Raw genomic sequence first — 115343 nt, 5'->3', positions numbered from 1 at the left:
CGATCCCAGGGATCATACTAAGAGGGCCATAATGAGCATGGCATCCTAATTTTCGACCTTTACCGTAATAGTATCCCATACTACAGGAAACAGTTTCTTGGGTATCTATAATCCCTTCTTGCAATCCAATTAAACCATTAATGGTTTTAAAAGGCGACCCAGGAGGATATTCTCCTTGTAGGCCTCTGTCAAATAATGGTTTGGCAATGGTGTCGTAATACAATTTGGTAAAATTAGGAGATCGTTTTCGTCCTACTAATAGTTCAGGTTTGTAGGTCGGAGCAGTAACCAGAGCCAAAATCTCTCCCGTAGAGGGCTCTAAAGCAACAATCCCTCCTCTTTTATTTTGCATTAATTTTTGACCATATGCCTGTAACTTTGAATCCAGGGTAATGGTAAGGTCTTTTCCGTTTACAGGTAAGGTATCAAATCTTCTGTTTTTGTAGGGGCCTAAATCTCTATTGAAACGGTCTTTTTGAATTCGTTTTACCCCTTTAATACCTCTTAGTTCTTTTTCGTATTGTTTTTCAACACCGTCAATACCAATTAGATCTCCAGAAATATAATAAGGGTTTTTAGCAATTAATCGTTCATTTACCTCGCCAATATAACCTAATACATTAGCGGCAAGTGTAGTCTGATAATCTCTAAGTGATCGTTTTTGAATATAAAATCCTTCAAACTTCCTCATTTTTTCCTGAAGATAGGCATATTCGTCTTTGGTTAATTGCGGTATGACTATCGAAGGAACCCTAGGAGAGTATCTTCTGGCTTTATCTAATCTTTTAATGAGTTTTTCTTTGGTGATTTTAAGAATCGAACAAAATTCTAAAGTATCAAAAGGTTTTAATTCTCTTGGGATCACCATTACATCATAAGAAGGTTGATTAGTTACCAAAAGCTTTCCGTTTCTATCATAAATTGCACCACGCTGTGGGTAATCATAAATTACTTTGATCGCATTATCTTCTGATAAAGAGGCAAACGACGTATTGTAAATTTGCAGGTAAAATAGCCTCGAAACAAAGACAATACCCGTGGTAACTATTATTAAGTATAGTAAGAGTTTTCTCATGAATCACTTCTTCTAAATAACACCAAAACCAACATGGTTATCACTATTGTAAATATACTGGTGAACAACGCTTTTTTGATAATTAATAGTATGTGAGAGAAGTTAAAAATTTCTAACGAAAAAAGGACAATATGATGTGTTAAAACAAGGAGTACCACATAGGCCAGTCGTTCACCAAAACGAACGTTGCTTAATTTTACGGTCTGAAACTCATAGCTAAGACCAAAAGCCGATCGTAAAGCAACGGGACGAAAAAAAGCAATGATAGTACAGGCGGCGGCATGTATTCCTCCAGAATCCCCAAACATATCTATGCATAATCCTAATAAGAAACTTAAGGCTAAAAAAAGTCCTTTGTTAATATTAATAGGAGCTAGTAGAATAAAAATAATGTAGATATACGGGTTTAAAAAACCTAGGAAATTAACATGGTTAAGGATAAGTACCTGTACCAAAACTAAAATAACGAACCTAATGATATGCAATATAATATCCTTATTCATAATTTAATTTTCTAAACTCTTAATTTCATTAGCGTTTTTGTTTTCTATGGAGTAAACAAAACCAATGTTTGTCATATCATTAAATAATTTAACATCAATAAGATAATAACTTTTGTTTTGATTCAATTTATAATTTAGAATGGTGCCAATTCCTATCCCTTTAGGAAAAATGGTTGATCTTCCGTGAGTGATAATGGTGTCTCCTTCTTTTAAAATAGCTTGTCTGGGTATGGTTTCTAACTGAACAATATTTGGATTCTTACCATCCCAGGTTAAAGAACCATATTGGTCTGATTTTTTTAAACCGGCATTAATTCTGGAATTGCTGTTGAGAATAGAAATTACCCGGCTATAATTTTTTGATGTGTTTTCTATAATACCAATAATCCCTTTATCTGTTATCACACCCATATCGGCAAATAAGCTGTCATTTTCACCTTTGTCAATTAAAATGTAATTATCAGTTTTACTATAATCATTTTTAATAACTCTTGATTTGGTAAATGCATAAGGTGCATCAAAGGATACTGTATCAATAATTTTTTTGGAGATCGTATCTATTTCTAAAGCACTTAATTGATTTCTTAACCTTTCGTTCTCTTCTAATAGCCTTTTGTTTTCTGTTTTAAGATTAAAATAATTACTAACAGAATATCGCCAATTATAAATCCCACCGGTTAAAAAATTAGTAGAGCTTATAAATTTACTTTTGTGATATGAATGTGACTGAATTGTAAAAATCAAAGACAAAAATAAAAGCAAAAGAAATAGCAGAAAATGTTTATTCTTTATTAAAAAATTAATAATCTGCCGCATGTGATTTAGACTATAAAGATTGTTAAGTTAAGCATACAAATACAGTTGTTAATTCTTTAAGAACCGTATTTTAATGCAGGATAACGTAAAATCAGAAAATTAGGTATATTATAAAGATAGTTTTTTCAATTATTTTATAAGTACACTTTTATATCTATTTAAATTTTTAAGCGTAATTCCTGTTCCTCTAACAACTGCTCTTAATGGGTCTTCTGCTATGTATACTGGTAAATCTGTCTTTTGCGATAAGCGTTTGTCTAAGCCACGAAGCATAGAACCACCACCTGCAAGATAGATACCGGTGTTATAGATATCTGCAGCTAATTCTGGAGGAGTCTGTGACAACGTCTCCATAACAGCATCTTCGATACGTAGTATCGATTTGTCTAATGCCTTGGCCATTTCTCGATATGAAATCTGAACTTGTTTTGGTTTTCCGGTAAGCAAATCACGCCCCTGTACATTCATTTCTTCTGGAGGTAATTCCAAATCCTCTGTAGCGGCACCTATTTGTATTTTAATTTTTTCTGCAGTGCGTTCACCTACATATAAATTATGTTGTGTTCGCATATAATATATAATATCGTTTGTGAAAACGTCTCCTGCAATTTTTACAGATTTATCACAAACAATTCCTCCCAAAGCAATGACTGCAATTTCTGTAGTACCCCCTCCTATATCAACAATCATATTACCTTTGGGTTGCATAATATCAATACCGATACCTATAGCTGCAGCCATAGGTTCGTGTATAAGATATACTTCTTTACCGTTTACACGTTCGGCACTTTCTTTTACCGCACGCATCTCTACTTCAGTGATTCCAGAAGGAATACATATCACCATACGTAAAGCCGGAGCAAATAACTTTTTCTTTAAGGCAGGAATGTCTTTGATAAACATACTTATCATTTTCTCACTAGCATCAAAATCAGCAATTACACCATCTTTAAGAGGACGTATCGTTTTGATATTTTCGTGAGTTTTTCCTTGCATCATGGCTGCTTCTTTTCCTGCAGCTATGATTTTACCAGTCATAATATCTCTGGCAACTATAGAAGGACTATCTACTACTACTTTGTCATTGTGAATTACTAAGGTATTCGCGGTTCCTAAATCTATCGCGATCTCTTCGGTAAAGAAGTCAAAAAATCCCATAAAAAGTTTAAAAAAGGGGGTTAAATTTCGTAAATGTACTAAAATTAATGTTTAAAATGACGTGTTCCTGTCATAACCATCGCAATTCCGTTTTCATCACAGTAATCTATACTCAATTGATCCTTGATAGAACCTCCTGGCTGTATAACAGCTTTGATCCCTGCTTTGTCTGCTAATTCTACACAATCTGGAAATGGGAAGAAAGCATCACTCGCCATTACTGCACCATTTAGATCAAAATTAAAAGAAGCTGCTTTTTCTACAGATTGTCGTAATGCATCTACCCTCGAAGTTTGACCTGTACCACTTGCCAACAATTGTTTTCCTTTTGTAAAAACGATAGTGTTTGACTTAGTGTGTTTACAGATTTTTGAAGCAAATAAAAGATCTTCAATTTGTTCTGATGTAGGTGCAACTTTGGTAACAGTTTTAAGGTCTTCTGCTGCATCTGTTTTAAGGTCTTTACCCTGGACTAATGTTCCGTTCAAACAAGAACGTACTTGTGTAGTCGGCAATTCAATGTCTTTTTGAACTAAAAGAATTCTATTTTTTTTGCCTTTTAATATTTCTAAAGCGTCAGCGCTATAAGCAGGAGCAATTACAACTTCGCAAAAAAGCTTATGAATTTCTTCTGCAGTTGCTTTGTCTATTTCAGAATTACTAATTAAAACACCTCCAAAAGCTGAAGTGGGATCTCCGGCTAGTGCATCTACATAAGACTGTAAGACTGTAGCACGTTGTGCAAGTCCACAGGCATTGTTGTGTTTTAAAATAGCAAAGGTTGGATCTTCACCTTTAAACTCATTCATTAAATTTACCGCTGCATCTACATCTAATAAATTATTATACGATAACTCTTTACCATGAAGCTTATCGAACATAGCATCAAACTCACCAAAGAACAAACCTTTTTGGTGCGGGTTTTCTCCATATCTTAAAACCTGACCTTTAGTTTCGCTAATTTTAAGCGAAGGGATCTCATGATCGGTATTAAAATAGTTGAAAATTGCAGCATCATAATGTGAGGATACATTAAATGCTTTGGCAGCAAAACGTTTACGATCTTCGATAGAAATGGCTCCATTACCTTCAGAAATAACGTCTAAGAATTCTGAATAATCGTTTACAGATGCTACACAGGTAACATCGGCAAAGTTTTTGGCAGCTGCTCTAATTAATGAGATTCCACCTATATCAATTTTCTCTATAATATCTTGTTGAGAAGCTCCAGAAGCAACCGTTTTTTCAAAAGGATACAAATCAACGATAACAATATCGATTTGTGGTATTTCGTATTGTTCTAGTTCTGCTACATCGCTGTCATTATTTTGACGATTTAAGATACCTCCAAATACTTTTGGATGTAATGTTTTAACTCTTCCGCCAAGTATAGAAGGATAAGAAGTGACATCTTCTACAGGAACTACATTAATGCCTAAATCTTTAATAAATTTTTCGGTACCTCCAGTAGAATAGATGGTGATACCAAGGTCATTTAATTTTTCTACGATTGGGGCTAATCCATCTTTACTGAATACAGAAATTAGTGCAGATTTAGCAGTTTTTGTGTTGCTCATGGGTAAATTTAATTTGTAAAATGCAAAAGTAGTAATTTAGTATGCAATTAGACAATGAATTAGAGGTAATTGTTTTGTGAGAAATGTCTATGTCTTTGATATAGAAATTCATCTCTGTGTAAAGAAATGTCTTCTCGGTCTGCGGAAATACGATCTCTTCTCACAGAAATATGTGCTCTTCCTACGGAAATATCATCTCTGTGTAAAGAAATGTCTTCTCGGTTTACTGAAATACGATCTCTTCTCATAGAAATATGTGCTCTTCCTACGGAAATATCATCTCTATGTAAAGAAACGTCTTCTCGGTTCACGGAAATATGATTTTTTCTTATAGAAATGTTTGCTTTTGCTAAAAGTGTTCATCCAAACTTAAGATTATTTCTTTTACCAGACATTTTACATAAGAAGGTGCCAGAAATTATCCTTTTGAGTAGAGAAACAAAAACACTTCAAAATAAGAAGATGATGAAGTGTTTTTGTAACATAACTATGGCTTTAAGCGCGACTTCTACAAATCATTTGAGTTTAAACTTTAAGATAACTTCATGTGTACCATTGTTGTAGGTGGTGATGTCTGTTGTGGCATATTCATATGCATATCCAAAATTTAAAATGTTGTCAAGGAAACCAGCGGTAAAGAAAAATGTAAAACTTTCATCTAATCGGTAATTCGTTCCTAATTCAATTCTTTCTTTGTATAAAGCAGAAGCCGTAATATCTATGGTGATGGGGGCTCCTGTTACTACTTTGGTAAGAGTAGAGGGTCGTAGTTTGAAATCATCACTAAGATTAAAATCATAACCTCCTCCTAAAAAAAATGGAATATCATCATTTGCAGAAACGGGACTCACTCCTTCTTTTTCGAACCTATCATTTGCAAGTAATCCCGGGGCAGAAAGTGTAACAAAGTATTTGGGAGCCTTGAGATAAAAACCAACTCCGATATTTGGATTAAAAGTACTTACGTTTTGAGCAAACAATGGATCGTTGGATATTCCTACCTCATTAAGGTTGATATTTAAAAAACTTCCCCCAGCTTTTACACCTGCAAATAAATCTAATTCATACCCTACTTTTATTTTGTATGAAAAGTCTGCGTACAAATGCGTTTCATCTAATACGAAAACGTTATCACTAATAGCGGTTAGGCCTATACCTACTTTTTCTCCCACGGGAGAGTTTATGTTAAAATTTAGGGTTTCTGGCCCTCCCTGGACTCCAGCCCACTGACTTCGAACGCCTAATACCGCTTCTAAGTTACCATTTGTACCAGCATAAGCAGGTGTGATAACATTCATGTTGTACCGGTAAAGACTAAAATGAGGGTCTTGTTGTGAATAACCCGCAAATGAAACTGCAAGCATGAAAATTATATGTTTTATGTAATTCATCTTAATTGTAGTTTTTTGTTTTTTTATCGAATATTACAATATTCTTTCTCGAATAGGGTTTTATGTTTTTTAATAATTTATATAGATCCAACCCGTTTTTGGAGGTACTTCATTCATACCAGATTCTATGATGAAATAGTAAGGCCCAGGAGGTAATTTGTCACTGCCAAATACTAGATTTCCGTTCGAGGTACCATCCCAATCATTTTGATAATCCTTGGCTTCGAATATTTTATTACCTGATCGGTTAAAAACTTGAATGGTATGATTGGCAAAGTTTTCGAGACCTTCTATCACCCAAGTATCATTAACTCCATCTCCGTTAGGAGAAAACCCTTTGTCGAAACTAATGGTAGGTATTACAACTTCTTCAGTATTGATACTGAAATTTTCAGATTCTGTATTTCCAATTCCTGCATTACCGGCAAGATCTGCGATCTTTGTGTTGTCAAGAATGATGATATTGTTGGCATTGTTAATTTCATCTACAGGAGTAAAGGCAGCTGTAAAGGTAATGCCTCCGTCAGAAGAACTTACAGGGCTTAGCGTTCCATTGGGAATAGTTAGGTCACTATTATCAAAACCAGTAATAGCTTCAGAAAAGGTTATGGTTACAGTTGCTGTTTCACCAATTGTTAAATCGTTGTCATCTAAAGTGATAGTGGCGGTTGGAGCAATGTTGTCATTGATGGTCACATCGATAGTAGTACTATTAGGACAATTTCCAGAAGTTGTATAGGTAATGGTATATGTATCAGGTATTGATTCTAAAAGGTTAATGGCCCCTGATCCAGTATCAATGTTTAACCCAGCAGGGGTAACCGAGAAAGTTCCTCCTGCTAATCCGGTGATAATTGGCGTTGGGTCAGGATCTGATTGCGAGTATGTAGCCGCGTCATAGTTAAATGAGGCATCATCAAGCGCATTGATTGTTATGGTTGTATTGCTGTTTTGTGCGCATGTTCCTGTGGTTGTGTAGGTGATAGTATACGTATTTGGTGTTGAATCAGAAACATCAATTGCTCCCGAGCTGCTGCTTATACTTAATCCAGAAGGAGTAGAAGAGAATAATCCTCCTGTTAACCCTGTGATGGTAGGAGTTGGATCTGTGCCATCAATACAATATGCTGTTGCACTATAATTGAAAGATGCATCGTCTAAAGTAGTAACAGTAACACTAGAGCTTGACGAATTTGAGCAATTGTTACCATCGGTAAACGAGTAGGTAATTGTATGTGTTCCTGTACCCGCGGTCATTGGGTTGAGTGAATAGGTCATTCCGTTACCATCATCGGTAACTCCTGGACCAGAATATGTGCCTCCTGTTGGTGTTCCTCCGCTCAATCCTGTTTGTATTCCAGCATCTATACAAAGATCAGAAGGAGGTGTAAAGGTAACTGTTGGAATAGCAAATACTTCTATATTGTCATTTGCACTGCCGATTCCTACGGTATAAATTATCGTATGCACTCCGGCTCCGGCTGATGAAGGATCAAAACTATAGGTCATTCCGTTACTATCATCTGTAACTCCAGGCCCCGAGTATACTCCTCCAGTAGGTAATCCGCTTCCTAAACCGGTTTGTGTTCCAGAATTTATACAAACATCTGTCGGTGCTGTAATCGTGATATCGTCGTTGAGGATGGTTATAGTTGCGCCATCTGTAATATCGATATCACTTGATGATACTGTGGTAGCTACTAACGAATTTATCGATATGGTAAGAGTTTCATTACTTTCTACGACGATATCAGCGGTTGGGGTAACTGTAAAAGTTTCAGTTTCGTTTGCTGTTCCTGCAAAAGTTAATGTTTGTGCATTTACGGCAGTATAGTCATTATTTGCTGTGGTTGCTGTTCCATCAGCAGTGTTTACATCTACATCAAAACCACCATCCACAGCATTGTCTAAAGTAACGACAACCGTAATGGCACCATCATCTTCGTTTCCACTAACATTGGCAATGGTGACTGTTGCGTTATCATCGTTAGTAATGGTTCCGGTCGCACCATCAGTAATAGAGATGTTTCCGGCAGTTACTGTTGTGGCGACCAACGCACTCATTGATACTGTAAAAGTCTCGTCAGCTTCCACTTTGGTATCAGCACCAAGTGTTACTACAATTGTTTGGGTTTCACCTGCGTTTCCTGTAAAAGTTTCTGTAGAAGCACTTATTGCAGTATAATCACTATCAGCAGTGGTTGCTGTGCCATCAGCGGTGCTCACATCTACATCAAAGCCACCATCGACCTCGTTGTCCAACGTCAAAGTAAATGTTACCGATCCAGTATTTTCATTTGCCATGACATCATCTATAGTTACCGCTGCAGTATCATCATTGGTGATGGTATATGTATGCTGTGTATTTGTTCCTAAATTTGCATTAGAGGGATTTGATAAAGTAACGATTATTGTTTCATCACTTTCTACAATTGCATCATTGATGATGCTTGCAATAGTGATATTTTCACTGGTGCTTCCTGGACTAAATGTTAAGGTTCCGTTTGCAAGTGTATAATCAGTACCTGCTGTTGCTGTACCCGTTACAGCATAATTTACAGTTATGGTAGACGCACTGGAAGGGAATAAGTTAACGGCTAGATTTGTAGAAGATACACTTTCTGCATTGCTGCTACTAGTGCTTGCAAATGCTACAGATGGTAATGTAAATATAGGGTCACTAGCCTGACTGATTGGTGTGGTATATGTAGTACCGGTATTACCTGCTGAATCGGTCATTGATAAACTCACAGGAATGTCATCTCCAGCCGCGACACTGGTTCCGCTACTTAGGATGGTAAAAGTTGCGGTATAAATTGTATTATTTGTTTTACTTAGACTTCCTAGAGCAAACCCTCCTATGGTTCCCGAGATTCCTCCGGATCCTGTTGTATAATCATCAGTGTCGCTATTCACAGTAATAGTTGCCGTCACGACATCATTGACATTCATGGTTACATTTGGAATAGATACGTTTGTTATTACTGGTGAATTGGCGTCGATAGCATCGGCGTTTTGACTAATAGCAGTGGTAAAGGAGGCTGAGTTGTTACCAGCGGGATCTGCTAGGACAAAACTTACAGGAATATTATCTCCGGCAGCTCTATCGGTATTTCCTTCTGCTACTGTATAGACAGCGCTATAGTTGCCACCACCATCATCACTAAATCCCGTTACCGAAACTCCGTTAACGGTTCCTGAAGTAAGACTTAAACCTGCTTCACTGGCAGTAATAGTTACGGAAATATTATCTCCTACTTTTGTAGCGCTATTGGGGATGGATACACTGGTCACACTGGGTGAATTTGCATCTATAGCATCAGCATTTTGGCTGATTGCAGTAGTAAAAGCAGCCGAATTATTACCTGCCGCATCAGCCAGTACAAAACTTACAGGAATATCATCTCCTACAGCTCTATCGGTATTTCCTTCTGCAACGGTATAAGTAGCACTGTAATTTCCACCACTATCATCACTAAATCCTGTAACAGTAACTCCATTTACACTTCCTGAAGTAAGGCTTAAACCGGCTTCACTTGCGGTAATACTTACGTTAATATTGTCTCCTACTTTTGTAGCACTGTTGGGTATGGTTACATTGGTTACGCTTGGGGAGTTGGCATCAATCGCATCAGCATTTTGGCTAATAGCTGTGTTAAAAGTAGCTGAGTTATTACCAGCAGGATCTGCTAGCACAAAGCTTACCGGGATATTATCTACTGCAGCTCTGTCTGTATTTCCTTCGACTATGGTATAGGTAGCACTATAACTACCGCCACTATCATCACTAAATCCTGTTACAGCAACTCCATTTACACTTCCTGAGGCAAGGCTTAGCCCTGACTCGCTTGCAGTAATGGTTACCGTAATATTATCTCCTACTTTTGCAGCACTATTGGGTATGGTTACATTGGTCACACTGGGTGAATTTGCATCAATGGCATCTGCATTTTGACTAATAGCTGTATTAAAAGTAGCCGAGTTATTACCTGCTGCATCTGCTAGGACAAAACTTACCGGGATATCATCTCCAGTTGCTCTATCCGTGTTTCCTTCAGCTACGGTATAGGTAGCACTATAATTTCCACTGCCATCATCGCTAAATCCTGTAACAGCAACCCCATTTACACTTCCTGAGGTAAGGCTTAAACCGGCTTCACTACCAATAATCGTTACAGTAATATTGTCTCCTACTTTAGCGGGACTATTAGGGATGGATACACTCGTCACACTGGGTGAATTTGCATCTACAGCATCAGCATTTTGACTGATTGCAGTAGTAAAAGCAGCCGAGTTATTCCCTGTCGCATCAGCCAGTATAAAGCTTACTGGGATATTATCTCCTGCAGCTCTATCGGTATTTCCTTCTGCCACAGTATAAGTAGCACTGTAACTACCTCCACTATCATCGCTAAATCCTGTTACATTAACACCGTTTACACTTCCCGAGGTAAGGCTTAAACCAGCTTCACTTGCGGTAATAGTTACCGTAATATTATCTCCTACTTTTGCAGCACTGTTAGGTATGGTTACATCGGTTACACTTGGGGAGTTTGCATCTATGGTATCTGCGTTTTGACTAATAGCCGTGTTAAAGGTACTTGAGTTATTACCAGCTGCATCTGTCATTACAAAACTTACCGGTATGTTATCTCCAGCTGCTCTATCGGTATTTCCTTCGACTATGGTATAGGTAGCACTATAACTACCGCCACTATCATCGCTAAATCCTGTTACAGCAACTCCATTTACACTTCCTGAGGTAAGGCTTAGCCCTGCCTCGCTTGCGGTAATGGTTACCGTAATATTATCTCCTACTTTTGCAGCGCTATTGGGTATGGTTACATTGGTCACACTGGGTGAATTTGCATCAATGGCATCTGCATTTTGACTAATAGCTGTATTAAAAGTAGCCGAGTTATTACCTGCTGCATCTGTTAGCACAAAACTTACAGGAATATTATCTCCGGCAGCTCTATCAGTATTTCCTTCTGCTACAGTATAAGTAGTACTATAGCTACCACCGCCATCATCGCTAAATCCTGTTACCACAACTCCATTTACACTTCCAGACGTAAGACTTAAACCAGCTTCACTGGCAATAACTGTTACAGTGATATTGTCTCCTACTTTTGTAGCACTGTTGGGTATGGCTACACTAGTCACACTAGGCGAATTTGCATCTATGGCATCAGCGTTTTGAGTAATGGGAGTGCTAAAAGTATTTCCTGCTTTGCCTCCAGAATCTGTTAGTGTTACGCTTACAGGAATTGTACTTCCTGCTGCTATATCTGTGCCTCCTTCTGATACGGTAAAAACTGCCGTATATGTTGTACTGTTTGTTCTGGACAAACTTCCTAAGGTGAAACCACCAATCGTTCCAGAGATACCACCAGAACCTGTGGTGTAATCATCAGTGTCACTATCTACAGTAATCGTAGCTGTTACCATATCATTCACTTTCATAGCCGCATTAGGGATGCTAATTGCAGTAATATTTGGACCAACCGCGCTAGAAATTACAGTAGTAGTATTGTCAGAGTCATTATCGGCGCCATCATTAATTAGAACGGTAAATGTGGTTGTTTCTGTGGTTGATGTTCTATTGTCGGTTGGATTAAAACTTAATGCTCTAATTGCGGTTTGCATGGCGGCAGTTGTTCGACTGTTCATCGTATAAGGTCCGGTTCCAGAATCAGCCCCGGTAATTACACCTTTTGCATTAGTATCAAGAGTGATCGTAGCGGTAAGATTGTCTCCGTCTGCATCTATTGTTGTAATGGTAGAAAATGGAGTGATTGTACTATTGTCATTTACTGCTTGTCCAGCCAGGGTGCCTCCGATAACTGGTGCGGTATTTCCTCCTGATACAGTAAAAATAGGTTGAGTACCAGGGAAATTCGCTCCTCCGGGACTAATATCTTGCATTGCTGTTTCACTACCGCTCCAGTTTCCATGAGTACTGATAGCAGCCAAAATTGTTGCTTTATCTCCGGTCAAGGTGCCTCCGTAAACTAAATTATCGGCATGTCCTCCAGCTGCAGTCGTGATTGCTACGGCGTCTGTTCCTAGTGTCAAATCTGTGGGTAAATAAGAAGTGGTTGTACTTACGCTTCCAGATGTTCTCCATTCATTGGGATTTGTTCCTGAAGAGGTAGACCAATTAGCAAATCCATACACCCAGTTTGATGGAGTTCCTGTTGGTGAAGCTCCCTGGTAAATTAACCAGCTGTCCCCTCCACTTGCTACAGCAACTGCTGTTACAGAACCGGTCCATCCGGTAGACGAAACACTTCCATAGGTGGTTAGGTCTCCCGCTATGATACCCGGAGTAGTGATAGTGATGTTTAATAAAGTCCCTGCAGGAACACTAGAGGTGGTTGTCCACGTAAGTGCTCCATTGGATGTAGATGAAGTATTGAATGCAGCGCCATCCCATGGGTAATCAGAAATGTGAATAGTCTGTCCAGAGGGAATATTGGCTAAAGCCACTAAAGCCATTTGATCAGGAGATACATCAGAATTAAATCCTACAATGGCTAGGTCTCCTTTAGCTAATTGTGTGTAACCATAAAAGTTAAGTAATGAGGTAATTATAAAAAGAATTAGAGAATGTTTGCTATTTTTCATAATGTAGATTGATTGTTGTCTATGTAAAATCATCAATTAGAACTCTTAAGACAGGTTTATCATGTGAGGTATAAGAAGTTTGTGGATTGCTTAGGAATTGTGTTTTAGTACTTCAGTAGCTTATGGATTAAAGGTGTTTTCTTAATAGAAATTCCTGCCAATTGAAACCTGAAATATCACCGATAAGCCATCTGTTTAATTAGTAATAGACTAGAAGATTAGAGCCCTCTAGTCTATTATTTCATGATAATAATGTTAACTTCTTTGAGGAAAAACACCTTGCAAGCAAATAATGTAATGCAAGGTTAAGTACGGTTGCATGATGGTTGTGGGTTGCTGACCTCCGGTGGGAAGTACAGAAATGTTTTGTTGATCTATAACGGTGCTTGGGCTAACGCTAGGATCAAGGTTGCTATCGGGGTTTGATGAGTATATATTAATAGGGTCACCATTAATATCTTTGGCTCCAGCCAGTACCGAATTGGGGGTGGGCACCGAATGATCTCCATCTTGCGATGATGTCCTAATTACGGTGTTAACTTCAAGCGCCCCGGTTTTTGATACCTGGTGAAAATGGTTAGCCATATGAGCTGTGGTTAATGTTACCGTTTCTGTTCCACCTCTTGCACCCAGTCTATGAGTGCTCAAGCCTGGCCCTGTTCCTTCGCTAATAGGTACACGACCTCGCAGATCGGGTAGTCCCATTGTGGTTCTTCCATCTCCTCCATAGGTAGTTCCTATGATCGAGAATAATGCTGTGTTTTGTGAAATAGCTAGTAATTGTCCGTTGCAATATGCCCATGCTCTTGGGGCGAAATTACCTGCGAATAAACGAATTTCTCCAATGTTTCCATCCATAATGTTTTAGATTTAAGAGTTGATAAATAATGTTATGATTTTTATACTTGCATACTGAGTGTTTTGAGCTGAGAGGTGAATAATTGTCCTTGTCGCAGTCCTAAGTGTACATACTTGTTACCTGTTAATATGCCTGCATCAGAACTTATAATATTTATTTTTAAAAGTTTTCCGTACTTACAACATATGAACAGTCCCTCTTGCGGATGCGCGTGCACTATTTCTCCTGGGGTTTTGCCTAATAATGGTACTTGTCCATTGACAGGTGAAACCTCAAGAATTTTGATAGGTGAACCCTGGTAATACGTGGTTGCTCCGCCATATTTAGGGTTGCATGCATTTACTAAATTTTCAATATCATCTGCGGTTTGTTCTTCCCAAATAATTGTTGTTTCAGATAAATTAGGAGCAAAACGATAGTTGTGAGGTTTGTCTAAGGATTGAGGCTTGTAATTTTCATTAGATACCCCTAATCTAATAGCTTTTTCTATGATTTCAGAGAGTGCATAACTCATTTTAGAATTAAGCATTCCCATAGTTTCTCCGGGTATGATGGGTGTCGAATGCTCTAAAAGTATTTTGCCTGTATCCCAGTTTTCATCCATTTGATGTATAGTGATAGCAGTATTTTTTTCTTGGTTTTTGATTGACCAAAACAAAGGGTCAGGACCTCGGTTTACGGGTAATTTTCCGAAATGAATGTTTAGAAACCCATAGGTAGGAATCAGTAATGCATCTTTAGGAATTTTTAAAGAAAAACCACAGACTAACACGATATCGGGCGCTTGCTCTCTCAGCCAACTAATAAATTCTTTGTTGAGGTTTTGTTTGTTTGTGCTAAACGTTTTATAGCCATCTTTTTGAATTGAGTTTTTCCAAGATATTTGATCAGATAGTAGGTTGTTGGATTCTTGAAAGCAAACTCCTGTCAAAAGTTCATTTGTAGATAAATAATTGTATAATGAAATAGAAGTGGGAAAATTTCCTATGAGAATAACTTTCATATTTTGTAATTCAGGTATTAGGTTTTAAGATGTTTTTTTTAGTTGCTTCTTTTTTTCAAAGAAAAAGGATAGTAAAGGGATAAGTCAACACGTATAATTACCTGAATTGAATATTTTTTTCTCCAGCACATGAGTTTTGTGTACTATTAGATACCAAAAAGTTTTTGGTTTGATAATTTTGAAAGAATGTGTTGAGAGTTTTTTGTTGCGTGACATATCAATTTGTTTTGAAAAGGTTTTAAAACTTTTGACATGTGCTTGTTACTTCTACAATAACTTAATTTCTGTCTTAGGGGTAATTTTGAAGATATTAATAGATATATGTAGTAACGATCTATGCATAAATTTAGTAAAAAAAAACAAATGAACTTGTTCTGGTACTTTGTTTTTAATCAAATTCCGATAATTTTTTAGCTATTATGTGATTTTTAGTTAGAGAAAAAGTGTGTTTTTCCTTAATCAAATAGTTGTAATGGGAAGAAAATGCGAGGTTAATAAAAAGGTGTGAGTTATATCTATTTAACCTAAATTATTACTTTAAATACAGGCATTTTTTTTCGTAATCGATGACAGCTTTCCCTTTCTTTAAAATATCTGCGCCAATGATCCCATCTACAGGTGTTGCCTGATGTGCGATCAATGCCGTGTTGACATGATTAAGATCAAATAAAACCAAAGGAATTCTTTTTTTATGCCATTTTCCTATTTGAATTGTATTTTTCTTAGAAAGTTTAGTAACCATATCTGTTGCTCCTGCTCCTGCTGCAAGAACATCACTGTCCTGCGTAAATAGGGCGAATTTTTCTACAGCTTCAAAACCGACACAAGAATTAGATGCACCAGTATCCACAATAAAATCTCCTTCAACACCATTTAGTATTGCTTTAATCTCAAAATGATTTGTTTTGGTAAGCGTTAGTTTAATTGGAAAATATCCTTTTTGGGTTAAAAATTTTCGAAGAGTACTCATTAGAAATTATAAAAAAACTTGGGTAAATGTAGTGTAAATAAGATAAATAAAAGAATATACCCTAATGAGTAAGAAATGCCATTGTTTCTAAAATAGTTATGTGTGTGAGCAATAGTTATTTAATATTGAAAAACACTTTTATACTAAAAGAAGTTGATTTCTATTTTAAAAGAAGGATAAGGACTCACAAAATTTAATATTTTTGCGGCATGATACTAACCGATACCCATACCCATATTTACAGCGAAGCTTTTGAAGAAGATCAAGACCAAATGATGCAAAGAGCAATTGCTAATGGAGTAACACGTTTTTTTGTTCCCGCAATTGATTCAACCTATACAACGTCAATGTACGAGATAGAATCCAAATATCCAGCACATGTTTTTTTAATGATGGGATTACATCCTACACATGTTAAGGAAAATTATAAGGATGAGTTGAAGCATGTAGAAGAAGAGCTTAGAAATCGATTAGAGGGAAATGGTAAAAAGAAGTTTTATGCCATAGGTGAAATAGGGGTGGATCTATATTGGGATAAAACATTTTTGAATGCACAAAAAGAAGCATTTCGATTTCAAATACAATTGGCAAAAAAATATGAACTCCCTATAGTGATACATTGTCGAGATGCTTTTTCTGAAGTTTTTGAAGTTTTAGAGTTAGAAAAAGGAGAAGACTTGTTTGGTATTTTTCATTGCTTTACAGGGACACTAGAAGATGCACATCGTGCAATAGGATATAATATGAAATTGGGAATAGGAGGGGTGGTAACCTTTAAAAACGGAAAAATAGATACTTTTCTAAATCAAATAGCATTAGAACATGTTGTTTTAGAAACAGATGCACCTTATTTGGCACCTACACCATACCGTGGGAAACGTAATGAAAGTTCTTACTTGATTAATGTGATAGAGAAGCTTGCAGTGGTGTATCAAAAATCTGTCGAAGAAATTGCAGCAATTACTACTCAAAATTCGAAAGATATATTTGGGATCTAATTAATTAAATATCATATAAAATTAGTTCTTTTGCCTTTATGAATACATCACCAGACATATTACTAATATATACCGGAGGGACCATAGGGATGATCAAGGACTTTGAAACAGGAGCTTTGGTTGCTTTTGATTTTGATGAGTTGTTGTTAAATATACCAGAACTTAAACAATTAGATTGTAATATTACCACGGTAGGGTATGAAAAACCTATCGATTCTTCTGATATGAATGTAATATATTGGAAAAAACTAGGAGATATTATTTATGATAATTATGATACGTATGATGGCTTTGTTGTGTTACATGGTAGTGATACGATGTCATATACAGCATCTGCTATTAGTTTTATGTTTGAAAACCTTTCTAAGCCAATAGTTTTTACTGGATCACAATTGCCGATAGGAGACCTGCGAACCGATGCAAAAGAAAATTTAATTACCGCTGTTCAAATAGCAGCTTTGCAAGAAAAAGGAAAGCCTGTAATTACAGAGGTTGGTCTTTATTTTGAATATAAATTACTGAGAGCTAACAGAACAACAAAAATTAATGCAGAACATTTCGAAGCATTTAAATCTCTTAATTATCCATCTTTGGTAGAGTCCGGAGTTCATCTTAAGGTAAACTCTTCTTTTTTGTTTAAAGCAAATAAGCGAAAAAAGATAGTGTATCATACTCATTTTGATAATGCTGTTATTATCGTTAAAATGTTTCCGGGGATAAGTGAAGAGATTTTAAAGAGTCTTTTTGCTATTTCTTCTATAAAAGGGATTGTTTTAGAAACCTATGGAGCAGGTAATACTACAACAAAAAAGTGGTTTATTACCTTGGTTTCTGATATGATAAAAAGAGGGGTTCCTATTGTAAATGTTACACAATGTATAGGAGGAAGTGTCGAAATGGGTAAATATGATACGAGTGTTGCCCTAAAAAATGCAGGTGTAATATCAGGAAAAGATATTACTACAGAGGCTGCAGTAGCAAAATTAATGTATTTGTTAGGAGAAAATTTACCGCTTAAGGTTCTCAAAACCATCTATGAAACCTCTTTGAGAGGTGAAATGTCTGAAAATTAACGCCTCAAATTTTACCATATAACATTTTTTTTGTTATTTGCCCATCCCTTTTTTCGGGAGAAATTACAGAGAGGTGGCCGAGTGGTCGAAGGCGCACGCCTGGAAAGTGTGTATACGTCAAAAGCGTATCGAGGGTTCGAATCCCTTCCTCTCTGCATTATTATTAATTTTTTAATAATTTTTATATAATTTTTATATCTTTAACCCTTTAACTAATTAAAATTAAGAATCAGCGCAATGAAAAGATTATTTTCTATTCTGGCAATCGCAGCAGTTATGACTTTTGGAAATTTACAAGCTTCTACTGCTCCTGCCCAGTTATTATCGGCAAATATGCAATTATTAATTGCTCCTATAACTACGACAACGACTCAAGAAGAAGCAGTAACTGAAGCTAGCAGCGAACTGTCATTTCACCAAAATCTTAAAAAACGTTTTATAGAAGGAGGCCCAGAATTTATGGGTATCGTACTTTTATGTTTGATATTAGGTCTTGCGATAGCTATTGAAAGAATTATCTTTTTAAATCTTTCTACAACAAATACTAAGAAATTACAACAAGATGTAGAAGATGCGCTAAATAGTGGCGGTGTTGAAGCAGCAAAAGAAGTTTGTAGAAATACAAAAGGACCTGTTGCCTCAATTTACTATCAAGGTTTAGATAGAGCAGATGAAAGCATCGATGCGGCAGAAAAAGCTGTTGTTGCTTATGGAGGTGTTCAAATGGGACAATTAGAAAAGAATGTTTCTTGGGTATCTTTATTTATCGCTCTTGCTCCTATGTTAGGTTTCATGGGTACGGTAATTGGTATGATTCAAGCATTTGATAAAATTGAAGCAGCTGGTGATATGCAGCCATCTCTTGTAGCTGGAGGTATTAAAGTAGCACTTCTTACTACTGTATTTGGACTGATTGTGGCAATTATTCTTCAAATATTTTATAACTATATCGTTGCAAAAATTGATAGAATTGTAAACGATATGGAAGATGCTTCGATTACTTTAATCGATATGTTGGTAGCTTACAAGAATAAAAAATAAGAATTTATTCTTTTGGGATAAGCCCATAAGTATTGTTCCTTATTTAGGAATGTAAGAGTAATTAATTCTTATTATTTAATCGGAATGCCGAAGTAAGTATTCCAAAATTAAAAAATAGACACATGAAAATTTCTAAAATATTATCATATGTTGTGCTGGGAGTAGGAATCTTAGGAGGACTTCTTTGGTATGTTATGAGTAGCTCAATAAGTACTCTGATGGCAGAAAATAGTGTTTCTGAAGCTAGAGAGCTACCTTTGGATATTGCTGAATCTACCGTAACACCTTTGTACAGCTTAACATTAGTGATTTTTGTTGTTACATTAATAGCAACATTAATTGCCGTATTTTCAACTATGGCAAAGAATCCAAAAAGCCTTAAAAATACCGCTATCGGGCTAGTAGCTTTTCTAATCATAGTAGGACTTGGTTTTGTTCTTGCTGATGGAGTAGAAACACCGATGAAAGATGGAGAAGTTCTTTCTGCTAGTGGTTCAAAATGGGTAGGAGCTGGATTGTATACATTTTATGTTTTAGCTGCAGTTGCAGTGGGACTAATGTTTCTTTCTGGGATTAAAAAATTAATAGGTAAATAATTATGGCAAGAAGATCAGCACCAGAAGTAAATGCAGGGTCAATGGCCGATATTGCATTCTTACTTCTTATTTTCTTCCTGGTTACTACTACTATCGAAACTGATAGTGGTATTAGTCGTAAGCTTCCACCTCCGCAGGAAGAGAATATAGAACCACCAATTCTTAAGCAGAAAAATATTTTTGTGGTAGAATTGAATAAAAATAATGATTTATTAGTTGAAGAAGCTCCGATGGAATTAAAAGACCTTCGTGAAGCTGCTATTAAGTTCTTAGACAATGGTGGAGGACAAGGAGTAGAAGCATGTACATTTTGCCAGGGAGCAAAAGATCCTTCTTCTTCAGATAATCCAACAAAAGCTGTAATCTCTTTGCGTAATAATAGAGAAACTAATTACTCAGCTTATATAGCGGTACAAAATGAATTAGTAGCGGCATATACAACATTGCGTAACAGAGAGGCAAATCGTCTTTTTGGTAAATCTTTTGAACAAATGGAAAAAGATTTAAAAGATGTAAATTATGCTGGTAATAAAGAGTCTTTGAAAGAAGATATCAAGCAAATCCAGTTTATGTTTCCTGAAAAACTTTCGGAAGCAGAACCTAAAAAGTAATATTAACATAAAACATAATTCTTATGTCAAAATTTAAAAAGAAAAAGAGTGGTGATTTACCAGCGATTTCTACGGCATCATTACCAGATATTGTTTTTATGTTATTATTTTTCTTTATGGTGGCAACGGTAATGCGTCAAAATACTTTGATGATCGAAAATAAGTTACCAACCGCAGATCAAATAGAAAAGTTAGATAAAAAAGATTTGGTGATGTATATCTATGCAGGAAAACCTAGCTCTAGATACCGTGCAAGTGCAGGTAGTGAAGCAAGAATCCAGCTTAACGATAAATTCGCAGATGTAAGTGAAGTAAAAGCATTTATATTAGCAGAAAGAGCATCCAAAAGAGAAGAACTGGTTCCATTTTTGACCACTGCCTTAAAGGTAGACGGTGATACCAATATGGGATTAGTTGGAGATATAAAAAAGGAACTTAGAGATGTTCAGGCATTAAAAATTAACTATACTACCAGAACGGGTAGTGCAATGGATAATTTTAATTAATGACTATAACTATTTAGTTTACTTTTTAAAATGTTTAAAAAAACCTGTCTTATGACAGGTTTTTTTATTTTCACTCATATTCTCTTTAATAATGGCATAACAATTGTTTATGTTATGGTTAATTAAGATCTATTTTTTATAATATCATTTACTAACCTTCCAAAAGTGATATTAGGTATAGATACTATTTTTTTCAACGGTATTTTTTATGGCAAATTAACAAGAGGTCTCTTGTTTAAAAGTGTGTCGAGGTATTTATATGTTTTGAGGTGCCACTTTTAGTAGAATATGTAGCCTTTTCTAATCTATTCACATCACTTAAGATCTTGGTTTAAAGATTTTGTAAGTAATTATTAACTAAATATTTTTATTATGACAAAACGATTGACACCAAGTGTTAATGCGGGATCAATGGCTGATATCGCATTTTTATTACTCATCTTTTTTTTAGTAACTACTACCATAGAAACCGATTATGGAATTCGCAGACAGCTGTCACCGCCTCAAGATGATCCAATTGATACTTATATTAAAGAAAAAAATGTTTTGGAAATAGCTATAAACCAAAATGATGAGTTGGCTGTAGAGGGAAATATATTATCGGTAGAAGAACTTAAAAATACCACCATAGCATTTTTGGATAATGGCGGTAATGCGAGTTGTGATTATTGTAGAGGAAAGAATGATAAAAAATCTTCTGATCATCCAGATAAAGCTGTGATATCTCTGGTTAGTGATAGAGAAAGTAGTTATGAGATGTATGTGGCTGTTCAGAACGAATTAATGGAGGCATATAACCAATTACGCAATAGAGAATCAGAAAGGTTGTATGGAGTGTCGTATGAGGTTATAAAACAAAACTTGAATAGCAATTCTCCTAGCGAAAAACACCTAGCTAGAGAGCGTATGTTAAAAATTCAATCCCTGTATCCAGAAAAAATTTCTGAAACTTCATTAACACGTTAATACCCATCTAATATTTAAAAATTATGGCCAAATTAAAAAACAGAAAAAAAATTAATACCCCCGAAATTTCTACAGCATCATTACCAGACATTGTATTTATGTTGCTTTTTTTCTTTATGGTAGCAACGGTGATGAGAAAAAATACATTGATGATAGAGAATAGATTGCCTTCTGCAAATCAGGTCGAGAAGTTGGATACTAAAAATTTAATCATGAATGTATATGTTGGTAGACCAAGCTCACGATATAGAAATGTTGGATCCGAAGCAAGAATTCAGCTTAATGATAAGTTTGCAGAGGTAAAGGATATAAAAGCATTTATAATGGCAGAAAGAGCGTCTAAAAAAGAATCTTTACGTCCTTTTTTGATAACATCGCTAAAGATTGATAAAGAAATCAGGATGGGATTAGTAGGTGATATAAAAAAAGAACTTAAAGAAGTAAATGCACTTAAAATCAATTATACTACACGGTTGAAAGATGGAAGTAATTCTAATAAATGAGGTTGTGAGTTGCTTAAAACAAACAACAATCCCTTTTGTTATAGGGGTTGTTGTTTGTTTTTACTTTTGTTTGTTAAAGTTTTGATACTTATCTGAAGAAATAGATTTATTTTAGTATCCTACTTTGGGTTTGAAATTATAAGTTTTATGAATAAAGTATTCTTAATTAGTATTTGTTGGTTTTTCTCGTTCTATTTTTCTTTTGCCCAGGAAGAAAAAATTGAAGTAAATAAAGATGCAGAAATTGATGCCCTTTACAGAGAGGATCAATTCTATGCAGGAGTAACTTTTAATTTACTTCTCAACAAACCGGCAGATATTAGTCAGTCTGGGTTTTCTGGAGGATTGCATTTGGGGTTTATAAGAGATATGCCTATTAATAAGAATCGTGATCTGGCAATAGGGTTGGGGTTAGGGTATTCATTAAACATTTATATACAAGATATGTTTATAGGAGAAGAAGAGGATACCCAGAAAAGTATATTTAGTTCGTTAAATGATGTGGCTTATGATTCGAATAAGTTTTCTACGCATTTGGTAGAAGCTCCTCTTGAATTTCGATGGAGGACATCAACCTCAGAGACTCATAAGTTTTATAGAATATATACTGGTGTTAAAGTGGGGTATCTATATGCTTTTAGGTCAAACTTTAAACAACCCGATAATCAAGTGCGTCAAAAAACTGTAGATGGCTTAAATCGCTGGCGTATTGGAACTACATTTACATTTGGTTGGAATACCTTTAATTTTCATTTCTATTACAGTTTAAACACATTGTTCGATGATACAGCAAGGATAAATAATGAATCAGTTGGGCTTAATACTGCAAAAATTGGATTAATGTTTTATATTTTATAGCCATAAATTGGCAAGGGTAATTTGAGGAAGAATACCAATAACACATCCGATGATAAGCTCTTTGGTAGTGTGTGCTTTGCAATAAAGACGAGATGTAGCTACCAAGCCATTAAGTGTCATTAATACGGCGATTAAAAGCGTTAAATTTAATCCGAAATGGATACTAAGTGTAATTGCAAAAATAGTAATAGCACTTATGCCTATCATATGAAGACTCGCTTTAATACTAAAAAGAACCATAAATATGGCGCTTAAGAGAGAAAATAATGCGCCAAGAAAGAAAAAATATAAAGCAGGGAAATGGTATATGTCTATTACCATTTTGATTACTATAATAAGAATAATAGATTGAAGTAATAGGGGAATCTTACGTTGCTTGACATTTTCTATGTGTATAGAGGATACTAGCCCCAGGTTTTTAAGTAAAAAGTATAGTATGATTGGAATAATAATCGTGATGATCACCAAAACAAAAAGTTTACTTATTATAATTTCATCTGGAATAAATCTTGGAGCTACGATAAAATAAATCAATGCGCCAAGAATAGGCATCAATAATGGATGGATAATATATGAAACACTTCTAAGGAAAAAATTCATTAAATCTTTTTTCGTAATCTTGCAACAGGAATATCCAATTGCTCTCTATATTTAGCTACTGTTCTTCGGGCAATAGGATACCCTTTTTCTTTTAAGATAGAAGCAAGCTTTTCATCTGTCAATGGTTTTTTCTTATCTTCTTCTCCGATAGTAATTTCTAATATTTTTTTGATTTCGCGGGTAGAAACTTCTTCTCCCTGATCATTTGTCATTGATTCAGAAAAGAACTCTTTGATAAGCTTAGTTCCATAAGGAGTGTCTACATACTTGCTATTTGCAACCCTGGAGACCGTACTAACATCCATATTAATTTCATCTGCAATGTCTTTTAGAATCATGGGTTTAAGGTTTCGTTCATCTCCACTCAAAAAATAACCTTTTTGATAGTGCATTATTGCACTCATAGTAACGAAAAGAGTTTGTTGTCGTTGTTTAACGGCTTCGATAAACCATTTTGCAGCGTCCAACTTTTGTTTTATAAAAAGTACGGCATCTTTTTGTGTTTTGGATTTCTCTTTACTAGCCTTGTAGCCATGAAGCATGTTGTTGTATTCTCTAGAAACATGTAACTCGGGAGCATTACGCCCATTAAGTGTTAATTCTAATTCCCCATCTATAATCCTAATGGTAAAATCAGGAACAACATGTTCTATCATACGGTTATTTCCGGCATAGGCACCCCCTGGTTTAGGGTTTAGATTTTCAATTTCATCGATGGCCTCTTTTAGGTCGTTTTCGGTAATATCAAACTTTGCTAAAAGTTTGTCATAGTGCTTTTTGCTAAAATGATCAAATGCTTTTTTTAGTATTTCTGAAGCTAGTTTTATCGGAATGGTGATTTCTTTTCTGTCCAGTTGAATCCAAAGACATTCTTGTAAGTTACGTGCTCCAACTCCTGCTGGATCCAATTGATGTACAATTTGTAAAACACTTTCAATTTTTTCTTCGGTTGTGTATACATTCTGAGTAAATGCCAAATCATCCAAAATGTCTGGTAAAGAGCGCCTAATGTATCCGCTTTCATCAATGCTGCCAACAAGAAACTCTGCAATTTCTCTTTCTTCTTCATTCAGGCGATAAGTATTTAGCTGGTTGATTAAGTGTTGATGAAATGAAGTTCCAGAAGCATAAGGAACACTTTTTTCATCATCATCACTACTATAATTATTAGTACTTAATCTATAACTAGGGATTTCATCATCACTTAGGTATTCATCAACGTTGATTTCGGCCTCAATTTTTTCTGTACCATAATCATCATCAGCAGCATTCTCATTACTAAAAGTATCTTCATAGTCATCTGCCTTTTCTTTACCACTATCCAGAGCAGGGTTTTCTTCCATTTCTTGTTTCAATCGTTGCTCGAATGCTTGCGTAGGAAGTTGGATAAGCTTCATGAGCTGAATCTGCTGCGGTGAGAGCTTCTGAGAAAGTTTAAAATTTAATTGTTGTTTAAGCATAAAAAGTGGTAATATTCTTGTATTCACAAAAATAACAAAAAACACTGTTTTTGAGATAGTATAAGATGTTTAGTTTATAAACAATTAGGTTCAATTTGTTTTTTTTTGACATTATCAACTAAACGACCTAAATGAAGTTATCATATATTACCGATATAATTAATTTTATAGAAATAGATTAAGGTACAAATAGTTTATTTTTAATAGCATAAATGACTAATCCTGTCCTGTTTTTTAGGTTTAATTTTTCGAATATAGAATCTCTATAGCCTTCAACTGTTTTAGGACTTAAACACATTTCACTAGCGATTTCTTTATAGGTTTTTTCTGTACAAGCATATTTGATGAATTCTATTTCTCTGTTTTTAAGAACAACAGCATCTTCTTTCTTGGGATTGAGAGAGTCTAGTAATAAATTAGTGACATCTTTGGTGTGGTAGTATCCTGTTTCTTGTACTTGAATCAAAGCGTTTTCTAAAATGCTTTTTTCGGTATCTTTTAATAAATATCCTTTGGCTCCAGAACGAAGCATTTTTAAAATTGTGTGCTCATCTTCTTCAACAGAAAGTGCCAATACTTTTACGTCTGGATACTCTTCTTTTAATGCTGCTGTTGTTTCGATACCATTCATGATGGGCATGTTGATATCCATAAGAACGATATCTGGGATATTTTTGGGATCCTTAAATCGGGTAAGTAATTCTTTTCCGTTTTTACAGATATATAAGACTTTAAATTTTGCAAACCCATTTACTAGTCCAGACAAAGCCTGAGATAGTAAAATATGATCTTCTACAATTACTACAGAGTATTTCATGATTTGTTATTTACGTGTCGTCGTTCATTATAATAAAGGGGGATTTACAAAATTAAACAACTTTATGATCTAATATGAGTGCATTTTCTTTTTTATAATAATAGGTTAATATGATGGCGGTTCCTTTTCCTTTTTCAGAAGTTAGTTGGATGTCTGCCTCAATTAGTTTTCCTCTATTTTGCATGTTAGACAAACCAATACCTTTTTTTGTTGATTGTTGGTTTGTGCTATCAAAACCAATACCATCATCTTTGGCTTGTATTACTAGTTTTTCTTTGTCATAACTTACGGTTACGTCAAGTGCCGAAGCTTTAGAATGTTTGATTGTATTCGTAAAAAATTCTTGTAATATTCTAAAAATTATAATTTCTGCCTTATCGTCTAATTCTTCTACTTCTTCATTTGCAGTTATTGATGCCTGAATAAATTGCATACGATTAAAACGTTCTATTTCTAATCTAATGGCTTCTGTTAAACTGAGTTTCTTTATAACATCTGGATTAATCAATTTTGACAATGACCTTAGCTCTGTTAAGCTTTTGGTTATGGTTTCTGTAACTTCAGCCAATTTTTCGGGATCATCCTGAGCAATATTTACTTGTATCTTGGCGAGAGTAAGCAATTGACCGATATTGTCATGTAATTCCCAGCTAATATTGCGTAAAGTCTCTTCTCGTATCTCGATTTGAGTTTCTGCAATAGCTTTTTCAAATTTTTTCTCTGCTTCTTTTTGTTGTAAGAGTAGATTATTCTTCTTTTTTTGGAATATTAAAAAGAGAATAATCATTAATACAATGATAAAAACAAGTACAATGCTAGCTATTAATATGGCTGTTTCTTGTCGCTCCATATAAAGCCTATAATATAACAAATATTCTGAATTATAATCAATATATAGATGATAGAAAACAAAACATTGAATGAAATGTTGGCATAATAATCAATCACTACTCGTAATGGAATGCTTCCCACATAAAAAATTAAAAGTCCGATGCTAATCCAAAATAACAGATTTCTTTTTACGTTAAGGACTTTTTGGCTGTTTAAGATTTCATAGAAATAAAAGAAAATACCTAGAATTATACCAAAAGCTCCTACAAAAAATGATATGGATTGGTACCCAAATAATGCATTAAGTGTAAAACAACAAACTATAAAAACAACTGTATAAAAAATAGAATACAATGTCATTATTTTTTTTCTAAGCGTACCTTTTAGTACTTTTTTGTACAAATAGAATATAAAAAGAAAATTGTAAACAAAGAATAAGTTAAAAATAATTCCATTATTAATTTGTTGAAAGAACTCTCGCATTATATAACCAGAATATTCGCATAGTACGCATATCCATAAGTACCATAAAAAATATTTTAGAACAGAGTTTTTATACTTGTAATAATAAATAGTTGCAAAAATAGCAGAAGCAAGCTCCATGAATAGGGTCGAAAAATCCCTAAGGAATATTAAATATTGATCACTGGCCATTCTTATCGTTTATTGAAAACTCTTTAGGGATTTCCTGCCCATATTCAAGTTGTTTTTCTACTTGATGCAACTAAATTATAATAGTTACCTCTGTTTTTATTGCATACCTGGTGGTGGTGGGCTATGCTGACCTCCTTGACCAGTCTGACTGTCCCTTCCATAATATGCTGTGTTAAAGTTTAGAAAGGATAATATAGATGCTTCATTCTGGTATTGTCCTTGTTGATTAGCCTGGCCCTTACCTTTTCTCTTATCTTTTACATCAATAATATCTTTCAAGAATGTTACGCCTACTTCATCGCCTTGCCTTTCTATTGCATAAGCAAGATCAGCTCTTACTCCGTTAATTACTGTATCTATGGTTGGGTTGTAAAATAGCATTTGCTTACCTCTTTTTTCAGGAATGGTATCATTAGGATATTTCCCAAAATAGAAACGCAATCCTGAAATTCTAACGTTTGCTTCTGAAGCATTTTTCTCGATATAAGCTAGGTAATTTTTTATTTCCTGATAATCAAAAAGGATGGCTCTGGTAGGTTCGAAATTAGGAACATCAGTTTCAAGAGAATCAATTAGCATCACCCGGTCTTCATATCTATTGTACAGATCTTCTACCTGATCCAGGCTTATTATTTCTTCAGGGTCTCCATTGGCTGGATATTCTCCTTGGTCTACAATAACCTCTGGTCCTTGACATTTACCGACTAAAAACGCCAGAATTGCGGTTATGATAATGACGATGGGGTATCCGATTAAGTTAGTTTTTCTATCCATTTTTTAAGCTTTTAAAATGTTTGCGCTATTCTGTTGATAACCAGAATAAAAATTAGTTAGTTGCTCAACTCATTTCAAATGGGAATATTTTTGAGTTTTTGATACAAGTCGAGTAGGTTTATCAGTATTAAAAATACTATTATTCTATTGTTTTAAAAAAGTAATTTAAAGATTTGTTAAAAAGAAAAGGAGTGAACCCCTTAATTACGGGGGTGTTTTGTTGATTTATGGTGAGGTTGTGGGTGTTTTATATTGTTAAAAAAGGGGGTAAAACCCCCTTGTTAAAAAAGTGAATCAACTCTTTTTTTATAAAACAAGTTCCATTTTGATGTTACTTCTTTTATAAGGGGGAGTGTCTTCTAGTGGGATTTCTATAAAACCATATTTTTGATAAATATGGATGGCACTCTCTAAGATTTTATTAGAGTATAATATCAATTTTTTCCATCCTTGGTCTTTAGACAATTCGACGCAAAATTGTAAAAGCTGTTGTCCAATTCGATGTCCCTGAAATTGTGGTGATACTGCCATCTTTCCTAACTCATAGACGCCTTCTTCTACTTTGATAAGTGAAAATGTTCCTGCAATTTCAGATCCTACTTTAGCAAAAAATATATGTCCTCCCTTATTAATGATTAGCTCCTCACATTGCTCGAGTAAAGCTGCATCATGAGGTTCTGTTTCAAAAAATTTCTCTAACCATTCGATATTAAGAGAAGCAAAGTCTTTTGCATATCTGGGTTCAAAAGGTATAATTGTAGTTTTCATCTGTTTATACTATTGTTTTGTGAGATGAAACTCGCCGAATAATCATTTTTGGATGTATTAAAAACTTTATTATAGCTTGTTTCATTCTTTCATTTGATCTACATCGTATTTTTCTAATATTCTTTGACTTAAAGATTTTTCTTTTAGTTGGTTCTCTATGTGTGTAAGATGTCGTGTTAGACTTGTCGCACTTCCCTCGGTTAACCATTTTACCTGCTCATCGATTACATTCCATAAGGGCAGCATTTTTTGATGAATTTCTCTTCCGGTTGAAGAAAGTTTAAAGATTTTTTTTCGTTTATCGACTTTGTCGATTTTGTACGTAACCAGCTTTTTTGCTATTAATTTTTTTAATGCCTGAGTGATTGCAGGTTGGGTGTATTGCAAGGCTTCCTGGATGTTTGTCGTAGTTGCTGATTCTAGATCAATAATTACTTTAAAAATAGGGAATAAGTATGGATCGAAATCTATATGAGAGTTTGCATATACTAATTGTATCTCTTTCATCATGTACTCACTAAGACGCTTTAATCGAGACCCCAATCCTAGTTCTCCGTATTGTTGTAATTTATCTTTCATAAGTATTTATATAAGTACTTATGCAAATGTATTAAAAAAAAATAAACCCTAAAATTCTGAATGACTTGAATTGTTTAGGGTTTTATTTATATTACTTTTCTAAACCTTTTTTGAGTACCTCTTGAATTCCTGCCAGGTGATCACTAAACTGCATCATCTGGGCCAAAACTTGAGCCATTTCATTTTTATCACCAAAACCTTTTAGTTTATTGTTTTTTGCAAAAGTTTCTTTAATAGCATTCCAACGGTCGATTTCGTCTTTTGTAATGCTGTTGGTAAGTTCTTTGTATTTAAGCAGGTTGGCTTCTGCTGCACTGGTCAGGGTTTGTGATTCGTTTTCATAATGAGACAATAGCAAGGTCTGTAATTCTTTTTGATTCATAATAGGGACTACTTTGGCGACTAGTTTGCTCATATCTCGGTACGAACCTTGTAGTTTAAACGAAGGTTCTGTTCTATACGAATCTTCCATTGCTGCAGATTTAATATAGGTTTCATTGACCATAAGTACCGTGTTTCTAATTGTAACTACTTTTTCTAACACCGCTAGATAATCCTGAATTTCTTGTTTTGTGTGGTTTCCTTTAAGTTCGATACCATCCCTTGTTCCTGTTTCTACCATTTCTATTAAGCTATATATATCCTCAAAATGTGAACTGCTTAATTGATGTAAAACAGGGTTGGCCGTCATTGCATTTTCTACCAAGCTAAGTTTAAATAAATCTGCAGTATCCCCTATAATATCTCCCAAATTATAGATATCTGCTCGGTTTGCTAACATATCTGGAATCTGAAATTTTTCACCACTTTCTGTATAAGGGTTTCCGGCCATAATTACACAGAATTTTTTGCTTCTTAGGTCATAGGTTTTTGGGTTTCCGTTATAAACACCTTCAATTTTTCTGGTTCCGTCTGATAGTGAAATGAATTTCTGAAGAAACTCTGGATTGCAATGTTGTATATCATCAAGATACAACATTACATTGTTCCCCATTTCAAAAGCCAGGTTTAGCTTTTTTAACTCTTCTCTGGCAGCAGAGTTATTTGCGGCCATTGGATCGACAGAAGTTACTTCATGCCCAATCGCGGGACCATTGATTTTCATAAAGACCAACCCAAGGCGATTGGCCATATATTCCATAAGAGTTGTTTTACCATAGCCAGGAGGGGATATGAGTAATAACATTCCCATACGATCGGTACGTTTATTAGCTCCTACACTACCTAATTGTTTAGCCAGGTTATCTCCAAAAAGAGGAAGATAGACCTGATCAATTAATTTGTTCCTTACAAATGAAGAAAGTACTCGTGGTTTAAACTCTTCTAACTTAAGAGTTTCTTTTAAGTCTTCTGTAACCAAATGTTTGGCTTGACGATATGCTTCGAAGGCAGGAACTTCAGTTTTTGTAAAATGATTTAATTTTGAAATGAAATCATGATAATTGAAGCTAAATTCACCCTCTGTAATTGTTTGATGACTACCATTTAATCCTGTTATGGTTTGAGAAGGTGTAACATGAATTATTTCTGATGTTACCTCATTTTTAAATAATAGTATAGCAATGATTTCATGAATATAGTCTATCTGCTGCGGTTGGTATACTTTTATGTACGAAGTAACCCATTGTAAGGAAAGGTTAATTTTGTCTTGCCACGTTGAAGAATCCTTTAAGTTGAGATCTAATTCGAGTGATTTTCTAAGTTCTGTATATGCTTTTTTCTTTTTTACTTCTTTAATAAATGCTTCGGTAAGTTCATGCGCCATTTGACTAATGCAAAAAGTGTCATCACTTTGTAATTCGGTAAAAAGATACGTTGCAATATGATTGAAGAATTCTTTTGTAAGATTAAGTTTGTCTATACTTTTGTGAGAATTGTTATGAGATACTTCGACAGGTGCTGTAGTATAATATTCAGGAATTAAACTCTTTATAAGAATAGAATTTGAAATCTCATGGGCTAAATCGGAAATAACATTCTCATACTCGATGCTATTAGGAAAAATCTCAAGAACTTTTCCTGAAGCTTTTATAGTCTCGTTCCAATAGGTTTGTTTTTCTGAATTTAATTGGTGCCAGAAATATTGTGCAAATGCTCGTGTATTAGGTGTGAAACGCAGTAATCCTAAGTCATAAGTTTTGTTTACCAAAACTTTTAGAATTTTAACAGCATCTATATCGTGTACGCCTTTTACGTATCCCTCGGTATAATTTTTACTGCTTTCAGATTTAACAAGTTCAAGCAGCTGTTCTTCATTCATAGCCGAAAGGTCTTTATAGTCGTTGATATTTTGCTTAATTGAATACTTATTAAATATTTTATAAGCTAAGTATGCAGAACGATAGACTTCTCGGTTTTCAGAAATTAATTCCTGATCCCAGTACTTTTTAGACTTTAGTAATGTTTCATTAGTGATTTCCTGGTAAAAATCGGTTCCTGTTAAATGATAAGCTAATGCATTATTTTTATATACAATAGTAAGATCCAGAGGCTGTTTGTTAACGCCAAACTTATGTTTGCCTAGTTTAATAATGTTTTCTCCATCTTCATATAAATCCTGTTTGTCTTTTAGTTTTCTTGTGGCGTCTTCTTTGGCAACTTTCACCGCTGTTTCTATGGCTTCTGCTTTGCCTGCATCATCCAGTTCTTTAAGTTGTATAACAATATCATGCAGTTTGTTGATCATTAGATCAGATGCAAAATATCCATTGATATCTATAACGGTGCTAAAACTTAATGCTTTTTTTGCAACTCCCTTTAGAATTCGATTGGCAGCCTTTTCTAGGGCAATAGCTTTTTTATTTCGACTTTCGATCAGGCTATTTTTTCGACCTTCGAAAGCGTTGTATACTTCTTCGCGTTTTTCGATTATCAGGGTGATAAATTCTTCAAAATCTGCAAACCTACCTTCCAGATCTTCAAGCTGAACAGAAACCTTATTAAGCAGCTCGTCTGTCTTTTCTGGGGTGTTGGCAATATCCAGGTAGTTAATAATACTTTGGTCAACCAATTTGATCTGCGCAGCAAACTCTGCTGTAGCTTCTTTACTGCCTAAAGATTTGATTTTATTCTTGATTCCCGCTTTGAGTTGGTTGATCGTGGCAAAAATCAATGAGATATTATCAATAATTTTGGTAGAGTGTGAAGTGTCTTCTATCTGTAGGTTAGAAACGATATCGATAAGCATTTCTAAGTCTGTAGCGACTTGGTTTACTTCTCCTTCAAGTTTTTTGGCCTCGATTACTTTTTTGATCGTGTCGAGATCTTTTTCTTTTTCTTTAATACGATCGTGATAGGGGAGTAGTGCTTTGTCATCCAGTAAAAATTGAACACAATGTTGTGAAATTTTTTCAGTTTGCGTTACAATACTAGCCTCCAAATTTTCAATAAAAGTGCTATCTACATAGCGTATGTCATTAAGCCCAATGACTTCACCTCTCAAGGATCGAAGCTGAGATAAAACAGTTACAAAATCATCAATAGATCTAAAAGAACTGCTTTTGATTTTTCCAAAAATAGCTTCGGCTTTTTCTTGTGTCTCTTTGGTACTGTTGGCAGCAGTTTTTCTGAGCTGAACTACTTTTTCGAATTCATCAATAGCTGCATTAGCCGCATTATTAATTTCTTCTAAGGGAATGTCTAAACGGTATGTGTCTTCTTCTCTAATCCAGTAATAACTATCTATAACGTCATTAGAGAATTTTGCCAAATCATCATATAAACCGTCATAATTATCTTCTTTATTAAGAAGGGTAATGAGTGCATTGCATTCTGCCATTGCCTTTACAATATCCTTATTACCTATTTTGTATATAAGCGTCTCGATATGTTCTGATGGCAAAATATTTCCTTTCATAAAAGGAGTTTGCCATATCTGGATCACGTGGTGCTTAGTTTGTTCATCTTCGGTTTTGAAGTAGCATAATTCGCCATTCTGTAAAATTGTAAAACCATTACAGATAATAGGCGTTTTTACCTCTTGTTCGATAACATTATATGACATCAAGGTGTATAGCCCTTTTTCGCTAGCATAAAAGACATATAAAAAATCTTCTCCGTTGGGCGAACTGATCTTTTCTTGAAATTTGACATCAGAAACCTCATTGGTAAAAAGTTTATGTTCACCAGATTGAAGGTAATACCCGTTTGGGTAAATGATTCCCTGATCATCGGGAAGCAAGATGCACGCGTCTTTAATACATTCGATTTTCTTTACCTCCTGCATTTTATGATTGTACACAAAATATCTTGGAGACTCTTGAAAAGGTTTAATTTCGAGCGCTATTAGGTTTCCGATATCGGCAAAACGATATTGACCATCATCTAGTGTTTGATCGATATGTGTTACCGGTTCATCCAGAATTCCTTTTCCTTCATCAGTATTATCTTCAATTTTAATAGTTAGGTCACCACCAATGGTTTCTACAAAAACTTTATCGAGAATAGAAATATGAGGATGCGTCCCATAACGGTGCATATCACGTGTAACTTCTGTCCAATTAAATTCGTATTGTGACGGAAACTTGAACTCGTGCTCACTACGATTATCTACATAGGTTAATTGTCCCTCGTTGATTAACCACTTAAATGTTTTGATGTCAGAAACACTTTTGCTAAGCTGAAAAACCATATGCAGGTAGTTACCAACAATGGCAAATTTAGAGAATATCGTATTGCGATAATACTTATAAAGATTCGTGAAATCGTTTATAAACGTAGCATCGTTAATAAGATCTAGTGGCTTTACAGAAAAATGATCATTGGTATAGGTATAGATGCTAAAAACATCGGCAAGTTGTATTTCTGTACGTAATCCAAAGTGCACATTGTAACCAAATAAGCAGTATTCGCCAATGGTAACAATATCACGTGCAATACAATTGTTTTCGGTATTGATGCGATTGTTAGCTATAAGTTTGGTTTCTACACTACCAAAAACTTCTTTACGGGCATCGTTTAATTGAACCAATCGTTTTTGTAGTTCACCCTTATGTTTTTGTAAACGATTTTGGATGATTTCGTAAGTACCTCCTTCTAATTGAGTATGTTGGTTGGTATTCGTTTCTTCCATAGTTTTTTACTCTAATTTTTATTCAGAGTTATTTTAAAGTTCCCCTCCTCTCTGAGGAGGGAAGAATTTGTCAAAGATAAATTCAGGGTGGTGTGTGATCCCCAACCACCTCTTTCTTCCGTTTTACGGAATTCATTCTCCTCCTTCAAAAGGAGGAGAGCATTTAGATAATAGCATAAATCATTATTCCGATAACTCCAGTTATAATCAATAAAGAAACGATCAGTCTCTTTCTAAAAAGGAGTTTTCTCTCTTTTCGTAATTTATCTCTAATCTCCTGTAATCTTTCTTCAGAAATTGGCTCTACTTTGATGCCTTTACTTTCTTTGTCTGTTTTACCAGTGATATGACTAAAAGCTTCTCTGCTTTTTTTTCTGCTATTATTCCGTAATGAATGAATAGCTTGCATCATTGCTCCTTCTCCTCCCATATTAAACCGTATTAAAAGTTAAACAATTCCCATCCTAAGCCTCCTCAGGATGAGAAGACTTTTATGGGTTTAAAAATGTGTTTATGAGTTGATTCATAAATGAATTGCGGTTTTTAACCACCTCTTTTCTTCCGCTTTGCGGAATTCATTCTCCTCCTTTTAAAAGGAGGAGAGTTTTTGGTTGTGTTTTTAATATTTTAGTTCAGTTTTTTGTCAGATAACCCTAACCCTTTTGCAAGGTTAAACAGGTTGGTGAATAGATCATTTTCTGAAGGATCTGTAGTTTTCTGTTTCAAATCCATTAGGATATTGGCTATTGTCAAGTTTTTAATATCTTCAGAAGAGATTCCGTATTGAGTAGCAAATTCTTTTATTTTCCCTAAAAGATTACCTTTTACATCATCACTTCCTAGAATAGCATCTTTTACATCCTGAATATTATCAGAGTGTTTTACTAATCGATCAATTCCTTTGGCTTTTGTAATCTGACCTACAATTTGATCAAAGAACATAGTTTCACCACCTACGATATCAATATTAGCAGCTTTTAGTGCTTCTCCAATTACATCTGCCTGCGCATAAGCAATTTCTTTTTGAATATTAACATGTGCTAAGTCTACTTGTAATTCTTTATCTAATCGTAATTTAAACTCTTCATGTTCTTTACCTACACCATCTAGTTTTTTCATTGCTTCTGCCTTCTCTTCGATTCCGGCTGCTTCTGCTAATGCTATTTCTTTATCACCAATAGCTTTGGCAAGTGCTTTTTCTTTATCACCAGTGGCTTCTGCTAACGCTTTTTCTTTGATTACTTCTGCCTCTGCAATTCCTTCTTCTTTTACGGCTTCTGCTTTAGCAAGTATTCCAGCTGCTTCTGCTTTTGCCTTTTTCTCTATGATAGTTGCCTCTACCAAACCTTCTCGTTCGTGAGCATCTGCTTTTGCATGCATTACTTGAGCTTCAGACATACCAATAGTTGCTTCTTCTTTGGCAGTAGCTTCTGCTAATGTTTTACGAGCTTCTGCTTCTTTTTCGCTAGCTTCTTTTTGTGCTTGTGCTTCGATATTAATTTCTTCTGCTTTTTGCTTGGCAGCTTCTTTTTGTGCTTCTGCTGCTTTGATGGTTGTGATTAATGCTTCTTGCGCATTTGCTTCGGCAATGGTAATTTTTACTTGTTTCTCACGATCGGCAGTTTTAAAAGCTTCGATGTCCTTCATGTTTTCTTGCTCTTCTACCACACCTTTTTCTAAGGTTACACGATCACGAATCACATCCTGAATATTCTTTTTCTCGACTTCTACTACTTTTTCTTTTTCTATTTGAGCAAGGGTAACAATACGTTCACGCTCTGTAGCCTCTAGCATTCTGTCTTTCTCTACTCTTTCTGTTTCTACAACATCGGTTCGTTGTTTGTTTTTGGCCGCTACTATGATCTGGCGCTCCATATTTTCTTCGGCCACCTTTACTTTTTCTTCTGTAGAAATACGGGCAGATTCAGATTTTAGTCTTTCTTCTTCTGATACCTTTAGGATTTCTGCTTCTTCACGAGCTTTGATATTAGCAATCTCACGTCTCTGTTGCTCTTCTTTTTCTGCTAATTGCTTATCAAGCTCTAGGATAGCTTCACGAGCTTCAACATCTTGTTTACGAATCACCTTTTCTTCATCACGTTTGATCAAGTTAGATTTCATGTTTTGCGCGGCGGTTAATTCTGTAATCTTTTTAATACCTTCTGCATCCAAAATATTATCTGATTTTAGGAATGAAACCGGTGTTTGTTCTAAATAATCGATAGCACAATCCTCTAGTGTATATCCATTTAGGTCAGTTCCAATGATATCTACAATCTCGTCTCTAAACTCTCTTCGAGCTTCATAAAGTTCTGTGAAATCAAACTTTTTTCCTACGGTTTTAAGTGCTTCTGAAAATTTAGCTTCGAATAAGTCTTCAAGTGTTGTAATATGTGATGCTCTTTCACAACCGATAGTTTGAGCAACTTTTTTGATATAGTCTACTTCACTATTTACTCTTACGAAGAAAGCAACTTTGATATCTGCTCGCATATTATCTTTACAAACAAGACCGTCGTTCCCTAATCGTTCTATTTGAATTTTCTTTACCGATATGTCCATAATTTCAACTTTGTGAAATACAGGAACAACATACAGTCCTTTGTCTGTTGCTACTTTGGTTCCTTTGAAACCTGTTCGAACAAGTGCTTGTCCTTGAGGGATTTTTTTGTAGAACATTGCGATAATCGCAAAGTATACGATGATAAGGAATAATATGAGTCCAATGCCTATTCCAATAAAAGGTAAAATGTTTTCCATGGTTGTCTTAGTTAATTTGTTCGTTGTATGATTGTACTAAATAATAATTTTTGTCTTCTGATTGTTTTATAATCAGTATTTGCTCGTGATAATTTATTTGTTCTCCGTTTAGCGATTTTACGTATATAGATAATGGGTTTGAGTCTGCGATAACTTCTGCAGATCCCATTTTGTCGCCAGAAATAGTGGATTGTAATGTGCCTTTTCTTCCTAATAAATCAATGGGTTCATCTCCATCTTTATTAAGGTTTTTAAAGAAACTTTTAAAAGGAGTTGTAAATATTTTTGTTAGTATCAAAGACGGAATAATCGCCGCTAGAAAAACTAGAAACCCTATGCTATGATCATATGTAGATGTTAAGGTAGTAACAATAGTTGTACATAACCACCATATAAAAATCCAACATGTAAACGTAAACATAAAGGGTAATCCTACAAAATTGAAGTAGATCAATAATATTTGCCACCATTTTAATGGCTTTCTTCTTTGTATGATATCTTCTTTGTTGACTTCTGTATTGGCGATATCTTCAAAGTCTAAATTTCCACCTTCGATATTGGTGTCGGTATCTACATCGATATCAGAATCAACATCAATATCTATGTCTACATCAAGATCAAAATCTATTCCCGAGATCATCGTGAATAACCAATATATGATTAATAAGATCATAAGTAAGGTTAATACAATGTTTACTTCTGAAAATGCTATGTCTATGAGTTCTTTCAATGGTTAGTGTGTTAAAATTGTAATGTTAGACTTTTAGTTATCCCTTTTTTCAAAATCTTCGTTGTTCATAATACTTATTCGTCTTATCGCCAGATAAAGTAAGATGACAAAAATAGCTACCCAAAACAGTATAATTATGAATGTTTTCATGATTTTTGGTTATTTAAATTTTACTGCAGTACCATAGGCTAATATTTCTGAAGCCCCCTGCATAACCATTGATGTCGTGAGTCGCACATTTATGACCCCATCTGCCCCTATTTTTTTTGCATCATTAATCATCCGTTGCATTGCCTGCTCTCTAGAGTGCGCTTGTAGCTTGGTATATTCTTCGATTTCACCACCTACAATATTTTTAAGCCCAGCAAAGACATCACGCCCAATATTTCGTGCTCTAACGGTGCTGCCTCTTGCGATTCCTAATACTACTTCAATTTCTTTGTTCGGTATGGTATCTGTTGTTGAAACTATCATAACATATTGGTTTTATAAACCTATAGTTCTTAATCTAAAGGTTTGGTTTACTCTTCTTTGTCTTTCATGCCTAATTGTTCTTTTAATTTGGCAAGATCATCTTCTGCATTGGCTTCTGTGGTATTAATAGCTTTGTCCAATTCTTCGTCTATAGATTTTGAAGTATTGGCAATGTCTCCATAGGCTTCTGCAAGTGCTTCTTCCTGATTGACTTTGTCCTTCATTCGTTCTAACATAGATACTGTGCTAGAGCTATCAATTTCTGCCATTTGTTTATTTACATTTTTGGTAGCAGTAGAAACTTTAACGCGTGCTTTCAGCGTTTTTAACTCGTTTTCCCACTTACTAATATTTTGTTTGATTTCTTGTACGCTTTTTTCGAGTTGCGCTACAGATTTATCAAACTTTTCGGTTTCATCTTTGCTTCGAGAAACATGCTGTTGTGATTCTTCCTTTTTAATAAGGGCTTCTTTGGCAAGTCGATCTGCCTCTGTCGTATCCATATCTCCATTTTGCGCTTTTTTGAGAATCAACATTGCTTTTTGCTGATAATCTTCTGCTTTAGAAATATATTCCTCGGTTTCATTTTTAGACCGTATAGCCATAGCTTTTACCTGTGCTAATGCTTCTAAACTTTTTTCGAGATCAGCTTTCATGTCTCTAATTCCTTGTTCGGTCATTTTTATGGGATCTTCCATCTTGTCTATTGCCGAATGTGCTTCTGCTTTACCAATCTTAAATAATCTTTTAAAAAAATTCATAGTATTAATATTTTGAAAAATTTATAATTTGATCTGAATATTCACTTAACAACAATCCCAGAGAGTTTAAAGACCCTTCTAGTTCGTTAAGATCCAGATGTTCTATTTGAAGTGTGTCACGAAAGATTACTTTTTCTCCAGATTCGTCCAGGACAAATGCACCATGTACAATATCCCTATTCTTTTGTAATAAGTTTCTATAGATGACCTCGTTTTTGTTTTTTATATTAAATATATGTTGCTCCATGATTAAAATCGGAGGCGCTACCCCAAGGATCATATTTTTGATCCCTTCATTTTCCTTGCTAATCATAATGATGCCCTCTCCTTTATTTTCGTGAATAACGTTGTAGTTAAGCTGAAGTAAGTAGTCTTTTACAAGTTGAAAGTGGTTTTGCATGTGCGATGGTTTATTAGATAGATAATTAGTAATGTATTTCGGTTTAAATGACTTGATCAATATTACAAAAAGCAACACAATTTTTGAGCTAATTCAATAGCTAAATTTGCCAGTGATATGATGACTGTAACCATGGGTATAATGATTTAAAGGTTCATAAATTGCTAAAAATCTTAGTAAATGTTTTTTTAACTTAAGAAAATGGGGAAGCGTTAAAAAGTATTTCTACTAAAATTAGCATTTCTCAAAAGTATTAGCTAATATTGTTAGTGTAAAAGTACAATAAATTTTTATAATTGCAAATAAAATTAGCAAAAATGTCATTTTTTGGAAAAAATATAAAAAAGATACGAGGAGTAAAATCGTTAAGTCAACAAGCATTTGCAGAGCTTTTTGACCTCAAACGAGGGACCTTAGGCGCTTATGAAGAGGGTAGAAGTGAACCTAAAATAGAAACATTAATTAAAATTGCTAACTATTTTAGCATATCGATAGATCATTTGCTAACCAGCGAACTTACCGTAAATCAACTTTTAAAGTTTAAGGGAGATCTTACCACTTATGCAGAAGACCTAAAAAAAGAACAGTTTGCCATTGTACCTTGTGTTACAGAAAATTTGGTAAATGATTATGTGACTTTATATAATAAAGAAGGATATAGCAAAGAATTGCCCACACTGCAATTGCCAATTAATCCCACCAAAGAATTTAGAGGGTATACCGTTAGTAATTTAGAAATGACCTCTCATGATAAAGGTTTTTACCCAAAAGATATTGTTATAGGAGAAAAAGTACCTCCTACAGTGATAAAAAAATTAAACAACGGAACTTTGGTTTTTGCAATAGTAGAGGATAAAATAATTTTTAGACGGCTTTATGTAACCAAAGGAAATGCGGTGTTAAGAGCAGATCATAAAAATATAGAGGATGAAGAATATCCTTTATCAGACATTAAAGAACTTTGGAGAGTGCGTTATGTTTTCTGTAAACGAATACCAGAGTTTGGAGATCATGTAGAGGATAAATTACTAATGATCGAACAAGAACTGCTAAAAATGAAGGATAGATTAACCAAATGAGGAAATGGGTTTTTTTGGAAATAGATATTGATAAAGGTCATATGCCTTTCTTACTTTTAATAATTTAACTTTTATATAATATACGTATAACTATTTGATTGTTCGTTGTTAATTGTGTTTTTGTGGTTTCTGCATAGTATTTATGAACGTCTACTGTAATGTAAGTTACATGCCTTATTTTATCTTAGGTCATAATAAACCAAACTTTAATACACATAGAATGAAAACGATTTTAGACCTAAAAGGAGTTAAAACTCTTAGTAAAGATGAGCAAACAGGTATCAATGGAGCGGCTGTTATACGTGGATGCACTCAAAGAGGAAGTCAATGCTGTGTTAACACAGGAGACCCCAGAGGGGTGTTTTGTGATGCAGGACGTTGCACCAGATGGGGATGTGTTTGGTATTAATGATTACCACTCCAAAGCATTTAAAGCGAAACTTTCTCAAGTTTCGCTTTTTTATGGTATAATTATTTTAAATGTAATATAGTGGTATATTGATTACAAATAATCGAACGTATCACAAATTGTATGCAACTTACTTCAGTATTTATCTAGATCATATAGCTAATAACCTTAAGTCTGTTTCGATTTAAAAAAGTATTTCTTTGATTGTTTACGTTGGTTTATTAAAAAAAAATTCTTTCGAGCATCGTATTAAATTATAAAATCAATGCCATATAAGGTTTTACAATTGCAAATTTATGTTAAATAGATTTTAGTTATTTATTGATTGTAACAATCAATTTAAGTTATAGATTTTCTTTTTAATATAGAGTATCTTTAAGGAAAGGATTCTATTCAAGTTAATTACTTATAACTAGAAACATATTTTTTTAAATCGTATGATTTTGTATTTTAAGATAAAATGTAATCTTAGAATAAGAACATGAGTAAAGATTTAGGTGAAACTTCGACAGAAACCTTACTAGAGACTTTCGAATACTAGAATTTAACCACTTAATATAAATCTAACCCATGGAAAATATTTTTAACGCTATTCGTAACAGAAAATTAGAAGAGGTAAAGGCTGTTTTGAAAACAAATCCAGAATTGATAAATGCTAAAGATGCTCTTGGATCAACCCCATTGTTATTGGCAACGTATTACGGACTGTACGATATTACCGAATATATACTTAGTTATCCGCAGGATGTTAATGTAAAAGATAATTTTGGAAACACAGCCTTAATGGGAGTGAGTTTTAAAGGAGATTATGATATTGCAAAGTTACTTATAGATCATGGAGCTGATGTAAATCAAAAAAATGTAAATGATGCTACGTCATTAATTTTTGCAGCTACCTATGGTCAAACACAGATAATTGAATTATTAGTTCAAAACGGAGCAAATATCTTTGTAAAAGACAAACAAGGATATACTGCAGAAATGCATGCTAAAAATAGAGGATTAGAAATTCCAAAATTAATTAAACTTGTGTCGTGAATACAGACAACTATATAGAAAGTATTAAATCTGTTACCATTAGATCTATTGAGATAAAAAAAAGGTTACTTATGTCTAGCTCTAAGGTAATGATCTTTGAATCTTTTCTAAAAGAAAACATAGGAAATGAAGTGTTAGTGGTAAACACGAATATTGGTATGGAAGTATATTACTATTCCAAGAATAATTATAGTAGATTTATTAGAGAAAGCGTGCTTTTGTATACTATTAAGAATGTGAACCCACTAAAATTAAAGTTTAGGGATAATTTGACAAGAAAAGAAGTGTATCAGAGCTTTTGTGAAGCGTTAATCACTTTTTCGCAATATCCACAATTGTTTTTGGCGTATGCTAAGAAGTTTATCTACCTAAAAAAGGAACATGACTCAAGTAAGTTTGTAATGCCAGTTTTGGACAGTTTTTTTGAAGAAGTTTTGGCATTTCTGGTTGAAACGGGGAAAATTCCTCATTATGAAAAAGTAAAAAGCGCAAAGTTTAAATCTCAGATATTGGATATAGATAACACGGTAATAAAGGATTTGATTTCTGAGATATTGTTAAAGAAACATTACAACTAATAGGTTCTATTCTTCATTTTTTGGTATAATTATAAATCAAGTTTTTAGACAAAATGCTCATTAATTCTTTTAAATGCTGTTTTGTTGGTTTTTGTAATTTTTGTAGCTTTTTTCTCTGATTTTATGTTGTAAAAACGTTAAATTTTTGCCATAGCATATATTTTATACGTCAAAATACAGGCGTTTTGAGCGCTTCGTAATAATATTGTGGTTTTACCATATCTATTTTTTGAAAACACTTAGTATCTTTATAATGAATTGATAGCTAGTCACTTCTATTATTAAGGTATAGCAGATTCGTCAAAATGGGAATAATCTTCAGAAATCCCCGGAAGAATGTTTAACATTACTTTAAGAACGTGATAGTTTAACCAAATTAAACTGTTCAGCTTAAAACTAATACTTCTAAGTACCCCCCATGAAGTACTTTTATATACTGAAATTGATGAAACATGCTAGAACCTTAATCTCTCTTCTATAACCTATAGATAAGATCCTAAGATTTTCTACATGACGGTCAATCGAATGCTAATCATTGATTATTAAATGATGCAATCGAGACCATGCATTACTAACATGATTTATTACAATAATGATTTTATATCTGACCTTGAAATAAGGTTGGGCTGTGATTCTACACACAAGAATCTAACGAATTATTGAACGGGCTTACATCGATTAAAACTTACTTTATTATTAAGAATTGATAGTGCTTTCTTAGGAAAGGGATCAATACAGATGCTAAAATTTTTCTATAGGATTGATTGAATCCTTGAGAGAAAAGGGCTTTACTAAGACGTGTTGTCTACTTTGACAGAGTTCTCGTCTTTACTTTTAAAATTTCTTGAATAAAATATTTTTTTCTAATGAGACCAATCCTACTATTTATATTTACTTTCTTTTTTTTATCCTGCGAAAAACCAGAAGAAGATGATACACTTGAAATGGAGCAGATATTTGTAGAAAACCCAGAAAGAATAATAAAGGTCAATATATTTTATATAGAGTCTCAAAAGTCATCTAAGCAATCTTCTTACAGCCTTGATGAAGCTGATTATATACACTATTTAAACGGTTACTATTTTCATAGATTAGGAATAGGGTTAGAGCTAGAAAAATCCAGTAGTATCGTAAACGATGATCTTTATGACCTAAGAGATAATAGAGGAGGAGAGCCTAGTACTTTTTTAATGCAATCAAAAAAAACATACGATAAAGACAAACTCAATATTTATATTATTAAAAGATCTAATATCTATGGAATCGCAGGAATAGGAAGAGATAAAAGAGTGCTGATAACAGATCACCATTTATATACTTCTAGCAGTCCACATGAGATTGGTCATGCATTAGGTCTGTTTCATAATGATGAAGATGGAAACATCATGAATTGTGGAGTAGTTAATAAAGATGAAAGAAGATTTTTTAACAATACACAACAAGAAAAAATGAAGAAACAAATAGACAACATCAATTTTAACAATGAACGCGGTTAGTTCTTTATAACGCAATTTACTATTTGGGATAGGTGATAGATAACAGCATATTTGAAATGGATGATGGTGTTTCAAATAGCTGTTATCTAATTGCTAAATAGTACGCTAATTAAAATTCTGCGTTAAGTGGTGTTCTAGGGTAAGGAATTACATCTCTAATATTACCCATACCGGTAACAAAAAGCACAAGGCGTTCAAAACCAAGTCCAAAACCACTATGAGTGCAAGTTCCAAAACGACGTGTGTCCAGATACCACCATAATTCTTCTTCGGGGATATTTAGAGCGGCCATTTTTTCTTTTAATACATCTAGGCGTTCCTCTCTTTGAGACCCTCCTACGATTTCTCCAATTCCCGGAAACAAGATATCCATTGCTCGAACCGTTTTACCATCATCATTTAGACGCATATAAAAAGATTTAATATCTGCAGGATAATCAAACAAAATAACAGGGCATTTAAAATGTTTTTCTACAAGAAAACGTTCGTGCTCACTTTGTAAATCTGCACCCCATCCATCGATAGGAAATTTGAATTTTTTCTTTTTATTTGGCTTAGAATTCTTTAGAATCTCGATCGCTTCTGTGTAACTTACTCTCTTAAAATTGTTTTCTAAAACAAACTTTAGCTTATCACGAAGTAACATTTCTGCTCGTTCTGCCTGTGGTTTTTGCTTATCTTCTTGTATTAGACGATTTTCTAAAAACTCAAGATCATCTTTGCAGTTTTCAAGTATATAGGTGATAACGTATTTGATAAAATCCTCGGCAAGATCCATATTACCGTCAAGATCACAAAATGCAACCTCTGGCTCTACCATCCAAAATTCTGCAAGGTGTCGAGATGTATTTGAGTTTTCTGCCCTAAAAGTAGGTCCAAAAGTATAGACTTGCCCTAAGCCCATCGCATATGTTTCGGCTTCTAATTGACCAGAAACGGTTAAGTTGGTTTCTCCGCCAAAAAAATCTTGTTTGTGATCTACATTTCCATTTTCATCTTTAGGAATGTTATTGAGATCTAAATTGGTTACTTTAAAGGCCTCTCCTGCACCCTCTGCATCACTTTTTGTAATAACAGGAGTATGAACATAATAAAAGTTGTTTTTCTGAAAATATTCATGAATGGCAAAAGATAATTTTGAGCGAACTCTCATGATAGCTCCAAAAGTATTGGTTCGCACTCTAAGATGTGCTTGCTCTCTTAGTTTTTCAAGGGAATGTCTTTTGGGAGAAAGGATAGTCAATTTTAATTCTTCAGGGTCTGCCTCTCCTTCAATCTCTATAGATGATACTTGAATCTCTACACGTTGTCCTTTACCTTGGCTTTCAATCAAAGTTCCATTTACTGTAATTGCGGCGCCAACATTTATTCGGTTTTGAATATTAGAATCAATAGTGTTATCCTCAATAACACATTGTATATTATTAATTGTTGATCCGTCATTTATAGCAATAAAGCGATCATTTCTAAAAGAACGAACCCAACCTTTGATCATTACAGGTTGTAATAGTTTATCACTTTGTAGTACTTCTATTACCTTAGTATGTTGCATTGTAAGTTTATTTTCTAAATAGTATTTTCCTTCGATTTACATGTAAGTATAACAGATATAATTGTGCCTGTCTAAGACCATGTAAATTTTTTGAAGTAGCAAAGATAATTTTTTAATCTGATTGAAGCATAGTCTATTGAATTCAAAAAGGAATCTTATAAGAAATATTATAAGTATAACGGATTAATATAACCTACTGATAGTTTTAAAAAGATGATATCTGACGTTTTCCTAAGTCTCAATTTTACGCAAAAACCGTAATTTGATGTGTTTTGAAGCCTAAACGTTGTTATTTGCTGATTTTTTCAAAAAAAGTTATGCGTTCATAATATTTCGCAAAACATTGATTTATAGTATTTTGTGTTGTTTTTGTGGTAGTGTGATATGGTTAAATAATGTTAAAATTGCGTGTTTTTTTAAGAAAAGGGGACTTTTCCCCCCGTTTTGGTATTTCATAATATTAAAACGGGCTGTATCTTGCATATGCAATTATGACGATTGTGTTTACGTTAAGTTTAGTTCGATAGGTTTTGGGGTAATCTATCTTACAAAGGCCCTGCCAGATTCTGGTGGGGCTTTGGTTTTTTTGATTACTTGGTAGTTCAATTTTTCAAGGCTTGCCCAGAAGTTTAAAAGCTTTTTCTGCTGGGTGCCCCGAGAGTTTGTTTCGTAGGGGTAGGCATATATAAGTAAAGCAAAGAATAGGCTTGTATGCTACTTATAGAAAAGATAGATGATTACTTATAGAACTGGTTTAAACTTTTTTCAATTCGCTATAAAAATGCTCTTTTTCACTCAATTGAAATGTTTTTCGCATGAATCAAAAAAGTTTAAACCAGTTCATAGTTTTATTTTTGTTCCTCCTGTGTATCTTCTAATTCATCATCATTTGGGATGATTTTTAAAGTAGGCTCTTTTAACGTTTTTTTATTGGCGATACTTCGTTCTAATGATAATAATAAAGATGGAAGTAATAAAAGGTTAGCCAGCATAGCAAATAGCAATGTCGTAGAGACCAATCCACCAAGTGCTTTAGTTCCTCCAAAACTAGAAATCATAAATACCGAGAATCCAAAAAACAAAACGGTAGAAGTATAAAACATACTTACTCCTGTTTCTTTTAACGCAGCAAAAACCGATTTTCTAATTCTCCAGTGATTGGATTTAAGTTCTTGTCTGTATTTGGCTAAAAAATGTATGGTGTCATCGACAGAAATACCAAAAGCAATGCTAAATACTAATATGGTAGATGGTTTTATAGGAACTCCAAGATACCCCATCAAACCGGCTGTCATAAGCAATGGTAACAGGTTGGGGATTAATGAAATTGCAATCATTTTCCAGGATCTAAACATCCACGCCATAAAAAGAGCTATTAAAATAACTGCTAACCCAAGGGAGAAGGTGAGGTTCCAGATAAGGTATTTTGTACCTTTTTGAAATATAAGGGCTTTACCTGTAAATGATACATCGTATCGATCTTTTGGGAACAATTTCTCTAATTTTGGAGCTAACGTAGCTTCAAGACGATCCATTTCATCAGTTCCTACATCTTTCATAAAGGTGGTTATTCTTGCATATTGACCTGTAGAATCAATATAGCTTTTCATAACTCCTGCTTTGGACTCAAAACTTTTGGTATATGGTAAAATAAAGTTTTTTTCCTGACTGGTAGGAATCTGATAATATTTCGGATTTCCGTTATAAAAAGCCTGCTTAGAATACTTAACCAAACTTACTATAGAGATGGGTTTGGATAGTTGAGGCGTCTCTTCTAAAAGCTCTTCGAGCTTTTCCATACGTTTTAATGTAGACAATTTTAAAACACCTTGTTTTTTCTTGGTGTCAATAAGTATTTCTAGAGGCATTATACCGTCAAACTCGTTTTCAAAAAAGATAATGTCTTTGTAAAACCCGGCAGATTTAGGCATATCTTCTAATAGGCTACCAGAAACTTTTATCGTATATATACCAATAATACTTACTATAAGAATAATCACAGATGAAAAATAGATGGTTACTCTTCTGGTTTTAACCATATTTTCCATCCAATCAACTAGTCGTTCTATCCATCTTTTTCCCAAATGTTTTAAATGTCTTTCTTTGGGTTGTGGCATGTAGCTATAGATGATTGTTATGACCAACAAACAAAGTATAAATAAGGCAATTATATTGATCGAAGCTACAATACCAAATTCTTTAAGTAATTTGCTTTCTGTTAAGGCAAAGGTTGCAAAACCAGAAGCGGTGGTAACATTGGTCATTAAGGTGGCGTTACCGACTTTGGTAATCACGCGTTGTAATGATTTTGCCTTATTACCGTGTTTCTTTATCTCTTGTTGGTATTTGTTAATTAGGAAAATGCAATTAGGAATTCCTATGACAATTACCAATGGTGGTATAATGGCCGTAAGAACAGTGATTTCATATTCTAAAAGTCCCAAAATACCAAAAGCCCACATAACACCAATAATAACCGCAGTCATAGATATAAAGGTGGCTCTAAAGGATCTAAAAAAGAAAAAGAAAATTAGTGAGGTAACCAATAATGCTGCTATAATGAATATTTGAATTTCATCCATAATGTTCTGAGAATTCAAAGTCCTGATATAGGGCATACCAGATACTTTGATGTCTACATTATATGTTTCTTCAAAGGCTTCAACAGCCGGAAGTAATTTTTTCTCAATAAATATTTTTCTAAGGGAAGTGTTTACGATATCCTTTTTTAGATATAATGCACTTTGTACGGTTTGAGATTTTTTGCTGTATACCAGTCCTTCATAAAAAGGGAGCTTATTAAAAAGTTGATCTTTATATTGCTTAACCTGGGTTTCAGAATAAATAGAATCTTTAATAAACGGGGTTAACTCAAATCGGGCGGGGTTCTCCTTTTTTTCTAAAGTTTTAAGATCGGCCACAGAAATGACCAAATCAATTTCTTCATGTTTTTTAAATGAAGTATTAAAATCATTCCAGGCTTTTAATTTTGTTGGCGTAAAAAGGGAACTATCTTTAATGGCCATCACAATTAAATTTCCTTCTTCTCCAAACTGATCAAGAAACTTTTGATATTTTATATTGACCTCATGGTCATCGGGAAGAAGATTTGCTTCAGAAAAAGAAAACCTCATGTTTTTCCACTGAAATCCTAAAAATACTGTGATTCCTATAATTGCCAGAAATATAATCGCTCTATTACGTAATATGATTCCAGCCAATGCGTTCCAAAACCCGAAACTGAATAATTTAACCATTCTTTATTTTCCTTTCCAGTTGCAAATGTAATGATTTGAATAGTTATTATTTGCGAATTTTTAGGAAAGAAAACGATTTATTTATAAATGTTTAAAGTTTTAGATAGAAAGTGAATTTGAAAGAAATGTTATCATCAAACTTGGGTAAGTGATATGCGCCATATCGGTAGGCAAAACTTAATCCAAAACCTGCAAACAACTTATTTAATTCTAGACCAGATTCTTGATAACCGTGACGTAGAGATGAAAACTTTACTCCCTGGTGTTTGTCCTGATTATTAATGTCACCAATTGCATAACGACTTATAAAAACAAGTTCGGGAGCAAACCAACTAGTGATCTTAACAGGTTTTATTCGATGCTTAATTTGTAAAGTGGCTAGTTTATTACTAAAAAACTCTCCAAAATACATGGTTTCAAAGGTTCTTCTACCTGCAACAGAAAACCTTTGAAGAATTACTTCTCTAGTAGGAGCATTCGGGTATGCATGAAATAGATGAGATAATGGGATGTCACCTGAGGCTATATCTCCTTCGAACAAAAAACTGGTTTTAGACTGATTAATTCGGTTAATAGCATACTCTGCTTTAATACCTATTTTGCTATATACAAAATTACTTTTATAAACTCCTTTTATACTTTGTGTATATTGGGCGGTAATTTTTGGATACCCTTCGTGGATTTCTTTGTATTGATTAGGTGTTTTTAGAAATTTACTAAATGGACTCCATCTAAGTGCAACTGTGGCTTCTGCAATCTTATATTCAGAAAAAGAATTTCCGTTGTTTAAGTATCTATAACTATTTGTTTGATTTATGGTGCTTACCGAAAGTTGAGTCTCTGATAGTAACTTAGGAAATATTTGATGTTGAAGACTTGTACGCCAGGTTTTGTGCTTATAATAAAAATCAATATTCACCAAACGAGGCTCGAATAAGGAGTATACTCTTCTATCTGTTAAATATAGAAAGCTTCCCACTTCTTTAATATCATCTGTGTAATTAACATTAAGCCATGAGCCTCTACTTTTGTTTAATAAAACTCCACCGCCAAGCCCATATTTGTATTTGGCATCATTAAAACCATACACACCATATCCTTCTATTCTAAACCTTTTAGAAAACTTTGTGTTAGTAACTCCTCCTAAACCTAACCTAAAGCCTTCATAATTGTTGTACTTGATAGGGTAGGTGAGATCAAAGTTGAAAAAACCTATCGGATAATAGCCTTTGTTGAAATTTTGAATCACATCAATCCTACGACCAATGTTTTGTGCTTTTACAATACTATCAACAGCAGGAAAAGAATTAATATCTTTTTGTGTAATAGCACTTGTTCTATAGGTTTTCCAATAGGATTCGTCTCTATTATTAGCTTTAGGGTCTATTTGGATAAAAGCTTGATCTCGTTTAATATCTTGTTTTGAATTTAATTCGATATCGATTAAATCTGTAGAAGAATTAAGAAAATTAGGATCTTTTGATTTGTCTTTTGAGCTATTTCCTAATCGACCTACAGAAATTTGCCCACCAAAAAGGCTTACTTTGTGTCTTCGACTTCCTTGGCGAATGGTAATTTCTTGATGCGTAGGGAACCAGATGTTTTCTTTAGGGAAATGATTGAAATCATGTATTGCCATAACATCAAGTTCTCCTTTTAATTCTATAATCGCTTTTTGAATGGCAAATGTCTCTTTGTCAATAAATAAAACTCCTTCTAGGTTCGCATAATTTTTTGATTTCTTAGGTTGAAACCAAAGTACATAGGCGGGGTTTTTTGTTTGAATCGTATCTAGAATCTTATAATAGTAGTTTTTTTGTGCATTTTTTGATAATGGTCCAATGTAAGTATTGTTAAAAATAGTATACTCTTCATTGTATAAAGAATTTGATTGTATTTTGATACCTAGTAAGGTGTGTATAGGTTCTTTGAAACCAGTCATTCTGGTAGCAAGTACCGTTTCTTTTTCTCCAATATTTTTTTTGAATTGATGATGACTAATTTTCTCTGATAGAAAGGAGTGTGTTTGATTAAATAGGTGCTCAATATCTACGTTGGTAGTATCTGGTGTTTTTAGTAATGTCTGGTTGTCTGCTGTAATTTTTAGTTTGTTGTAGCTTTTGTAACTATATCCTTTTAAAGCTTTTTGAGGGTTATTTTTCTTTTTTCTAACAAGTGCTTCTTTAATAACTCTAATCGCATTATTATCTGTAATATCTATTTTTGCATCATCAGATATTCCTTCTTTCGCCTCTAGGGTAATTTCAATCTTTTCTATATTGACTGAGGTAACCTTTACAACTTTCGAGTGGTATTTTAAATGTGCTATTGTTAGGGATAGATCAGAGGGGTTAGAAGGGCAATGGATTACAAACTTGCCTTCTACAGAGCTTAAGGCATAGGATGAATTATTTGTTTTTATAGTTGCAAAAGGTATAGGCTTGCCTGATTTTGCATCTTTAACAACTCCATTAATATGAACTTGAGAGAATAGGAGGGTGTTTGCAAAAAATAGTAAACAAAAAAGAATTTTATGCATTATGGGTATCGAATTCAAAAAAACGAATATACAAAAAAGCGTTTTCAAAAAAGGAAAACGCTTATGTAATAAATTTATCTTTGTGCAAAAGGCTAAACTGTCATAATCTCTTTTTCCTTAGCGATTAACATCTCATCGATCTTTTTTATAAAAGAATTGGTTAATTCCTGAATGTCCACTTCTGTGTTTTTTACCATGTCTTCAGATAATCCGTCTTTTTCTAATTTTTTAATTTCATTATTGGCATTCTTGCGATCATTTCTAACTCCAACCTTAGAGTCTTCTGCCTCTGATTTTGCTTGTCGGGCCAAGTCTCTACGTCTTTCTTCTGTAAGGGGAGGTACATTAATTATTACACTTTCACCATTGTTCATAGGATTAAAGCCTAAATTGGCCACCATAATACCTTTTTCTATTTCTGGAATTAGAGATTTTTCAAATGGTTGAATAGAAATTGTTCTTGCATCGGGAGTAGATACATTTCCAACCTGATTTAAAGGTGTAGGAGCACCATAATATTCTACCATTACACTGCCTAGCATTGCGGGAGACGCTTTGCCAGCTCTGATATTTAGTAATTTTTTTTCTAAATGAAGAATAGCGGCTTGCATTGCTTCTTTAGTTGAATCTATAATAAAATCTACTTCTTCGTTCATTTTTAAGTTCTTTTCTTCTGATTAATCAAAAAATAAGCCAATATGTTGTAGTTTAAAGGTTTACCTGGGTACCGATTGATTCTCCTGATATTACCTTTAATAAGTTTCCTTTTTTATTCATATCAAAAACTATGATAGGAAGTTCATTCTCCTGACTTAATGTAAAGGCGGTGGTGTCCATTACTTTTAGCCCTTTGCGTAGAACATCATCAAATGATATGAAATCAAATTTTGTTGCGTCTGCATTCTTTTCAGGATCCGAAGTATAAATTCCATCAACACGAGTTCCTTTTAAGATTACGTCTGCATTTATTTCGATCGCTCTTAACACTGCAGCAGAGTCTGTTGTAAAATAAGGATTTCCTGTTCCTCCACCAAAAATAACAACTCTTCCTTTTTCCATATGACGTAAAGCTCTACGTCTTATAAAAGGTTCTGCTACCTCGTTGATTTTTACCGCAGATTGTAGGCGAGTAGGTATTTCTGCATCTTCTAAGGCACTTTGTAAAGCTAAGCCATTAATTACAGTTGCTAACATACCCATATGGTCTGCTTGAACTCTATCCATGCCTTTGCTTGCGCCTGCTACTCCTCTAAAAATATTACCACCTCCTATTACGATAGCAACTTGCACGTTCTTGTCGGTGATTTGTTTTATTTCATGTGCGTATTCTGCTAGTCTTTTTGGATCAATTCCGTATTGGCGATCGCCCATAAGTGCTTCGCCAGATAATTTTAGTAATATTCTTTTGTATTTCATTGCAAGGTTTAACTATGGTGCAAATATAATCATATTCTTAATTTAGAAAATAATTTAGAAAATAAAGCTAAAAATTTTGAAAACCATCTTACAACATAGCTACTCTTGATGTAGGAAAAAAAGGGTTGTTTTCCCCTATTGATATTATTGTTTAGTAGTAAAATATGTTATACGTTTGCTACGGGGAAAACAAAGAATGTTGGGGATAGAATTGTTGATAAAATAGTGTGATGCGTGTAAAAGCGTAAAGTGATATAAGCACTAGTAGAAAACCAATTGGGGAGTTGGTTATATACAATAGCAGTTTATTAAATTAATTAGTTTAGTTTATAATCACTAAAAAATCACTGTTTAGAACTTTTCTGAAATGACGAAAAAAAACCGCTTCATAAATTGAAGCGGTTTTTGTTTTTATAAGAATAAGATGGTTTATCCTAGTGCTACTCTTTCGAATGCTACAACAGATACATCACCTAATGTTTTTACGTAATCAGCAACGCTCTTTTTGTTATCCTTGATAAAGGCTTGGTTAACCAATGTGTTGTCCTTAAAATAACGTTTGATTTTTCCTTTGGCAATATTGTCTAACATAGCTTCTGGCTTCCCTTCTTGACGTAATTGATCTTTTGCTATTTCAATTTCTTTTTCGATAATTGACTGATCAACTCCTTCTTCGTTTAGGGCTACAGGATTCATAGCTGCCGCTTGCATTGCTACATCTTTAGCAACTTCGTCTGCACCGTTTCCGTTTCCAGATAAACCTGTTAATACACCAATTTTATTACCAGCATGGATGTAAGAACCAACAAAAGGAGCTTCTAGTACTCTAAAATCACCTATTTCGATTTTTTCACCGATTACACCTGTTTGTTCAGTTAACTTGTCCTGTACAGATATACCGTTAAAGTCTTTTGTAAGTAATTCTTCTTTTGAAGAAGCACTTAATGCTAATTCTGCTAATTCATGAGCTAGAGAAACGAATGTTTCATTTTTTCCTACAAAATCAGTTTCACAATTAAGAGAAACGATAACTCCCTTGTTCTTTGCTTCATTAACTTTTGCAATAACAGCACCTTCAGTAGAATCTCTATCTGCTCTGTTAGCAGCAACTTTTTGACCTTTTTTTCTAAGGACTTCGATAGCTTTATCAAAATCTCCATCAGCTTCTACAAGTGCTTTTTTGCAATCCATCATTCCTGCACCTGTTGCTTTTCTTAGCTTATTTACTTCTGCGGCGGTAATCTTTGCCATATCGTTTAAGTGTTTAATTTATGTTGTGTTTAAAAAAACAAGTCGTTTAGTTAGTACTGCAAAAGTAAAGAACCAAACGACTTGTCAATTTTATATTAAAGTTAAGCTTTCCTTTTTATGGTAGTGACTTAACTTCGAATTTTAAAAGATTGTAAATTGTCAATCTGTTTACTCTTCTTCTTGTTTTGCAGCTTCTGAAACCACTGCTGGTGCTTCTACAGCAACTTCTGTAGCTGCGGCTTTAGTTTCAGTTTTTGCTTTTGATTCTGCAGGTTTAGCTTCGCTTTTTGATGCCTTTCTTTCATTTAATCCTTCGATAACAGCATCGCTAACGTAAGTCATTACTTTGTCTATAGATTTAGAAGCATCATCATTTGCAGGGATTACATACTGTACTTGACGAGGGTCAGAGTTAGTATCAACCATTGCAAAAATTGGAATGTTTAATTTCTGTGCTTCTTTTATAGCGATATGCTCGCGTTTAATATCTACAACAAATAATGCGCCAGGTAAACGAGTCATGTCAGAAATAGAACCTAAGTTCTTTTCTAATTTAGCTCTTAAACGATCTACCTGTAAACGTTCTTTTTTTGATAGCGTGTTAAAAGTACCGTCTTTCTTCATTCTATCGATCGCAGCCATTTTTTTAACTGCTTTACGAATAGTAACAAAGTTAGTTAGCATTCCACCAGGCCATCTTTCTGTAATATATGGTTGGTTAGCTTTGCTAGCTTTTTCAGCAACGATTTCTTTAGCTTGTTTTTTTGTAGCAACAAAAAGGATTTTTCTGCCAGAGGCTGCAATCTTTTTTAAAGCTTCACCAGCTTCGTCTATTTTTGCAGCAGTTTTATATAGATTAATGATGTGAATACCATTACGCTCCATATAGATATATGGTGCCATGTTTGGATCCCATCTTCTTGTCAAGTGTCCAAAGTGTACACCTGCATCAAGTAATTCTTTTACTTCGATATTGTTTGCCATTTTTGTAATAGTTTACTTTCTGTTGAATTAGCAATGCGCAAGTGGCTACTTGTTTTGTATGGCCTTGTGCATTTAGATGCTAAACTAACCCCTCAAATCGAGGTAACAACAAATTCTGTTTTAATAAATTAACGTTTAGAGAACTGGAATTTCTTACGAGCTTTTTTCTGACCGAATTTCTTACGCTCAACCATTCTTGGATCTCTTGTCAATAAACCTTCTGGTTTAAGGATGCTTCTGTTTTCTTCATCCAATTCGCATACAGCTCTTGATATAGCTAAACGAACGGCTTCAGCTTGGCCAGTAATTCCACCACCATATACGTTTACATTTACATCGTACTTGTCTTCGTTACTTGTTAATGTAAGCGGTTGGTTTACCTTGTACTGCAATGTTGCAGTAGTGAAATACTCGTTAAGGTCTTTTTTGTTAACCGTAATTTTTCCAGAACCATCTTTAAGATAAACTCTAGCTACAGCCGTCTTTCTACGACCAATTTTGTGAATAACTTCCATCTACTTAAATTCTTTTAAGTTAACAGTTTTAGGTTGCTGAGCATCTTGATTGTGATCGGCTCCTGCATATACCTTTAAATTACGAAATAAAGCCGCTCCTAATTTGTTTTTAGGTAGCATCCCTTTTACCGCTTTTTCGATTAAACGCTCTGGATTTTTGTCAAACAATTCCTGAGCAGTAAGACTTCTTTGCCCTCCAGGGTATCCAGTGTGACGGATATAAGATTTATCTGTCCACTTTTTCCCTGTTAAGTTGATTTTTTCGGCGTTAGTAATAATTACATTATCACCGCAATCAACGTGTGGGGTAAAGCTAGGTTTATGCTTACCTCTTAGTAGTTTTGCTACTACAGAAGAAAGACGACCTAAAGTCTGTCCCTCAGCATCTACATGCAACCATTCTTTATTCACGGTAGCTTTATTAGCAGATACTGTTTTGTAACTTAATGTGTCCACACTAATTATTTTTTCTTAATTAAACATTCCTTCTCCTATCATAAAATAGGGGTGCAAATGTACGATTATATATTTATATAGCAAATAGGTGATCCATAATATTTTAAAAGCTTCATCATTTAATTTTAAATAAATGGTTCAACGGGTTTTGAAAATACAACTACTTGGTAGGTAAATAGGGGGGTATGTGTTAATCTTTTATTAAACAGAAAGGAATACTGCAACATTTTTTGATAATTTATCATCTGTAAGGGGAAATCAATCAAAAATATAATCAATATGAAATGTTATCACCATTTTTTGGTTCTTTGTTTAGTGCCTTTTTTTTCTTTGGCACAGGACTCTTTAACTACGGTAAAGAAAAGAGTGTACACAACAAAACCTATATTGGATTTGGGGGAACCAAAAATTGATGGTCTTATTAATGATAAAAGCTGGGATGTGGTAGATTGGGCGTCTGATTTTATAGAAAGCAGACCTGATGAAAACACTCCTCCAAGTCAACAAACCAAGTTTAAAGTTTTATATGACCAAAAATACCTTTATGTAGCATATCGCTGTTTTGATACCGAACCAGATAAAATTGAAAAAAGATTGTCTAGAAGAGATGGCTTTGTGGGAGACAGGATTACACTTATATTAGATACCTATCATGATAAAAGAACAGCTTTCGCTTTTACAATATCTGCTGCCGGAGTGAAGGGAGACGAGTTTGTTTCTCAGAATGGAAATAATTGGGATGATAGTTGGAACCCGATATGGTATGCAGCAAGTGCTATAGACAGTGAAGGCTGGACGGCCGAAATTAAAATACCGCTTAGTCAGCTAAAATTTGGAAAGAGTAAAGAGCAAATATGGGGATTGCAAGTTAATAGATTGTTTTTTCGTAATGACGAACGTTCGGTATGGCAGCGCATACCACAAGATGTTTCTGGTTTTATAAGTGAGTTTGGAGAACTACATGGTTTGATAAATATTGAGGCTCAAAAACAATTAGAAATTCAACCTTTTGCGGTTACTCAATTAGATACATATCCCGAAGAAGAAGGGAATCCATTTAGGGATGGAAGTGACTTTAAGTTAAATGGTGGATTGGACGCAAAAATTGGTATCACAAATGACCTAACACTCGATTTAACAGTTAATCCTGATTTTGGACAGGTAGAAGCCGATCCTGCGGCAATTGCTTTAGATGGTTTTCAGGTGTTTTTTAGAGAACAAAGACCGTTTTTTGTAGAAAACAAAAATATTTTTGATTATCAATTTGCAAATGGATTCGATAATGTGTTTTATTCTCGAAGAATAGGTAGGAGCCCTCAAGGGGGGGTAGGAGAAAACCCTATTAATGATTCATCTCCAATAAATGATGAATTTGTAGACAAACCTAGCAATACTTCAATTCTGGGGGCCGCAAAATTTAGTGGTAAAACCAAAAATGGATGGTCTATTGGTGTTTTAGAAAGTGTAACTTCTAGAGAGATTGCCAAAATAGAAGATGAAAATGGAAATAAAAGAGAAGCTGTGGTAGAACCCATGACCAATTATTTTGTAAGTAGGATTCAAAAAGATTTTAATGAGAGAAACTCTTTTATAGGAGGTATTTTTACAGCCACTAATAGGAATTTGGATGATACGCTTAATATTGATTATGAAAATGAAAATACCAATGAAACCTCAGAATTATCAAGCCTTAGAGAAAATAATCTTAATGTGTTAAGAAAAGCCGCTTATACCGGAGGCTTGGATTTTAGACATAACTGGAATGATAGAAATTATTTTGTAGAAGGTAATATTGTAGTCAGTCATGTAGAAGGATCTAAGGAAGCGATAGAGAAAACACAAAACTCACTTACACATCTTTTTCAAAGAGAAGATGCAGGTCATGTCTCTGTAGATCCTAATCGTACTTCTTTAACAGGTACAGGTGGTAAACTTAGAGGAGGTAAATCTGGTGGTGGAAATTGGCGATATAATGCTGGATTATTCTGGAGATCACCAGAGTTAGAATTAAACGATGTTGGGTTTTTAAGACAGGCAGACGATATCAGGCAATTTGCTAACATTACCTACCTTTTTTTAAAACCGACAAAATTTTATAGAAGAGCCAATATACGATTTAGACAATTTACTGCTTTCGATTTTGAAGGAAACTACAATCGTATTCAGTATTATTTAGGTGGTGAAATCAATTATACAAATAACTGGTGGACCGAGGTCGAATTGCTTCATAAACCCCGAATTTTTACGAATACGATGTTGAGAGGAGGACCGCGTTTCCGTTTTTCTCAAGAAAATATCGCTGTACTTTTTTTTGGATCTGACCAGAGAAAGAAATTTAACTTTGCCATGGGACATGTAAATTCATCAGCAAGACAAAATAATTTTGCGTTTAGACGATACGTTCTGAGACTTAACTACCAACCTTTTGATGCGCTTAGTATCTCACTTAATCCAGAGTTTGAGGAGAACCCTAATAAGACACAATATGTAACCGATGTTGATTATAATGGAACACAGCGATATATTACGGCAAATATTGATCAGCAAACTTTAAGTGCTAGTATACGATTAAATTATAGTATAAATCCAAATCTAACCATACAATACTATGGGCAACCTTTTATTTCTCGTGGTAGGTATTCTGATTTTAATTATGTAGCTGACCCAATCGCCAAAAATCTTAATGATCGTATACATCTATATAATCAAAATCAAATTTCATTAGAAGATGGTGAGTATTCGATTGATGAGGATAATGACGATGTAGTGGATTATACATTCGATAATCCAGATTTTTCTTTTGTACAGTTTCGTTCTAATTTGGTTCTAAGATGGGAATATATACCTGGATCTGAAATATTTTTGGTTTGGTCACAGGGAGTAACAGGAGACGGAGATGTGTCAGATGGATTGTTTAGAAGTTTAAATAATCAAATTTTGGATCAACAACCAGATAATACTTTTTTGATAAAAGCAACCTATCGATTTGTTTTGTAAATGATGTGAAAGTTTAGAAGTCAATATTCTATAAATATTTTTTTCTTCGCTTGTTATTTTAAGCGTATTTTGCGGCGATAATAGCATATCTTTTTATGAAGCATTTTTATCTAGCATGCCTTACAGTTTGTTTTGTATCCTGTAGTAGCCCAAAACAAGAAGATCAAGTATCTGTAATTACCGAAGAACCTCAAAAGGAAAAAAGAGATTCATTAAAATTGTTTTTGGAGCATTATAACAAATTTTTTGCAACAAATTTTAATGTTTCTGAGTGTCCGGGAGCTGCGGTGGTTATTGTTAAGGATTCGACCGTTATTTATAAAAAGGGGTTTGGCGTAAAAAAGATTCATACTAAAGATTCTGTAGATGAAAATACTGTCTTTAGAATCGCAAGCTTATCAAAAGGAGTAACCGCTGTTCTGGCTGGTAATATGTTGGATAGAAATGAGTTGCAATGGGGTCAAAGAGTAAAGGAAGCGGTAAAAGGATTTAACTTACGAGATAAAGAACAAGCGAATAGGATTAAATTGAGACATGTTTTATCTCATACAACAGGACTGTACAAGTATTCTTATACCAATTTAATACAAAGAGGACTTTCACTAGATAAGATTGTAAACAATTTCAAATCAATTGGAGTTGTCGAAAAAGAAGGACATACCTATGCTTATCAAAATGCTATGTTTTCTGTGGTAGAAAAAGTTATGGAACATAATACGGGAGTATCTTTTGAAACCTTACTTAAAGAGAGAATATTTGACCCTTCTGGAATGAGTAATGCATCCAGTACTTTTTCTGCGATAAAGAACAATCCAAATGTCGCACAGCCACATAAATACAATCATTATTCAAAAAAATATTTTCGGGATAGATTACATAGCAATTATTATAATGTAGCAGCAGCAGGAGGTATCAATGCTTCTATTTCTGATATGGGAGAATATTTAAAAATTTTGTTGGGTCATTATCCCAATGTTATTTCTAAAGAAAGTCTTAGAGATATCTTTAATCCTGTAATATGTACCAGTACAGAAGATACCTATGTCAATTTGTGGGATGGGGTATCTGATTCTTATTATGCAATGGGGTGGAGGGTGTTAGATTATAGAGGTCGAAGAGTTATCTATCACGGCGGAAATGTAAATCAATATAAAACACAATTGCTGATAGATCCAGAGAACGGGATTGGTATTTGTGCACTATTTAATGCGCCAAACCCATTTAATGGCCCTGTAATTCCTACTTTTCTGAATTACTATGACTTTTATTTGGATGTAATAGATTAAACCCGGATTCTGCATTAGAACTTCGTTATGGAGGTTTCAAGTGCAATAAAAACTGGTATTTTCTTAGTTTCAGCATAGCATCGCTATGGTTACATTAAAAAATATAGCAAAGCGCCAGTTTTTGAAGCAATTGGAAGCTGTAATAGATTTTTTAATGCATAATCCGGGTTAAATTAAATATAAATTTGTTGTAGCAAAATAAAGGGCTTGATTTTAACATTAAAATCAAGCCCTTATCATTTCAAATAAGACGAAGGTTCTTTTAATACCACCCTCTTACATTATAAGTAACATTTTTTGGTTGATTTTTACCATAAGCAACACCCACATCTCTGGCAGCTTTAATTGCCGTTTTCTTTAGGTCTAATACTTTTAGTTGGTATTTCCATCCTCGGTCGCTTAAATCCTTAACTCTGGCAGCTATTTTTGCGTATAATGCCTTTACCTGGCTGTAACAAGCTCCTTGGGGCTCTACACCAGACAAAATTTCACCAGCTTCATTAGCAGCATTTATATCTTGATTAGCAGCCCATATCGCAGATGCTTCTGCTAATCTTTGCTTACAATCTCTATCAATACTCTTTTTATAAAGTGATGTTATCTTAGACTTTACTTTATTAAAACATGTACTTGCTTCGGGTACATTTGCTAAAACAGCCAAAGCTTCTTCATATTGATTTTGAGCTTCTAAAGCACTCGCTTTCTTAATGATTAGGCTACAATTGGTGTTGTAATATTCGATAATCTTTTCTTTTCCCTTTTCTACAAATTCTATGATTTCTGGGTTTTTAGGACTAAGTCTTTTAATAGCCGAGATATAGGCTTTGTTTTCATTGGTTCCTACTCCTTTTAATTCTATAGATTGACTTGCAAATAAGGTTCCAGATACTCCATCTCCAATATACAAAGTGACATTTAGTTTTAATGCAGTTTTTGGAGGCGCAGTTGGGGTAATATCTTTACTTATTACTGCAATATTAGGAGCGAGAACAAACCTCGAATTATAAATGTTATTACTGATTCCGTTTTTTGTGATAATTTGCGTTAAACGATTCAATAACATCTTTTTTGCAGATGCCGGAACTCCTTCTACCTGTTGTGGCACATAGGCTGCTAATGAAATACCGTCACTAGCTTTTTTTTCTTGTGCAATTAATACGGTTCCCATAAAAAGGAACACCATACATATTATTTTTTTCATTTTTATGTCTTTTTATTTTCCACCAAGTATAATAGTAGCTCTTCCGAGTCCTTTCATTACAAGTTTATTAGGGATTTCATAGGGTTCGCTTTTTAACATTTTGCTAAGGCCTTTTACAAATCTTCTAGCATCAATAGCTCTTCCTTTTTCGTTAAAAAGAGGTATTCTTACCTGCTCAAATAATGCCATGTCTTCTGTCATATCGGTAGTGTTAAACCTTCCCTTTACAGCATTATCTGCTAACCAATCTTCTATGATTACTCCTAACTCTTCATCATCATCTCCGTATTCTGTTTCAAGGTCTCCGTCCCAATCGTCCCATTTTTGTATTCTTACAATAATCTCACGTCCGTTTGCAAACATATCATCAAAATGTGTTTGTAATGAACTGGTAAAATTATCCATATGAGATAGTACTGCTTCTGAAAGCAATACAGGAACCTCTGCAGAGAAAGATGGTGCTCCGGTACCTGTTGCGGTTGCTATTTGTTTATCGGTATACGCATCTAATCCCTGAAGGTTAAACGTGATCGATTTTTTAGGTCCCGTTCTATTAACAGTCCAAGTAAGTTGCATGATAATGTCTGCTTTGGCTACTTTCTTAAGGGCATCTATAGGACTCTCGCTTACACCACTTCCGGTATCTTTTGAAGAACGCATATTGTCTTCTGCAGCGTTAGACTCTAGTGTTTTTATGGCAGACTCCATATTTTTTAGAGGAAACCCTCTTTCTGCCATCATACCGTTTATCTGGCTAATTACCTGTAATACCTCGGCATTTTCTTGGAAAGCTCTTTTGTAATCAGGTACTTTTACTTCTGTTCCCTGGTTGTCAAAACTTAACATATATCCATTTTGGTTACACCAAACATCACTAGGAACCACCATAAGAGTGGGCTTTTTGGCTTGACCAAAGCTTACAGTAATCGTTACTACAAAAATTGCTATAAGGCTTATTATGTTTTTTTTCATGATAGTTTTTTTGATTTAAAATCCTGCATTTAATGCTTTTACGATACCTTCTGATTCCAGTCTTTTGCGCAACTGATCTGTAGCCACATTTACTACTACTCCAATTTTGTATTCTCTTTTGCTTACTTTTAAGCGATCTCCGGGAGCAATATTGCCATCGGCTGCAGCGGTAACATATTTTCTAAATTCTCCTCCATCACTAAAAAAACTTTTGAAAAAAGCTTCGTGTTCTTTTTCAGCCGTTACATTACGAGCCAAGGGTTTAAATGGTGTACATCCATTTCCACCTCCGGCATACCCTTTAAAAATAATACCGTGTACAGCATTTTTCATAGCTTGCCCAATAGCAAATTTTGGGTTTTTTGAGTAAGACCATACTTTTACAAGTTTAGATCCTTGTTTTGCGATACCTTCGCATTCGATATCATAACGCCATTCCTGGGTGTCTTTGTTTGCAATTCTCTTTTTTCTTTGGGCACTTATTGTACACGTAAAAAAAGCGATGAACATTACTATACTTATTTTGACAATCTCTTTATTCATTTTTAATGGTTTTTTAGTTTATTTGCCTGATTAACATTCCTGAATAGAAATTTTTTCCACCTTTAAACAAAGTATATTCTTTAATTTCTTCTTTGTTTTCTTGTTCCTCTCCAGCCATGTATCTGTTATCCCAAATCTGCTTTTTATCAACTTTTATAACGCCTTTTCGTTTGTAAAAAGTTTTTCCGTCTTTTCCGATAGTTTGTTCCAGAACCTCATATTTGTCTCCACCTTCTAATCCTTCTTTCAATCCAATTTTTGCAGATAAAGGATCTCCACTCAATAAAGGTGTTTTTGTTCTAAAAACTTCATATTTTCTTTGCAGTTTGGCAATAACAGCATCAACGGCTTTAACCGTTGCAATTGCAACAAGCTCTTCTTCACTTTTTTTGGTAAATATTGTACTTTGTAAATCGGCCCAAGCTACTTCTGTACCTACTAGTTCTACTTTAAAAATGTTAGAATTTTCGAATGCCGCTTTTCTGGTTTCATCGATGCTGGCATCGTCGATCCAATAGTCATTATAAAACGTGGCCGCTATTTCATCATTCCAGACTAGTTTGTATAAATGAGATGTGGTTTTTATTACATACCCTTTTCCAGCTACATCTAATGCTTTTCCTGCTAGTTTTGATCCCAGACCCGATTTTCCTGCAAAACCAGATGCTAACGCCAGCCCTTTTTTGGCTTTTTGAGCGACTTCCTCTTTGCTTATGTATTTAAAATCATTAACAACGATAAAGGTGTTTTTGATTAACTCTTCTCCCGCATCAGCTAATAAAGCCAATCCTCTTTCACTGTTTTTTGCAATTTTAACATCTAATTCGGTAGCGTTATAAGAACCTCTTTTTGATACCAGATCCATGTTAAAACCTCCTTTGTCACTTCGGTTAAACCATTTTGCAATGGCTTGTTTGGCAATACTATTTTTAGAGAAATAAGTATCAATAGCCCCTTTTTGAGCTTCCTTTAGTTCTGCATTGGACAAAGATTCGTCATATACTTTGGCAATTGTTCTAAGTGGGATGTTATGATTGTTAAATTTCTCTGGAATTTCTGCAGAAGTAAACGCTTCTTCGATAACGTCTGCGTATTTTCGATTTTCATCGGTTACCATAAGGGTAAATAAAGAACTTCGTCTGTAGATAGCTTCATTCGATTTTTCCTGAGCATAATTACCAGAAATACATGCTGCAGTCAGAAAGCATAATAGTGCTTTTTTCATAGATTAATTAGTTTTAATGTGTTTAATAAAATGTATGACTCCTAAGCTATAATTTGACGGATTATTATAGGAGCCCTTATTGTTAAAAAGGGGTATTACGTTAAGTGAAAAGGTATACGATCAATAGACGGTGAAACAATTTTCACTGTCGAGATTGGAAGTAATTGTAATTTTGTTTTGTAGAAGAAGTGTTCTTATATAGAAAAAGAAAGTTGAGAAGTAAATTTTTGTCATAATACTAGGGGGGTATTTATGTGATTAAATTTTACCAAACATATGAAAATTTTAAGTCTTATTGGTCCCAATGGAAGCATTGATACATTATTTTTTTCCTTTTCATAAAAAAAATATGGATTTTTCTAAATCTGTCGCTCTTATCAAGAATGGGTTTTATAAGAAAAGTATCCAAAGGGTTCTTTTTCAAAAGAACCCTTTGGATACTTAAAATATTATTTGCTTTACGTGAATCAAGATTACCTTTTAGTTTTTACCAATTGATGGTGGAGGTAAAACTACGTCTTCTATTATTCTTTTAACAGTGATTACATCTACCTCACCTTGTATAGAAAGATCATGCCCAGTGATATTAGAATCTGCATCAACATCAAAAGAAAACGAAAACGATAATGCATTGGTTTCTGCATTATAACTATAGTTGGTGATAGAAAAATTAGATATATATTCATCATCTTTGCTATAACCACGATTGCTTAATGGCAAATAGGCCAAGTCTTCAAAAATAACATCATATTTATTGATAGAAAATATGAAATCTTCAAAGCTATGCTCTTCGGTTTCTGGATTTTTGACTGTAAATTCTAAAAAAACAGCAGCTCTTTGAAATTGATTACCAGGAGCACTTAAAAAGCGAGCTACCTCATAGTGATTATATTCTTGATCTATATTTAAAATGTTTAATCTATCTTCGTTTTTGGTAAACTCAAAAGTATTAGAGTCTGTAAATGCTATGTTATTATCTGGTCTTTTGCCTGTAAAGGTAAGTTTTATGCTACCGTGTTTTAAAAGCTGATCAAAACCGACTCCGTTTTCTCCATTAGTACCGTTATTGCCATCTGTTCCGATAATGCCATCTGTTCCATTATTTCCAGATGGTCCTATAGCTCCATCTTCTCCTTCGCAATTCGTTAAAAATATTCCGAGACAACAAATGATCAGTGTCCTGTATATAGTAGAAATAGTAAATTTTTCCATTTTTTTGTTTTATAATAAATTTGATATTGTATTAGCGTCTTTCTGGTCCTCCTAATAAGTTTTTGAAGATAATTAGATCTACCTCACCTGATATAGACAACTCTTTTGCTGTAGAATTAGTAGAGGCACCTACATTGTAGGAGAAGGAAAATTTTAAATTGTTAGTTTCATTGTCAAAACTAAAGTTCGTAACACTTAGGTCGGTTATTCCAAATTCATTTGCAGGACCAACCTCAAATGATAATGGAGGAAAGTTCACTGTAGATACACTAAAAATAGATAAATTTTCTGTTGTCACATAGTATTGATTGATACCAAAAGAAAATCTATTAATACTTTGGTTTTCTTGACCTATATTAGTGACATTTAAAGCGAATCTTACATGAGATTCTTCTTCGGTAGTAGGGATATTCAGGAATCTAGAGGCATAAAACCAATAAGAGTCTTCATATAGCGTAAAGTTATTGTAATCTGCATTATTAGCTGTAAACTTGTAAGTGTTTTCATCTGTAAACGCTTCTCCGTTAGGATTTTCTCCTGACACAATGAATTGGATACTTCCGTATTTAACTGCATCGTCATAACCAATGGCATTGTCGCCATTAACCCCATTTTCTCCGTTGCTTCCATCTTTTCCATCAGCTCCATTTTCTCCATCAGGGCCAATAGCACCATCTTCTCCCTCACAATTAGCAAGGCATAATCCTAAAAAACAAATAATAAGGATTTTGAATATTGAATTGTATGTATGTTTTTTCATTTTTTTATGTATAAATACTATAATGTTAATGTTTTTTTAGATGAATTGGATCGATACTTTTAAGCACTGTGATATCAACTTCTACTTTTATAGAAAGATCATGTTGAGTCTCATTATTTCTGTTTTCTGCTGGAACTACAAATGAAGTTGTAAAGCTTAACTTATTAGTCTCTTCATTAAAGCTGTAATTGGTAAAATTGAAATTCTCAACACGACTGTTTTCAGCATCATAAGGAAATGATGTTTCCATATATGTGTTGATGTTAAAAAAGGTCTGATCATCAGCCTTAGTAAGGTAATTTCTAAGTGAAACTTCAAAATAACTGAAGGCCTCTGTTTCTTTTCCTGGATCCGTCAACTCTAAGTAAAAATTGATTTGTGGTTCCATCTCACGAAAATTATCATTAGTAGTATTTAAAAAGCGTTGAGGTTCAAAAGAAAGGTATTCGTCAGTTTTGTAGAAACGATTTTGAACACCAGAGGGGTTCGTAAACTTAAAGGTTTCGCTGGCGTTAATTGCAACACCATCGGGTCTTTTACCTGTTAAAGTAAGTTTTATACTTCCGTACTTTGTTAGTTCTTCAAAACCAACACCATTTTCTCCATCTGTTCCATTGGTACCATCGGTACCATCAGTTCCGTCTATGCCGTCTTTTCCGGCAGGGCCAATTTCTCCATCTTCACAGTTGGATAGAAAAATCCCTAACATACAGATTAACATAATCTTGAGGTAATTTTTTTTCATTGTTCTCTTTTTGTTTAATATTTAAAGTTTGGATATTACCAGGAGGCAAAGAGCCTCTTGATGTTTTTAAAGGAACAATTAGTAATTGTTCCTTGTTTTTTGACTAGTGCTGTTTTTTGCTGTTCAGAAATGAGATTTTATAATCTTTATTATTCGAGCAAATCCGCAGTTATTCGTTATTTTGATGAATTAGTAAATCTGAATAGTGTCTATTACTTTTACTTTAATAGAACCATCTTCTAATGTAGAATCGATTTTGATTCCATTGATTTCTGTAGTGACTTTAGTTTTTAATCCTTCTGCATCGATTTCATGATTTTCTACTTCACAACTTGTGATAGAAATAACAAATCCTAACAGAGCAAGAATTTTGAAATAATTTTTTCCCATTTTTTCGGTTTTTAGTGATTAATAGTATGGCCTGTCTTTTATTATTTTTTATAGTACTTTGCTCTTACTTATTGATATCTCATACAAAGTGTTGTTCCCAATAACACTTGAGTTTCGATAGTGAATTTGCATAATGATCAATATAACAGTCTTTGGTATGAGGTGTTAAATAATTGTCATTAAGCATGTTAAAGCATGAATATGTTTTGTATAATTAAGACGCTTTTTTTGTCAAGGCAAAATTATAGATTTCGATAGGGTGGTAATTCACCCGAAATGGGTGATATTTTGTTTTTCTATATGTTTGAACAAATAAAAGATACTTTCTTGGTAAAGAATGATGATGACTGATTATTGAATAAAAGTATGATGTAAATTTATAAATGAATTGCTTGTTGTAATCTAGGGTCTGGTGGTGCAAATTGACTAAATACCCAAAACAAAAGAACATCATACCACTGTAGAGTCTTTGTATTATCTTTGCTGCCCTTTGTAATTACTAGTATGAGTACATGAACCTATTGTATTTAAAACTATATCATTCCTTTTTATTATTGGTATGGCTCGTGCCTTCCATAGTATATGCGCAATATAATGTTACGGTGTATAATAGTACCAATGGGTATCCTCATGACCTTTCTTATCAAATATTACAAGATACAGATGAAGTGTTATGGATAGGTACCGATGTTGGTTTGGTCAGATATAATGGTACCGATTTTAAAACGTATTCGATTGCGGATGGTTTGCGTAATGATTATGTTATAGATGTAGAAAAGCTTAATAGGGGTTGTAAAATAATAGCAACCTGGGGTGGTGGACTTCATGTTTTGGATAAGTATGATGAAATCAAACCGCTTATGTCAAATGATAGTTTGTATAAAGTCCAAAAAGTATATGACTTTGGAGAAGATTTTGTGGCAAAAGTTATAGCAGGAAGTTTTAAGTTTTATAAGAAAAAGAGTGAAGGATATGATGTGATGAGTTTTCAGGCCTATTCTGAAAAAAATAAGCCTGTTATATACAAATATACAGAAGTAGTTGGTTCCCAAATACAGCACTCAGAATTAGTGAGTTTAGAATTAGATTATAAAAAAATTGATGATAGATTGTTTTTTTACAATGAATACCTATCTGATTCAAAGGTGATTAAAGGGTTGTTTGAGCTGTGTGATAATTTAAAATTCGAGACAGCTTACCCGTTTTTAAATGATTATGAAATATTTGATTTGGGCCGACTTGATAATGGAATGTTTTATGGGGTAACGTCCAATTCGGTTCTTTTTTTTAGTGAAGAAAGATTGATTGAAGAAAAGCATTTTTTTAAACAACAAAAAGGTCGTTTAATTAAGTTTTTTAAAAAATCGAATGTAGAGGTGTATGTTCAGAAAACTGTTGAAGGGCATCATAAAATCTACGTTTATGATATTTATGATAACAATTGGTTTTTATTGCCAGAAAGATATTTACAAAAAAGTCTTATCAGTGATATTCTGATAGATAAAGATGGTAATATCTGGATAAGTTCTTACGGAAATGGGTTGATCAAAGTGGCAAAGAAAAGCCGTTTGCCAATTGTAAAATCTATACCCTGGAAGAACTGTTTAGATTTTATTGATGCTACCCCAAATGGATATTTTCTGCTAGAACAATATTCAATCAATTACTTAAATAATGAGCTGGATACCATACAACGCTTAAAAATACCTAATAACTCTGGGTTCTCTACGAGTAACTCGAATAAAATTTTTCTGATGGGAAATATATCTCACTTCAAAGCTTTTGATTTTATGGGTAAAAAGCTGAGTTTCGACCATAGGTTTCGGGTATATGAGAAGAATAGGGACTCTGTTTTCTTTACAGAGGGGCATTTACTGTTAAAGCGTCATAGAGAAGAAAAAATGCATACAATTATTGCACATGATGAGGGTTCAAAGTTCAAAAATATTGATATTGAGGATGTTCTTATTTATGATGACAAAATTTGGTGCGCATCAAATATGGGACTTCAAATTTATGATTTACAGACCTTAAAATTAGAAAGACATGTTACTACAGAAAATGGTTTAACCAGTAACTACATCGAAAAATTATCACCTTCTAAAGATGAGGTTTGGATTGCTGCAATCAATGGATTGCATAAGTATGAGTTTGAAAAAGATAAAATTACGGTACTTGATATGGGAAGTACGCATCAATCTAATCAGATTAACTCTATAGTGTGTGATGACTTTGATCAATTATGGATTGGTACCCAAAAAGGACTGGTTCTTTATAAAGGTGCTGTTTTTTATAATTTTTATCAAGATAATGGATTGTCCTCTTCTTTTACATCAAAGATTTTTGAAGATAAAAAAAATAGGATGTGGTTATTTGGAAACAGAGGAGTTGATATTCTTGCTAATAACAAACCCTATGAGCCAGAATCGTCTCCTATATTAAAAGTACTTCAGGAAGGGAGTCGTTTTGAAATAGAATATGTTGACTACTCAAAATTTTCAAAAGTAACACAATTTAAAATTAACGATCAGGGTTGGAGAGCGTTTCAGGACCCAAAACTTAATTTTAACAATTATAAGTATGGGAAATATCAAATACAATTTCGAATAAGAAAGTTGAATAGTGATTGGAGATATTCTAAAAAATTTCATTTTGTAATACATAGACCCTGGTATATAAAATGGTATATGATATTGAGTTATGTCATTTTGGTGCTGACGGTGGTGTCGACATTTGTTATTTTGTATTTAAAACGGTTAAAAAAGAGAAATACTGTTTTAAGAGCGACAATAGAACATTCTAAATCTTTGCAAGAAGAGCTGGATAATGTAAGAGAAAATGTGGCACAGGATTTTCATGACGAATTGGGAAATAAATTGGCAGGAATCACTGTTTTGTCAGACAGAGTTTTAGATCGTAGCTTAGACGAAAACTCAAAAATGTTTAAGGATCTCTCTCGTATTAACAAGGATGCCAAATCATTGTATTACGGCATCAAAGATTTTATATGGAGTATAGATAGTAAGCATGATGATCTTGAAGAGTTGATGATGTATCTTAAAGATTTTGGAGAAAATTTGTTTGCGAACACAGATGTTCAATTTTTTGTAAACCCCAATTTTGATCGTATTCCTGTCAAACTACCATATTATTGGTCTAGGCACCTGCTATTAATTTTTAAAGAAGCTATGACCAATATTTTTAAGCATTCTAATGCAAGTAGAGTTGATTTTGATTTTGATTTGAAGAATGATAGACTAAGAATTGTGATTAAAGACGATGGAGTGGGGTTTTGTATGGATTCTATGAGCCGAAAAAATGGGTTGTCTAACATGGCCAAGCGAGCTTTTAGTATTGGTGGTACGCTAATGATTACCTCGAATCAGGGAACCCAAATTGTGTTTGAAACTTTGCTAACTCAAAAATGATGCTAATTAATTTATATGAATGTATAATCTATAATACCCTGTTTAGACAATGAAGAAAAGTGTTATCCTTATAGAAGACTATCAACTTATCAGAGAGACTTACATAGAGATTATTAACAGTACCACATCCTATAAAGTTGTAGGAGATTTTGAGAGTTGTGAAGATGCATTACCAAAATTAAAAGAATTAATGCCGGATATCGTTTTTTTAGATATTACCTTGCCTGGGATGAATGGGATGCAAGGGATACATGAGATTAAACAAGTGATTCCGAATGTTCAAATTATTATGGTTACAGTGCATGAGCAAGCCAATTATATTTTTCAGGCATTGTGTACTGGTGCAATAGGATATATTACTAAGACAAGTGGTAAGAAAGAGATCTTAGAGGCTTTAAGCGAATTAGAGAGAGGAGGTGCACCGATGAGCAGTGGTGTTGCAAGAAAAGTGGTAGAGTCATTTAAAGTTAAAAAGTTTGAAAACCTTACAGAAAGAGAAAATGAAGTTTTGGATCATTTGGCTAGTGGCAAAAGTTATGCTTTGATAGCAGACACCATGTTTTTAAGCTTAAATACGATAAAAACACATATCCGTAATATTTATGAAAAGCTTCAGGTAAATAGCAAAGATGAGGTAATTAAGCTTTATAATGATAGCCAATAAATAGATTTTTCTAACGAAATCTTTACATAAAAAAACACCCAATTATTGAATAATAATTGGGTGTTTTTTTATAAAATTCAAAAATGTTAAAAAGGAAAAGGAGGAGTGTCTCCTGGTAAAGAAACATTCTCTAAAACAGTTACGTTAACATCTCCTGATATGGTTAGTTCATTTCCTGTGTCATTTGAGTCACCATCTACCACAAAGAAAAAAGAGAATACCAAGTTGTTAGTCTCTTCATTAAAGCTATAATTGGTAATACTAAAATTCGATATTTCATCATCATCATGGTTGTATTCACCTTCATCCAAAACAACGTATTTAAAATCATTAGAAATAATAGCGTAGTCATCTACGGCAAAGAAAAGCTCTTTACTTTCGTCTTCTTGTCCTGGATTTATGATATCTAATTTAACTCCTAAAGTGGATTCTTGATAACTATCATCAGGAGTACTTAGGAATCTAAATACTCGATAAGAGATTTCATCTTCATCAATAACGATACCAGAGTGATCTTCTAGCTGATCTCCTTCTATAGGAGTAAATTTAAATTCTGCAGTATCATTAAAAGGAACATCATCAGGTCTTGTTCCTGTAAAAGTAACTTTGATACTACCAAATTGAGTTAACTCGTCAAAGCCAACTCCATTCTCACCATTGGCTCCATTTTCACCACTAATTCCATCAATTCCGTTTATACCGTTAATTCCATTGGCGCCATCTTCTCCTTCACAGTTGAAAAGTGTAATGCTTAAAAAGCATAGTAAAGCAATTTTTAAGTAATTTTTTGTCATCCTTTTTTATTTTAATTTATTAGTATGTTCGCTTTGAGCGAAAAATGGATGCGAAAATAAATGATTTAAATGGTTTTGATGCAAAAGTTTTATGGTTTTAATGTTGTTATTGAGCCGTTTCAGAGAGTGATATAATGTAGAATGTTTATGTTTTCTTTTCGAGTTTTATAGAATGTATAATGATTTATATAAATACAGAGATAAAAACAAACTGTCGTTTAGCAATATTTGAGGATTGTGTATTTCTTTTTTACCTAAAAAAAATAGGACAAATTGATAATTAAAATTGAATATTTTAAGTTGTAAACCTTATTCGAATACGTTTTTATAGAGTTTGTAGTAGACGTGCTAGCATATAAAGAAGTTATGATGACTTTTACCGTTGTGACCTTGACTTTACATTGGCAAGACATAGCTTTATAATTTCATTGATTCTTTTGTCTCGGGTTTCTTGCCTCTTTGCTTGACTAAGCCAATACAGATAATTTTTGCGATAGCTGGGGCTAAAGTTGTTGTAATTGTTTAATGCTTTTGGGTGCAGATCAAAAGCATTTTGTAAATCCTTTGGGATAATACCATTTTCTACATCATCTAATGCAAACCATGCTTTATTGTTTTTTGCAATGTCAATTGCCGTTAATCCGCTTGTATGCATTAATCCAGTAGCGGTAAGTTCTTTGATGTAGCTTTTATTGAGCTTGCTCCATACGCTTTTGGGTTTACGAGGGCAAAAATATTGTCGCCTGCGTTCATGATCCAACTTTTTTACCGTAGAATCAATCCATCCGTAGCAAAGAGCGACTTTTACAGCTTCTTCCCACCGCATGCTTGGGGTATTACTTTCTACTTTGTAGAATATTAAATATACACCATTTGAGCGATCGTGATTTTCATGAAGCCACGATCGCCATTTTTTATCATTTTCGAAATATAATTCTGGTTTTTCACTCATAAAATGCTGTGAAAGAGAAATGTCAAATAAAACAATTTTTAGTGTGCCTCTAACCAGTTGGTACCAAGGCCAAGATCAACATCTAGTGGCACATCTAATTTATAGGCATTTTCCATTTCTGTCTTTATTAACGCTTTGATTTCTTCTAACTCAGGTTTGTAAACATCGAATACCAATTCATCATGTACCTGTAATAGCATTTTGGTTTTATAATTACCTTCTTTTAATTTATCATGAATATTGATCATGGCTATTTTGATAATGTCAGCGGCGCTTCCCTGAATAGGAGCATTTACTGCATTTCGCTCTGCAGCGCCTCTTACAATGGCATTGGCAGAATTGATGTCTTTTAGATAACGGCGTCTACCTAGCACAGTTTGAACATACCCATTTTCTCTGGCAAAGTCTACTTGTTCGCTCATATAGTTACGAAGTTTGGGATATGTTTTGTAATAGGTGTCGATAAGCTCTTTGGCTTCACTGCGTGATAAGCTTGTTTGATTGCTTAACCCAAATGCAGATACTCCATAAATAATCCCAAAATTAACTGTTTTGGCATTACTTCGTTGTTCTCTGCTAACCTCATCTAGCGCAACATTAAATACTTTGGCAGCGGTAGATGCGTGAATATCTTCACCATTTTTAAAAGCATCGATCATGGTTTCTTCTTTACTTAGTGCAGCAATAATTCTTAGTTCTATTTGCGAGTAATCTGCTGCAAGCAATGTGTATTCTTCGTTTCTAGGAATAAACGCTTTTCTTACTTGTCTTCCCCTTTCTGTTCGAATAGGGATGTTTTGTAAATTAGGATTGTTAGAACTTAATCGGCCTGTCGCTGCAACGGTTTGCATATAATCGGTATGAACACGTCCAGTATTTTCGTCAATTTGTGTAGGTAGTGCATCGACATAAGTGCTTTTTAACTTAGATAGACCTCTAAAATCTAATATATTTTGAATGATATCATGGTCTTTGGCCAGATATGATAAAACATCTTCTGCGGTAGAATACTGTCCGGTTTTGGTTTTTTTAGGTTTATCAACTAGTTTCATTTTCTCGAATAAAACAACTCCCAATTGTTTTGGTGAAGCAATGTTAAATTCTTCTCCGGCTTCTGTGTAAATTTTTGTTTCTAGTTCTTTGATATCGTTATCCAGCTCCTCAGAAAGTGATTTTAGAAAAACTTTATCAAGGTTGATTCCTTCGATTTCCATGGTAGCTAAGACTCTAAGCAACGGAATTTCTATTTTTTCAAACAACGATAATATATTGGCATCAGTAAGTTCTGGAGCAAAATGTTCTTTTAGCTGTAGCGTGATATCTGCATCTTCCACAGCATATTCTGTTTGTTGATCCAGAGGAACTTGTCTAAAGGATAGTTGATTCTTGCCTTTTTTACCAATCAAATCTGAAATAGATACCGGCGTATAGTTGAGATAGGTTTCGGCAAGTACATCCATATTATGTCTCATATCTGGATTGATGAGGTAATGAGCAAGCATGGTATCAAAAAGTACTCCTTTTACTTCGATATTGTATTTTGCCAGTACTTTGATATCGTATTTTAGGTTTTGGCCAATTTTGGTGATCGAAGTATCTTCAAAGAAAGGACGTAGTTCTTCGATCAATTTCTGAGCTTCTTCGCGATTCTCGGGAAAAGGAATATAAAACCCTTTGCTGGCCTCCCAGGAGAATGCAATTCCAACTAATTCTGCACTCAAAGGGTTAAGTCCTGTAGTTTCTGTATCAAAACATACATTTTTTTGTTTTAATAGATTTTGGATGAAAAGCTTCATGGCCATTCCCGGTGCTATACTTTGATAAAAATGTTCTGTAGAACTAATGTTTTTTCTATTAGAAAAAGGTGTTATATCAGAACCAGATTCACCTTCTTCGAATAAAGAAAATTGCCCTGCACCAGCTTGTTTGGTTGTTTTCTTTTTTGAAGAAGTGACACTACTTCCTTCTTTGGTATCAGTACTTTCTTTAGAGAATATTTTTACAAACTGATCTTTGAGTCTCCTAAACTCTAATTCTTCAAAAATCTCCTGAACCTTATTTCCATCTGGATCAGAGAGTTCATAATCATCACCATTAAATGTGACATCGCAATCTGTGATAATGGTGGCTAATTTTTTTGAAAGAAGTCCAAGTTCTGCATTGGCCTCTACTTTTTCTTTCATTTTACCTTTTAACTTATCGGTATTAGCCAGTAAGTTTTCCATAGAGCCATATTCTGCAAGAAACTTTTTGGCTGTTTTATCACCAACCCCGGGTAATCCTGGGATATTATCTACAGAATCTCCCATCATACCCAGATAGTCAATTACTTGTTCTGGACGCTCAATTTCGAATCTTTTTTGCACCTCTGGAATTCCCCAAATTTCTATACCGTTCCCCATTCGGGCAGGTTTGTACATAAAAATATTTTCAGAAACAAGCTGTGCATAATCTTTATCAGGAGTTACCATATAGGTTTGGTACCCTTCTTTTTCGGCTTGTTTGGCAATCGTTCCTATCAAGTCATCGGCTTCAACTCCAGTTTGTTCAATAATAGGAATATGCATAGCTCTCAAGATATCCTGAATGATAGGTACCGCAATACGAATTGCTTCTGGAGTTTCTTGTCTATTCGCTTTATATTCAGGAAAAACAGCCAATCGATCAGTACTTCCGCCTTTGTCAAATGCAACTGCCAAATAATCTGGCTTTTCTCTTTTAATGACATCAAACAAAGAGTTTACAAAACCCATAATAGCCGAGGTGTCCTGGCCTTTAGAATTAATTCTTGGGTTTTTAATAAGTGCATAGTATCCTCGAAAAATAAGAGCAAACGCATCTAGAAGAAAAAGACGTTTTTGTGACATAATATGAGTTAAGTATTTTTAAAAATGCAATATAAAAATAAGATTAATCAAAATATGCTATAAAGCTATAATTAATATGATCTGTTGATACTTTTTGTCACACTAGAAGAGATGTACTTTGTTAGATTGCTGGTGAAAAAAGAAATGCCGTCAGAATCGACGGCATTTCGCCCCAAAATAAAATTGATAACAATGTATCAATTGCTATAAATACGTTTATAGTATATCGTAATTTATTCTTGTATAGTCAAGTAATTAAGCCCTAATAAGGAAATATTGAACGAAGTTACAAATAAAAATCTGACTTCTACAAGAAATTGGTAAGATTTATACTGCCTACACTATTGATTTTAACTATTTTCGGGGCTTAGGTTTCTTAATAGTTAATTTTTACTTAAAAAAAATAATACCTAAAAAAGGAAGAATAGTTTTGTTTAGAATATAAAAGCACTTATATGCGTTGGCTACTGCTCATAATTTTTTATACACTGGTCGAAGTGTATGCCTATCAGGCGATAAAAACGATTACCAAAAATTATTGGATACAAATAGGAGATGTTGTTATGTCTCTTTTGGTATTGGGATATGTTATTTATGTCTTTGCAAATTATGATAGAAGCGTAGGGCCTACAAAATATACATTAAGGGCAAGTGCTCTCTTATTACTGACACTAGTGCCTAAATTGGTGCTGGTTTTATTTATGTTTGGAGAAGATATTATTCGAATTTGTGTTTTGGGGTATAGGTATATATCCACCACTTTTTTTGAAAACGGTGCAACACAATATCTTCCTGATAGACGAAAGTTTATAAGTCAATTGGCATTAGGAATTGCTGCAATACCTTTTGCAGGTATGTTATATGGAGTTTTTAAGGGCAAGTATAATTTTAAGGTGATTCGTCATGTTCTTTATTTTGAAGATCTTCCTAAAGCTTTTGATAAATTTCAAATTACTCAGATTTCTGATATACATTCTGGTAGTTTTGATGATCCTAAAAAAATTGAATATGCTATTGATTTGATCAATGAGCAACAGACAGATTTGTTATTGTTTACAGGGGATATTGTAAATACGATGGCAAAAGAAATGGATGATTGGATTGATGTATTTAAACGCATAAAGATGCCTAAGTTTGGTAAATATTCTGTGTTAGGAAATCATGATTATGGTGAATATGTAACCTGGCCAAGTGAGGAAGAAAAAGAAGCAAATTTTCAGGCGATAAAAGATATTCATACTAAAATCGATTTTAATCTGTTACTTAATGATAGTACTTTTATAGAAAAGGAAGGAGAACGTATTGCGATTGTTGGAGTTGAAAATTGGGGGCACAATTTTAAAAAGGCAGGAGATTTGAGTAAAGCATCGCAAAATATACGTAAAGAAGACTTTAAGGTTTTGTTAAGTCATGATCCTTCACATTGGGAGTACGAGGTGAAAAACCACGAAGATCATTATCATTTGACTCTAAGCGGTCATACGCATGGTTTTCAGTTTGGAATAGAAATACCAGGGTTTATTCGTTGGAGCCCAGTGCAGTACGTGTATAAGCAATGGGCAGGAATGTATAATGAATATGGGCGATATCTTAATGTAAATCGAGGATTTGGATTTCATGCGTTTCCTGGACGAGTAGGAATATGGCCCGAGATTACTGTAATTGAGTTAAGAAAAGGTGTTAAGCCCGCTTAATTCGTAGAAAGTGTTATATTTACAATGGTTTAAAGGTCGATTTTTTAGCGATCTGAAATGTAAAAGTTTTTGAACATGTCAAAGTTTGGAGATATAATAGGTAATGGAGTTCCTGTTTTATTGGACTTTTTTACCGAATGGAATGAACCTTCTCTTGCAATGCACCCTGTATTAAAGGATGTAGCGGCTGCAATGGGAGATAAAGGAAAGGTTATAAAGATAGATGTCGATAAGAATGAAGAATTGGCAACTGCTTTGCGTATTAAAGGGCTTCCTACTTTAATGATTTATAAAGATGGAGAAATGGTATGGAGACAAAGCGGAGAGCAAGATGCGAATACCTTGATTAGTCTAATGAAAGAATTTCTTTAGACAACTAAACTATAGCATCAAATACGTATCCTTCCTTATCAAAATGCTTTAGAACGGCGGGTAAAGCAATCCTTAGGTGTTTTGAAGCCTTTATACTGTCGTGAAAAACGATGATACTGCCTTGTTCTACATGATGAATCACATTCTGGATACATTCTTCTGTAGATATTGATTGCATCCAATCTTTTGATAATACATCCCACAGTATAACTGAATACCCTAATTTTTTTAGAGCTTTTAATTTAGTTCTGCTAATTTGCCCATAAGGCGGTCTAAAGAGCTTAGGAGTTCTTTTATTTTTAGCGTAATATGTTATCGTCTGCTGGCATTTTATGACGTCTTCTAAATATGCATCTTGACTATTTTTCCAAGCTTTTAAATGATGATAAGTGTGATTGCCTATTGTGTGTCCCTCGGCAAGTATTTTTTTAAAAATATTAGGATGCTTTTTGATGTTATCTCCAATGCAAAAGAAAGTGGCCTTTGCGTTGTAAATGGCTAATTGATCCAAAACAAACTCTGTTATATTAGGGATAGGGCCATCATCAAAAGTTAAGTAAATTTTTTTTTGACGGTTATCAAAAAGATCCCATGTGTAATTTGGGAAAATTGACTTGATAAACCTAGGTGTTTTAGTTGGAATTATGGTCACCTTACTAAGGTAGATAAAAAAACCGGATGATTGTAATTTATCATCCGGTTTATATATTAGTTAGGGATGCTGTCTATAGTGTCTATGGTAGGTTTTTCTTGATTCATGAATTCTTTGATCAGATCTTCCTCCTGTTTCTGAATGGCTTGTTCGTCATCATATTCTTCGTCCTCAGAATATAATCGAGTAAATAATCTTAGATATTTATTAAACTCATCTGCCTTTTCTTCTATGAGTTCTCTATCTTGATTGATTAATAGAAGATCTACCACACTACGATATCGTTCTACATTAGTTACGATGTCTTCTGCATATCGATATTGGTCTTTAAGTTCTAAACTGCCAAAATAGGTAAGCTTCTCTTGGTATTTTTTGGCAAGTTTATTCCAGAGATCTCTTGCTTTTTGTTTTTCTCCTATCTCATAATATCCATTAACATAAGGCTCTAAAAGTGTGTAATATTCATAATACTCTATTGGCATTTTTTCCATCGCCAAATCCAAAATATCTTTTGCTTTGTCTTTTTTGTTTTCGGCAACTAATGCTTCGATAAGCCTGGCTAAATTACTTCTATAGGTAATAGCATTTCGTCTCGTCTCTGGATCATGATAAATATTAGGGTCGTTGCTATTACCCCAATCCCAACTCGTTACGTTTTTGTACATTAAATCGGTGTCTACACGTCCCATTTCAAAAGGATTACGGCGATCCATTTTAGTTAAAATAGGAACTAATTTATAGGTAACTCCATCAAGTTGTAAATAGTCTTTCATCCATAAGAAATCATCGTCACCATAGCTTCCGCCTGTAAAATAGATGGGTCTTTCCCAATTGTTATTGGCAAGTACATCTAACATCAATAGGCGATTTTTAAACAATAGATCTCCTTTAAGGTGTATATCGATGTATGGAACAATAAGATCTGCATCTTTTTGAGATACAATGCCATTTCTAAGTACCGCTTCTTTGTCTACAGGTATTCTAATATGTTTAGTTGGAAACGTGTTTACTTTTTTTCCACTTTGTAAATCTCCTTTGGTACGGGGGTCATCAGATTCTATCCATTTCATCCAGTTTTTGATAAGCATTGTATCGTTGGTAACTGGTTTGTGGTAAATAGCATCATTATTACCAAAACGATAAAAATTGTGGGTTAACTGAGAAGGGACCGGTTTGCCATCGTAAGCCGCTTTTTTCATTTGATCTATGTACCAATCGGTTGCAAAAAGGCTGGTATTTACGGTTCTTACATCTGTTCGATACCCTTCGATTTCTTGGGCGTACCATAAAGCAAAAGTATCGTTGTCACCAATTGTATATAATATTGCATCTTTTTGGCAGGATTGTAAGTACATTTTTGCCATAGATTGTGCAGTATATCTATTAGATCGATCGTGATCATCCCAATTTTCTGCAGCCAGAAGAATAGGTACTGCTAATAGGCAAATTGTAGTAATGGCTGGTGCCAAAACTTTAGGCTTTATGTAACCTTTTAAAAGATCAAATAAAGCATAAACACCAAAGCCAATCCAAATAGAAAATACGTAAAAAGATCCTACCAGAGCATAATCTCTTTCTCTAGGTTCAAAAGGTCTTTCATTAAGGTAGATTTTTAACGCAAGCCCTGTAAACAAAAAGAAAATAAGTAATATCCAGAATTTTTTCTTATCTCTTTGTAACATAAAAACAAATCCTAGTATACCTAATAGTAACGGTAAGAAATAGTAGGTGTTACGGGCTTTGTTTTTGAGAGCGTCACTGGGTAGATTATCTTGAGAACCTAGGCGCATCTCATCTATAAACTTGATTCCGCTTAACCAGTTTCCTTCCAGATCCGTAAGTCTTCCTTGATTGTCGTCTTGTCTACCTACAAAATTCCACATAAAATAACGCCAATACATATATCCTATTTGATAATCAAATAGGTAAGTTACATTATCCCAAAAAGAGGGTTTTTCGACGTCAATATAGTTGCCAAACGATTGAAGAAATTTATGATAATCATCATTGTCTAGTTTTGCAGTAGCATAATCTCTTCTAAATTCACTTACCGCTTTTAGAAGTTCTTCTTCGCCTTGATATTCTGGTTTGATAGTAAATTTAACGGGGCCCGTAAACTCCATATAATTGGCAATATGTTCTGTGCTCCACATTCTTGGCAAGAAAGCTTTGTGAGCATTGTCCAAGTTTTGTTTTGCATTTTTCCAATCATTTACGATGATATATTTTCCAGATTTTACATCTTTCTCATATTTTGGTTTGTCATCTTCATAGGGATCATTTTCATCTAGATTTGCGTAGATTTCTGTAAACTGTGGACCGTAAAAAAGATGTGTTTCTGGGTATTGTTCTAGGTTGTAATAGGCAAGTAATTCTCTTGCATTATTAGGGTTGTTTTCATTGATAACCGTACCAGCATTTGCTCTAATGGGTAGCATTAACCAACTAGAGAAACCAACCAGAATAAATAAGACACAAAGTAACAATGTGTTAAGTTGTACATATTCTTTTTTACGGGTGTATTTGATACCAAAATAAAAAGCAGTAGCGATTAATAATCCGGCGATAATAGTTCCAGAGTTAAAAGGAAGTCCTATAGAGTTGACAAAAAATACTTCTGCTACGCCAAAAAACTTAAGTGTTGAAGGCAATAAAAGTTTGAAAATAAATAACAAAATCGCAACCACCGTAACATTTGCGATAATGAAATTTTTTATAGTAATTTCTTTGTGATTTTTAAAATAATATAACAATCCAATTGCTGGTATAGATAGTAGTCCCATAAAGTGAACTCCAAACGATAATCCAACAATAAATGCGATAAGAATTAACCATTTATTACCTCTTGGGGTATTCATGTCTCGTTCCCATAATAATCCGAGATAAAACATAATTGATAAGATACATGTAGCCATTGCGTATACTTCGGCTTCTACCGCATTGAACCAAAAGCTATCAGTAAATGTAAATGCCAATGCTCCGACCAATCCACTTCCTAGAATGGCAAAGGCTTTTCCTTGTGTCAACTCCTCGTCTCTTGTTATTACTTTCTTTACAAGAATAGTAATAGACCAAAACATAAATAGAATTGTAAAAGCACTTGCAAATGCTGATGTCATATTAACCATTAACGCAACTTGTGTCGGGTCTGATGCAAAAGTAGAAGCAAAAGCTCCTATCATCTGAAAAAGTGGAGCTCCCGGCGGGTGTCCAACCTGAAGTTTTGAAGATGTGGCGATGTATTCTCCAGCGTCCCAAAAACTAGCGGTAGGCTCTACCGTCATTGTGTAAACGCATAGGGCAATTGTAAAGACAATCCATCCTACTATTTTATTCCACTTGGTGAAGTTGAATGTATTCATAAACGTATAGGTTATATAACTTGTGGCGAATTTAATAATAAAATTGCTTTAACCTTAGATTTTTTAGGAAACGCTTAACAGAAGTTTATATTTTTAATTGATTGTTATAGAAGTGCTAATTAATAATTTGAAAAATATGTTGAATTTTTTCTTAAAAATGTTTGCATAGCCAAAAGAATGTATTAAATTTGCACCCGCAATGACGCATTGGTCTATGGTGTAACTGGCAACACGTCTGGTTTTGGTCCAGAAGAGTCTAGGTTCGAGCCCTAGTAGACCAACAAAAAAGCCCTTAAGTATTTTACTTAAGGGCTTTTTGTTTTTTGGATGTATACGTGCTTTATCGATGCTAAAGATCTTGTAAAGAAAAAGCTTTTATTGATCGCATTATGATTTGTGTATTTGTTTTTTGAAGAGGTTTAAGGGATCAAGACCAAAAGTTGTGTTTATGCAAATATTCTAGTTAATCTAAAGAGGAAGAATTCTACATTTTTGTAGGGTTTGGTTGTGAAAAAGAAGATGACAATTCAGTTGATACGATAGTAAGAAAAAAGAGCTCCCTTTGTAATGGTATTGATTTCTGAATATTGATAGTTTTATTATTTGTTTTTTAATAGGTGTTTCTGATTTTTTGTGCTTAATTAATAGGGGATTAGAGTTAGTGTATTGAATGTGTGTGTAATTCTGTTATGTCCGTTTTAAAGTGTGAATTATTCTGTATCTATTTCTTATATTTATAGATGAGTAAAGGAACTCTATTAAAGAATGTTATATGAAAATCAAGTTTATTATAGTTTTTATCATTTTTCTTTTTGTTTCAAAGCTAACTGTGGCACAAAACCAGGAACAGGATCGGAAAGAAATTGATAAGGTAGTCTCAAGTTTATATAAGGCAATCTCTTTTGGTAAAGGAGAAACTCCAGATTATGATTTGCTCAATGATATTCATTTTTCAGAGGCGGTAGTAGGGGTTGTAGACACAACAAAGATTAAGATTTTTACAGAAGAAGAATTTAGGACGGCGAATAAAGTTGCGTTCAAAAAACACAAAGTTATTTCATTTCATGAAAAAGAAATTCATGAAATCACCCATGTATATGGTGGAGTAGCAGTACGCTTTAGTTCGTATGAATTTACGATTAAATTAGAAAACAAACAGCAAACAATTAGAGGGGTAAATACGATACAATTAGTAAAAAAGCCTAAAGGCACTTGGGTAATATATTCGGTAATCTTTAGTGACAATCGCTCATATCCGGATGTACCCTCTATTTATCTAAAAAAATAACTGTTGTTCTATATTTTAAAGGTTATAACAGGTCGTTTTGCGTGATTTACCACATCTTCTCCTAAGCTACCATTTATAAAATGAGATATTCCCTTTCTGCCATGTGTGCTAATGCCTATGATGCCAGCATCAAGTGAATGCGCAAAATTAAGAATCCCTTTTTCTACAGTAATATCATTGTATATATTAAGTGTGTAATTGTCTATTGGTAAGGAAGAAACCATGTTGTTCATTTTTTCTTCAGTTTCATTTGTGGTTTTAAAACCGTTTGCCGTATTGATCCGAACCAAGTGAAGGTTTGCTTCAATAGAATTGGCAAATTCATAAGCAGCTAATAAGCAGGGTTTGTCTTCGTCATCAAAATTTGTGGCATATACAAAATCTTTTACGTCAAAAATATCACAATCTTCTTTGATGACTAATACCGGTTGCTTAGAGGTGCGAACCACCTTTTCTGCATTAGAGCCAATGAACAGTTCTTCAAAACCAGAAGATCCATGAGAACCCATAATAATCATATCTACATTGTTCTTTTTTGAAGCGTCCATGATGCCATCAAGAATCCCTTCAAAACTAACTGTTTCTATAACTTCAAGATCTTTTAGATATTCTTGTTCTAATACTTCTTCGAATTTTTTATGTGTTTGTTTCATAAAGAAAAGTGCTTCTGGGCCGGGGCCAGAAGATCCAGAAGACATTAGATCTGATAAATGCACGGGCATTTCTAAGATATTGAGCAAATAAATTTTGGCTTCATTTTTTTTTGCTATTTGAGCGGCCACTTTTAAGGCACTTTCTGCTTGGGTAGAAAAATCGGTTGGAACGAGTATACTTTTGATCATAATAATGTTGGTTTTTTGAGAATATCTTCTTTTGCAGTGTGAGCGTTTTACTAGTCTAAAAAAAATGATTCGATTGTGTTGCTTAGTTTATGTCATAAGTTGGTACTTTTTTAAGTATCTTAAATTTACGAATAAATTCATTCTCAGCGATATTTTGTATCTAAGATATTATTACTATCTTTGCACCGTTGAAATTAAAAAACCAGGATGAGGGGACAAAAAGTCCCCTCTTTTTATCTATTTATGTCATTAAGAGACAAAGTACAAAATTTATTAGAGGAGGCGCTTGTAGAAAACCCGTCTCTTTTTCTAATTGAAAGCAAAATTCATCCCGATAATAGTATCGAGATTATTATTGATGGTGATGATGGGGTTAAGGTCGAAGATTGTATTGCAATTAGTAGAGCAATAGAACACAATCTAGATAGAGATGAAGAGGATTTTTCGCTTCAGGTGATGTCTGCAGGAATTTCAGAAGGTCTTACTCATACCAGGCAGTATAGAAAAAATATAGGTAGAAAGCTTAAGGTGAAAACAGCAGAAGATACCATAGAGGGAGAATTGACATCTGCAGAAGAAGATGGGATTACCCTGGTATGGAAAGCACGTGAACCAAAGCCAATTGGTAAAGGTAAGGTTACGGTGGTTAAAGAAGCTGTTGTAGCTTATGAAAGTATTGTGGAAGCAAAAGTTATGGTAACATTTTAATATAATATATTGATATGGAAAATATCGCATTAATAGAATCATTTTCAGAGTTCAAGGATGATAAGTTTATAGATCGAGTTACATTGATGTCGATCTTAGAAGATGTATTTCGAAATGCCCTTAAGAAGAAGTTTGGTAGCGATGATAATTTCGATATTATTATAAATCCTGATAAAGGAGATTTAGAAATTTGGAGAAACCGTGTAGTAGTTGCAGATGGCGAGGTAGAAGATAGTAATCAGGAAATATCACTTACAGAGGCAAGAAGAATTGAGCCAGATTTTGAAGTTGGAGAAGATGCTTCAGAAGAAGTGAAACTTATTGATTTAGGAAGACGTTCGATTTTAGCATTACGTCAAAATCTTATTTCTAAAATACATGAGCACGATAATACCAATATATATAAACAGTTTAAAGAATTAGAAGGAGAGATTTATACGGCAGAAGTACATCATATTAGACATAGAGCAATTATTATGTTGGATGATGAGGGTAATGAAATTATTTTGCCTAAAGATCGCCAGATTCCTTCAGACTTTTTTAGAAAAGGAGAAAATGTTCGTGGAGTAATAGAGTCTGTAGAATTGAAAGGTAATAAGCCGGCAATTATTATGTCTAGAACTTCGCCTTTGTTTCTTGAGAAATTATTCGAACAAGAAATACCAGAGGTGTTTGATGGATTGATTAGTGTAAAGAAAGTAGTGCGTATTCCTGGTGAAAAAGCGAAAGTAGCAGTAGATTCTTATGATGATAGAATTGATCCAGTGGGAGCATGTGTGGGTATGAAGGGATCTCGTATACATGGTATTGTAAGAGAACTAGGAAATGAAAATATTGATGTTATTAACTATACTAATAACTTGCAATTGTATATAACAAGAGCATTAAGCCCTGCAAAAGTAACTTCGATTAAGATAAATGAAGAAACAAATCGTGCAGAAGTGATGTTAAGGCCAGAAGAGGTTTCTAAGGCTATAGGACGAGGTGGGCATAATATTAGATTGGCAGGTCAATTAACCGGTTACGAGATTGATGTGTTTAGAGAAGGAGTTGAAGAAGATGTAGAGTTAACAGAGTTTTCAGATGAAATAGATTCTTGGATTATAGAAGAGTTTTCGAGAATTGGTCTGGATACGGCAAAGAGTATTTTAGAACAAGATGTTTCTGATTTGGTTAAGAGAACAGATCTGGAAGAAGAAACAGTAAATGAAGTTCTTAAAATATTAAAATCAGAATTTGAGGATTAATAAATACAATTAATTTATATTTGAGCATAAAATAAAAGGCATTTATGGCTGAGGCAAAAACATTGAGATTAAATAAAGTATTACGTGAATTCAATATCTCGTTAGATCGGGCTGTTGACTTTTTGGATTCAAAAGGTCATGAGATAGATGCGCGTCCTACTACCAAAATTTCTTCAGAAATTTATCAGCTTTTATTTGACGAATTTCAGACAGATAAGAGTAAAAAGGTGGCTTCAAAAGAGGTTGGAGAAGAAAAGAGAAAAGAGAAAGAAGCATTACGAGTGCAGATAGAGAATGAGCAAGAAGAAAAGAGGAAGCGCGCCGAAGCTCGAGATGTTGTTAAAGCTAAAGCTCAAATAAGTGGACCTAAGCAAATCGGAAAAATTGATTTGGGAAAGGATAAACAAGAAAAAGAAACTGCCAAGCCCGAAGAAAAAGCAGTTAAAACTCCAGAAAAAAAGGAGATTAAAGAAGAGGTGAAGAAAGAAACTCCAACTCCAGAAATTGTTTCGAACAGACCTGTGAAAAAAGGTTTGAAAATAACTGGTAAAGCGCCGGTTCCTCAAAAAGAGGAAAAGCCTAAAGCTGCACCTGTTGTTAAAAAAGAAACACCCAAAAAGGTTGTTCCAGAAGCAAAAACTACAACGCCAGAATCAGAGACTCCGGCAGAACCAGAGAGAGTGAAAACTCAATATAAAAAATTAGATGGTCCTAATTTTACAGGTCAAAAAATTGATTTAACTCAATTTAAAAAACCTGCTAAAAAGAAAGATGATAAGTCTGATAAGAAAACTTCTGGATCAGGAGCTGGTGATGCTGCTAAAAAGAGAAGAAGAAGGATTAGTAAAGAAGGTGGTGGACAAGGGCCTGGCAATAACAGATCAGGAGGTCAATCTGGAGGTAATAGAGGTGGAGCAGGAAGAGGAAGAGGTCCTGCGAAAGGAAAGAGACCTGCTATTGTAAAAGAAGAGCCTAGCGAAGAAGAAGTACAAAAACAAGTACGAGAAACTCTGGAGAAATTACAGGGTAAATCAAATAAGTCAAAGGCTGCAAAATATCGTAGAGATAAAAGAGATCAGCACCGTCAGAAAGCAGAAGATGATGTAGCACAACAGGAGCAAGAAAGCAAAGTGCTTAAAGTTACCGAATTTGTTACGGTTTCTGAGGTGGCTACAATGATGGATATTTCTACTACAGAAGTAATTTCTGCTTGTATGTCACTTGGTATTATGGTGACTATGAATCAGCGTTTAGATGCGGAGACATTGTCAATCGTGGCAGATGAGTTTGGTTATGAAGTGAATTTTGTAACTGCAGATATAGAAGAGTCTATAGAAGAGGTTGTTGATGCGCCAGAAGATTTGATGAATAGAGCGCCTATTGTGACTGTAATGGGGCATGTTGATCATGGTAAAACATCATTACTGGATTATATTAGAAAAGAAAATGTAATTGCAGGAGAAAGTGGTGGAATTACCCAGCATATCGGTGCATACGGAGTGCAGTTAGATAACGGGCAAAAGATAGCGTTTCTGGATACTCCGGGTCACGAAGCCTTTACGGCGATGCGTGCTCGTGGTGCTCAGGTAACAGATTTGGCAATTATTGTAATTGCTGCAGACGATGATGTAATGCCACAAACTAAAGAGGCAATTAGTCATGCGCAAGCTGCGGGAGTGCCTATCGTATTTGCAATTAATAAGGTAGATAGACAAGAGGCAAACCCAGAGAAGATAAAAGAAAAATTAGCTTCAATGAATTTGTTGGTAGAAGATTGGGGTGGGAAAATACAATCTCATGATATTTCTGCTAAAACAGGATTGGGAGTTAAAGAATTGTTAGAAAAAGTGCTTCTTGAGGCAGAGATACTAGAGCTTAAAGCAAACCCTGGTAGACTTGCGTCGGGTACTGTTGTCGAAGCATTCTTGGATAAAGGAAGAGGTTATGTGTCTACTATATTGGTGCAAACAGGTACACTACGAGTTGGTGATTATGTTTTAGCTGGAAAAAATAGTGGAAAAGTGAAGGCGATGCAAGATGAGAGAGGGAATAATGTGAAAGAAGCAGGTCCATCAACACCAGTATCTATCTTAGGTCTGGATGGCGCTCCACAGGCAGGTGATAAATTTAATGTGTTAGAAGATGAGCGAGAAGCAAAGGATATAGCTTCAAAACGTGCTCAGCTGCATAGAGAGCAATCTGTACGTACACAACGTCATATTACGTTGGCAGAAATTGGTCGTCGAATTGCATTAGGAGACTTTAAAGAGCTTAATATTATCCTTAAAGGGGATGTTGATGGTTCTGTAGAAGCATTAACAGATTCTTTCCAGAAACTTTCTACAGAAGAAATTCATGTTAATATTATTCATAAAGCGGTAGGAGCAATTACAGAAAGTGATGTGTTGTTAGCTTCTGCATCTGATGCGATTATTATTGGATTTAACGTAAGGCCAGCAGGTAATGCAAGACAAGTTGCAGATAGAGAAGAAATTGATATCAGAACATATTCTATTATTTATGATGCAATTAATGACCTGAAAGATGCAATGGAAGGAATGTTGTCGCCAGTAATGAAAGAAGAAGTTACAGGTACGGCAGAAATTAGAGAAACATTTAAGATTTCTAAAGTTGGTACCATTGCAGGTTGTATGGTGTTAACCGGTAAGATATATCGTAATTCTGGAATACGTTTGATACGTGATGGAGTTGTAGTATATACAGGTGAGTTAGCTTCACTTAAGAGGTTTAAAGATGATGTGAAAGAAGTTGCAAAAGGATATGATTGTGGATTACAGGTTAAGAACTACAATGATATTAAAGAAGGTGATGTTGTAGAAGCTTATCAGGAAGTAGCTGTTAAGAAAAAACTTTAATTACATAAAATATAATTAAAAGAGGCCTGCTAACTAGTTAGCAGGCCTCTTTTTTTATTAAGATATTGTTCTTGTATCAATATGTGAAACATCTGGCTCTTTTGTGTTAGCCGTTGTTTTATGGTTTACTTGTTTAGGTTGTTTTCTTTCTTGTGTAAGTCTCGAATTTTGATTTTAGAAGTTGTTTTTGGTGACACTAATTTTGATACATGTAAGGAGATTTTGATGGTTGTATACTTTTTGTAGCCTTTATGTATTGCCTGTTTGGGAGTTTGTATACTTTTTGTAGGGTTGTGGTTATGTAGAAAAAAGAAAATATTATTGAATTTTGATGTCGAAATAATAATGTTTGAAACCTTGGTTGTAGAATCGATAATAATACAGCTATTGGGGTGGGTTTTTGTTGATATTTACCCAGTAGAGAAAGTAAGGGTAGCAAATAATAGTTTTTGTAAAGCTAAGTGTTTATGATGAGTAGATACTAAGGCTTATTAGTTTGTTGAGTATTATTTGTGAAATGGTGAAAAGGCAGTGCAATTTCATTTAAAACCCTAAGATTTTTTCTCTGTATTTAGTATTCAACAATGCTTTGAGTCGTTTTTTGTTTTTACTTTTCTTGAAGGTTTGTTCTTGATTTAGAATAGTTAATACAATTTTCATGATCACATTCATGTTTTCAGGGGTGTTTTCTGTTCTTTTTCTTGAATAGTCCTCTCCAAAAATCACATCCAAAGACCAATGTAATTTGTTTTCTATACCCCAGTGACTTCTTACTATATCATTGGCTTGCTGTGCATTTAGATTCAGGTTTGATATATAGTACCGAGTTTCACAAGCTGTTTTTTTTGTACTTTTTGAGTAACTTTCTTTCTCTATGACTATGAAAGAATAAAGATCTTTCCATTGGTTTGCCTTTTCAAAGTGGGTTAAGTTGTTGAATACTTTTGCTGTACGTTTCTCTACCCTTCCATGATCAACATTCTCTGTGATATCAACACTATAAGGTTTCTCTAACTGATCAGTATCTTTGATCGCTTCCAATAATTCCTTTTGATTACCTTTAGCAGCAATAACATAGTTAGCTTTTTGGTCTACTATAGTCTTTACTATTTCTCTTTGGCAGCCCATTGCATCAATAGTGAGGGTACAACCTGTAAGGGATAAGGATTGGATAAGTTTAGGGATTGCTGTGATCTCATTAGATTTTTCTTCTGTTTTGATTTGCCCTATACAAATCCCAGATTCACTTGCCATAGCACTAAGGATATGAGGGGCAATAGAGTTGTTGTCCGATTTTTCTTTTGCTCCACAAATAGTTTTTCCATCAATAGCCACCACACCATCAATCTTATTACCCAAAAGTGATAAAGCCCAACTGGAAAAACAAGACTGAAAAGTCTGGGAAGATAGCGACATAATAACCCTTCGGATAGTAGAACCTGAAGGAACACCATTTGAAAAATCTCCATATTTTTTAAACCAATCCAACTGGTGTTGACCAAAAAGGGACATCTCATCCCATTCATCACATTTACAAAGTACTGAAACCAGCACTAGAAGAAGAATGTCAGTAAAATTATGTTTCAAATTTCCTTTATTAGTACGACGTGGGTCTTGAAGATCAGAAAAATGAGTAGTAAGAAAACACGTGTTAAATTTAGAATTGGGCGAATTTGTCATTTTTTTATATCCCTGACAGTATATGGTCAGGCACTTGACAACAAGTCAAAGATAAAAAAAATAACGCCTCAGGTCATTTTTTAAATGAAATTGCCCTGCAATACTATGTAAAAATGAATTAAAACGCATTTTACATTAGACTTTAAAATTAAAGTTAAATAAAACAATTATATGTTAAATGAATATCCAATATTAATTAAAACTATAGTTGCATTTATAGTGATGTTTATTTTAGGATTGAATGCACCTAGTATTATTAGGTTACTAAAACTCAAGATTTCTGAAAAACAGTTTATAATGTTGCTTTTTGCTTTATATTTAATACTGGATATAATATTATTTTAAATATTAAAATTCAATAAAACGATAAAATTAAAACCTAGATATCATGAGAAAACTAAATCAATTAAAAAGTCAATTTAGAGCATTGACCGCATTAGAAAAAAAGTCTGTGAACGGGCAAGGAGTTAACAACTCTGCTTGTCCAAATGAATGCAGTTCTTATCGTATGTTATGCCCAGGGACTACTCATCTTATTTGTAAAAAAGTTTCAATTTGCCCATTAGATTTCAAAAGATATTGGAGATGCATCCCTAAGTAAAACTAAAAGCTCAATAAAACAATTAGTTTTATTCTAATTGATATTATTAAAGCTAAAAAGGAACCTATATCAAAAGACAAAAAAGAGGTATGAAAAACAAATTCATAACTCTTTTGATAATTAACGTGGAGAAGATGGGATTCGAACCCACGACCTCTTGACTGCCAGTCAAGCGCTCTAGCCAACTGAGCTACATCCCCTTTATTTTTTTAGTCAGATCCCCTTAATACTAATAAAGGAATTCTACTATCAAAATCTTTTTTAAGTACCGTGTTCTTTTCCCATAGCTTGGCAAAAAAACCGCGCTTTCTTCTAAAAACACATAACAGATCCGGATAGTTTTCATTAAGATGTTCTAAAACACCTTGAAACAAGGTCGCATTATCTGTCGATTTATAGGTCGAGATAATCTCTCCCAAATCTTTGGTAAACTCAGAATCTTCTGGCAACTGCTCTGCTGTTTTTACCTGAAGCAACTTTACTTCGGATCCAAAAGTACTTAAAATTTCTTTTATTGGGGTCAATGAATTTTTCTTTTTTACCGTCCCAGATTTTACAGCCATCAATATTTTATGAATGGGTTTGAACGTATACATCTGCGGAATAATAAGCACCGGGATTTCTGTCTTTTTTACCAATCCTCCTGTAGTTTCTCCCAAAAAACAAGGTTCTTTGATATCATGTACTTCTGCTCCCAAAACCAGTAAATCTATCGAATGTTTTAAATTAAATTTTGGGATAGCCTCTAGAAGTTCTTCTTCAAAAACCAATGGAATTACTTCGACTCCTTTTGTATCTACTTTGGCTATTTCTTCCTCGATCCAGGAAGCTGCGATTCCTTTTAACGCTTGATTTACCGAAGGTAGGCTTCCTGATCTTGGTAATTCTTTAAAAACTTCTACAGCATATACTTTTGCATTCAGTTCTTTTGCAAAATCTATCGCATATTGTAGCCTTGCTGTACGCACCTTACTTTCTGATAGCCCTAAAGGAATCAATATATTCTTCATCTGGTTTTAATTCTATAATATCTGGGCAAAATTACAACTTTAGAACTTTTACAAAATAATATTTAGACAGAAATATTCGCATTTCATTTTTTACCACTTATTTTGAGTTCTGGTTTCAATTTTTAACTGTATAAATCCAACGTCTGGACCAATTAATTAGTATTTTTGACACTTGCAAAAATCACATGATTCTAAAAGCACAATTATCTGATCTGGATGCTATTCACAATCTTACACAGGCTTGTGCAAAAACTATGATAGCTAATGGTATTTACCAGTGGAATGAACACTATCCTACGCGAGAACGTTTTATAAAAGACATAGAACTACAAGAACTGTATATGCTAAAAGAAGCTGATAGTATTATTGCAATAATAGTACTTACCGAAGTAATCGACGAAGAATATCTTCCTATAAAATGGCTTACCAGCAATACACAAAATCTATATGTGCACCGCGTAGCCGTACACCCAAACTACTGGTCTATGGGGTATGCAAAAAAACTGATGAATTTTGCAGAAACTTATGCACGACAACATCAGTATCAATCTGTGCGATTAGATACGTTTAGTAAAAATCAAAAAAACCAACAGTTTTACGAAAAACGAGGGTATCAACGTTTAGGGAATATCTATTTTCCTAAGCAAAGTGATGCTCCTTTTTATTGTTATGAACTTGTATTATGAATAGTGCCATAAGTTTTAAAAATATAAATCGCCTTGCTATCCCGGCCATCATTGCCGGTATCGCAGAACCATTGCTTTCTATTACAGATACAGCAATCGTTGGTAATATACCAAACTATGGTACAGAATCTCTTGCTGCCGTCGGAATTGTAGGCTCCTTTTTATCTGCACTGATTTGGATTCTGGGCCAAACCCGAAGTGCCATATCGGCTATTATCTCTCAATACCTGGGAGCTGGTAAAATTGAAGAGGTAGAAACACTGCCGGCACAAGCAATTTTTTTTAATGTAAGTCTTAGTATCCTAGTATTGATTTCTACCATTTTTTTTGTTGAAGAAATTTTTAAACTCTACAATGCTTCTGGGTTGATCCTAGAATATTGTGTACAATATTATGATATTCGGGTGTGGGGATTTCCGCTCACCTTATTCACTTTTGCTGTTTTTGGCATTTTTAGAGGGCTACAAAATACATTCTGGCCAATGGTGGTAGCCATTATTGGGGCTGTAACCAATATTATTTTAGATTATGTTTTGGTATATGGTATTGAGGGTATTCTATCTCCCATGGGAATTACAGGGGCTGCCTGGGCAAGCCTGATTTCGCAACTGCTAATGGCAATTATTGTTTTTATATTATTGCTAATCAAAACCAATGTAAGTCTTAAGTTACGTTTTCCGTTAAATAAGGAATTAGGCAGATTAATAACCATGAGCCTTAACCTATTTATAAGGGCTATCGCATTAAATACAGCATTGTATTTTGCAACAGCCAACGCCACAGAATATGGAGACAAATATATTGCAGCTTATACCATCGCTATGAATATCTGGATGTTCACCGCCTTTTTTATAGATGGATATGGGGGTGCCGGTAATATATTAAGTGGTAAACTTTTGGGGGCAAAAGATTATAATTCTTTATGGAAATTGGGCAAACGAGTAAGTACGTATGGGGTTGGAGTAAGTTTGATACTAGCACTCTTTGGATTTTTATTTTATGATAGCATCGGAAAAGTATTTACTAATGAAGCTGAAGTATTAGATGCATTCTATAGTATTTTCTTTATCGTTCTAATTGTACAACCCATAAATGGTTGTGCTTTTGTATTTGACGGAGTATTTAAAGGCCTGGGAGAAATGGGATATCTAAGAAACGTGCTTATGGGAGCAACATTTCTAGGGTTTATCCCAACGCTTTATCTCTGTAATTTCTTTGATCTAAAACTCTACGGAATATGGATTGCATTTGCCATTTGGGCACTTTTTAGGGGTGCAGCACTTATCATTAAATTTAGAGCAAAATTTTTACCGTTGTTATCCTAATCTAAGTCGTCTTTTTCGAAAATACAGCTTCCAGATCTTCTATCGTTACTGGTTTGATCAAATAATCCTCTACAGAGTTGATGCCTTTTGCTCTTTCTATATCTACTGGGTTAATCGATGAGCTAACAATATAGAGAATGATTGTTTTTCCCAGTTTATTTTTAATTTTAGTAAATTTTTCGAGAAACTCCCAGCCATCCATTACCGGCATATTAAGATCCAAAAAAATAATTTCGGGTATACATGCCTTATCAAGGTTACCCAATAATGTTTTGAAATAAACAATGGCGTCCATACCGTTTTGAAATACCATCAAATTTTTACATAAATTTTTTGCTTCTACAATCCTTTTTACAAGATTTACATACATTTTATCATCATCGATAATACACGCTAGTCCTATTTCTTGATTTGTCATATGGGGGAAGTTTTATGATCATTTAAAATTCTATTATAAAAGTTGTTCCTTTCTCTACCTCGCTTTCTACATTGATAGTACCATTTAAAGATTCTACTTGATTTTTAGTCAAAAACAATCCAATCCCAACCGCATCTGTGTTGTAATGAAATGTCTTATACATACCAAAAATCTTATCTTTAAATAGTTTCATATCAATTCCTCTACCGTTATCAGAAATCTCTAAATACGCCGTTTCATTCTTTACATATGTTTTTATTTCTATAACAGGATCTCTATCGGGGTGTTTATATTTTATGGCATTGGTGATTAGATTTAATAAGATACTTTCGAGGTAAGCAGGAATATAATCGATTGTTTCTAACTCTTTAAAATTAGCCTTGATCGTCGCATTACTTAACGAGATCATTCTTCCTATACCATTGGTAACTAATTTAAGAGCCTCTTTAAATTTAACTTGTTTTTTCTCCTGACCAGTATTGGTATGAATTGCTACTATTTCGTTTAGATGTTCGATGGTAGTATTAAGGCTCAAAGAAATCTCCTTGATCTCTTTTATCAACTCGACTTTCTCTTTAGGATCCTCAATATCATCTATAAGCTGAACCAACAGTGATAAATTACTGGTATGCGATCTTAGATTATGCGATACAATATGAGCAAAATTAAATAGCCTTGAGTTTTGAGAAGCTATGATATCGATCGATTTTTGCAGTCGTATCTCTTTTCTTTTTATTTCATCTATATCTTGAAAAACCCCTCTAATTCCAATAATTTCTTTATTCTCATTATAGACAGGTTTTCCTATTGCCCTTCCCCAAAATTCACGGTTATTGGCAGTCATCATTTTAATTTCTGTGTTAAACGGAGTACCCGCCATTGCGCAATTAAAAAACAAATCTGCTGCTTGCTGTCTAGAATCATCTGCATAATAATTTGCAGAGTCTTTTAATGAAGGGATATAGTCATCGGGGTATTCTAAAATACGTCTTGTTTCAAAATCCCAATAGCTTTTTCTTTCCTGAAAATCTACATACCAACTTCCGGTCGATGTCATTTGTGCTGTTTCTTTATAATAAAAATTATCTTTTGATATATCTTCTTCTGGCTCTAGTCTAATTTCAATAAAGAAAATGAGATTCGTTCCAGATTTTATATTGACAGGCAATTGGTCATTGGTAACACATCTAAACAACTTATAACTAGTATTCTTTGTTAATACTTTTATATGTTGCTTAAAATTAACCGAATTGCGTCTATAGTTAAGAAAGTTATCCCTAAATACTTCGATATCATCTTTGTGTAAAAGATGGTTAAGAAAATAATCGATTGTAGCTTGTAATTCTTTTTTTTTATAGCCTAGATTCTCATAAAATTTATCAGACCATACCTCTCTGTTTGGATCATCATGCAGTTCCCAATATCCCGCATTGAAATCATGAATTACATTATTAAAAAGTTCATTTTGAAGCATTCTGCATGGGGTTGTATAAATTTACCTTAACAAGATAAGGATTTATCTACTATTTTTGTAGATTATAATATACCGAATAATCAATGATACCGCGAGGTTCTGGCTCTTAAAAGATTAGCCAGCTATTAATTTACTTCAAAATTTACTTCTTCTACATTTTTATCTTTATCACTGATCCAAATCGTATACGATCCCACAGGAAGATAGTATTTCTCATTTTTACGTTTTGAAATATCCTCATCAGAAAATTCTTTCTCTATACTATCTTTTCCTTTTTCTGAAATTGAAAGGTCATACGGCACATAATTAAGACCTCTAGTCCCTTTTACAGAAAACTCCTTAAGCACTTTACCAGAATCTAACTTAATCTTAATCAAAAAATTTCCAGACACCTTGGCGTAAAATCTAATATCGATAGAAGGTTCTTTTATCTCTGATAACCATTTGGACCATACAGCCCCCCATTGTCTCGACCATTTGACATCATGCATCCTAAAAACATGCAGAGGTTTGGCTAGAACTGTATCATCGAGACGTTGTATATCCTCTATATTGGTTGTATAGATACTTCTTCCGTGAGTTCCTAACAATAAGTCTTTTGCTTCTTCTTGAATAACAATATCATGTACTGCAACATTGGGCATTCCTTTAGAAAACACCTCCCATGATTGGCCTTGATTAAATGAAACATAGGCTCCGTTATCAGAACCCAGATATAATACATTTTGATTAACAGGATCTTCTTTAATAACATTTATAGCAGATGCTGGCAGGTCTTTTCCTATATTTTTCCAATGTTCTCCATAATCTTCACTAACATACACATAAGGAGTAAAATCATCCCATCGATACCCATTTAAAGTAACATATACCCTTTCTTTTTTATGAGAAGAAGCCACTACTCTTGACACCCATAAATCCTTGGGAAATGTATCAGAAATTTTTACCCAGTTTCCACCCGAATTTTTTGAAACATATACCAATCCATCATCACTACCCGTATAAACTAATCCAAACTGAAAAGGAGATTCTGATAGAGTAGTCAAGGTACCATAAGATACATTTCCTTTTCTATATCCATGGGTAAGATCAGGGGATAACGCTTGCCAATCATCTCCTCGATTCATAGATCGCATTAACTTATTTCCTCCCAAATACAATATATCCTGATTATGAGAAGATAGCAAAATAGGGGTTTGCCAATTAAATCGATAGGGAGATTCTCCCAGCTCGTGCTTAGGGCGGATATAGGTACTCTTTTTTTCTAAAAGGTTGAGTCTTGAATAATTACCAAATTGTAATCCTGTATACACAATATGCGTATTTCTACTATCAATTTGTATTTGCATACCATCTCCTCCCATTATTCTTTTCCAGGGATAGTGTCCACTTTGATGCCATGAAGCGTCTTCTTTGGCATTGTGAGGCCCCATCCAAACACCATTATCCTGCAATCCTCCATATACATTATAAGGTTTTTGATGATCTACATTAATCGCATAAAACTGCCCTACACTAGGTTGATTGGCTTTTATCCAATGCTCACCATCGTCATATGATATATTTACCCCTCCGTCATTCCCGTTAATTAAGTGTTTAGGATTTTTAGGATTGATCCACAATGCATGATGATCAGCATGTACATTTTTACCGTTAATACTAACAAACGTTTTTCCTGCGTCTTTGGATTTTAGGATAGGAACTCCCGATATATAAATATGATCTTTGTTAGATGGGTTTACCTGTATCTGTGCAAAATAATAACCATAGGTATAAAAAACATCATCCAAAAAATCTGAATGTGTTTTTTTCCAGGTCTTTCCTGCGTCATCACTTCTGTACACTTCTGCTCCTATAACCTTAGTTTCCATCATTTGTTGATTTTCATCTTCCAAATAGTTAGCCAGGTCTATAGGAGTTACGGTACCATTACGCATCCATTGTTTTATATTTTTTGCTTTGTACTTTTTTTGAAAACCATTGGATTTTAAAAACGCATCGATTTTTTCATTTTCGATTTCAAGAAACGTTTCGGTAGTCATGGTTGCAAAATCTTCTTTATAAAGTTTCGATGCATCTTTTTTTACTCCCTTCTTTTTATCTCGTAAAAATTGATTGTCATGCACTGCATAAAGGGTGTTTTCATCAAAAACTGCTAATCCTATTCGGCCAACACCTACCCCCGTAGGAAAACCACTTCCTTCGATAGAAACTTTTTTCCAGGTAGTTCCTGCATCAGTACTTTTATAAATTCCCGATTGTGAGCCATTACCTTTAAAATTCCAGGCTTTTCTATCTTTCTGCCATGCTGCAGCGTACATCATATTAAAATTTCCAGGCACATAAGCTACATCAATGATCCCGGTCTCATTATCTATAAACAAAGTCCTGTTCCAGGTAGCTCCTCCATCCGTAGTTTTATAAATACCGCGCTCTTCGTTAGGAGAATATAAATGTCCTGTTACACCTATTACTACCTCATCGGGATTCTTTGGGTTAAGTATAATTCGTCCTATATGATGTGAGTCTGGTAAGCCTACATGTTGCCATGTTTTTCCTTTATCTGTAGACTTGAGAATTCCTATCCCTGCATAAGATGATCTTGATGAGTTATTTTCTCCTGTTCCTACCCAGATACTATTATTTTTCCAATCGACGGCAATGTCTCCTACATTAATAGTTTCTGCATTATCCAAAATCGGGGTAAAAGTAGTCCCATTATTTGCCGTATACCATAAACCTCCCGAAGCATATCCTACATAAAACTCAATTGGGTTTTCTGGATTAACAGCTACGTCTACCACACGACCACTCATAACCGTTGGGCCGATATTGGTAAATAAAACATTTTTTACCAAAGAAGATACTGCTAATTGTTTTTTGGTCGATAATCCCGATTTAATCTCTGCGGCGCTTGTTGGCGATTGCTGAGCGATACTACAAAAGAAAAGAAAAAAAGAAAGAGAGGTTATTATATACGTTTTCATACATTTTTGTTACTTCATGTAGTACATAAAGTCATTATTTTTCTATAAAATAAATCGAACTGGCTTAAACTTTTTTGATTCATGCGAAAAATGATGATTTTTTGGTCAATTGAAATGTTTTTTGAACTTCATAGCAGCGCTACGTAGTAAGAAAAAGATGAAAATTGAGTGAAAAAGAGCATTTTTATAGCGAATTGAAAAAAGTTTAAATCAGTTCATCATTAATCAATGTCAAAGTATCGATAGTTAAAACAAACTCAAAACATTTAATTAATGTTTAACAATTATAACTGAAGCGCCTATGAATAAAAGAAAAAACAAACTTCAGTTTTGCGTTTCTCGTTATTTTTATGTTAATTTATTGGATACTAACTAATTAAACAAGATAATTATGGAAGAGTATTTACCGTTAATCATTCAACTTATCAGCGGAGCTGTAGGTGGAAATATTGCAGGTTCATTACTGAAAAATGCATCTTTTGGCAAAGTTGGAAATTCTATCTTAGGTATTCTAGGAGGAGGTATAGGCGGATACCTGTTAGGTATGCTGGGAATTGACACCTCTGGAGGAATGGATATCGCAGGAATCTTAGGAAGCGTAGCCGGTGGTGGAGTTGGTGGTGGTGTATTAATGGCTATAATTGGTTTAATAAAAAAGGCAATCAGTAAATAAAGTACACTTTATTGATATATTTTATCAAAACAATATATTTAGAAGGGACTCAATATTCATGAGTCCCTTTTTTATGCAGACAACCATAGGTAAATGCTATAATAGCCTTATTTTTGAAAAAATCATCTGTAGTGCTTTTTAACTCAGATTATGCACAAAACAGTTTGTATTTCTAACTAAAAATCGCATTTATATGAAATATCATCAAATAGACAGTCATCTCTTTATTAAAAATCGCAAGAATTTTACCGCAAAAATGAAACCTAACAGTATAGCGATCTTTAATAGTAATGACATATACCCCATTAGTGCAGACAGCACAATGCCTTTTCAGCAACATAGAGATATTTTTTATTTAAGTGGCGTGGATCAGGAAGAAAGCATTTTACTTCTTTTTCCTGATGCTCCCAAAGAAAAATATAAAGAAATACTCTTTCTAAGAGAAACCAACGAACATATTGCCATTTGGGAAGGCGAAAAACTAACCAAAGAACGTGCTTATGAAGTATCAGGGGTAAAAACAGTGTATTGGTTAAAAGATCTTGAAAAGATTCTCTTTGAAATAATGACACAATGCGAGAACATTTATATTAATACAAATGAGCACTATAGAGCTAATGTAGAAACCGAAACCAGAGAAGATCGCTTTACAAAATGGATAAAAGAAAAATACCCTGCTCATACCGTTGCAAAAAGCAATCCTATCTTACAAAGATTAAGATCTATAAAAGATCCTATAGAGATCGATCTGATACAAACCGCTTGTAACATTACAGAAAAAGGATTTAGAAGGCTTCTAAAATTTGTTAAGCCAGAAATCTGGGAATACAATATTGAAGCAGAATTATTACATGAGTTTATTAACCACAGATCCAAAGGTTTTGCCTATACTCCTATTATTGCTAGCGGTAACAATGCAAACGTATTACACTATATAGAAAACAATAAGCAATGTAAACCAGGTGATTTAATTCTTATGGATGTAGCTGCAGAATACGCTAACTATGCTAGTGACCTATCTCGTACCATTCCTGTATCTGGAAAATACACAAAACGTCAAAGAGCCGTTTATGATGCGGTTCTTAGAGTAAAAAATGAAGCTACCAAAATGTTAGTGCCCGGCACGATATGGGCCGACTACCACCATGAAGTAGGTAAGATTATGACCTCTGAGTTGTTACAACTTGGCCTATTGGACAAAGCTGATATACAAAATGAAAATCCAGAATGGCCCGCCTATAAAAAGTATTTTATGCACGGGACATCACATCACATGGGATTAGATACTCATGACTATGGAATATTAACAGAACCCATGCAAGCTAATATGGTATTTACAGTCGAACCTGGAATCTATATCCCTGATGAAGGGTTTGGAATTCGCTTAGAAGATGATGTTGTGGTTCAGGAAAATGGAGAACCATTTAATCTTATGGCCAATATCCCAATTGAAGCAGAAGAAATAGAAGCGCTAATGAATCAATAAAAATGACATTGTTGTACATTATCTTTAATAGATAAATCGCAATAACATGTTTTAAAAAAATAAGGCATTATTTCTGGCTTAAAAATCTCATAAAAGCAAAATGTTTTTATGAGATTTTTTTAATTAGAATAATTTGTCTCTTTTGAGGGAATTTTTCTCTTTTTTGATGTGATATTATTTTAGCGAACTTAAGTAGTTGAAAGCATGATATTTGTTAATTTACAACAAGCATTGTTCGTAAATTAAATTAACATATCATAATCTTTTTTGTTATTTTTTTATTAATTCAAGGTACTAAAAAATACACTTAAACAACTGATAATCAATATTATGTAGGTAAAATCGTTCAAATGAAAAAATACTTTTTTTTAACATTAACAGGCATTTGATTTGATATTCATTAACTAATTTTACATCAGAAATTAAAACCTCAAAAACTAATAATAAATGAGCATAGATACTACGGCTTCATATTTATAAAATGACACTTCGAGATCATAAAAATAATGATCATTGTAAACAACCAACAAATAGGTTTAAAAACAACTTTTTAGAAATTTAATAAAAAACATAGTAAATAAGTTGTCAATACGACACAAAAGGGACTAAACAAGCTAGAGATATAGGCGACATTACTCGTTTATCATGAGCAATCAATAATTACAAAATCAACACAGGTCCCAAAATAAAAAGTTAATAACCACTTTCGTAAAATATCTTATAAGATAAGTATTTAACATTTAGAACGGGCTATTCTGCCAAATAGTAAACAAAAACTTTATAGCACCTTTTTCTCTATGAAAATGTTCGTGTTACTAATAAAACATTGTTATCCTATAGGATAACTATAGTATATAAAATAAAAAAATTATACTCCAAAAACTGAAAAATGAAAACGATTAAAAAAATTTTAACAATAGCTTTTGCTTTAGTAGCTCAGCTAATCTTTGCACAAGACAACCAAACCAACAGTAATTATTGTCATGTACAATCTGTAAGAGGTAATAACTATATTACAAACGTTCAATTTTCTGAAATTAATAATTATTCTGAGTTAGGAACTAACGGGTACTCTAACTTCACAGATCAAAAAGCCATTGTTGACCGGGGAAATAAGTTAACCATAAAGGTAGATACCAAATGGAATCACTGGTCTTCTAATAGTATCCAGGTATGGATTGACTGGAATGCTGATGCTGGTTTTGATGATTCTGAAAGAGTTTTCCATAAAACCGGTACCGGTGTTTTTTATGGCATAGTTTCGGTTCCCGAAGATGCCAAAATAGGAACAACAAGAATGAGAGTACGTTACAATTATAATATAGAATTAGGCCCCTGTGAATCAAAAAGAAATGAGAGAGGAGAAATAGAAGACTATCTCATAGAAGTTGCTCACCCAAAAAGACCTAGGGCTTTTTTTGATGTTCCCTCTTCGCATATCTATGATGATAAAGAGCTCGTAGAATTTAAAGATTTATCTACTGGTAATCCAACATCGTGGTATTGGGAGTTTGAAGGTGGGATTCCTTCTATTAGTACCGATCAATTCCCTCTGGTTCGCTATATACAATCAGGTAGTTATTCTGTAAAGCTTGTTGTAGAAAACGAATATGGTAAAGATGAAATCACATATGTAGGGTATATGAAAGTACATATTCAACCACGTGTGTATCCTCCTTTTTGTAATTTCTCTACAGTACTAACACATGTAACCGATGCCGATCAATATGTGAGATTTGATGATTTATCAGAAAACAATCCTACTTCATGGTATTGGGAGTTTGAAGGAGCTACTCCATCTACAAGCACAGAACAAATACCGCAAGTAAAATATTCTGAGTCTGGAAAATACACGGTAAAACTAACAGTATCTAACCCTCACGGACAAGATTCGAAAACCAGAGAAGGCTATATAACCGTAGACTTAGGCCCAAAAGAACTTTGTACCAGTAGTAACCAAAATCCTATTGGTCAACACATTACTGGAGTGGAATTTGAAAATGTACGTAGTATCTCAACCTATAACGAAAATGGTTATTCCTGGTATAATTTTCCTGGAACAAACGTAGAAAGAGGCCCTATAGAATATCCTTATGAAGCTTCTGTTATTCATATCAAAACTAATGCTGCCTGGGAAAATACAAAGACAGGATATTGGGTAGACTGGAACCAAGATGGAGATTTTGATGACCCGGGAGAAGAAAGATTACTTGCAAATCATTCTTCAAAAGAATGGGTATCATTTTTTACTGTACCTGCAGATGCAAAATTAGGTCAAACCATACTTAGGGTTCGAACCATGTATGATAGTAATCTAACACCATGTGGAGAAGGATGGTTTGGAGAAACAGAAGACTATGTAATCAATATCGTAGACGATCCAAGAAAAGATGGTAGAGATGGACAAAGAGGAGCCGTAGCACAAAATGTAGTAGTTTCGCCTAACCCAAGTACCGATGGAATTTTTACATTTACTTTTAATGAAACTAAAGAATATATCTCTTTCAAAGTATTTAATAACAATGGTTTAGAAGTATCTTCTTCAAATAGCCAATCAGGAACAAACGCGATATTATCTGTACCTAACTTAAAGCCAGGACTCTATACTGCACAAGTAACTACAAATAATAGTTCCGACACCATACGATTAGCTATTCAATAAAGCTTTAGTATTAAACATTTTGCATAATTCGAATAAAAAAGGTTTGCCGATTTATCTGGCAAGCCTTTTTTTGTTATAATTTTATAAGTCAACTGCCTCAGAGAATTATACTCTACAATATGAATTAAACGATAGCCTCAAATACATCGAATTAAAAATGCTCCTACAATAAAATTTACGATATTTTCTCTGTAATTATAGAATAATTCATATACCTATTTCGTTGATATTAAAAACCTTCTTTTATCCTATGCAACGAATGAAAATAACAGCCGGCCACCAACAAGCAATGCCCTATTTGGTTGTTGAAAAAGCTGAAGATTTTATTGATTTTATCAGAAAAATTTTTCAGGCAGAAGAAATGATCCGCAATCTGGATGTTAATAACAAAATTCAACATTCTGAACTAAAAATAGGAGATAGTACCATCCTTCTTGCAGAAGCTACAGAACAGTATCCCGCACATTACGGATCGATGTATGTCTATGTAAAAGACACCGACAAAACCTATTATGATGCGCTAGATGCCGGTGCCAAATCTCTTATGGAGCCTATGGAAGAAGATTATGGTGCCAGAGGAGCCGGTTTTAGAGACCCCTTTGGCAACATATGGTGGATTGCAACTTTAAACTAGTCTTCTTCTTTTTTAAATATCAACCAATATCCAATTAACTATACCCTAAATTTTCTTGAGTATGAATATCATTATTAGGAAGACAATTTCCTGATTTAGATTTTTATAGAGTATGCCTAACAAGATTATCATCACCTAAACTTATTTCTATAAAGGAGGTAAGACTATCAATTTCTTTGATTTTTGGTACGTTTCCAAAAGCCGTCTCATGTAATAAAATTTTCCCAACTCAACCTTTTCTTTGGTAATCGGATTTAAAGAATCTTGAGGGATACTGTGATAATCATTACTTGCAGGTAAGATAAAATAGGAAACCCCTTTTCCTTCAGCAACATCAATAAGCATTTTTTTTAAATCTGTATCCAGATTTGATGGTATTACTGTATCATCATCATCATTACAAGAACACAGTGTTAAAATAAAAAGTAATTGCTTTATTCATATAGTACACGTTATAAAGCTTTCAAAAAAAAACAAGCTAATAGCTTGTTTCTATTACTTATCAAGCAACGATTAATAAGGTCGTGAATGTACTAAAAATCTAATTTTCAAAGTAAAACATAAGGTTAAAGAATTACTTTTCTACAGTATTCCTGAAAAAGGTATTTACTATAATAAATAGTACAATAGCGGGCATTAACCAAGCTAAGTGATAGTTTCCTAAAGGAAGAATGTCGAGAAGCGAGGTCATCCCCTTTTTAACCCCTATAGACATTAAAAAATCTGGTATACTAAATGAGATAGTAACAATCACCACTGATCTAAATACCAGTGCAGATGTATATTTATTGGGAAGCACGTTTAAAAAAATCAAAATAATAGTAATAGGATATATAAACATAAGCGCAGGCACTGCCACGTTAATAATATAGTGCACATCAAACTGTCCCATTAATATACCCAATACACATCCTACAATTGCTGTTATCAAATATGCCTTTTGCGAATCATTAAACAATCCTTTTACAAAATCTGCTGTTCCCGTTACAATACCCACGGCAGTTGTAAAACATGCCAATGCAACCAAAATACTCAAAAAAGATTGCCCTATGGCCCCTAGTGTTTTTAAACTTAATCCAGATAACAAATCTGTTCTGGAAACATTGGTATCAAAAGCCGAATTAAAAGCTGCTCCGATATAAATCATTCCGGTATAAATAACAAAAAGCCCAATCCCGGCAATAATTCCTGACCTAACAATGGCCATGCGATTCTGCTCAAAATTATTCCCTCCTTTTAATTGTAAAGAAATAATTAGTACTCCTCCTATTACAACAGCACCAATAGCATCAAAAGTTTGATACCCTTCTAACAGTCCACTAATTACTGGATTTTGAAATTGAGAAGAATCAATGACAACAGAATTGGTAGAAAAAATACCAATACATATAATACTTAAAATAACGATAAAAATAATAGGGGTAAGATACTTTCCTATTACCGTAAGTATCTTAGATCGGTTAAGTACAAAAAACAGTACTAATATAAAATATACAGTACTCGTAATCCATGAGTTTATACCTATTAATGGCTGAATCACCATTTCATGAGTTACAGAAGCTGTTCTGGGAGAAGGCAATGCAATAGAAATTATATATACCAATATGCAATATATAAGACTAAATTGAGGAGATACTTTTTTTGCAAAATCGAGCATAGTACCTTGTAATCTTGCATGCGCAAAAATTCCTAACAAAGGAATCAATACAGCAGAAATTACAAAACCCAAAACAACCGGAAACCATGCATCTCCTGCCTTAAAACCCAAAAGGGGTGGAAGCATTAAATTTCCTGCTCCAAAAAACATAGAGAATAGTGCAAATCCGGCAACCAAAGTTTCTTTATTAAGTCTCATTTAGTTAAGTTTATACGGTTAAAAATAATCTTTCAAAATGATATTAACTCACAAAGGAGCTAAAATTAATTACAACACTTCTGGAAAAGGTAAGACAATTGTTTTTCTTCATGGGTTTATAGAAAGTGCTGCAATGTGGGAAGAAACGATGAATCGGCTTTCACACAAATATCATTGTATTGCTATTGATTTATTAGGACATGGTAAAACAGAATGTATTGGGTATATACACACCATGGAAGATATGGCTCATGCAGTTAAGTCGGTTTTGGATCATCTAAAGGTTACTTCTGGAGTTTTTGTTGGTCATTCTATGGGAGGATACGTTGCATTGGCCTGTATAGATCTTTTTCCCACCATAGTTTCTGGTTTGGTCATGCTCAATTCTACTTCGTACCCGGATAGTGCAGAGAAGAAACAAAATCGAAAAAGAGCAATAACACTAGTAAAAAGTAATCCAAACTCTTACACTAGTATGGTAATTTCTTTTCTTTTTGCTGAAAAACATAGAAAACAATATGCTTTAGAAATAAATACTATTAAAGACCAAGCTTCTAAAACATCTTTGCAAGGAATCATTGCTGCTCTCGAAGGAGTTTCTGTTCGAAAAGATCGGGGAATGATTTTGGCACACTACAAAGGACCAAAAGTTTTCTTTGTCGGTGATAAAGACCCTATTTTATCTTATGACCATTTCCAAAAAGAAACAAAACAATATGGCATAGACATGATTACTTTTAATGGAGGTCATATGACCTATTTAGAAAACAAAGAAGAATATATCCAAAACCTTATCAGGTTTTTATCTTTATGTTAAGAGTTTTTTTCAAAATCACTTCCAAATAATAGACGAAATACACTTTTAAACGTTAAAAAACGCGATTCAACCATTAATTTAGTTAAAAATCAATGTTTTATCGTTATTTTTTCTTACAAAAAGGTCGGTCATAACAAAAAAAATAGTATTATTGTATTGATAATGAACCTATAACCCTTTTCTATGAATTTTTAATACCTAAAAATAATGAAAAAAATTACCCCAACCCCCACGTTTTCTTTTTCAAAAATCTACTGCTCACTATTTGGTCACGACTACCTTCTTTCTAAAAATGTTACTCATCATATCAAAGAATATACTTGCTCCCATTGTGGTGAACAAGCTACCACTAATAGTAGAGGAAGATTAGAGGTGATGACTCCCAAATTAAAAGAAATTAACAACGTATTGGCTTCAGTTCATGCCAAAAAGCAAGCAAGGACAAATCCTGATACTCCATTTAAGGCAGCGTCTTAATTATTCTTTTATTGGATTCCAACCTTGAGCTTTCAATTCAATTTTTTCACCAGCTCTGGTAATTAGTCCCATACCACTTTTCTTATCTGTGATATGTCCTATGACCGTAAGATTAGGATTTGCCTTAATCTTAGGATAATCGTCCTGTTTAATTGTAAACAATAATTCATAATCTTCCCCTCCGTTGATAGCTACCGTAGTACTATCCATCTTAAACTCTTCGCATGTCGAAATAACAGTTGGATCTAATGGTATTTTTTCTTCATAAAGATGCACACCTACTTCTGACTGAGAACATAGATGAATAATTTCTGATGATAACCCATCACTTATATCAATCATACTAGTTGGCTTTACTTCCAAACTCTTCAGTAGTTCTGGAATGTCTTTTCTTGCCTCTGGTTTAAGCTGTCTTTCTATAAGGTAGGCATATTGATCCAGATCTGGTTGCGAATTAGGGTTCACTTCATATACTTTCTTTTCTCTTTCTAATACCTGAAGCCCTAAATAAGCTGCTCCTAGATCTCCTGTAACGACTAGCAAATCATTATCTTTTGCGCCATTTCGATACACTAGATCTTCTTCATTTGCATATCCAACCGCCGTTATACTAATAATCAACCCCGTTTTAGACGAAGTAGTATCCCCACCTACCACATCAATATTATATATTTTTGCTGCTGTTTCGATTCCTAAATATAACTCTTCCAAAGCTTCTAAAGGAAATCTGTTGGATACTGCAATAGATACTGTAACCTGTGTTGCAGTTGCATTCATAGCATAGATATCAGAAAGGTTTACAATAACTGCCTTATAACCTAAATGTTTTAGTGGCACATAAGATAAATCAAAATGTATTCCCTCTATCAACAAATCTGTACTTAGCACACATTTTTTATCTTTAAAATCCAAAACTGCTGCATCATCTCCAATTCCTAAAAGGGTTGTTTCATGCTTAACTTTAAAGTTTTTCGTAAGGTGACTAATTAGTCCAAACTCACCTAATTCAGACAATTTTGTTCGTGGTGTATTTTTATCTTCAATCATTCTGCAAATTTAGGCAACAAAGTATTTACTAGAAATATTATTTTGATAAATAAAACATATTTTATCTCAATAAGTAAGCTCAAAGCTTATTGCTTCATCATTGTTTATTGCCTTTAGTCTATGAAATTACTCTTTTAACCTATTCAATTTCATATATTTGAAAAAAAGTAAGTCGCTATGAAAAATTATGTAACCTTTTTCTATTCATTATTTGCGCTCTTTATTATCATAAGTTGTAATAAAGATGATGATATCAATATCCCGGTCGATGATAATGTAAGTGTTACCCCTATTCCAGATCCTGATCCAGACCCTGAACCAGATCCAGACCCGGATCCCGATCCTGTTATTAATGTTACTCCTTGTGAAAATGGAATGGCAGGCGAATACCCTTGTGAAGGATATGATTTTGTATCCAAAATATCTCTATCAACTATGGGGGGTAGTGAAGGTAGTGATAGTTGGGGATGGACCGATGCTACCACAGGAAAAGAATACGCCATAATGGGATTAGATAATGGTACTGCATTCATCGATATTTCTAAGCCAGATGAGCCTGTTTATCTAGGTAGGCTACCTAGTGCTGCTGGATCAAATTACTGGAGAGATGTAAAGGTTTATAAAGACCATGCATTTATTGTAGCCGACAATGTTGGCGATCACGGGATGCAAGTTTTTGATCTTACCAGATTACGCAATGTATCAAATCCTCCTCAAACATTTACATCTGATACCAGATACACAGAATTTGGAAGTGCTCATAACATCGTGATTAATGAAGATTCTGGATATGCATATATTGTAGGAGCCCAAAGAAATACAGGTCCCTATAACGGAGGCCCTCTTTTTGTAAATATTCAAGATCCTAAAAACCCTGTAAATGCTGGTGGTTTTTTATCTACAGGAAACAGAGCTTATACGCATGATGCCCAGGTGGTAACTTATAATGGCCCAGACATGGATTATACCGGAAAAGAAATTCTTATTGGTAGTAATGAAATAGAACTCGTTATTGCAGATGTTACTGATAAAAACAATCCTTCAACTATTGCTACCATAAATTATTCTGATGTGGGATACACACATCAAGGATGGTTTACCGAAGATAAGAAGTATTTTATATTAGGAGACGAAATTGATGAATTGAATATTGGATTTGATACGAGAACTTTGGTATTTGATTTTGAAGACTTGGACAATCCTAAACTACATATGACCTATACAGGTGCTACGGCTGCTACAGATCATAATGGTTATGTAAAAGGTGATTTTTTATATCTGGCAAATTACAATGCTGGAATTCGAGTACTTGACCTTTCTGATATTGAAAATAAAAATATTAGAGAGCTTGGCTTTCTGGATACTTATCCAACTAATAATAACGCAGGCACCAATTTTGGAGCATGGAATGTATACCCTTATTTCGAAAGTGGAAATATCATAATTAGTGATATCGATGAAGGTTTAATAATTATTCGAAAAAGTGCTACACCTTAAAAAAATAGGGTAAAAAACAATTAAAGCGTTTTATATAATAGAAACCCTCGATATATAATTATGAAAACAACCATATATGCAATTATCATATTGGCTGTATTAATTTCTGGATATAGTTGTTCTAGTGATGATGATAACAATGTAAATATTCCTATTTCTAATCCAAGTCCTTTGGTAAATTCTGCTATATGCGAAAATGGTATGGCTGGCGTATACCCGTGTAATGGATATGATTTAGTTTCAAGAATACCTTTATCAACCATGCAAGCAAGTAAAGGTAATGATAGTTGGGGATGGACAGACATTACTACCGGAAAAGAATATGTGATAATGGGATTGAATACCGGCACAGCATTTATTGATATATCTACTCCAGATGAGCCCATATATCTTGGCAAATTGCCTGTGGCAACAACAAATAGTTCATGGAGAGATATAAAAGTATACCAAGATCATGCATTTATTGTAAGTGAAGCCGATGATCATGGGATGCAAGTTTTTGACCTTACCCGATTGCGTAATGTAACAAACCCACCTCAAACATTTTCATCAGATACCAGATATATAGAATTTGGGAACGCCCATAATATTGTAATTAATGAAGATTCTGGATATGCATATATCGTAGGAGCTCAAAGAAATACAGGCCCATATAATGGTGGTCCACTCTTTATAAATATACAAGATCCTAAAAATCCTATAAATGAGGGTGGCTTTTTATCTACAGGAGCCAGAGCATATACACATGATGCTCAAGTAGTAACCTATACTGGCCCTGACATGGATTATGCAGGAAAAGAAATTTTTATCGGTAGTAACGAAATAGAAATTGTTATTGCTGATGTTACTGATAAAAGCAATCCGGTTACCATAGCTACCATAAACTATTCTGACGTAGAATATACCCACCAAGGCTGGTTTACAGAGGATATGAAATATTTTATTTTAGGAGATGAATTAGATGAACAACGTGTTGGTTTTAATACCAGAACATTAGTATTTGACTTTCAAGATCTAGACAACCCGAAACTACATATGACTTATACCGGTGCTACCGCAGCAATAGATCATAATGCTTATGTAAAAGGCAATTTCTTATATCTTTCTAATTATAGAGCTGGTATTAGAATACTCGACATTTCTGACATTGAGAATAAAAACATTAACGAAGCTGGGTTTTTTGACACCTATCCAGCAGATGATAACGCAGATTTTAATGGTGTATGGAGCGTATATCCTTATTTTGAAAGCGGAGTGATTGTAATAAGCGATACCGAAAGAGGACTTATTCTAGTGCGCAAAAGTGCTACTCCTTAGAAAGTCTCTTTTCTCGTTTTAAAATAATTTAAGGAATGGTTATCTTGTTTTTAATAACCATTCCTTAAATTATTATCGTTAATTCTTTTAAATAGAACTCCTTATATCTGAGAAACCCTTAAAGTATTTACCATTCCTTTTGCCGTTATTGGCATTGCAGCCAGATTAATTAGCATATCTCCTTGCTCTACAAAACCACGCTCTAAAGCAATTTTATTAATATCCTCTACAGTCTCATCTGTACTTACAAACTTATCATAAAAAAATGCTTTTACACCCCATAAAAGGTTAAGCTGAGATAAAATTCTTGGATTACTGGTAAACACCAAAATATGAGCATCTGGTCTCCATGCAGAAATTTGAAAAGCCGTATATCCACTATTAGTGAGCGTACATATTGCTTTGGCTTCAATCTCATTGGCCATGGTTGCTGCATGATAACAAATAGATTTTGTAATATATCTATTGGTCCGAATATGTGGAGGGTTTTGTGGTACTGTAATCAAAGAAGAAGTTTCTACGCTACGAATCACTCTTGACATAGTTTCTATAACCTGCACCGGAAACTTTCCTACAGAAGTCTCTCCTGATAACATCACTGCATCTGCACCATCCATTACAGAATTTGCTACATCATTAACCTCGGCTCTGGTAGGTGTAAGACTATCGATCATAGTCTCCATCATTTGCGTTGCTATGATAACTGGTATTCTGGCTGTTTTTGCTTTTAGCACCAATTTCTTTTGAATCAACGGCACTTCCTCGGCAGGAATTTCGACTCCAAGATCTCCTCTTGCAACCATTAATCCATCACAATACGCTACAATTTTATCAATATTCTCTACTCCTTCTGGCTTTTCGATTTTTGCAATAATCGGGATTTTCTGATCGCTATTTTTCTTTATAAGATCTTGTAATAAAATCAAATCCTCTGGGTGACGTACAAAAGATAATGCAATCCAATCAACTTCTTGTTCGCATGCAAAAATTGCGTCCTTAACATCTTTTTCGGTCAATGCAGGTAACGAAATATTTGTATTAGGAAGATTCACTCCCTTCTTAGATTTTAAAGGACCTCCCTGAATAACTTTTGCCTTAACTGTATCTTTTTTATTAGAAGAAATAACCTCAAAGATTAACTTGCCATCATCGAGTAATATTCGCTCTCCTGCTTTTACATCTTTTGGAAAAGTCTTATAATTCATAAACACTTTTTCAGAAGTACCCTCAAAAGGTTCGCCAGTTACAAAATTAATAGTATCGCCATCATTAACGATAATATCTTGTTTCATCACACCAACACGCAATTTTGGACCTTGTAAATCACCAAGTATCGCAGCATTATAGCCATATTCTTTACTTAATTCTCTGATTATTTTTACACGCTCTCGAACATCGTCATAATCTGCGTGTGAAAAATTTATCCTAAAGACGTTTACTCCTGCCTCCAACATCTGTTTTAAGATCTCCTTACTGTTGGTTGCAGGACCAAGAGTAGCCACTATTTTGGTTCTTTTACGTTTTGGCATTATTCAAATATTATATTATTCTTCGATTTAAGGTTTTGGTGATCTACCAAATACGCTGTTATAATTTGTGGTATTGCAAGTATGGTATCTAATAAAGTAACACCTGAAAAGTTAATAGTCTCTGTTTCAATTTTTAGAAAATAGTCGACATTTTTAAGCTCTGGGATCAAATAAATCGTCTTATTTGTATTCTCTATAGAAGTAAACAACCCTTGAGAAGTACTATTTTCTATTACCACATTTGTTTTAAATTTATTTCCAAAAAGACTAAATGTATTATAATGAAAATGATCTTCATATTGATACAGGGGATAACTTGCTATACCTTCCTTATATTTATAATAGATATCCTCATTTTTTCTATAAAGTCTTAATCCTAAATTTTTATTTAAGAAATAGGCTAACCTATATGAAACTAATGAACTATGAACAGCGATGAGTTCATAATCATCATCGGCAACGGTATCTAGTACTAAGCGCTGAACAGCCACTTTGATTTTTTTTCAGTATTAACGCGAAATATACAAATAAATTCACCCAACAAGTTTAATAAAATATAAAGATATTTCTACGAAAACGATTGAGTTAGTATCTTTTATCAATAACTCTTTAGATAAGATAAAATTGTGCCTGCAAAAATTGACTTCGAACCTGCTATTCTTTTATTTATAAATATTAGCTGTTCTACAAAAAGACTTATGAATTACGTGTATTTATTCTTGTCTGAAGTGCAAAATAGGCTCTTTTAGATGCTTTTTCTTCTGCTTTCTTTTTTGAAGTTGCTCTCGCCTTTGCGATTACTTTTTCATCAATCCATAGTTTTACTGCAAAATGCTTGATTTCATCTTTACCAGTATCCTCATAGACTTCGTAATTAAATACCTTTTTTTCTTTCTGACACCATTCTATCAATAAACTTTTATAGCTTATCACTTGTCCTTCAAGACTTTCGATATCTACATAAGGATCGATTACGGCTTCTTTGATAAATCGTTCACAATACACAAAACCTCGATCTAGATAAATAGCACCAATCAATGCCTCAAAAAGATTGCCATGTATATTAATTCCAAACTGCGATTTCGGAATATTAGTTTTAACCAACTCTATAAGTTTAAGGTCTTTACCTAATTCATTAAGGTGTTTTCTACTTACAACTTTAGCTCTCATTTTGGTCAAATATCCCTCATTACCCTCTGGTACCTCTTTAAATAAATGTGCTGCAATTACACTACTTAACATTGCATCACCCAGAAACTCTAATCGTTCAAAATTAATAGCATTTCCCTTTTTATCTTTTAAATTTAAAGATCTATGTGTAAATGCTTTTTCATACGGTTTAATGTTTTTGGGCTTAAATCCAAGGATTTTCTGAATTCTGGAAAAAAAATTCCCGTTCTTTTCAGAGCGGGAATTTAATATGTTGCGAATAACATTCATTATTCGTCTAGTTTTTTAAACAACACACAAGCATTGTGACCTCCGAAACCAAAAGTGTTACTCATTGCGTATTTAATTTCACGCTTTTGCGCTTTGTTTAAGGTCAAATTCAATGATGAATCTATGTTATCATCTTTAGTAGTATGATTAATAGTAGGAGGTACGATACTGTGTTCCATTGCAAGAACAGAAGCAATAGCTTCTATAGCTCCTGCAGCGCCAAGTAAGTGCCCCGTCATAGATTTTGTTGAATTTATATTAATAGCAG

Annotated in this window: 95 protein-coding genes and 3 tRNA genes (2 of these 98 cut by a window edge); 37 read left to right on the top strand and 61 right to left on the bottom strand. The window is 34.0% G+C overall.

Annotated elements, in window-relative coordinates; genetic code table 11:
- From mrdA to ABW636_RS03780, 11 genes are all read right to left on the bottom strand, one after another.
- Positions 1-1075 carry the 5' portion of a penicillin-binding protein 2 gene (gene mrdA / locus ABW636_RS03830; protein ID WP_367588626.1) on the bottom strand. Its footprint begins 794 nt before the window's first position, so only the first 1075 of its 1869 coding nucleotides appear in the window; the start codon lies at positions 1073-1075; the stop codon falls past the left edge of the window.
- Positions 1072-1578 (bottom strand): rod shape-determining protein MreD, encoded by a 507-nt coding sequence (locus tag ABW636_RS03825; protein ID WP_367588625.1) that lies wholly within the window; start codon positions 1576-1578, stop codon positions 1072-1074. The genes mrdA and ABW636_RS03825 overlap by 4 nt, the downstream gene beginning before the upstream one ends.
- A 3-nt stretch (positions 1579-1581) precedes the next feature.
- The gene (mreC, locus tag ABW636_RS03820; RefSeq protein WP_367588624.1) at positions 1582-2394 is read right to left on the bottom strand and encodes a rod shape-determining protein MreC; all 813 of its coding nucleotides are present in this window, start codon (positions 2392-2394) and stop codon (positions 1582-1584) included.
- Between the two features lie 129 nt (positions 2395-2523).
- A complete protein-coding gene (locus ABW636_RS03815; protein ID WP_367588623.1) occupies positions 2524-3552 on the bottom strand; it encodes a rod shape-determining protein in 1029 nt (342 codons plus the stop codon).
- 44 nt (positions 3553-3596) lie between these two features.
- A complete protein-coding gene (gene purH, locus ABW636_RS03810; RefSeq protein ID WP_367588622.1) occupies positions 3597-5129 on the bottom strand; it encodes a bifunctional phosphoribosylaminoimidazolecarboxamide formyltransferase/IMP cyclohydrolase in 1533 nt (510 codons plus the stop codon).
- A 59-nt stretch (positions 5130-5188) separates the two neighbouring features.
- Positions 5189-5440 (bottom strand): hypothetical protein, encoded by a 252-nt coding sequence (locus ABW636_RS03805; protein ID WP_367588621.1) that lies wholly within the window; start codon positions 5438-5440, stop codon positions 5189-5191.
- 204 nt (positions 5441-5644) lie between these two features.
- A complete protein-coding gene (locus ABW636_RS03800; protein WP_367588620.1) occupies positions 5645-6493 on the bottom strand; it encodes a PorP/SprF family type IX secretion system membrane protein in 849 nt (282 codons plus the stop codon).
- Positions 6494-6589: 96 nt separating this feature from the next.
- Positions 6590-13150 carry an Ig-like domain-containing protein gene (locus ABW636_RS03795; protein WP_367588619.1) on the bottom strand — a complete coding sequence of 2187 codons (6561 nt, stop codon included), beginning with the start codon at positions 13148-13150 and terminating at the stop codon, positions 6590-6592.
- Between the two features lie 255 nt (positions 13151-13405).
- On the bottom strand, positions 13406-14008 hold the full coding sequence (locus tag ABW636_RS03790; protein WP_367588618.1) for a phage tail protein: 603 nt from the start codon (positions 14006-14008) through the stop codon (positions 13406-13408).
- A gap of 41 nt (positions 14009-14049) precedes the next feature.
- Positions 14050-15012, bottom strand: coding sequence for a methionyl-tRNA formyltransferase (locus ABW636_RS03785; RefSeq protein ID WP_367588617.1), 963 nt, complete (start codon positions 15010-15012; stop codon positions 14050-14052).
- 532 nt (positions 15013-15544) lie between these two features.
- Positions 15545-15982, bottom strand: a complete 438-nt coding sequence (locus tag ABW636_RS03780; protein ID WP_367588616.1) for a retropepsin-like aspartic protease — start codon at positions 15980-15982, stop codon at positions 15545-15547.
- Between the two features lie 209 nt (positions 15983-16191).
- Here ABW636_RS03780 and ABW636_RS03775 point away from each other — a divergent pair, with 209 nt between their 5' ends.
- The 10 genes from ABW636_RS03775 (at position 16192) to ABW636_RS03730 (ending at position 23134) form a co-directional block, all read left to right on the top strand.
- The gene (locus ABW636_RS03775; RefSeq protein ID WP_367588615.1) at positions 16192-16980 is read left to right on the top strand and encodes a TatD family hydrolase; all 789 of its coding nucleotides are present in this window, start codon (positions 16192-16194) and stop codon (positions 16978-16980) included.
- A 38-nt stretch (positions 16981-17018) separates the two neighbouring features.
- Positions 17019-18053: an asparaginase gene (locus tag ABW636_RS03770; protein ID WP_367588614.1), complete on the top strand. Its 1035-nt coding sequence runs from the start codon at positions 17019-17021 to the stop codon at positions 18051-18053.
- A 67-nt stretch (positions 18054-18120) separates the two neighbouring features.
- A tRNA-Ser gene (locus ABW636_RS03765) sits at positions 18121-18208 on the top strand.
- A gap of 82 nt (positions 18209-18290) precedes the next feature.
- Positions 18291-19094, top strand: a complete 804-nt coding sequence (locus ABW636_RS03760; RefSeq protein ID WP_367588613.1) for a MotA/TolQ/ExbB proton channel family protein — start codon at positions 18291-18293, stop codon at positions 19092-19094.
- A gap of 122 nt (positions 19095-19216) precedes the next feature.
- Entirely contained in the window at positions 19217-19690 is a 474-nt protein-coding gene (locus tag ABW636_RS03755) for a hypothetical protein (RefSeq protein ID WP_367588612.1), read from the top strand.
- 2 nt (positions 19691-19692) lie between these two features.
- Positions 19693-20301: an ExbD/TolR family protein gene (locus tag ABW636_RS03750; RefSeq protein ID WP_367588611.1), complete on the top strand. Its 609-nt coding sequence runs from the start codon at positions 19693-19695 to the stop codon at positions 20299-20301.
- A gap of 23 nt (positions 20302-20324) precedes the next feature.
- Complete coding sequence (locus tag ABW636_RS03745) at positions 20325-20807, top strand: ExbD/TolR family protein (protein WP_367588610.1); 483 nt, start codon at positions 20325-20327, stop codon at positions 20805-20807.
- 372 nt (positions 20808-21179) lie between these two features.
- The gene (locus tag ABW636_RS03740; RefSeq protein WP_367588609.1) at positions 21180-21773 is read left to right on the top strand and encodes an ExbD/TolR family protein; all 594 of its coding nucleotides are present in this window, start codon (positions 21180-21182) and stop codon (positions 21771-21773) included.
- A gap of 23 nt (positions 21774-21796) precedes the next feature.
- A complete protein-coding gene (locus tag ABW636_RS03735) occupies positions 21797-22276 on the top strand; it encodes an ExbD/TolR family protein (protein WP_367588608.1) in 480 nt (159 codons plus the stop codon).
- 147 nt (positions 22277-22423) lie between these two features.
- Complete coding sequence (locus ABW636_RS03730) at positions 22424-23134, top strand: porin family protein (RefSeq protein WP_367588607.1); 711 nt, start codon at positions 22424-22426, stop codon at positions 23132-23134.
- Here the strand turns inward: ABW636_RS03730 and ABW636_RS03725 are convergent.
- The 14 genes from ABW636_RS03725 to ABW636_RS03660 all read right to left on the bottom strand — a co-directional run bounded on the left by ABW636_RS03725 (position 23129) and on the right by ABW636_RS03660 (position 39813).
- Positions 23129-23734, bottom strand: coding sequence for a hypothetical protein (locus ABW636_RS03725; RefSeq protein ID WP_367588606.1), 606 nt, complete (start codon positions 23732-23734; stop codon positions 23129-23131). The two genes, ABW636_RS03730 and ABW636_RS03725, sit on opposite strands and share 6 nt — an antisense overlap.
- The gene (gene rpoN, locus ABW636_RS03720; RefSeq protein WP_367588605.1) at positions 23734-25194 is read right to left on the bottom strand and encodes an RNA polymerase factor sigma-54; all 1461 of its coding nucleotides are present in this window, start codon (positions 25192-25194) and stop codon (positions 23734-23736) included. Before rpoN ends, ABW636_RS03725 begins: the two co-directional genes overlap by 1 nt.
- A gap of 178 nt (positions 25195-25372) precedes the next feature.
- Positions 25373-26014, bottom strand: a complete 642-nt coding sequence (locus ABW636_RS03715; protein ID WP_367588659.1) for a response regulator — start codon at positions 26012-26014, stop codon at positions 25373-25375.
- Positions 26015-26063: 49 nt separating this feature from the next.
- The gene (locus tag ABW636_RS03710) at positions 26064-26861 is read right to left on the bottom strand and encodes a sensor histidine kinase (protein WP_367588604.1); all 798 of its coding nucleotides are present in this window, start codon (positions 26859-26861) and stop codon (positions 26064-26066) included.
- A gap of 731 nt (positions 26862-27592) precedes the next feature.
- Positions 27593-28270, bottom strand: coding sequence for a hypothetical protein (locus ABW636_RS03705; protein WP_367588603.1), 678 nt, complete (start codon positions 28268-28270; stop codon positions 27593-27595).
- A gap of 306 nt (positions 28271-28576) precedes the next feature.
- Entirely contained in the window at positions 28577-29038 is a 462-nt protein-coding gene (locus tag ABW636_RS03700) for a GNAT family N-acetyltransferase (protein ID WP_367588602.1), read from the bottom strand.
- Between the two features lie 81 nt (positions 29039-29119).
- Positions 29120-29617, bottom strand: a complete 498-nt coding sequence (locus ABW636_RS03695) for a MarR family winged helix-turn-helix transcriptional regulator (RefSeq protein ID WP_367588601.1) — start codon at positions 29615-29617, stop codon at positions 29120-29122.
- A 91-nt stretch (positions 29618-29708) separates the two neighbouring features.
- The gene (locus ABW636_RS03690) at positions 29709-34688 is read right to left on the bottom strand and encodes a DNA repair ATPase (RefSeq protein WP_367588600.1); all 4980 of its coding nucleotides are present in this window, start codon (positions 34686-34688) and stop codon (positions 29709-29711) included.
- A 163-nt stretch (positions 34689-34851) separates the two neighbouring features.
- Positions 34852-35118, bottom strand: coding sequence for a hypothetical protein (locus ABW636_RS03685; protein ID WP_367588599.1), 267 nt, complete (start codon positions 35116-35118; stop codon positions 34852-34854).
- A 197-nt stretch (positions 35119-35315) separates the two neighbouring features.
- Positions 35316-37448 (bottom strand): flotillin family protein, encoded by a 2133-nt coding sequence (locus ABW636_RS03680; protein WP_367588598.1) that lies wholly within the window; start codon positions 37446-37448, stop codon positions 35316-35318.
- A gap of 7 nt (positions 37449-37455) precedes the next feature.
- A complete protein-coding gene (locus ABW636_RS03675) occupies positions 37456-38121 on the bottom strand; it encodes a hypothetical protein (protein ID WP_367588658.1) in 666 nt (221 codons plus the stop codon).
- A 216-nt stretch (positions 38122-38337) separates the two neighbouring features.
- Positions 38338-38652, bottom strand: coding sequence for a YbjQ family protein (locus ABW636_RS03670; protein ID WP_367588597.1), 315 nt, complete (start codon positions 38650-38652; stop codon positions 38338-38340).
- Positions 38653-38699: 47 nt separating this feature from the next.
- Entirely contained in the window at positions 38700-39413 is a 714-nt protein-coding gene (locus ABW636_RS03665; RefSeq protein ID WP_367588596.1) for a PspA/IM30 family protein, read from the bottom strand.
- 4 nt (positions 39414-39417) lie between these two features.
- Positions 39418-39813 (bottom strand): type III secretion system chaperone family protein, encoded by a 396-nt coding sequence (locus ABW636_RS03660; protein ID WP_367588595.1) that lies wholly within the window; start codon positions 39811-39813, stop codon positions 39418-39420.
- A 317-nt stretch (positions 39814-40130) separates the two neighbouring features.
- Here ABW636_RS03660 and ABW636_RS03655 point away from each other — a divergent pair, with 317 nt between their 5' ends.
- The 5 genes from ABW636_RS03655 to ABW636_RS03635 all read left to right on the top strand — a co-directional run bounded on the left by ABW636_RS03655 (position 40131) and on the right by ABW636_RS03635 (position 44413).
- A complete protein-coding gene (locus tag ABW636_RS03655; RefSeq protein WP_367588594.1) occupies positions 40131-40892 on the top strand; it encodes a helix-turn-helix domain-containing protein in 762 nt (253 codons plus the stop codon).
- Between the two features lie 220 nt (positions 40893-41112).
- Positions 41113-41301 (top strand): hypothetical protein, encoded by a 189-nt coding sequence (locus tag ABW636_RS03650; protein WP_367588593.1) that lies wholly within the window; start codon positions 41113-41115, stop codon positions 41299-41301.
- Between the two features lie 570 nt (positions 41302-41871).
- The gene (locus tag ABW636_RS03645) at positions 41872-42339 is read left to right on the top strand and encodes an ankyrin repeat domain-containing protein (RefSeq protein WP_367588592.1); all 468 of its coding nucleotides are present in this window, start codon (positions 41872-41874) and stop codon (positions 42337-42339) included.
- The gene (locus ABW636_RS03640; protein ID WP_367588591.1) at positions 42336-42917 is read left to right on the top strand and encodes a hypothetical protein; all 582 of its coding nucleotides are present in this window, start codon (positions 42336-42338) and stop codon (positions 42915-42917) included. Before ABW636_RS03645 ends, ABW636_RS03640 begins: the two co-directional genes overlap by 4 nt.
- An 866-nt stretch (positions 42918-43783) precedes the next feature.
- Positions 43784-44413 (top strand): hypothetical protein, encoded by a 630-nt coding sequence (locus ABW636_RS03635; protein WP_367588590.1) that lies wholly within the window; start codon positions 43784-43786, stop codon positions 44411-44413.
- A gap of 109 nt (positions 44414-44522) precedes the next feature.
- Here ABW636_RS03635 and asnS read toward each other — a convergent pair whose 3' ends face one another.
- The 9 genes from asnS to rplM form a co-directional block, all read right to left on the bottom strand.
- Positions 44523-45965 carry an asparagine--tRNA ligase gene (gene asnS, locus ABW636_RS03630; RefSeq protein ID WP_367588589.1) on the bottom strand — a complete coding sequence of 481 codons (1443 nt, stop codon included), beginning with the start codon at positions 45963-45965 and terminating at the stop codon, positions 44523-44525.
- 848 nt (positions 45966-46813) lie between these two features.
- Positions 46814-49222, bottom strand: a complete 2409-nt coding sequence (locus ABW636_RS03625) for an efflux RND transporter permease subunit (protein WP_367588588.1) — start codon at positions 49220-49222, stop codon at positions 46814-46816.
- A 91-nt stretch (positions 49223-49313) separates the two neighbouring features.
- On the bottom strand, positions 49314-51761 hold the full coding sequence (locus ABW636_RS03620) for a DUF5686 family protein (RefSeq protein WP_367588587.1): 2448 nt from the start codon (positions 51759-51761) through the stop codon (positions 49314-49316).
- Between the two features lie 92 nt (positions 51762-51853).
- Positions 51854-52417 carry a ribosome recycling factor gene (gene frr, locus ABW636_RS03615; protein WP_367588586.1) on the bottom strand — a complete coding sequence of 188 codons (564 nt, stop codon included), beginning with the start codon at positions 52415-52417 and terminating at the stop codon, positions 51854-51856.
- A gap of 52 nt (positions 52418-52469) precedes the next feature.
- The gene (pyrH, locus tag ABW636_RS03610; protein ID WP_367588585.1) at positions 52470-53177 is read right to left on the bottom strand and encodes a UMP kinase; all 708 of its coding nucleotides are present in this window, start codon (positions 53175-53177) and stop codon (positions 52470-52472) included.
- Positions 53178-53606: 429 nt separating this feature from the next.
- Positions 53607-54428, bottom strand: coding sequence for a translation elongation factor Ts (gene tsf, locus ABW636_RS03605; RefSeq protein ID WP_367588584.1), 822 nt, complete (start codon positions 54426-54428; stop codon positions 53607-53609).
- A gap of 168 nt (positions 54429-54596) precedes the next feature.
- Positions 54597-55412, bottom strand: a complete 816-nt coding sequence (gene rpsB, locus ABW636_RS03600; protein ID WP_367588583.1) for a 30S ribosomal protein S2 — start codon at positions 55410-55412, stop codon at positions 54597-54599.
- 128 nt (positions 55413-55540) lie between these two features.
- Positions 55541-55927: a 30S ribosomal protein S9 gene (gene rpsI / locus ABW636_RS03595; protein WP_109851431.1), complete on the bottom strand. Its 387-nt coding sequence runs from the start codon at positions 55925-55927 to the stop codon at positions 55541-55543.
- Positions 55928-56383 carry a 50S ribosomal protein L13 gene (rplM, locus tag ABW636_RS03590; RefSeq protein ID WP_367588582.1) on the bottom strand — a complete coding sequence of 152 codons (456 nt, stop codon included), beginning with the start codon at positions 56381-56383 and terminating at the stop codon, positions 55928-55930.
- 279 nt (positions 56384-56662) lie between these two features.
- Between rplM and ABW636_RS03585 the strand changes: the two genes are divergently transcribed.
- Both ABW636_RS03585 and ABW636_RS03580 read left to right on the top strand, forming a co-directional pair.
- Positions 56663-59380: a DUF5916 domain-containing protein gene (locus ABW636_RS03585; protein WP_367588581.1), complete on the top strand. Its 2718-nt coding sequence runs from the start codon at positions 56663-56665 to the stop codon at positions 59378-59380.
- Positions 59381-59475: 95 nt separating this feature from the next.
- Positions 59476-60666: a serine hydrolase domain-containing protein gene (locus ABW636_RS03580; RefSeq protein WP_367588580.1), complete on the top strand. Its 1191-nt coding sequence runs from the start codon at positions 59476-59478 to the stop codon at positions 60664-60666.
- A 262-nt stretch (positions 60667-60928) separates the two neighbouring features.
- On the opposite strand, the gene ABW636_RS03575 is transcribed toward ABW636_RS03580, so the two are convergent.
- The 8 genes from ABW636_RS03575 to ABW636_RS03540 all read right to left on the bottom strand — a co-directional run bounded on the left by ABW636_RS03575 (position 60929) and on the right by ABW636_RS03540 (position 67714).
- Positions 60929-61867 (bottom strand): hypothetical protein, encoded by a 939-nt coding sequence (locus tag ABW636_RS03575; RefSeq protein WP_367588579.1) that lies wholly within the window; start codon positions 61865-61867, stop codon positions 60929-60931.
- Between the two features lie 12 nt (positions 61868-61879).
- Positions 61880-62839 (bottom strand): DUF6175 family protein, encoded by a 960-nt coding sequence (locus tag ABW636_RS03570; RefSeq protein ID WP_367588578.1) that lies wholly within the window; start codon positions 62837-62839, stop codon positions 61880-61882.
- A 15-nt stretch (positions 62840-62854) separates the two neighbouring features.
- Entirely contained in the window at positions 62855-63382 is a 528-nt protein-coding gene (locus ABW636_RS03565; protein ID WP_367588577.1) for a hypothetical protein, read from the bottom strand.
- Positions 63383-63395: 13 nt separating this feature from the next.
- Entirely contained in the window at positions 63396-64607 is a 1212-nt protein-coding gene (locus ABW636_RS03560) for a hypothetical protein (RefSeq protein ID WP_367588576.1), read from the bottom strand.
- A gap of 480 nt (positions 64608-65087) precedes the next feature.
- The gene (locus tag ABW636_RS03555) at positions 65088-65819 is read right to left on the bottom strand and encodes a hypothetical protein (protein WP_367588575.1); all 732 of its coding nucleotides are present in this window, start codon (positions 65817-65819) and stop codon (positions 65088-65090) included.
- 31 nt (positions 65820-65850) lie between these two features.
- Positions 65851-66579, bottom strand: coding sequence for a hypothetical protein (locus ABW636_RS03550; protein ID WP_367588574.1), 729 nt, complete (start codon positions 66577-66579; stop codon positions 65851-65853).
- A 25-nt stretch (positions 66580-66604) separates the two neighbouring features.
- Positions 66605-67324, bottom strand: a complete 720-nt coding sequence (locus ABW636_RS03545; RefSeq protein ID WP_367588573.1) for a hypothetical protein — start codon at positions 67322-67324, stop codon at positions 66605-66607.
- A 189-nt stretch (positions 67325-67513) separates the two neighbouring features.
- Positions 67514-67714, bottom strand: coding sequence for a hypothetical protein (locus ABW636_RS03540; RefSeq protein ID WP_367588572.1), 201 nt, complete (start codon positions 67712-67714; stop codon positions 67514-67516).
- A 566-nt stretch (positions 67715-68280) separates the two neighbouring features.
- On the opposite strand from ABW636_RS03540, the gene ABW636_RS03535 reads away from it, so the two are divergent.
- Both ABW636_RS03535 and ABW636_RS03530 read left to right on the top strand, forming a co-directional pair.
- On the top strand, positions 68281-71142 hold the full coding sequence (locus tag ABW636_RS03535) for a sensor histidine kinase (RefSeq protein ID WP_367588571.1): 2862 nt from the start codon (positions 68281-68283) through the stop codon (positions 71140-71142).
- Positions 71143-71191: 49 nt separating this feature from the next.
- Positions 71192-71806 (top strand): response regulator, encoded by a 615-nt coding sequence (locus ABW636_RS03530; protein WP_367588570.1) that lies wholly within the window; start codon positions 71192-71194, stop codon positions 71804-71806.
- Positions 71807-71892: 86 nt separating this feature from the next.
- Here ABW636_RS03530 and ABW636_RS03525 read toward each other — a convergent pair whose 3' ends face one another.
- The 3 genes from ABW636_RS03525 to polA form a co-directional block, all read right to left on the bottom strand.
- Positions 71893-72600 (bottom strand): hypothetical protein, encoded by a 708-nt coding sequence (locus tag ABW636_RS03525; RefSeq protein WP_367588569.1) that lies wholly within the window; start codon positions 72598-72600, stop codon positions 71893-71895.
- Positions 72601-72976: 376 nt separating this feature from the next.
- Positions 72977-73552, bottom strand: coding sequence for a YdeI/OmpD-associated family protein (locus tag ABW636_RS03520; RefSeq protein ID WP_367588568.1), 576 nt, complete (start codon positions 73550-73552; stop codon positions 72977-72979).
- A 38-nt stretch (positions 73553-73590) separates the two neighbouring features.
- Positions 73591-76422 (bottom strand): DNA polymerase I, encoded by a 2832-nt coding sequence (gene polA / locus ABW636_RS03515; protein ID WP_367588657.1) that lies wholly within the window; start codon positions 76420-76422, stop codon positions 73591-73593.
- A 452-nt stretch (positions 76423-76874) separates the two neighbouring features.
- Between polA and ABW636_RS03510 the strand changes: the two genes are divergently transcribed.
- Together ABW636_RS03510 and ABW636_RS03505 are read left to right on the top strand one after the other, a co-directional pair.
- Positions 76875-78113: a metallophosphoesterase gene (locus tag ABW636_RS03510; protein ID WP_367588567.1), complete on the top strand. Its 1239-nt coding sequence runs from the start codon at positions 76875-76877 to the stop codon at positions 78111-78113.
- A gap of 75 nt (positions 78114-78188) precedes the next feature.
- Positions 78189-78485, top strand: a complete 297-nt coding sequence (locus ABW636_RS03505; protein WP_367588566.1) for a thioredoxin family protein — start codon at positions 78189-78191, stop codon at positions 78483-78485.
- 4 nt (positions 78486-78489) lie between these two features.
- On the opposite strand, the gene ABW636_RS03500 is transcribed toward ABW636_RS03505, so the two are convergent.
- Complete coding sequence (locus tag ABW636_RS03500) at positions 78490-79137, bottom strand: polysaccharide deacetylase family protein (RefSeq protein WP_367588565.1); 648 nt, start codon at positions 79135-79137, stop codon at positions 78490-78492.
- Positions 79138-79193: 56 nt separating this feature from the next.
- Positions 79194-82499 (bottom strand): glycosyltransferase family 117 protein, encoded by a 3306-nt coding sequence (locus ABW636_RS03495; RefSeq protein WP_367588564.1) that lies wholly within the window; start codon positions 82497-82499, stop codon positions 79194-79196.
- Positions 82500-82707: 208 nt separating this feature from the next.
- On the opposite strand from ABW636_RS03495, the gene ABW636_RS03490 reads away from it, so the two are divergent.
- Together ABW636_RS03490 and ABW636_RS03485 are read left to right on the top strand one after the other, a co-directional pair.
- Positions 82708-82780 (top strand) — tRNA-Gln (locus ABW636_RS03490).
- A gap of 491 nt (positions 82781-83271) precedes the next feature.
- Entirely contained in the window at positions 83272-83787 is a 516-nt protein-coding gene (locus tag ABW636_RS03485; protein ID WP_367588563.1) for a hypothetical protein, read from the top strand.
- 8 nt (positions 83788-83795) lie between these two features.
- Here the strand turns inward: ABW636_RS03485 and ABW636_RS03480 are convergent, their stop codons facing one another.
- Positions 83796-84629 (bottom strand): universal stress protein, encoded by an 834-nt coding sequence (locus tag ABW636_RS03480; RefSeq protein WP_367588562.1) that lies wholly within the window; start codon positions 84627-84629, stop codon positions 83796-83798.
- A gap of 207 nt (positions 84630-84836) precedes the next feature.
- Between ABW636_RS03480 and rimP the strand changes: the two genes are divergently transcribed.
- The 3 genes from rimP to infB are packed head-to-tail and all read left to right on the top strand — an operon-like array spanning position 84837 to position 89460.
- Positions 84837-85337 carry a ribosome assembly cofactor RimP gene (gene rimP / locus ABW636_RS03475; protein ID WP_367588561.1) on the top strand — a complete coding sequence of 167 codons (501 nt, stop codon included), beginning with the start codon at positions 84837-84839 and terminating at the stop codon, positions 85335-85337.
- 14 nt (positions 85338-85351) lie between these two features.
- The gene (nusA, locus tag ABW636_RS03470; RefSeq protein ID WP_367588560.1) at positions 85352-86584 is read left to right on the top strand and encodes a transcription termination factor NusA; all 1233 of its coding nucleotides are present in this window, start codon (positions 85352-85354) and stop codon (positions 86582-86584) included.
- Positions 86585-86628: 44 nt separating this feature from the next.
- Positions 86629-89460 (top strand): translation initiation factor IF-2, encoded by a 2832-nt coding sequence (gene infB / locus ABW636_RS03465; protein WP_367588559.1) that lies wholly within the window; start codon positions 86629-86631, stop codon positions 89458-89460.
- A gap of 543 nt (positions 89461-90003) precedes the next feature.
- On the opposite strand, the gene ABW636_RS03460 is transcribed toward infB, so the two are convergent.
- Complete coding sequence (locus tag ABW636_RS03460; RefSeq protein ID WP_367588558.1) at positions 90004-91140, bottom strand: ISAs1 family transposase; 1137 nt, start codon at positions 91138-91140, stop codon at positions 90004-90006.
- A 388-nt stretch (positions 91141-91528) separates the two neighbouring features.
- Here ABW636_RS03460 and ABW636_RS03455 point away from each other — a divergent pair, with 388 nt between their 5' ends.
- Positions 91529-91741, top strand: coding sequence for a hypothetical protein (locus ABW636_RS03455; RefSeq protein ID WP_367588557.1), 213 nt, complete (start codon positions 91529-91531; stop codon positions 91739-91741).
- 126 nt (positions 91742-91867) lie between these two features.
- On the opposite strand, the gene ABW636_RS03450 is transcribed toward ABW636_RS03455, so the two are convergent.
- Together ABW636_RS03450 and ABW636_RS03445 are read right to left on the bottom strand one after the other, a co-directional pair.
- Positions 91868-91941, bottom strand: a tRNA-Ala gene (locus tag ABW636_RS03450).
- Between the two features lie 9 nt (positions 91942-91950).
- Positions 91951-92751 (bottom strand): universal stress protein, encoded by an 801-nt coding sequence (locus tag ABW636_RS03445; RefSeq protein ID WP_367588556.1) that lies wholly within the window; start codon positions 92749-92751, stop codon positions 91951-91953.
- Positions 92752-92936: 185 nt separating this feature from the next.
- Between ABW636_RS03445 and ABW636_RS03440 the strand changes: the two genes are divergently transcribed.
- Together ABW636_RS03440 and ABW636_RS03435 are read left to right on the top strand one after the other, a co-directional pair.
- Positions 92937-93437 (top strand): GNAT family N-acetyltransferase, encoded by a 501-nt coding sequence (locus tag ABW636_RS03440; protein ID WP_367588555.1) that lies wholly within the window; start codon positions 92937-92939, stop codon positions 93435-93437.
- Positions 93434-94762, top strand: a complete 1329-nt coding sequence (locus tag ABW636_RS03435; RefSeq protein WP_367588554.1) for an MATE family efflux transporter — start codon at positions 93434-93436, stop codon at positions 94760-94762. Before ABW636_RS03440 ends, ABW636_RS03435 begins: the two co-directional genes overlap by 4 nt.
- A 1-nt stretch (position 94763) precedes the next feature.
- Here ABW636_RS03435 and ABW636_RS03430 read toward each other — a convergent pair whose 3' ends face one another.
- The 3 genes from ABW636_RS03430 to ABW636_RS03420 all read right to left on the bottom strand — a co-directional run bounded on the left by ABW636_RS03430 (position 94764) and on the right by ABW636_RS03420 (position 99641).
- Positions 94764-95180 carry a response regulator gene (locus ABW636_RS03430; protein ID WP_367588553.1) on the bottom strand — a complete coding sequence of 139 codons (417 nt, stop codon included), beginning with the start codon at positions 95178-95180 and terminating at the stop codon, positions 94764-94766.
- 22 nt (positions 95181-95202) lie between these two features.
- The gene (locus tag ABW636_RS03425) at positions 95203-96654 is read right to left on the bottom strand and encodes a PAS domain-containing sensor histidine kinase (RefSeq protein WP_367588552.1); all 1452 of its coding nucleotides are present in this window, start codon (positions 96652-96654) and stop codon (positions 95203-95205) included.
- Positions 96655-96779: 125 nt separating this feature from the next.
- Positions 96780-99641, bottom strand: coding sequence for a WD40/YVTN/BNR-like repeat-containing protein (locus tag ABW636_RS03420; protein WP_367588551.1), 2862 nt, complete (start codon positions 99639-99641; stop codon positions 96780-96782).
- Between the two features lie 391 nt (positions 99642-100032).
- On the opposite strand from ABW636_RS03420, the gene ABW636_RS03415 reads away from it, so the two are divergent.
- The 4 genes from ABW636_RS03415 to ABW636_RS03400 all read left to right on the top strand — a co-directional run bounded on the left by ABW636_RS03415 (position 100033) and on the right by ABW636_RS03400 (position 105096).
- A complete protein-coding gene (locus ABW636_RS03415) occupies positions 100033-100314 on the top strand; it encodes a hypothetical protein (RefSeq protein ID WP_367588550.1) in 282 nt (93 codons plus the stop codon).
- A 193-nt stretch (positions 100315-100507) separates the two neighbouring features.
- Positions 100508-101800, top strand: a complete 1293-nt coding sequence (locus tag ABW636_RS03410; RefSeq protein ID WP_367588549.1) for an aminopeptidase P N-terminal domain-containing protein — start codon at positions 100508-100510, stop codon at positions 101798-101800.
- An 889-nt stretch (positions 101801-102689) separates the two neighbouring features.
- Positions 102690-104462 carry a GEVED domain-containing protein gene (locus tag ABW636_RS03405; RefSeq protein WP_367588548.1) on the top strand — a complete coding sequence of 591 codons (1773 nt, stop codon included), beginning with the start codon at positions 102690-102692 and terminating at the stop codon, positions 104460-104462.
- A 259-nt stretch (positions 104463-104721) separates the two neighbouring features.
- Positions 104722-105096, top strand: coding sequence for a VOC family protein (locus tag ABW636_RS03400; RefSeq protein WP_367588547.1), 375 nt, complete (start codon positions 104722-104724; stop codon positions 105094-105096).
- A 147-nt stretch (positions 105097-105243) separates the two neighbouring features.
- Here the strand turns inward: ABW636_RS03400 and ABW636_RS03395 are convergent, their stop codons facing one another.
- Positions 105244-105441 (bottom strand): hypothetical protein, encoded by a 198-nt coding sequence (locus tag ABW636_RS03395; RefSeq protein WP_367588546.1) that lies wholly within the window; start codon positions 105439-105441, stop codon positions 105244-105246.
- Between the two features lie 229 nt (positions 105442-105670).
- The gene (gene brnQ, locus ABW636_RS03390; RefSeq protein ID WP_367588545.1) at positions 105671-106951 is read right to left on the bottom strand and encodes a branched-chain amino acid transport system II carrier protein; all 1281 of its coding nucleotides are present in this window, start codon (positions 106949-106951) and stop codon (positions 105671-105673) included.
- 37 nt (positions 106952-106988) lie between these two features.
- Between brnQ and ABW636_RS03385 the strand changes: the two genes are divergently transcribed.
- The gene (locus ABW636_RS03385; protein WP_367588544.1) at positions 106989-107768 is read left to right on the top strand and encodes an alpha/beta fold hydrolase; all 780 of its coding nucleotides are present in this window, start codon (positions 106989-106991) and stop codon (positions 107766-107768) included.
- Between the two features lie 207 nt (positions 107769-107975).
- Positions 107976-108245, top strand: a complete 270-nt coding sequence (locus tag ABW636_RS03380; RefSeq protein ID WP_367588543.1) for a DUF1660 family phage protein — start codon at positions 107976-107978, stop codon at positions 108243-108245.
- On the opposite strand, the gene thiL is transcribed toward ABW636_RS03380, so the two are convergent.
- A complete protein-coding gene (gene thiL, locus ABW636_RS03375) occupies positions 108246-109292 on the bottom strand; it encodes a thiamine-phosphate kinase (protein WP_367588542.1) in 1047 nt (348 codons plus the stop codon). It lies immediately after the preceding gene.
- A gap of 177 nt (positions 109293-109469) precedes the next feature.
- Between thiL and ABW636_RS03370 the strand changes: the two genes are divergently transcribed.
- Positions 109470-110789, top strand: a complete 1320-nt coding sequence (locus ABW636_RS03370) for a choice-of-anchor B family protein (protein ID WP_367588541.1) — start codon at positions 109470-109472, stop codon at positions 110787-110789.
- Positions 110790-110849: 60 nt separating this feature from the next.
- Positions 110850-112106: a choice-of-anchor B family protein gene (locus ABW636_RS03365; protein WP_367588540.1), complete on the top strand. Its 1257-nt coding sequence runs from the start codon at positions 110850-110852 to the stop codon at positions 112104-112106.
- A gap of 101 nt (positions 112107-112207) precedes the next feature.
- Here the strand turns inward: ABW636_RS03365 and pyk are convergent, their stop codons facing one another.
- From pyk to fabF, 4 genes are all read right to left on the bottom strand, one after another.
- Positions 112208-113635 (bottom strand): pyruvate kinase, encoded by a 1428-nt coding sequence (gene pyk, locus ABW636_RS03360; RefSeq protein WP_367588539.1) that lies wholly within the window; start codon positions 113633-113635, stop codon positions 112208-112210.
- Positions 113635-114126, bottom strand: coding sequence for an IPExxxVDY family protein (locus ABW636_RS03355; RefSeq protein ID WP_367588538.1), 492 nt, complete (start codon positions 114124-114126; stop codon positions 113635-113637). The genes pyk and ABW636_RS03355 overlap by 1 nt, the downstream gene beginning before the upstream one ends.
- Before the next feature lie 205 nt (positions 114127-114331).
- Positions 114332-115075 carry a ribonuclease III gene (rnc, locus tag ABW636_RS03350; RefSeq protein WP_367588537.1) on the bottom strand — a complete coding sequence of 248 codons (744 nt, stop codon included), beginning with the start codon at positions 115073-115075 and terminating at the stop codon, positions 114332-114334.
- Positions 115075-115343: the 3' portion of a beta-ketoacyl-ACP synthase II gene (gene fabF, locus ABW636_RS03345; protein WP_367588536.1), read on the bottom strand. It continues 985 nt past the right edge of the window; 269 of the gene's 1254 nt are visible here — the last part of the coding sequence; the start codon falls outside the window, past its right edge — the gene reads right to left on this strand; the stop codon is at positions 115075-115077. Before fabF ends, rnc begins: the two co-directional genes overlap by 1 nt.

The organism is Aquimarina discodermiae (assembly GCF_040786235.1).
Taxonomy (GTDB): Bacteria; Bacteroidota; Bacteroidia; order Flavobacteriales; family Flavobacteriaceae; genus Aquimarina.
The sequence above is the reverse complement of the archived record's forward strand: the minus strand, read 5'-3'. Positions and strand labels throughout refer to the sequence as shown.

Coding starts and splice junctions, on each gene's coding strand:
- ABW636_RS03425 (WP_367588552.1), bottom strand. CDS start 96,654: ATGCTTCAAAATGAACTTTTTAATAATGTAATTCATGATTTCAATGCG.
- ABW636_RS03750 (WP_367588611.1), top strand. CDS start 19,693: ATGGCAAGAAGATCAGCACCAGAAGTAAATGCAGGGTCAATGGCCGAT.
- ABW636_RS03740 (WP_367588609.1), top strand. CDS start 21,180: ATGACAAAACGATTGACACCAAGTGTTAATGCGGGATCAATGGCTGAT.
- ABW636_RS03455 (WP_367588557.1), top strand. CDS start 91,529: ATGAGAAAACTAAATCAATTAAAAAGTCAATTTAGAGCATTGACCGCA.
- ABW636_RS03550 (WP_367588574.1), bottom strand. CDS start 66,579: ATGAAAAAACATACATACAATTCAATATTCAAAATCCTTATTATTTGT.
- ABW636_RS03415 (WP_367588550.1), top strand. CDS start 100,033: ATGGAAGAGTATTTACCGTTAATCATTCAACTTATCAGCGGAGCTGTA.
- ABW636_RS03495 (WP_367588564.1), bottom strand. CDS start 82,499: ATGAATACATTCAACTTCACCAAGTGGAATAAAATAGTAGGATGGATT.
- ABW636_RS03735 (WP_367588608.1), top strand. CDS start 21,797: ATGGCCAAATTAAAAAACAGAAAAAAAATTAATACCCCCGAAATTTCT.
- ABW636_RS03430 (WP_367588553.1), bottom strand. CDS start 95,180: ATGACAAATCAAGAAATAGGACTAGCGTGTATTATCGATGATGATAAA.
- ABW636_RS03695 (WP_367588601.1), bottom strand. CDS start 29,617: ATGAAAGATAAATTACAACAATACGGAGAACTAGGATTGGGGTCTCGA.
- ABW636_RS03795 (WP_367588619.1), bottom strand. CDS start 13,150: ATGAAAAATAGCAAACATTCTCTAATTCTTTTTATAATTACCTCATTA.
- ABW636_RS03775 (WP_367588615.1), top strand. CDS start 16,192: ATGATACTAACCGATACCCATACCCATATTTACAGCGAAGCTTTTGAA.
- ABW636_RS03780 (WP_367588616.1), bottom strand. CDS start 15,982: ATGAGTACTCTTCGAAAATTTTTAACCCAAAAAGGATATTTTCCAATT.
- ABW636_RS03440 (WP_367588555.1), top strand. CDS start 92,937: ATGATTCTAAAAGCACAATTATCTGATCTGGATGCTATTCACAATCTT.
- ABW636_RS03480 (WP_367588562.1), bottom strand. CDS start 84,629: ATGATCAAAAGTATACTCGTTCCAACCGATTTTTCTACCCAAGCAGAA.
- ABW636_RS03565 (WP_367588577.1), bottom strand. CDS start 63,382: ATGAATAAAGAGATTGTCAAAATAAGTATAGTAATGTTCATCGCTTTT.
- ABW636_RS03675 (WP_367588658.1), bottom strand. CDS start 38,121: ATGATCTTATTAATCATATATTGGTTATTCACGATGATCTCGGGAATA.
- brnQ (WP_367588545.1), bottom strand. CDS start 106,951: ATGAGACTTAATAAAGAAACTTTGGTTGCCGGATTTGCACTATTCTCT.
- ABW636_RS03575 (WP_367588579.1), bottom strand. CDS start 61,867: ATGAAAAAAATAATATGTATGGTGTTCCTTTTTATGGGAACCGTATTA.
- frr (WP_367588586.1), bottom strand. CDS start 52,417: ATGAACGAAGAAGTAGATTTTATTATAGATTCAACTAAAGAAGCAATG.
- ABW636_RS03700 (WP_367588602.1), bottom strand. CDS start 29,038: ATGAAAACTACAATTATACCTTTTGAACCCAGATATGCAAAAGACTTT.
- pyk (WP_367588539.1), bottom strand. CDS start 113,635: ATGCCAAAACGTAAAAGAACCAAAATAGTGGCTACTCTTGGTCCTGCA.
- thiL (WP_367588542.1), bottom strand. CDS start 109,292: ATGATTGAAGATAAAAATACACCACGAACAAAATTGTCTGAATTAGGT.
- ABW636_RS03520 (WP_367588568.1), bottom strand. CDS start 73,552: ATGAGTGAAAAACCAGAATTATATTTCGAAAATGATAAAAAATGGCGA.
- ABW636_RS03625 (WP_367588588.1), bottom strand. CDS start 49,222: ATGGTTAAATTATTCAGTTTCGGGTTTTGGAACGCATTGGCTGGAATC.
- rnc (WP_367588537.1), bottom strand. CDS start 115,075: ATGAATGTTATTCGCAACATATTAAATTCCCGCTCTGAAAAGAACGGG.
- ABW636_RS03665 (WP_367588596.1), bottom strand. CDS start 39,413: ATGAATTTTTTTAAAAGATTATTTAAGATTGGTAAAGCAGAAGCACAT.
- ABW636_RS03685 (WP_367588599.1), bottom strand. CDS start 35,118: ATGGGAGGAGAAGGAGCAATGATGCAAGCTATTCATTCATTACGGAAT.
- ABW636_RS03790 (WP_367588618.1), bottom strand. CDS start 14,008: ATGGATGGAAACATTGGAGAAATTCGTTTATTCGCAGGTAATTTCGCC.
- nusA (WP_367588560.1), top strand. CDS start 85,352: ATGGAAAATATCGCATTAATAGAATCATTTTCAGAGTTCAAGGATGAT.
- ABW636_RS03825 (WP_367588625.1), bottom strand. CDS start 1,578: ATGAATAAGGATATTATATTGCATATCATTAGGTTCGTTATTTTAGTT.
- ABW636_RS03570 (WP_367588578.1), bottom strand. CDS start 62,839: ATGAAAAAAAACATAATAAGCCTTATAGCAATTTTTGTAGTAACGATT.
- mreC (WP_367588624.1), bottom strand. CDS start 2,394: ATGCGGCAGATTATTAATTTTTTAATAAAGAATAAACATTTTCTGCTA.
- ABW636_RS03725 (WP_367588606.1), bottom strand. CDS start 23,734: ATGAATTTTTTCCTTAGAAGTGTTTCATATATTATCCATCCATTATTG.
- ABW636_RS03555 (WP_367588575.1), bottom strand. CDS start 65,819: ATGGAAAAATTTACTATTTCTACTATATACAGGACACTGATCATTTGT.
- ABW636_RS03800 (WP_367588620.1), bottom strand. CDS start 6,493: ATGCTTGCAGTTTCATTTGCGGGTTATTCACAACAAGACCCTCATTTT.
- rpsB (WP_367588583.1), bottom strand. CDS start 55,412: ATGGCAAACAATATCGAAGTAAAAGAATTACTTGATGCAGGTGTACAC.
- ABW636_RS03525 (WP_367588569.1), bottom strand. CDS start 72,600: ATGACAAAAAATTACTTAAAAATTGCTTTACTATGCTTTTTAAGCATT.
- ABW636_RS03755 (WP_367588612.1), top strand. CDS start 19,217: ATGAAAATTTCTAAAATATTATCATATGTTGTGCTGGGAGTAGGAATC.
- tsf (WP_367588584.1), bottom strand. CDS start 54,428: ATGGCAAAGATTACCGCCGCAGAAGTAAATAAGCTAAGAAAAGCAACA.
- ABW636_RS03545 (WP_367588573.1), bottom strand. CDS start 67,324: ATGAAAAAAAATTACCTCAAGATTATGTTAATCTGTATGTTAGGGATT.
- ABW636_RS03710 (WP_367588604.1), bottom strand. CDS start 26,861: ATGGAGCGACAAGAAACAGCCATATTAATAGCTAGCATTGTACTTGTT.
- ABW636_RS03445 (WP_367588556.1), bottom strand. CDS start 92,751: ATGAAGAATATATTGATTCCTTTAGGGCTATCAGAAAGTAAGGTGCGT.
- ABW636_RS03655 (WP_367588594.1), top strand. CDS start 40,131: ATGTCATTTTTTGGAAAAAATATAAAAAAGATACGAGGAGTAAAATCG.
- rpsI (WP_109851431.1), bottom strand. CDS start 55,927: ATGGAAGTTATTCACAAAATTGGTCGTAGAAAGACGGCTGTAGCTAGA.
- ABW636_RS03815 (WP_367588623.1), bottom strand. CDS start 3,552: ATGGGATTTTTTGACTTCTTTACCGAAGAGATCGCGATAGATTTAGGA.
- ABW636_RS03505 (WP_367588566.1), top strand. CDS start 78,189: ATGTCAAAGTTTGGAGATATAATAGGTAATGGAGTTCCTGTTTTATTG.
- ABW636_RS03365 (WP_367588540.1), top strand. CDS start 110,850: ATGAAAACAACCATATATGCAATTATCATATTGGCTGTATTAATTTCT.
- ABW636_RS03435 (WP_367588554.1), top strand. CDS start 93,434: ATGAATAGTGCCATAAGTTTTAAAAATATAAATCGCCTTGCTATCCCG.
- ABW636_RS03370 (WP_367588541.1), top strand. CDS start 109,470: ATGAAAAATTATGTAACCTTTTTCTATTCATTATTTGCGCTCTTTATT.
- ABW636_RS03485 (WP_367588563.1), top strand. CDS start 83,272: ATGAAAATCAAGTTTATTATAGTTTTTATCATTTTTCTTTTTGTTTCA.
- ABW636_RS03730 (WP_367588607.1), top strand. CDS start 22,424: ATGAATAAAGTATTCTTAATTAGTATTTGTTGGTTTTTCTCGTTCTAT.
- purH (WP_367588622.1), bottom strand. CDS start 5,129: ATGAGCAACACAAAAACTGCTAAATCTGCACTAATTTCTGTATTCAGT.
- ABW636_RS03650 (WP_367588593.1), top strand. CDS start 41,113: ATGAAAACGATTTTAGACCTAAAAGGAGTTAAAACTCTTAGTAAAGAT.
- ABW636_RS03760 (WP_367588613.1), top strand. CDS start 18,291: ATGAAAAGATTATTTTCTATTCTGGCAATCGCAGCAGTTATGACTTTT.
- ABW636_RS03410 (WP_367588549.1), top strand. CDS start 100,508: ATGAAATATCATCAAATAGACAGTCATCTCTTTATTAAAAATCGCAAG.
- ABW636_RS03645 (WP_367588592.1), top strand. CDS start 41,872: ATGGAAAATATTTTTAACGCTATTCGTAACAGAAAATTAGAAGAGGTA.
- ABW636_RS03385 (WP_367588544.1), top strand. CDS start 106,989: ATGATATTAACTCACAAAGGAGCTAAAATTAATTACAACACTTCTGGA.
- ABW636_RS03510 (WP_367588567.1), top strand. CDS start 76,875: ATGCGTTGGCTACTGCTCATAATTTTTTATACACTGGTCGAAGTGTAT.
- ABW636_RS03460 (WP_367588558.1), bottom strand. CDS start 91,140: ATGACAAATTCGCCCAATTCTAAATTTAACACGTGTTTTCTTACTACT.
- rimP (WP_367588561.1), top strand. CDS start 84,837: ATGAGGGGACAAAAAGTCCCCTCTTTTTATCTATTTATGTCATTAAGA.
- ABW636_RS03785 (WP_367588617.1), bottom strand. CDS start 15,012: ATGAAAGTTATTCTCATAGGAAATTTTCCCACTTCTATTTCATTATAC.
- ABW636_RS03585 (WP_367588581.1), top strand. CDS start 56,663: ATGAAATGTTATCACCATTTTTTGGTTCTTTGTTTAGTGCCTTTTTTT.
- ABW636_RS03405 (WP_367588548.1), top strand. CDS start 102,690: ATGAAAACGATTAAAAAAATTTTAACAATAGCTTTTGCTTTAGTAGCT.
- infB (WP_367588559.1), top strand. CDS start 86,629: ATGGCTGAGGCAAAAACATTGAGATTAAATAAAGTATTACGTGAATTC.
- ABW636_RS03705 (WP_367588603.1), bottom strand. CDS start 28,270: ATGGATAGAAAAACTAACTTAATCGGATACCCCATCGTCATTATCATA.
- ABW636_RS03560 (WP_367588576.1), bottom strand. CDS start 64,607: ATGAAAAAAGCACTATTATGCTTTCTGACTGCAGCATGTATTTCTGGT.
- ABW636_RS03660 (WP_367588595.1), bottom strand. CDS start 39,813: ATGCAAAACCACTTTCAACTTGTAAAAGACTACTTACTTCAGCTTAAC.
- ABW636_RS03745 (WP_367588610.1), top strand. CDS start 20,325: ATGTCAAAATTTAAAAAGAAAAAGAGTGGTGATTTACCAGCGATTTCT.
- asnS (WP_367588589.1), bottom strand. CDS start 45,965: ATGCAACATACTAAGGTAATAGAAGTACTACAAAGTGATAAACTATTA.
- ABW636_RS03380 (WP_367588543.1), top strand. CDS start 107,976: ATGAAAAAAATTACCCCAACCCCCACGTTTTCTTTTTCAAAAATCTAC.
- ABW636_RS03400 (WP_367588547.1), top strand. CDS start 104,722: ATGAAAATAACAGCCGGCCACCAACAAGCAATGCCCTATTTGGTTGTT.
- ABW636_RS03770 (WP_367588614.1), top strand. CDS start 17,019: ATGAATACATCACCAGACATATTACTAATATATACCGGAGGGACCATA.
- ABW636_RS03680 (WP_367588598.1), bottom strand. CDS start 37,448: ATGGAAAACATTTTACCTTTTATTGGAATAGGCATTGGACTCATATTA.
- ABW636_RS03420 (WP_367588551.1), bottom strand. CDS start 99,641: ATGAAAACGTATATAATAACCTCTCTTTCTTTTTTTCTTTTCTTTTGT.
- ABW636_RS03620 (WP_367588587.1), bottom strand. CDS start 51,761: ATGCATAAAATTCTTTTTTGTTTACTATTTTTTGCAAACACCCTCCTA.
- ABW636_RS03540 (WP_367588572.1), bottom strand. CDS start 67,714: ATGGGAAAAAATTATTTCAAAATTCTTGCTCTGTTAGGATTTGTTATT.
- ABW636_RS03690 (WP_367588600.1), bottom strand. CDS start 34,688: ATGGAAGAAACGAATACCAACCAACATACTCAATTAGAAGGAGGTACT.
- rpoN (WP_367588605.1), bottom strand. CDS start 25,194: ATGCTTAAACAACAATTAAATTTTAAACTTTCTCAGAAGCTCTCACCG.
- ABW636_RS03395 (WP_367588546.1), bottom strand. CDS start 105,441: ATGCTTATTGATGTTGCTGAAGGAAAAGGGGTTTCCTATTTTATCTTA.
- ABW636_RS03670 (WP_367588597.1), bottom strand. CDS start 38,652: ATGATAGTTTCAACAACAGATACCATACCGAACAAAGAAATTGAAGTA.
- ABW636_RS03580 (WP_367588580.1), top strand. CDS start 59,476: ATGAAGCATTTTTATCTAGCATGCCTTACAGTTTGTTTTGTATCCTGT.
- ABW636_RS03635 (WP_367588590.1), top strand. CDS start 43,784: ATGAGACCAATCCTACTATTTATATTTACTTTCTTTTTTTTATCCTGC.
- pyrH (WP_367588585.1), bottom strand. CDS start 53,177: ATGAAATACAAAAGAATATTACTAAAATTATCTGGCGAAGCACTTATG.
- ABW636_RS03530 (WP_367588570.1), top strand. CDS start 71,192: ATGAAGAAAAGTGTTATCCTTATAGAAGACTATCAACTTATCAGAGAG.